The 85069-nt window shown below is 74.0% G+C and carries 78 protein-coding genes; 40 read left to right on the forward strand and 38 right to left on the reverse strand.

The annotated features are described in order from the left end of the window. Positions 1-164 precede the first annotated feature (164 nt). Positions 165-1085 (reverse strand): JmjC domain-containing protein, encoded by a 921-nt coding sequence (locus tag ACIPLC_RS30030; RefSeq protein WP_400476165.1) that lies wholly within the window; start codon positions 1083-1085, stop codon positions 165-167. A 470-nt stretch (positions 1086-1555) separates the two neighbouring features. Here ACIPLC_RS30030 and ACIPLC_RS30035 point away from each other — a divergent pair, with 470 nt between their 5' ends. Then, positions 1556-1981, forward strand: a complete 426-nt coding sequence (locus tag ACIPLC_RS30035) for an NUDIX domain-containing protein (protein WP_400476166.1) — start codon at positions 1556-1558, stop codon at positions 1979-1981. 88 nt (positions 1982-2069) lie between these two features. Here the strand turns inward: ACIPLC_RS30035 and ACIPLC_RS30040 are convergent, their stop codons facing one another. Further along, positions 2070-3455 (reverse strand): MFS transporter, encoded by a 1386-nt coding sequence (locus ACIPLC_RS30040; protein ID WP_400476167.1) that lies wholly within the window; start codon positions 3453-3455, stop codon positions 2070-2072. 605 nt (positions 3456-4060) lie between these two features. Between ACIPLC_RS30040 and ACIPLC_RS30045 the strand changes: the two genes are divergently transcribed. Further along, positions 4061-4558, forward strand: coding sequence for an aegerolysin family protein (locus tag ACIPLC_RS30045; protein ID WP_400476168.1), 498 nt, complete (start codon positions 4061-4063; stop codon positions 4556-4558). A 238-nt stretch (positions 4559-4796) separates the two neighbouring features. Here the strand turns inward: ACIPLC_RS30045 and ACIPLC_RS30050 are convergent, their stop codons facing one another. The 3 genes from ACIPLC_RS30050 to ACIPLC_RS30060 all read right to left on the reverse strand — a co-directional run bounded on the left by ACIPLC_RS30050 (position 4797) and on the right by ACIPLC_RS30060 (position 8283). Further along, positions 4797-5552 (reverse strand): heparin lyase I family protein, encoded by a 756-nt coding sequence (locus ACIPLC_RS30050; protein ID WP_400476169.1) that lies wholly within the window; start codon positions 5550-5552, stop codon positions 4797-4799. 167 nt (positions 5553-5719) lie between these two features. Continuing rightward, a complete protein-coding gene (locus tag ACIPLC_RS30055; RefSeq protein WP_400476170.1) occupies positions 5720-7165 on the reverse strand; it encodes a uracil-xanthine permease family protein in 1446 nt (481 codons plus the stop codon). Between the two features lie 164 nt (positions 7166-7329). Then, entirely contained in the window at positions 7330-8283 is a 954-nt protein-coding gene (locus tag ACIPLC_RS30060) for a LuxR C-terminal-related transcriptional regulator (protein ID WP_400476171.1), read from the reverse strand. A 191-nt stretch (positions 8284-8474) separates the two neighbouring features. Between ACIPLC_RS30060 and ACIPLC_RS30065 the strand changes: the two genes are divergently transcribed. The 5 genes from ACIPLC_RS30065 to ACIPLC_RS30085 all read left to right on the forward strand — a co-directional run bounded on the left by ACIPLC_RS30065 (position 8475) and on the right by ACIPLC_RS30085 (position 12639). After that, a complete protein-coding gene (locus ACIPLC_RS30065; protein WP_400476172.1) occupies positions 8475-9194 on the forward strand; it encodes a G1 family glutamic endopeptidase in 720 nt (239 codons plus the stop codon). A gap of 191 nt (positions 9195-9385) precedes the next feature. Then, positions 9386-10036, forward strand: a complete 651-nt coding sequence (locus ACIPLC_RS30070; protein ID WP_400476173.1) for a TetR family transcriptional regulator — start codon at positions 9386-9388, stop codon at positions 10034-10036. Positions 10037-10080: 44 nt separating this feature from the next. Beyond that, positions 10081-10848 (forward strand): SDR family NAD(P)-dependent oxidoreductase, encoded by a 768-nt coding sequence (locus ACIPLC_RS30075; protein WP_400476174.1) that lies wholly within the window; start codon positions 10081-10083, stop codon positions 10846-10848. An 88-nt stretch (positions 10849-10936) separates the two neighbouring features. After that, a complete protein-coding gene (locus tag ACIPLC_RS30080; RefSeq protein ID WP_400476175.1) occupies positions 10937-11977 on the forward strand; it encodes an NAD(P)-dependent alcohol dehydrogenase in 1041 nt (346 codons plus the stop codon). Positions 11978-12159: 182 nt separating this feature from the next. Beyond that, complete coding sequence (locus tag ACIPLC_RS30085) at positions 12160-12639, forward strand: flavodoxin family protein (RefSeq protein ID WP_400476176.1); 480 nt, start codon at positions 12160-12162, stop codon at positions 12637-12639. 116 nt (positions 12640-12755) lie between these two features. Here ACIPLC_RS30085 and ACIPLC_RS30090 read toward each other — a convergent pair whose 3' ends face one another. Further along, positions 12756-13346: a lytic polysaccharide monooxygenase gene (locus tag ACIPLC_RS30090; protein ID WP_400476177.1), complete on the reverse strand. Its 591-nt coding sequence runs from the start codon at positions 13344-13346 to the stop codon at positions 12756-12758. Between the two features lie 211 nt (positions 13347-13557). Further along, a complete protein-coding gene (locus ACIPLC_RS30095; RefSeq protein WP_400476178.1) occupies positions 13558-14589 on the reverse strand; it encodes a medium chain dehydrogenase/reductase family protein in 1032 nt (343 codons plus the stop codon). Between the two features lie 133 nt (positions 14590-14722). On the opposite strand from ACIPLC_RS30095, the gene ACIPLC_RS30100 reads away from it, so the two are divergent. Continuing rightward, the gene (locus ACIPLC_RS30100; RefSeq protein WP_400476179.1) at positions 14723-15424 is read left to right on the forward strand and encodes a TetR/AcrR family transcriptional regulator; all 702 of its coding nucleotides are present in this window, start codon (positions 14723-14725) and stop codon (positions 15422-15424) included. Positions 15425-15546: 122 nt separating this feature from the next. Here ACIPLC_RS30100 and ACIPLC_RS30105 read toward each other — a convergent pair whose 3' ends face one another. After that, the gene (locus ACIPLC_RS30105) at positions 15547-15909 is read right to left on the reverse strand and encodes a hypothetical protein (protein ID WP_400476180.1); all 363 of its coding nucleotides are present in this window, start codon (positions 15907-15909) and stop codon (positions 15547-15549) included. 178 nt (positions 15910-16087) lie between these two features. After that, positions 16088-16315: a hypothetical protein gene (locus tag ACIPLC_RS30110; protein WP_063350359.1), complete on the reverse strand. Its 228-nt coding sequence runs from the start codon at positions 16313-16315 to the stop codon at positions 16088-16090. Between the two features lie 437 nt (positions 16316-16752). Here ACIPLC_RS30110 and ACIPLC_RS30115 point away from each other — a divergent pair, with 437 nt between their 5' ends. Together ACIPLC_RS30115 and ACIPLC_RS30120 are read left to right on the forward strand one after the other, a co-directional pair. Then, positions 16753-16956 carry a cold-shock protein gene (locus ACIPLC_RS30115; protein WP_063350360.1) on the forward strand — a complete coding sequence of 68 codons (204 nt, stop codon included), beginning with the start codon at positions 16753-16755 and terminating at the stop codon, positions 16954-16956. A 354-nt stretch (positions 16957-17310) separates the two neighbouring features. Continuing rightward, on the forward strand, positions 17311-18756 hold the full coding sequence (locus tag ACIPLC_RS30120) for a DEAD/DEAH box helicase (RefSeq protein ID WP_400476181.1): 1446 nt from the start codon (positions 17311-17313) through the stop codon (positions 18754-18756). 92 nt (positions 18757-18848) lie between these two features. On the opposite strand, the gene ACIPLC_RS30125 is transcribed toward ACIPLC_RS30120, so the two are convergent. Beyond that, the gene (locus tag ACIPLC_RS30125) at positions 18849-19727 is read right to left on the reverse strand and encodes an alpha/beta fold hydrolase (RefSeq protein ID WP_400476182.1); all 879 of its coding nucleotides are present in this window, start codon (positions 19725-19727) and stop codon (positions 18849-18851) included. Positions 19728-20006: 279 nt separating this feature from the next. Here ACIPLC_RS30125 and ACIPLC_RS30130 point away from each other — a divergent pair, with 279 nt between their 5' ends. Next, positions 20007-20990 carry a hypothetical protein gene (locus ACIPLC_RS30130; protein WP_400476183.1) on the forward strand — a complete coding sequence of 328 codons (984 nt, stop codon included), beginning with the start codon at positions 20007-20009 and terminating at the stop codon, positions 20988-20990. A 125-nt stretch (positions 20991-21115) separates the two neighbouring features. On the opposite strand, the gene ACIPLC_RS30135 is transcribed toward ACIPLC_RS30130, so the two are convergent. Continuing rightward, a complete protein-coding gene (locus ACIPLC_RS30135; protein ID WP_400476184.1) occupies positions 21116-21526 on the reverse strand; it encodes a hypothetical protein in 411 nt (136 codons plus the stop codon). 196 nt (positions 21527-21722) lie between these two features. Further along, the gene (locus ACIPLC_RS30140) at positions 21723-22652 is read right to left on the reverse strand and encodes a glutaminase (RefSeq protein ID WP_400476238.1); all 930 of its coding nucleotides are present in this window, start codon (positions 22650-22652) and stop codon (positions 21723-21725) included. A gap of 332 nt (positions 22653-22984) precedes the next feature. On the opposite strand from ACIPLC_RS30140, the gene ACIPLC_RS30145 reads away from it, so the two are divergent. Further along, positions 22985-25078 carry a HelD family protein gene (locus ACIPLC_RS30145; RefSeq protein WP_400476185.1) on the forward strand — a complete coding sequence of 698 codons (2094 nt, stop codon included), beginning with the start codon at positions 22985-22987 and terminating at the stop codon, positions 25076-25078. A 49-nt stretch (positions 25079-25127) separates the two neighbouring features. Here ACIPLC_RS30145 and ACIPLC_RS30150 read toward each other — a convergent pair whose 3' ends face one another. Beyond that, positions 25128-25829: a DUF3152 domain-containing protein gene (locus tag ACIPLC_RS30150; protein ID WP_400476186.1), complete on the reverse strand. Its 702-nt coding sequence runs from the start codon at positions 25827-25829 to the stop codon at positions 25128-25130. 423 nt (positions 25830-26252) lie between these two features. Here ACIPLC_RS30150 and ACIPLC_RS30155 point away from each other — a divergent pair, with 423 nt between their 5' ends. Beyond that, complete coding sequence (locus ACIPLC_RS30155) at positions 26253-26468, forward strand: heavy-metal-associated domain-containing protein (RefSeq protein WP_400476187.1); 216 nt, start codon at positions 26253-26255, stop codon at positions 26466-26468. A gap of 96 nt (positions 26469-26564) precedes the next feature. Here ACIPLC_RS30155 and ACIPLC_RS30160 read toward each other — a convergent pair whose 3' ends face one another. Further along, positions 26565-27107 (reverse strand): DinB family protein, encoded by a 543-nt coding sequence (locus ACIPLC_RS30160; protein WP_400476188.1) that lies wholly within the window; start codon positions 27105-27107, stop codon positions 26565-26567. 98 nt (positions 27108-27205) lie between these two features. Here ACIPLC_RS30160 and ACIPLC_RS30165 point away from each other — a divergent pair, with 98 nt between their 5' ends. Beyond that, on the forward strand, positions 27206-28180 hold the full coding sequence (locus ACIPLC_RS30165; protein WP_400476189.1) for a helix-turn-helix transcriptional regulator: 975 nt from the start codon (positions 27206-27208) through the stop codon (positions 28178-28180). A 190-nt stretch (positions 28181-28370) separates the two neighbouring features. Here the strand turns inward: ACIPLC_RS30165 and ACIPLC_RS30170 are convergent, their stop codons facing one another. Together ACIPLC_RS30170 and ACIPLC_RS30175 are read right to left on the reverse strand one after the other, a co-directional pair. Continuing rightward, on the reverse strand, positions 28371-29273 hold the full coding sequence (locus ACIPLC_RS30170) for a LysR family transcriptional regulator (RefSeq protein WP_400476190.1): 903 nt from the start codon (positions 29271-29273) through the stop codon (positions 28371-28373). Positions 29274-29664: 391 nt separating this feature from the next. Beyond that, positions 29665-30414 carry a dienelactone hydrolase family protein gene (locus ACIPLC_RS30175; protein ID WP_400476191.1) on the reverse strand — a complete coding sequence of 250 codons (750 nt, stop codon included), beginning with the start codon at positions 30412-30414 and terminating at the stop codon, positions 29665-29667. A 167-nt stretch (positions 30415-30581) separates the two neighbouring features. Between ACIPLC_RS30175 and ACIPLC_RS30180 the strand changes: the two genes are divergently transcribed. Beyond that, the gene (locus tag ACIPLC_RS30180) at positions 30582-30929 is read left to right on the forward strand and encodes a hypothetical protein (RefSeq protein WP_400476192.1); all 348 of its coding nucleotides are present in this window, start codon (positions 30582-30584) and stop codon (positions 30927-30929) included. 29 nt (positions 30930-30958) lie between these two features. On the opposite strand, the gene ACIPLC_RS30185 is transcribed toward ACIPLC_RS30180, so the two are convergent. The 3 genes from ACIPLC_RS30185 to ACIPLC_RS30195 all read right to left on the reverse strand — a co-directional run bounded on the left by ACIPLC_RS30185 (position 30959) and on the right by ACIPLC_RS30195 (position 34288). After that, complete coding sequence (locus ACIPLC_RS30185; RefSeq protein WP_400476193.1) at positions 30959-31864, reverse strand: immunity 49 family protein; 906 nt, start codon at positions 31862-31864, stop codon at positions 30959-30961. 124 nt (positions 31865-31988) lie between these two features. Then, positions 31989-32807, reverse strand: a complete 819-nt coding sequence (locus ACIPLC_RS30190) for a maleylpyruvate isomerase family mycothiol-dependent enzyme (RefSeq protein ID WP_400476194.1) — start codon at positions 32805-32807, stop codon at positions 31989-31991. Positions 32808-32893: 86 nt separating this feature from the next. Continuing rightward, a complete protein-coding gene (locus ACIPLC_RS30195; protein ID WP_400476195.1) occupies positions 32894-34288 on the reverse strand; it encodes an aldehyde dehydrogenase family protein in 1395 nt (464 codons plus the stop codon). 118 nt (positions 34289-34406) lie between these two features. On the opposite strand from ACIPLC_RS30195, the gene ACIPLC_RS30200 reads away from it, so the two are divergent. Next, complete coding sequence (locus ACIPLC_RS30200; RefSeq protein ID WP_400476196.1) at positions 34407-34856, forward strand: MarR family winged helix-turn-helix transcriptional regulator; 450 nt, start codon at positions 34407-34409, stop codon at positions 34854-34856. A gap of 33 nt (positions 34857-34889) precedes the next feature. On the opposite strand, the gene ACIPLC_RS30205 is transcribed toward ACIPLC_RS30200, so the two are convergent. From ACIPLC_RS30205 to ACIPLC_RS30215, 3 genes are all read right to left on the reverse strand, one after another. After that, complete coding sequence (locus tag ACIPLC_RS30205) at positions 34890-36242, reverse strand: erythromycin esterase family protein (RefSeq protein ID WP_400476197.1); 1353 nt, start codon at positions 36240-36242, stop codon at positions 34890-34892. A 150-nt stretch (positions 36243-36392) separates the two neighbouring features. Continuing rightward, positions 36393-38036 (reverse strand): amidohydrolase, encoded by a 1644-nt coding sequence (locus tag ACIPLC_RS30210; RefSeq protein ID WP_400476198.1) that lies wholly within the window; start codon positions 38034-38036, stop codon positions 36393-36395. Between the two features lie 48 nt (positions 38037-38084). After that, on the reverse strand, positions 38085-38717 hold the full coding sequence (locus tag ACIPLC_RS30215; protein WP_400476199.1) for a TetR/AcrR family transcriptional regulator: 633 nt from the start codon (positions 38715-38717) through the stop codon (positions 38085-38087). A gap of 71 nt (positions 38718-38788) precedes the next feature. Between ACIPLC_RS30215 and ACIPLC_RS30220 the strand changes: the two genes are divergently transcribed. Together ACIPLC_RS30220 and ACIPLC_RS30225 are read left to right on the forward strand one after the other, a co-directional pair. Further along, positions 38789-40225 carry a purine-cytosine permease family protein gene (locus ACIPLC_RS30220; protein ID WP_400476200.1) on the forward strand — a complete coding sequence of 479 codons (1437 nt, stop codon included), beginning with the start codon at positions 38789-38791 and terminating at the stop codon, positions 40223-40225. A gap of 159 nt (positions 40226-40384) precedes the next feature. Then, the gene (locus ACIPLC_RS30225) at positions 40385-41047 is read left to right on the forward strand and encodes a DUF6461 domain-containing protein (RefSeq protein ID WP_400476201.1); all 663 of its coding nucleotides are present in this window, start codon (positions 40385-40387) and stop codon (positions 41045-41047) included. 54 nt (positions 41048-41101) lie between these two features. Here the strand turns inward: ACIPLC_RS30225 and ACIPLC_RS30230 are convergent, their stop codons facing one another. Beyond that, positions 41102-42322, reverse strand: coding sequence for an RNA polymerase sigma factor (locus ACIPLC_RS30230; protein WP_400476202.1), 1221 nt, complete (start codon positions 42320-42322; stop codon positions 41102-41104). Beyond that, entirely contained in the window at positions 42319-42690 is a 372-nt protein-coding gene (locus ACIPLC_RS30235) for a YciI family protein (RefSeq protein WP_400476203.1), read from the reverse strand. The genes ACIPLC_RS30230 and ACIPLC_RS30235 overlap by 4 nt, the downstream gene beginning before the upstream one ends. A 297-nt stretch (positions 42691-42987) precedes the next feature. Between ACIPLC_RS30235 and ACIPLC_RS30240 the strand changes: the two genes are divergently transcribed. Further along, entirely contained in the window at positions 42988-43917 is a 930-nt protein-coding gene (locus tag ACIPLC_RS30240; RefSeq protein WP_400476204.1) for a polysaccharide lyase, read from the forward strand. A 3-nt stretch (positions 43918-43920) separates the two neighbouring features. On the opposite strand, the gene ACIPLC_RS30245 is transcribed toward ACIPLC_RS30240, so the two are convergent. The 4 genes from ACIPLC_RS30245 to ACIPLC_RS30260 all read right to left on the reverse strand — a co-directional run bounded on the left by ACIPLC_RS30245 (position 43921) and on the right by ACIPLC_RS30260 (position 47766). Then, positions 43921-44340, reverse strand: a complete 420-nt coding sequence (locus ACIPLC_RS30245; RefSeq protein WP_400476205.1) for a hypothetical protein — start codon at positions 44338-44340, stop codon at positions 43921-43923. A 94-nt stretch (positions 44341-44434) separates the two neighbouring features. Next, a complete protein-coding gene (locus ACIPLC_RS30250; RefSeq protein WP_400476206.1) occupies positions 44435-46261 on the reverse strand; it encodes an Ig domain-containing protein in 1827 nt (608 codons plus the stop codon). A 537-nt stretch (positions 46262-46798) separates the two neighbouring features. After that, positions 46799-47401 carry an HAAS signaling domain-containing protein gene (locus tag ACIPLC_RS30255; RefSeq protein ID WP_400476207.1) on the reverse strand — a complete coding sequence of 201 codons (603 nt, stop codon included), beginning with the start codon at positions 47399-47401 and terminating at the stop codon, positions 46799-46801. Then, positions 47398-47766: a PadR family transcriptional regulator gene (locus tag ACIPLC_RS30260; RefSeq protein ID WP_400476208.1), complete on the reverse strand. Its 369-nt coding sequence runs from the start codon at positions 47764-47766 to the stop codon at positions 47398-47400. Before ACIPLC_RS30260 ends, ACIPLC_RS30255 begins: the two co-directional genes overlap by 4 nt. 330 nt (positions 47767-48096) lie before the next feature. Here ACIPLC_RS30260 and ACIPLC_RS30265 point away from each other — a divergent pair, with 330 nt between their 5' ends. The 5 genes from ACIPLC_RS30265 to ACIPLC_RS30285 all read left to right on the forward strand — a co-directional run bounded on the left by ACIPLC_RS30265 (position 48097) and on the right by ACIPLC_RS30285 (position 53954). After that, complete coding sequence (locus ACIPLC_RS30265) at positions 48097-49674, forward strand: alpha/beta hydrolase (protein WP_400476209.1); 1578 nt, start codon at positions 48097-48099, stop codon at positions 49672-49674. Between the two features lie 70 nt (positions 49675-49744). Continuing rightward, positions 49745-50350: a DsbA family protein gene (locus ACIPLC_RS30270; protein ID WP_400476210.1), complete on the forward strand. Its 606-nt coding sequence runs from the start codon at positions 49745-49747 to the stop codon at positions 50348-50350. Between the two features lie 156 nt (positions 50351-50506). Further along, positions 50507-52420, forward strand: a complete 1914-nt coding sequence (gene ftsH, locus ACIPLC_RS30275; RefSeq protein WP_400476211.1) for an ATP-dependent zinc metalloprotease FtsH — start codon at positions 50507-50509, stop codon at positions 52418-52420. A gap of 126 nt (positions 52421-52546) precedes the next feature. Further along, a complete protein-coding gene (nadE, locus tag ACIPLC_RS30280) occupies positions 52547-53380 on the forward strand; it encodes an ammonia-dependent NAD(+) synthetase (RefSeq protein WP_400476212.1) in 834 nt (277 codons plus the stop codon). 103 nt (positions 53381-53483) lie between these two features. Next, a complete protein-coding gene (locus ACIPLC_RS30285) occupies positions 53484-53954 on the forward strand; it encodes an SAM-dependent methyltransferase (RefSeq protein ID WP_400476239.1) in 471 nt (156 codons plus the stop codon). Positions 53955-54110: 156 nt separating this feature from the next. On the opposite strand, the gene ACIPLC_RS30290 is transcribed toward ACIPLC_RS30285, so the two are convergent. From ACIPLC_RS30290 to ACIPLC_RS30305, 4 genes are all read right to left on the reverse strand, one after another. Continuing rightward, complete coding sequence (locus ACIPLC_RS30290) at positions 54111-54854, reverse strand: hypothetical protein (RefSeq protein ID WP_400476213.1); 744 nt, start codon at positions 54852-54854, stop codon at positions 54111-54113. A 272-nt stretch (positions 54855-55126) separates the two neighbouring features. Further along, positions 55127-56836 (reverse strand): DUF885 domain-containing protein, encoded by a 1710-nt coding sequence (locus ACIPLC_RS30295; protein WP_400476214.1) that lies wholly within the window; start codon positions 56834-56836, stop codon positions 55127-55129. A 165-nt stretch (positions 56837-57001) separates the two neighbouring features. Beyond that, entirely contained in the window at positions 57002-57925 is a 924-nt protein-coding gene (locus ACIPLC_RS30300; protein ID WP_400476215.1) for an SDR family oxidoreductase, read from the reverse strand. 113 nt (positions 57926-58038) lie between these two features. Then, complete coding sequence (locus tag ACIPLC_RS30305) at positions 58039-58458, reverse strand: DUF5997 family protein (protein WP_400476216.1); 420 nt, start codon at positions 58456-58458, stop codon at positions 58039-58041. Positions 58459-58516: 58 nt separating this feature from the next. Between ACIPLC_RS30305 and ACIPLC_RS30310 the strand changes: the two genes are divergently transcribed. Next, a complete protein-coding gene (locus ACIPLC_RS30310; protein WP_400476217.1) occupies positions 58517-59311 on the forward strand; it encodes a LysR family substrate-binding domain-containing protein in 795 nt (264 codons plus the stop codon). Between the two features lie 113 nt (positions 59312-59424). After that, positions 59425-60006: a DUF421 domain-containing protein gene (locus ACIPLC_RS30315; RefSeq protein ID WP_400476218.1), complete on the forward strand. Its 582-nt coding sequence runs from the start codon at positions 59425-59427 to the stop codon at positions 60004-60006. 155 nt (positions 60007-60161) lie between these two features. On the opposite strand, the gene ACIPLC_RS30320 is transcribed toward ACIPLC_RS30315, so the two are convergent. Then, entirely contained in the window at positions 60162-61493 is a 1332-nt protein-coding gene (locus tag ACIPLC_RS30320; RefSeq protein WP_400476219.1) for a cytochrome P450, read from the reverse strand. A 238-nt stretch (positions 61494-61731) separates the two neighbouring features. Between ACIPLC_RS30320 and ACIPLC_RS30325 the strand changes: the two genes are divergently transcribed. Further along, positions 61732-63135, forward strand: coding sequence for an amidase (locus ACIPLC_RS30325; RefSeq protein ID WP_400476220.1), 1404 nt, complete (start codon positions 61732-61734; stop codon positions 63133-63135). Positions 63136-63154: 19 nt separating this feature from the next. On the opposite strand, the gene ACIPLC_RS30330 is transcribed toward ACIPLC_RS30325, so the two are convergent. Continuing rightward, entirely contained in the window at positions 63155-65101 is a 1947-nt protein-coding gene (locus tag ACIPLC_RS30330) for an FUSC family protein (RefSeq protein ID WP_400476221.1), read from the reverse strand. A gap of 507 nt (positions 65102-65608) precedes the next feature. Between ACIPLC_RS30330 and ACIPLC_RS30335 the strand changes: the two genes are divergently transcribed. From ACIPLC_RS30335 to ACIPLC_RS30355, 5 genes are all read left to right on the forward strand, one after another. Beyond that, positions 65609-66748, forward strand: a complete 1140-nt coding sequence (locus ACIPLC_RS30335; protein ID WP_400476222.1) for a phytanoyl-CoA dioxygenase family protein — start codon at positions 65609-65611, stop codon at positions 66746-66748. Next, a complete protein-coding gene (locus ACIPLC_RS30340; protein ID WP_400476223.1) occupies positions 66730-68055 on the forward strand; it encodes a DUF6271 family protein in 1326 nt (441 codons plus the stop codon). The genes ACIPLC_RS30335 and ACIPLC_RS30340 overlap by 19 nt, the downstream gene beginning before the upstream one ends. 114 nt (positions 68056-68169) lie before the next feature. Then, entirely contained in the window at positions 68170-69348 is a 1179-nt protein-coding gene (locus ACIPLC_RS30345) for a type III PLP-dependent enzyme (protein WP_400476240.1), read from the forward strand. Next, positions 69345-69971 (forward strand): GNAT family N-acetyltransferase, encoded by a 627-nt coding sequence (locus ACIPLC_RS30350; RefSeq protein WP_400476224.1) that lies wholly within the window; start codon positions 69345-69347, stop codon positions 69969-69971. The genes ACIPLC_RS30345 and ACIPLC_RS30350 overlap by 4 nt, the downstream gene beginning before the upstream one ends. Before the next feature lie 5 nt (positions 69972-69976). After that, the gene (locus ACIPLC_RS30355; RefSeq protein ID WP_400476225.1) at positions 69977-71209 is read left to right on the forward strand and encodes an MFS transporter; all 1233 of its coding nucleotides are present in this window, start codon (positions 69977-69979) and stop codon (positions 71207-71209) included. 103 nt (positions 71210-71312) lie between these two features. Here ACIPLC_RS30355 and ACIPLC_RS30360 read toward each other — a convergent pair whose 3' ends face one another. Next, positions 71313-71699, reverse strand: coding sequence for a MerR family transcriptional regulator (locus ACIPLC_RS30360; RefSeq protein ID WP_400476226.1), 387 nt, complete (start codon positions 71697-71699; stop codon positions 71313-71315). Between the two features lie 18 nt (positions 71700-71717). Further along, the gene (locus ACIPLC_RS30365) at positions 71718-72740 is read right to left on the reverse strand and encodes an MDR family NADP-dependent oxidoreductase (RefSeq protein ID WP_400476227.1); all 1023 of its coding nucleotides are present in this window, start codon (positions 72738-72740) and stop codon (positions 71718-71720) included. Between the two features lie 201 nt (positions 72741-72941). Here ACIPLC_RS30365 and ACIPLC_RS30370 point away from each other — a divergent pair, with 201 nt between their 5' ends. Further along, positions 72942-73691: a PIG-L deacetylase family protein gene (locus tag ACIPLC_RS30370; protein WP_400476228.1), complete on the forward strand. Its 750-nt coding sequence runs from the start codon at positions 72942-72944 to the stop codon at positions 73689-73691. 162 nt (positions 73692-73853) lie between these two features. Here ACIPLC_RS30370 and ACIPLC_RS30375 read toward each other — a convergent pair whose 3' ends face one another. Both ACIPLC_RS30375 and ACIPLC_RS30380 read right to left on the reverse strand, forming a co-directional pair. After that, positions 73854-74048 (reverse strand): DUF1918 domain-containing protein, encoded by a 195-nt coding sequence (locus ACIPLC_RS30375; protein WP_400476229.1) that lies wholly within the window; start codon positions 74046-74048, stop codon positions 73854-73856. Between the two features lie 172 nt (positions 74049-74220). Continuing rightward, entirely contained in the window at positions 74221-74898 is a 678-nt protein-coding gene (locus ACIPLC_RS30380) for a TetR/AcrR family transcriptional regulator (RefSeq protein ID WP_400476230.1), read from the reverse strand. Positions 74899-75261: 363 nt separating this feature from the next. On the opposite strand from ACIPLC_RS30380, the gene ACIPLC_RS30385 reads away from it, so the two are divergent. From ACIPLC_RS30385 to ACIPLC_RS30415, 7 genes are all read left to right on the forward strand, one after another. Then, entirely contained in the window at positions 75262-76059 is a 798-nt protein-coding gene (locus ACIPLC_RS30385) for a phytanoyl-CoA dioxygenase family protein (protein ID WP_400476231.1), read from the forward strand. A 10-nt stretch (positions 76060-76069) separates the two neighbouring features. Then, positions 76070-76660: a DUF6309 family protein gene (locus tag ACIPLC_RS30390; RefSeq protein WP_400476232.1), complete on the forward strand. Its 591-nt coding sequence runs from the start codon at positions 76070-76072 to the stop codon at positions 76658-76660. Next, complete coding sequence (locus tag ACIPLC_RS30395; protein WP_400476233.1) at positions 76657-81069, forward strand: amino acid adenylation domain-containing protein; 4413 nt, start codon at positions 76657-76659, stop codon at positions 81067-81069. Before ACIPLC_RS30390 ends, ACIPLC_RS30395 begins: the two co-directional genes overlap by 4 nt. Positions 81070-81215: 146 nt before the next feature. Continuing rightward, positions 81216-82490 (forward strand): aspartate aminotransferase family protein, encoded by a 1275-nt coding sequence (locus ACIPLC_RS30400; RefSeq protein ID WP_400476234.1) that lies wholly within the window; start codon positions 81216-81218, stop codon positions 82488-82490. An 18-nt stretch (positions 82491-82508) separates the two neighbouring features. Continuing rightward, positions 82509-83369: a TauD/TfdA family dioxygenase gene (locus tag ACIPLC_RS30405; protein WP_400476235.1), complete on the forward strand. Its 861-nt coding sequence runs from the start codon at positions 82509-82511 to the stop codon at positions 83367-83369. Further along, entirely contained in the window at positions 83366-84136 is a 771-nt protein-coding gene (locus ACIPLC_RS30410) for an SDR family oxidoreductase (RefSeq protein WP_400476236.1), read from the forward strand. Before ACIPLC_RS30405 ends, ACIPLC_RS30410 begins: the two co-directional genes overlap by 4 nt. Before the next feature lie 3 nt (positions 84137-84139). Beyond that, a complete protein-coding gene (locus tag ACIPLC_RS30415; protein ID WP_400476237.1) occupies positions 84140-84904 on the forward strand; it encodes a class I SAM-dependent methyltransferase in 765 nt (254 codons plus the stop codon). The last annotated feature ends 165 nt before the right edge of the window (positions 84905-85069 follow it).

Consider the following 85069-nt stretch of genomic DNA (forward strand, 5'->3'; position numbering starts at 1 on the left):
CCAGTTGTCCCCGCCCTACACATTGACCTTTGTGGGGACCACCACCGGTCCGTGTTGAATATTGCCGGGTACAATTCCGGTTATAAGGGGGGGCGGTTGCCCGGACCGTCTGGTCCGGGCAACCGCGCCCTCGTACGTTCACCCCCGCCCGGTCTCGGTCCGGCTCAGCCGCCGGTGGCCAGCGGTCCGTGACCAGGCGCCGCCCGGCCGCCGTCCACGACCGGCTCGGGCAGCGGCCCCCGGGCGAGCCGTAGCAGCTCCTGCGGGGTCAGCTCGGCCAGCCGGGCGTGCCCCAGCCGCAGCACCTCCGCGGCCGCGTCCAGCAGTTCCGCCGGCGTCGCCGGGCGCTCCGGCAGCCCGTCCGCCCAGCCGCCGCCGGCCAGCCACTCGCCGACGGCGCCGCGCAGCTGCCCCGTGCCCGCCTCCCGGATGGTGAACGAGAGGTGCACCGACAGGCCCTGATGGCCCGTCGCGGTGTGCGGGGCCCCGCGCGGCACGTACAGCACCTCGCCCGGCTTGAGCACCGACCCGAGCGCCACCGCGCCGGGTTCGGGGGCCAGCCCCGGGCGCCAGCGCCCGTCGGCGGGGGCCTCGTGGACCGTCCACTCCTTCTCGCCCGCGAGCTGCACGACCAGCACGTCCGCGTCGTCCCGGTGCACGTCCAGCCCGCGCCGGCCGGCGCCCGTCGCGAAGCAGAACGCCTCGGTCCGGCGGCCCAGTTCGACCGCGATGTCGGTGGCCAGTGCGCGCACCGGCGCGTGCCACTGGTCCAGCTGCGGCAGCAGCAGCGTGGCGCCGTCGGCCAGCAGGGCGGCGATCCGGTCGGGATCGGCGAAGCCCTCCTCCCGGCGCCCGGCGACCACCCGGGCCGTGCAGAACTCCGCGGGCGGGACGACCGCACCCGCCCGGACCATCTCGACGTAGGGCACCCGCAGCAGTCCGCCGCGCAGCGCCTCGTCCAACTCGCCCGGCCGGGGCAGCCCCGCCGGCCACCCCGCGGTGCGGAACACCTCCGGTCGGCGTTCCTCCAGCGCCTTGGCGAAAATCGCCGGGTCGCCCACCAATTCGGTCAGAACTCGCCCCATCGTCCATCCCTCCGTCCAGCGGTCCACCACCGGTCGACCGTCGCATAACCTACGGATGAACATTTGGCTCCGGTTCACCGGGGATTCGCCGACCAGTCCAGGATCGGCCAGCTTCGCGTCATGAGGCGACGGCCGGAATGCGCCGTGGCGGCCCGTCCCCGGCGGACGGGCCGAGGGGCGGACCGGACGGTCGACGCCGGCGTCGGCTCCCGGCGGCCGAGCCCCGACACCCCAGGCCGGGCGGCCGACCGCGGCGGCCGTGGCCCGCTCCCGGGGCGGGCCGCCCGCCCCGGGGCGCGACGGGCGACGGCGACCGGGCCCCGGCCGCCCCGCACCACCCCGAGGGCTCCGGCGAGCCGTTCCGGAATCCTGTGACGATCGTCACATCCGACGATCCGGGTGGCAGCTCCGCTCGTCGCCCGGGTTATTCGGGTACCGACCACGGCCCCCCACCTGCGACAATCCCGACCATGATCGACTCCGCCGCCCCGACCGCTCCGCCCGGCCCCCTCGCCGTCGCCGCCGCCGCGATCGTCCAGGACGGCCGACTGCTCGTGGTCAGCAAGCAGGCCGCCCCCGACGTCTTCTACCTCCCGGGCGGCAAGCCCGACCCGGGCGAGGACCCGCTCCAGGCCCTCACCCGCGAACTGCGCGAGGAACTCGGCGCCGCGCCCGTCGACCCCCGCCACCTCGTCGACATCCGCGCCACCGCCGCCCTGGAGGGCGTGCCCATGCTGATGACGGTCTTCACCGCCGCCCTGGACCGTGCCCCCACCCCCGCCGCCGAACTCGCCGCCCTGCGCTGGACCGACGGCCGCGACGACACCCTCCTCCTCGCCCCGGCGGTGCGCGACCACCTCCTGCCGCTGCTGCGCGAGCGGGGCGACCTGTCGTAGGGCGGTGAGCCGTCAGCGGCCCGTAAAAGCCGGGCGGCGCCGCCCGGGAGGTCCCGGGCAGCGCCGCCGGTGCGTCACGCGGTGGCCGTCAGCGCGCCGCCTGCGGGACGCGCTGGGCCGGGACGGCCGGCTTGGCGGCCGTGCGGCCGGTGGCCGGGGCGGCGCCCAGGGCGGTGCCCCGGGTCTCCTCGGCCCACAGCACGCACACCAGCAGGCCGACCACCGTGGTGCCGGCGGCGATGAGCATGGTGGGGCCGGTGCCCAGCCCGGACAGCGACAGCGGCAGCAGGTAGGTACCGACGGCCGCGCCGATCCGGCTCACCGAGGTCGCCACGCCCACCGCGGTCGCCCGGATCTCGGTGGGGAAGAGCTCGTTCGGGTAGGTCCAGTCGAGGACGTTGGGCCCGCCGCACAGGAAGGCGTACGCGCACAGCGCGGTCAGCGCGACGGCGGCCGGGGCGGTGGGCCACACGCCCAGCAGGGCCAGCGGGACGGCCATCAGGGCGAACGACCAGATGATGACGGGGCGCCGGCCGCGGGTGTCGATCAGACGCAGGGCCGGGTAGCAGCCGAGCAGGAAGACCAGGCTGATCAGCCCGGTGCCCAGGGTCTCCATCACGGTGCCGCCCGGCATGCCGAAGGAGGAGAGGATCTGCGGGCCGAAGGTGAGCATCGCGAACAGCGGGCCGACCTGGCAGAGGAAGAACAGGCCGCAGAACAGCGTGCGGCGCCGGTAGGGCGGGGTCATCAGCAGCCGCAGCCCGCCGGGGCGGCCGCGCTCGGCCGGGTCGGGCATCAGCTCGCGGCCGTCCACCCGGACGCCGAGGTGCTTCTCGACCACGCGCACCGCGTCGCCGACCCTCCCGTGGGCGGCCAGCCAGCGCGGGGACTCCGGCGTGCCGCGGCGGATCACCAGGAACACCACGCACAGCACCGTGGAACTCGCGAGCATCCACCGCCAACTGCCGGGCCCGGCCAGCTCCAGGAACGCGTAGCCCACTACGTAGGCGAGCACGGAGCCGGCGTACCAGGCGATGATCTGCTGACCGAGCAGCCGCCCGCGTTGCTTGGCGGGCAGCCACTCGGCGAGCAGGGAGGTGGCGATGGGGTAGTCGGCGGCCACGGCCATGCCGAGCACGAAGCGCAGCACGGCGATCGCCCACACCGCGTCGACCCAGAAGGAGAGCACCGAGCAGACGACCATCACGAGCAGGTCGGCCGTGTACATCACCTCCCGGCCGATGCGGTCGGTCAGCACGCCGAAGAGCGCGCCGCCGACGAACATGCCCACCAGCGCGGCGGCGCCGATCAGGCTGACCTCCGCGGTGGACAGGCCGAGCTCGGGTCGCATCCCGATCAGGGCGACGCCGACGATGCTCAGGATGTAGCCGTCGAGCAGCGGCCCACCGGAACAGGCGAGGGCCAGTTTCCGGTGGAAGGCGGTATACGGGGCGTTGTCGATGGTCTGGGACATGTGCTGGGGGTCCTCCGGAGCGTACGGCGGCGGAGGACCCGCTCACCGTGCGCCGGGTAGACGGCAGGAAAGGCGCCGTCCGGCGGACGGCGCCGACACCCGGCGACACCGGGTGACCGTCCACGGTTGCCCCGGTGCGCGGGGGCCGCCACCGGGCCGAAGGTCGGCCGGAGTCGCGACCAAGGTCCCGAAGCGGACAGGGCCTCGGACCGTGTCGCGACCCCGCCCGCCCAGTCCTGCCGGGCCCTGTCGCCGCCCGGGCACCCGTTCCCCCGCCGGGCGTGACCCTTCTCACCCGAAGGCCCCCGAAGGCCCCGATCGTGTGGCCTGCGCCACATCGGCCCGCGTCGACGGCGCCGCACCAGGCCCACGCCGCACCGGCCCGCACCGGCCCGCATCGCCGACGGGCGCAGCCCCGGTGTGCCCGCCGGCCGCAGCGGGACGCGGGCGGCGCGTCCCGCTACGAGGCGTCCCGCTGCGGCGCGCCCCGGTGATCGGCGACGTGTCGCTTGTCGACGACTTGTTAATCGCCCGTCAAGTGGCGTGGCCGAGGCTTCCAACAGGACGACCGCACGGACGCGGTCCGAGAGCGAGAGGAACATCTGATGGCAAAGCGAAAGTCTCTGATGGGTTCGGCCCTGGCCGCAGTCGGCGTCGCCGCGATGATCGCGACGGCCGCCCCGGCCAGCGCGGACACGGGCCGGCAGGCCGAGGCGGCGCAGACGCTGAGTGCGGCGCGCAGCACGCAGATCTCGGTCATCAACTGGACGGGCTGTGAACTGCGCCTGCAGCAGGCCTGGCTGGACCACGGCATCTGGTCGGACGGCCTGGCTCCGGTGGGCGTCATGAGCGACGGGGCGTCCGGGCGCTGGCAGTCGGAGAGCAACGGCTTCCTCACCGGGACCGAGGGTCACGTCATCTACGACGCGGAGAACTGTAAGTCGGCGGCGTACAACGGCAAGCGCGTCCAGCTCCACTGGAACAACCCGTACGGGGGCAGCAACTCCTACGACAGCGCCGGTTCCGACCCGCTGTTCAGGTTCGCCTCCAGCGGCGGCAGCGGCAACAACGCCGCCTTGTACTGGCAGATCATGAGCAGCTGACCGGAAGTCGGCCGATCGCTTGCGGCTGCCGGGGATGGTGCGGCAGCTCCGCACCGGCTGCTCCGGCAGCCGCCGGCCCCGCTCCGCCACCGCGCCCGGAGACCCGACCCCCGCCGGGCGCGGTGGGCGCTCGCGAGCTTGCCGCTGTCCGCAGCGGTGAGTTCGGCGAGGTCTGAGCCGGGGAGGCGAGGGCCCGGACCGCCACCGGCGGTCCGGGCCCTCGAGGCGCCCCTCGGTGTCAGGAGCCGGCCGTGGCCGCCTCCAGGGTGGTCGCCATGATCGGGCTGGTGAACGTGTTCGTCGCGTCGCCCGTGGAGGGGTGGTAGGAGCCCCACTTGAGGTAGTTGCGGTCGCCGTCCCAGGTGGTGCCCTTGAAGGTGCCCGAGCCGGTGGTGAAGGTCTGCTTCACGCCGTCGAACCAGAAGTCGATGGTGCCGTCGGTGCGGCCCAGCCGGATCTTCAGCGCGTACGAGTGCCACTGGCCGTTGGTGGTCGGCGCCGTCCACAGCGAGTGCGCGACGTGGTCGGTGTCCCACTCCTGGAGGCGGATGCGCCCGGTCGTCGCGTCGATCTCGATCGGGTGGTTCGCCGTGTCGGTGCTCGGCGAGCACTTGAGCTGGAAGACGTAGCGGCTGTTCGAGTCCTGGATGTCCACCTTGGACGACCAGCCGAGGTAGAAGGTGTCGCCCTCCTTCAGATCGGGGCCGAGCGTCTCGCAGCGCTCCTCGCCCCCGGCCTGGAACGCCCGCCACACACTGCCCTTGGCGGGGTCCTTGACGACACCGAAGTTCCCCGACGCGCACTGGACGGAGGCGAAGGAGGACGGGCCCTTGCTGGTGCTCGGGGTCCAGAGGACCTTGCCCGCCGCGGCGGCCGTGGTCGAGCCGGCGTCGGCGGCGGAACTGCTGGCGGTGGCCGAGCCGCAGGAGATCGCGAGCGTGGCGAGGGCCACGGCCCCGACGGCGACCTTGCGGTGGTGGGACAGAAGGGACATGCCTCTCCCGGGGGGATGAGTGGCCGGAGAACGGACGCCACCCGGGCCGGCCGGCCCGGGTGCACGGAGCGATTCGACCACCTGACGGCCCGCTGGGCCAGGCGGAAGCACCGGCGGAAGTACCTTTCGGTCACTTCCGCCGGTCGGCGCCGGCCGCGACCGCCCGCTTACGGAGTGTGTCGCTGCGCCCCGCCGGGCTCGCCCGACTCCCCGGACGCCCCGGGCTCCCCGGCCTCGCCGGAGCCCTCGTCGTAGGAGGAGGTGCCCTCGTCCAACAGCGGCTCCTGCGTCTTGAGGTGCGCGGGGGCCAGCGCCCGCAGCGTGTGGTAGCCGGTGATGACGACCAGCGTGCCCAGCGCGATGCCGCTCAGGCTGAAGGTGTCGGTGAACTTCAGGGTGACGTTGCCGATGCCGATGATGATGCCCGCGGCGGCCGGCACCAGGTTCAGCGGGTTGCGCAGGTCCACCTTGGACTTGATCCAGATCTGCGCGCCGAGCAGGCCGATCATGCCGTACAGGATGACGGTGATGCCGCCGAGCACCCCGCCGGGGATCGCGGCCACGACGGCGCCGAACTTCGGGCAGACGCCGAAGAGCAGCGCGAAGCAGGCCGCGGCCCAGTAGGCGGCGGTGGAGTAGACCCGGGTGGCGGCCATGACGCCGATGTTCTCGGAGTAGGTGGTGTTCGGCGGGCCTCCGACCGCGGTGGAGAGCATGGAGCCGACGCCGTCCGCGGAGATCGCGACGCCGAGCTTGTCGTCCAGCGTTTGGCCGGTCATCTCGCCCACGGCCTTGACGTGCCCGGCGTTCTCCGCGACCAGCGCGATCACCACGGGCAGGGCGACCAGGATCGCGGACCACTGGAACGAGGGCCCGTGGAAGGCGGGCAGGCCGATCCAGTCCGCCTTGCCGACGCCCGACAGGTCCAGGCGCCAGTGGTCGGTGAGGTGGCCGCCCGCGTCCACCGAGTGGATCTTCCCGAAGATCCGGTCGAACAGCCAGGAGATCCCGTACCCGAAGAGCAGCCCGAGGAAGATCGCCACGCGGGACCAGAAGCCGCGCAGGCACACCACGGCCAGGCCGGTGAACAGCATCACCAGCAGCGCCGTCCACTGGTCCTGCGGCCAGTAGGTCGACGCGGTGACGGGGGCGAGGTTGAAGCCGATCAGCATGACGACCGCGCCGGTCACGATCGGCGGCATCGCCGCGTGGATGATCCGCGCCCCGAACCGCTGGACCGCGAGGCCCACCAGGAACAGCGCCGCGCCCACCACGAACACCGCACCGGTCACGGTCGCGCTGGTGCCGCCCTGCGCCCGGATCACCGCGGCCACGCCCACGAAGGACAGCGAGCAGCCGAGGTAGCTGGGCACCCGGCCGCGGGTGGCCAGCAGGAAGATGATCGTCGAGACGCCGGACATCATGATCGCCAGGTTGGGGTTGAGCCCCATCAGCACGGGCGCCACGAAGCTCGCGCCGAACATGGCCACCACGTGCTGGGCGCCGAGCCCTGCCGTGCGGGGCCAGGAGAGCCGTTCGTCGGGGCGGACGACCGCCCCCGGCGCGGGCGTACGCCCGTCACCGTGCAGCTTCCAGCGCACGCCGAGATCCATGGTGGGGGTTCGCTTTCTCTGTACTTCCGAGGAACTGTCCGCACCATTCTCCCGGCCACCGCGCCCCGCGCGCGCACCCGGGCGAGTCCTGACCTGCGCACTCGCACGGAACCGGGGGCGGGCTCAGCGGATGCGGGAGTCGGACCGGGGGTGTCGCGGCGCGCTCACAGCAGCTCGGCCCGGGCGGCCTGGATGCCCGCCTGGAAGCGGGTCCGGGCCCCGAAGCGGTCCATCAGCTCCCGCACCCAGCGCTGCACCGTCCGGGTGGACACCCCCAGCTGGCGGGCGATCGACTCGTCCGTGAGCCCCGCCGCGAGCAGCGGGAGCAGCTGGCGGTGCCGGTCCTCCGGGGCCTCCTCCGGCAGCGCGGGCAGCCGCATCGCCTGCGCCCAGTACAGCTCGAACAGCCCGGCCAGCGCGTCCAGCAGGGTGGAGGGCCGGATCAGCAGCACGCTCTGCAGCTCGGTGCCCGCGCTGACCGGCAGCAGTGCCCAGCGGTCGTCCAACAGCGCCAGCTTCAGCGGAAGTTCGGTGTGCACCCGGGCCTGCTCCCCGGCCGTGGCGAAGGAGTGGATCTCCGCCAGGCGCTCCGGATCGCGCAGCACCCGGCTGTGGTACACCACCCTGGTCGTCACCCCCCGTGCCAGCAGGGCCAGTTCGGTCTGCGGATCGCTGCGCCGGATGTACGGGGGGCGGTCCAGGACCCGCAGCCGCTCGCGCACCCCCAGTTGCAGGGTGCGCCACAGCTCGGCGACCGACCTGCGCCCGCAGATCACCTCGACCGGCCCGTCGGACCGGGTGCCGTCCCGGCCCTGCCGGTAGGTGCGCATCAGCTCGCCCATCCGGCCCCGGGCGCGCCGCAGTTCGACCTCGCGCCGCAGCAGCAGCTCCTCGACCGCCACGTCCGGCGGCACCGCCGCCCAGGCCCCGGCCGCGCAGGCCTCCACCAGCCCGTGCGCGGCCAGCGAGGCCAGCGCCGCGAGCACGATCGAGGTCTGGAGGTTCACCTGGGCGGCCAGCCACTGCGGGTCGGCGGCCTGGACGCCGAGCAGTCGCAGGTAGAGCTGTTCCTCGACCGTGCCGAGGCCGAGTCCGGCGAGCATGCCCGTCCCCGACACTGCGCCCTCCTCGTCCTCCACCGCCAGTGGACGAGCCGACTGTGCGCCACCCGGTGCGCGAAATCAAGGGATTGATCGGGCGACATGTTCCCGCCATGTCGGGTTCCTGCCCTGACGGCTCCCTTCCCGGCCCGCCCGCAGCGCCCGCAAGCTGGGCGGCACCCCCTCAACCCCCAGTGAAGGAGCCCCCCATGGCCCTTTCCCGTACCGGCCGGCTCGTGCTCGCCGCCCTGCTGGCCCTCCCGGCCGCCGCGGCCGCGACCCCCGCCACCGCCGCCCCCGCCACTGCCCCCACCCACGCCGCCGCGCACGGCTACGGCGCCGCGCACCGCTTCGGCCACGGCGCCCGCTACGACGGCGGAGTCTGGGGCGGCTACGTAGCCCAGGGCAGCGGCTTCCAGAGCGTCTCCGGTTCCTGGACCATGCCCGCCGTGCAGTGCAACACCGCCAATGACCTGTTCGCCCCCTGGGTCGGCATCGACGGCTACGGCTCGCAGACCGTCGAGCAGACCGGCGTCCAGGCCGACTGCTCCAGCGGCTCCCCGGTCTACTCCGCCTGGTACGAGATGTACCCGGCCCCGCCCCAGTACTTCAGTGACCCGGTGGACGCCGGCGACAGCTTCACCGCCTCGGTGGTCAACGACGGCGGCTCCGACTACACCCTGAAGATCACCGACACCACCAAGGGCTGGACCGAGAGCACCCGCCAGCAGCTCAACGGCCAGAACGTCAGCGCCGAGGCCGTGATCGAGTCCCCGAGCCAGAGCTACCCCTCCTTCAGCCGCCTGGACTTCTCCGGCGTCACGGTCAACGGCCAGGTCTTCGACGGCTACTCCCCGCAGGCCATCAACAGCGGCCCCTACACCGAGACCCCGCTCAGCAACGGCTCCTTCGCCATCGTCCCCGCCTGAACCGCCCGCCTGAACCGCCCGCCTGAACCGCCCGCCTGAACCGCTCCGCTTGAACCACCCGCCTGACCCGTTTCCACCCGACCCCCTCCGAGCCCGCCCCGGCCCCCGCCTTCCCGCAGGGGCCGGGGCGGGCTCGTGTCCCATCGGGACTCATGTCCCGACGGGACATTTCCGGGTGTACGGTGGCTCCCGTGACCACCGAGAAGGCCGAGCACACCACCGAGGGACGGCGTGACCGCAAGGCGCGCCGCACCCGCGAGTCGCTGGCCGCCGCCGCCCTCCACCTGGTGCTGGACCGCGGTCTGGCCGCCGTCTCCGTCGAGGACGTCACCGACCGGGCCGACGTCTCCCGCCGCACCTTCAGCCGGTACTTCGCCTCCCGCGAGGACGCCGTGCTGGACTGCCTGCGCGCCGACTTCGGCCGGATCAACGCGGCGCTGGCCGCCCGCCCCGCCGCCGAGACCCCGGTGGCCGCCTACCGTGCGGCACTGCGGGTCTGGCTGGGCGACGAGCGGGACCCTGCCTGGCACCGGCGCCCCGGCGTGCGGGAGCTGTTCGGCCTGATCGCCGCCGAGCCCTCGCTGACCGCCGCCTACCGGCGGATCTGCGTCGACGAGGAGGAGGCCTCCATCCGGATCGCCGCCGCCCGCCTCGGCCTGGACGCGGAGTTCGACCTGCGCCCGGCCGTCGCCGTCGGCCTCGGTGTGGCGGCCCTGCAGGCCGCCTCCCGCGCCTGGGTCCGCCACCCCGTCGGCGAGGACGGACCGGACCTGCCCGACCTCGTGGAACGGGCCTTCGACCTGCTCACCGCCGAACCGCCCCCCGACGGCCCGGCGGCCTGAACCACCGCGCCCACCCGGCGCCCCCGCACGAAAGGACGTACGCCATGACCGGCACCGACCACCCCCAGGAGTTCACCGGCAAGGCCGCGCTGGTCACCGGTGGCGCCTCCGGCATCGGCCTCGCCGTGGCCCGCCGCCTGGCGGCCGGCGGCGCGGCCGTCGCCGTCGCCGACTTCGACCTGGAGGGCGCCCGCAAGGCCGCCGCCGAACTGGAGGCCACCGGTGCCCGGGCCCTGGCGATCGGGACGGACGTCACCGACCCGGAGTCGGTGCGAGCCGCCGTCCAGGCCGCCGTGGACGGCCTCGGCGCCCTGCACCTGGCCGTCAACAACGCCGGCATCAGCGGCGCGAAGGCCCCCACCGGCGCGTACGAACCCGAGCAGTGGCGCCGGGTGCTGGCGACCAACCTCGACGGCGTCTTCTACTCGCTGCGCTACGAGATCCCCGCCATCCTCGCGGCCGGCGGCGGCGCCGTCGTCAACATGGCCTCGATCCTCGGCACCAACGGCTTCGCCGGTTCGCCCGCCTACGCCGCCGCCAAGCACGGCGTGGTCGGCCTGACCAAGACCGCCGCCCTGGAGTACGCCGCGCAGGGCGTGCGGATCAACGCCGTCGGCCCGGGCTTCATCGACACCCCGCTGCTGAGCCAGGCCGACGACGAGGCCCGTCAGGCGCTGGTCGCCCTGCACCCGGCGGGTCGGCTCGGCCGCGCGGAGGAGGTCGCCGAACTGACCGCCTTCCTGCTCTCCGACCGGGCCTCCTTCATCCACGGCAGCTACCACCTGGTCGACGGCGCCTACGCGGCCCGCTGACCGGCCCGTCACCGGCCCTTCGGGGAACCGGGGCGGCGCAACCGGGGGGCAGGCAAGTCCGGGGGCAACGAGAGGGAGTCCGAAACCCATGAAGGCAGTCCAGTACCGCAGCGTCGGCGCCGCCCCCGAGGTGGTCACCGTCCCCGATCCGGAGCCCGGCCCCGGTCAGGTCCTGCTCAAGGTCACCGCGGCGGGAGTGTGCCACTCCGACATCGCCGTGATGAGCATGCCCGCCGAGCGGCTCCCCTTCCCCCTGCCGCTCACCCTCGGGCACGAGGGCGTCGGTACGGTGGCCGCGCTCGGCGCGGGCGTGACCGGCCTGGCCGAGGGCGAGCCGGTCGCGGTCTACGGGCCGTGGGGCTGCGGCAACTGCGCCAAGTGTGCGGAGGGCAAGGAGAACTACTGCCTGCGCGCCGCCGAACTGGGCATCCGCCCGCCCGGCCTGGGCGCCCCCGGGGCGATGGCCGAGTACATGGTGGTGGACAGCCCCCGGCACCTGGTGCCGCTCGGCGGCCTCGACCCGGTCCGGGCCGTGCCGCTGACGGACGCCGGCCTGACCCCGTACCACGCGATCAAGCGCTCGCTCGGCAAGCTGACGCCCGGCAGCACCGCCGTGGTGATCGGCACCGGCGGCCTGGGCCACGTCGCGATCCAGTTGCTGCGCGCGATGACCGCGGCCCGGGTGATCGCCCTGGACGTGACGGAGGAGAAGCTGGCGCTGGCCCGCAGCGTCGGCGCGCACGAGACGGTCCGCTCGGACGCCTCCGCGCCCGCCCGGGTGCGCGAACTCACCGGTGGCATCGGCGCCCAGGTGGTGCTGGACTTCGTCGGGGCCCCGCCCACGACGGCCGCGGCCGGCGCGATGGCGGCGGTGGAGGGCGACGTGACGATCGTCGGCCTCGGCGGTGGCACCCTGGCGGTCGGCTTCGGCACCCTCCCGTACGAGGTCTCGGTGTCCTCCCCGTACTGGGGCACCCGCGCCGAACTGATCGAGGTCCTCGACCTCGCCCGGGCCGGCTCGGTGGACGTGCACGTCGAGACCTACGGGATCGACGAGGCGCCGCTCGCCTACGAGCGCCTGCACAGCGGCCGGATCAACGGGCGCGCCGTCATCCTCCCCAACGGCTGACTCCTCCCTCGGTGGGCGGTGATGTCACGTTCTCCGGCGGTGCCCGGTCCACCTGTCGGGTGCGGTCGTGGCGTGCTGCGGCGGCCGCTTCCGGTGAGTCGGGTGCGGTACGGGCGGGTAAGGCGTGTTGGCGGCCTGATCCGGTCGGCTTCGCACGGGAATCGTGAATGAGGAGCGTCGTCATGAAGGCCGTCATCGTGTGCACCTCCGTGTCCCACGGCAACACGAGGAGGATCGCCGACGTCATGGGCCAGGTCCTGGAGGCCCGGGTCGTCGACCCCGAACAGGTCGACGTCGCGGAGCTCGCCGCCTGCGACCTCGTGGGGTTCGGCTCGGGGATCTTCTCGATGAAGTTCCACCCGCAGCTGCGCCGGTTCGTCCGGTCGCTCCCGCCGGGGCAGGGGCCGCGGCGCCGGGCGTTCGTGTTCGCCACCAGCGGGCTGCCCGAGCCGTCGTTCCAGCCGTTCACCCGCCCCCTCGTGCGGGTGCTGGAGCAGAGGGGCTTCGAGGTGGGCGACACCTTCTCGTGCCGCGGGTTCGACACCTGGGCCCCGTTCAAGCTCGTCGGCGGCATCAACAAGGCCCGGCCCGACGCCACCGACCTGATGGCGGCGCGCGCGTTCGCCGAGGGGTTGCGAGCCCGGACCGGCACGGTGTCCTGACCGGTCGGGCCGGGGGCGCCCCGCTGCCCCGTGCCCCGCTGCCCCGCCGCACAGTGCGGCGGGGCAGCGGGGTGTCGCGGTCAGGACCGTCGGAGCTGTCGGAGCCGTGAGAACCGTCAGAACTGGACGTCGGTGCAGGAGTAGAAGGCGTTGCCGGTGTCGGCGATGTCCCAGACCGCCACCACCACCTGGTGCCCGGTGCGCCCGCTGGGGAGGGTCGCGGTGTGGGTGGTCGTGGCGTCGGGCTGGCGGCCGTTGTAGGGGACGGTCAGGAAGGGGGTCAGGTCCAGGCTGGCCCGGGTGATCGGCTGGGAGGCGTCGTAACCGGGCTTGGTGAGGTAGTACTTGAAGTTCGTGGTGGAGTGCCGGGCCTCGATGTACCAGGTGAAGGTGAGCTGCTGGCCCGCCGTCACCCGGGTGGTCGGCCAGGCGCCGTTGTGCGGGTCGTCCAGCGGGGCCCAACGGGCGTCCCCGCCGGCGCAGATGGCGCCGTCGGCCGGGCCCCGGCTCGGGAAGCCCTTCGGGCCCTCGACGCTCTGCGGTTCCCACTGGATGTCGCCGCAGTCCCACGACACTCCGCCCGCGCCGCAGAGCGCGGACCGGCTCGGCGGCAGGTTGATGTAGCCGTGCGACTGGGCGGGCAGGGCCAGCACGAGCGGGAGCGCGATCGCGGCTGCGGCCGCGCCGGCGAGATGACGTTTGCGCATGGTGCTCCTCCGTGGGGGTGGATGGAGTGTGCGCCCGACGTAGGGCGCGCGCGTGGGGGCGCGGCCGAAGATCGTGGCATGCCTGCGTCAGGTCGGTGCTGACACCGTAGAAGCCCCCGTCCGGGCCGTCAATGGTCTGAACCATTGCCGTGTCCCCGTGTCTCCGTGGCCCCGTACGGCTGTGGGGCGCCCGGCACGTCGGTGTCGCGGTTCAGGGGGTCAGGACGATCTTGCCGCTGACGGTCCCGGACTCCGCCAGCCGCAGGGCCTCGGCGGCCCGGGCGAGCGGGAGTCGGGCGGCGATCCGGGCCGTGACGTCACCACGCGCCACGGCGGCGAACACCTGGGCGAGGTCGGACCGGAGCCGGGCGCGGAAGCGGTCCCGGCCGAGGGCGCGGCCGGCCCAGATGTTGTAGAAGTGGGCGCGGCGGCCGTTGGGCAGGGTGTTCCAGAGCCAGGTGCGGGCGAGGATCTTCAGTACGGGCCACTGCTTGGAGCCGGTGTCGTCGCGGGTGGAGGCACTGCCGTAGGCGACGAGCGTGCCGCCGGGCGCGAGCAGGTGCCAGGAGTCGATCACGCTGCGACCGCCGACGTGGTCGAACACGGCGTCCACCCCGCCGGGCGCCAGCTCCCGGACCCGGGCCGCCACGTCCTCCGTGCGGTAGTCGACCGGGGTCACGCCGAGGTCCCGCAGGGCGTCGTGGTGCCGGGCGGACGCCGTGCCGATCACCTGCACGCCGGCCGCGCGGGCCAGTTGGACCAGGACGGACCCCACCCCGCCGGCGGCGCCGTGCACCAGGACGCGCTGCCCGGCGCGCACCCGTGCCCGGCGGTGCAGCAGCTGCCAGGCGGTGATGCCGTTGACCACCACGGTCTCCGCCTCGGCCGCCGTGAGGCCGTCCGGGACGGGCACGGCGTCGGCGGCGTCGACGACCACGTGGCTGGCCCACCCGCCGACCTTGACCAGCGCGGCCACCCGCTGCCCGGCCAGCCCGGGGTCGACGTCCTCGCCGGTGGCCAGCACCCGGCCGACCAGGTCGTAGCCGGGGACGAACGGGAACGGCGGCTGGTCGTAGTACCGGCCGCGGCGCATCTGCTGCTCGGCGAACGAGACGCCGCTCGCCTCCATGGCGATCAGGACCTGCCCCCGGCCGGCCGTCGGCACGGCTCCGTGCCGGAGTTGCAGGCCCTCCGGCGTCACGATGCCCGGCAGTACGACCTGGACGAGGCGTTCGTTGGTCATGACGCCCTCCTTCTCGATAGATGCTGTCGCTGTCATTAGAAGTTATAACTCCAGGCGTCAGTGAGGGTCAAGAGGGAGAGTGATAGCCTCTAACGAAATAGTGGTGCCGTAGTCGTGAGACCTGGAGGCGGGCATGGGCGCGTCGGATGTGAGGACCCCCCGGGAGCGCTACCGCGCCCAGGTGCAGGAGGAGATCAAGGAACGCGCCTGGGAGCAGATCGCCACCGCCGGGGCCTCCGCCCTGTCCCTCAACGCCATCGCCAAGCGGATGGGCATGAGCGGCCCGGCCCTCTACCGGTACTTCGCCGGCCGCGACGAGCTGATCACCGAACTCGTCCGGGACGCCTACCGCAGCCTCGCCGACGCCTTCCAGGCCCGCGCCGCGGCCGGTACCGACCTCGACGGGCTGGCGCAGGCCCTGCGCCGGTGGGCCCTGGACGACCCCCAGCGGTACCTGCTGGTCTACGGCACCCCCGTGCCCGGCTACCGGGCGCCCGAGGACACCACCCGGATCTCCGGCGAGATCATGGCCGTCCTGCTCGACGCCTGCACCGCCGAGCAGTCGTCCGCGCAGCAGCCGCGCGCCGAGCAGTCGTCCGCGCCGCGGTCACCGGCCGGTTCGCCGTCGCCGTCCCCGTTCGACGCCCACCTCGCCGAACACCGGGCCTGGGCCGGGGAGCACCCGGCCCCGCCGTCGGTCCTCCGCCTCGCGCTCGCCGTCTGGACCCGGCTGCACGGCGTGCTCTCCCTCGAACTCGCCGGTCACTTCACCGGTATGGGCTTCGACCCCGCCGAGCTCTACGCCGCCGAGACCCGCTCCCTCACCGGCCGCTGACGGCGCGGCGCGGGCCTGCCGCGCCCCTGTTGTGGCGTGCCCGAACGCGCGGGCACGCCTTCGGATGCGCCGACGGGCCGCGGGTGGCGGCGCGGCGCCCGGGGCCCGTCGGGAGGCGGGCGTCAGGCGTCGGAGTAGCTGAGGTCGCCCACCGTCCAGCTGCTCACGTCCTCGATGGCGATGCGGTACATGCCGCCCGTGTGGGGCAACCCGAAGTCGCCCTGGAGGATCCGCGCCCGGTGGAGGTGCAGGTGCGTCGGCCGCGCGGGCACGGTCCCGGAGGGCGGGGAGAAGAGGGCGGCGAACGGCTTCAAGTGCTGTGAGGTGTGCAGGACTTCCGACACCCGCTCGAACCAGAGGGCCATCGGCGCGAGCCGACCGGTGATGACCGCTCCGGGGACCACCACGGTCAAGGACATCTGGTTGCTGTGCTCGGACTCCACCATGGCGGCGATGTCAACGAGGAGCTCATCAGAGTTCGACATGCACCCAGACTATTGCGCCGCAGGCCGCTTCGGTGGTGTCGTGCACGGTTCGGTGCAGGCCGGGCGCGTGACCGTGCGCACGGCCTGTCCTACGGCCTACGCACGGTCCGGCGTCCTGGGAAAGGTCTTGTGGATCTTTCCGGGGCCCGGGCCCTGGTGTCCCGGGGGAAGCCCCGGGTCAGAGCTTCCACATCTCGGCGTACGGAGGGGTGAGTCGCTCCTGGCGGGAGCCGAAGTCGACGAGGACCGCGATGTCGCTGCCGTCCTCGACGTCGACGACCCGGCCGAGGCCGTGCTTGTCGTGGGTGACCCGGTCGCCCGCGGCGAACCGCTTGCGGGGCACCTCGGCCGGGGCTTTGAAGGGACTGGTGGGCAGGTGGCGCCGGACTGCCGGTGATTTCGTCATCCCGATCAGTATGCTCCGAAAAACCGGGGAGTGGACCCTTCCGGAGGGCCGGAACCCCGCCGGGTGACAGTGCACCACCAGTCGGCCGGGGCTCACCGGCCCGCCCGGCCCGAAAAAATTCTCCGGCCGGCCGGTCCCCGCCGCCGACGCCCCAACTGCCGTGGCGGCACCTCCCGTTGCCGACCCCGCCGGCGGGGGAGCGCCGCCCGCGGGGGAGGGGCCGGAAAAGCCGGGTGCGGGATGTCCACCGCGGCGAGCCCGGGCCTGCTACAGTCGATTTAGTTGCAGTAGTGGTTCCCATGAACTTTGTGTGCGCCTGCTGATGTATTGCAGGCGCATTTTTTGTTTTCCGGCTCTTTCCCCGGCGGGTGCTCATCGCGGCGACTCGGCGTCCGCACGGTGCGGACTTCGTACAGTCTCTCGAAGGAGATTTTTTTATGGCTACTGGTACCGTGAAGTGGTTCAACGCGGAAAAGGGCTTCGGCTTCATCGAGCAGGAGGACGGCGGCGCTGACGTCTTCGCCCACTACTCGAACATCAACGCCCAGGGCTTCCGTGAGCTGCTCGAGGGCCAGAAGGTCGAGTTCGACGTCACGCAGGGCCAGAAGGGCCCGCAGGCCGAGAACATTCGCCCGCTGTAGTTCTCTGCCACGGCACTCGCCTGGTAGCGAGGGGCCCGCACCGTGCACTACGCCCGGTGCGGGCCCCTCGGCCGTTCCACCCCGATCGCCTCCGGCCGTCCTGGCCGCCAGGCCGCCCCGGCCGTACCGGGCCCTGTGGATCCGCCTTCGGCCGTCGTCCGCCGTCCCCGCGCGGGCCGTGTTGCGCCGACCGCGCACCGGCGCCCGCCCGTCGGCGGCTGCACCGTCCATGCCTCGCCCGGCCGCATCGTCCGCGCCCCCGCCCGGCACATTCTCCGGCCCGTTTCTTGCGATCTCCGCGCGCCCGCGCAGTGGAGCCTTCCTCGCGACGTGCCGTCATGAGGAAGGTTCCGTATGAACCGCTCCAATCGCTCGTCGCACCGCAGCCCGCACCGTCGCACCGGAGCCCCGAACCGGGCCCAGGGCCGCAGCTCCCAGCGGGAGTTCGAACTCCCGGTCAGCACCACCCCCGCCCTGCCGGCCGTCGAGTCGTTCGACGAACTGGACATGCCCGCGGCCCTGTTGAAGACGCTGACCCGTCAGGGCGTCACCTCGCCGTTCCCCATCCAGGCCACCACGCTGCCGAACTCGCTCGCCGGCCGTGACGTGCTCGGCCGGGGCCGGACCGGCTCCGGCAAGACCATCGCCTTCGGTCTGGCCGTGCTGGCCCGCACCGCCGCGCGTGCCGCCGGCCGCAGGGCCGAGCCGGGCAGCCCGCTGGCCCTGGTGCTGGTCCCCACCCGGGAGCTCGCGCAGCAGGTCACCGAGGCGCTCACCCCCTACGCGCACGCGGTGCGGCTGCGGATGGCGACCGTGGTGGGCGGGGTGTCGATCGGCCGCCAGTCCCAGGTGCTGCACCGGGGTGCCGAGGTCGTCGTCGCCACCCCCGGCCGGCTGAAGGACCTGATCCAGCGCGGCCACTGCCGACTGGACGACGTCGGCATCGCGGTCCTGGACGAGGCCGACCAGATGGCCGACCTCGGCTTCCTGCCGCAGGTCACCGAGCTGCTCGACCAGGTCTCCGTCGGCTGTCAGACGCTGCTCTTCTCGGCGACCCTGGATCGCAACGTGGACCGGTTGGTGCACCGCTTCCTCAAGGACCCGGTCACCCACTCGGTGGATCCGTCGGCCGGAGCTGTCACCACCATGGAGCACCACGTGCTGCATGTGCAGAACTTCGACAAGAACGCCCTGATCGTCCGGATCGCCGCCCGGGACGGCGGGGTGATCATGTTCACCGACACCCGGGACCGTGCCGACGCGCTGGTCGAGGACCTGCTCGCCAACGGGGTGAAGGCCGCGGCCCTGCACGGCGGCAAGTCCCAGCCCCAGCGCACCCGGACCCTGGAGCAGTTCCGCACCGGGCAGGTCACCGCGCTGATCGCCACCAACGTCGCCGCCCGGGGCATCCACATCGACGGCCTCGACCTGGTCGTCAACCTGGACCCGCCGATCGACCACAAGGACTACCTCCACCGGGGCGGCCGCACCGCCCGGGCCGGCGAGTCCGGCACCGTCGTGACCCTCGTCCTGCCCAACCAGCGCCGCCAGATGGCCCGGCTGGCGGCCACCGCCGGCATCGCCCCGACGGCCACCCGGGTCCACTCCGACGACGACGAGCTCGCCCGCCTCACCGGCGCCCGCGTTCCGACCGGTATCCCCGTGACGATCCCCGATCCGGTCGTCGAGCGTCCCCGCCGCTCCGCCCGTGGCGCCGCAGGCGGCGGCGGCCGTCGCCGTCCTGCCGGCGCTGCCGCCGCCCGTCATCCGCGCTCCGTGAGGTCCGCCGCGCGGTCCTGACCCGGTTCGTGCGGGCCCGGTGCGAACCGGCCCGGTACGACGGCCCCGTGCTCCTCGCCCCGACGGGCGGTGGAGAACGGGGCCGCTCGCGTTCAGGCCCGGGGCGGGCCGCCTTCCTCGGCGAGGAGGAAGTCGAGGGCCGGCCGGGTCTGGTCCCTGAGCAGGTGGCCGACCTCGGGGAGGAAGGTGACCGACACCCGGGGGGCGGCCCGCTGGAGCCGGCGGCGGGTGTCGTGGGAGTCGATGAGCCGGTCGCGGCCACCGATGGTGACCTGCACCGGCATGTCCAGGCCCGCCAGGTCGGCGTCGGTGACGACCGGCAGCTTCTCCCGCCGCGGCCGGAAGTGCCGGTGGATGAGCAGCACGTACGCGCCGAAGGTGCGTTCCTCGGCCGTGGGCCGGGCGGGGGTGGGGGTGGGGCCCAGGGCCAGCTTCAGCATCGTGCGCCGTCCCCACTCCCCGAACGGCAGCACGAACGGCGCGGCGACCAGCACCCCCCACTTCTGGCGGCCGATCCCGCAGGGGCAGCGCAGTGCCAGCCGCTCCACCCGCTGCGGGCGGCGGATGGCGTAGTCGAGGGCCAGCAACCCGCCCAGCGACGTCCCCACGAAGGCGGCGCGTTCGACGCGCAGCGCGTCCAGCACGTCGTCCAGCCACAGCGCGTGCGCGTCGGAGTGCAGTGCGGGGCGTACGGGGGCGCTCAGGCCGGGCTCGCCGATCACGTCGACGGCGTAGACGCGGAAGTGCCGGGCCCACAGGGCCACGTCGTCCGCCCACATCGCCGCGTTCGCCCCGGATCCGTGCAGCAGGACCAGGGGCGCCGCGTCCTCGGGGCCGCAGGCCAGGACGAAGGTCGACCCCTGTCGGGTGGGGACGTGCAGCCGTTCGGCGGGCACGGGCCAGCGCTCCAGGAGGGCGGTGTAGTGCCGGGCGAGGAGGCGGGCGCCCTCGTCGGAGGTGTAGATGGTCATTCCGTACTCCAGCTCGCTCAGTAGGTCGATTCCTATCCTTAAACTACCTTGATGAGGGAAGTGAAGGTGAATATAGGGAGTGATGGGGAAGGGTTGACTCCGTCTGGAGTCGCGTGGGCCAACCGGTCGCACGGAGGCCGGCCCCGTGTGGCGTCCGCCCTCCGGCCGTCCCAGCCTGGAGTCACCAGGCGGGCCCGCGGATCCGCCGGGTGCCTGCTTCCGCCCGCCCGCTGGCCGGTCGCGCGGCCCCACTACCAGCCCGCGAGGGCCAGGAGATCCATGAGCACCCTGACCAGGTTCGAGACGCCCGAGCCGAACGAGGACCAACTCGTGGCCGAGATGATCGAGGCCATGAACCGGCAGCAGGAGAAGGACTACCCGCCCGGCGCCACCGGCCGGGCCGCCCACGCCAAGCACACCGGGCTCGTGAAGATCACCTTCGCGGTCGAGCCCGACCTGCCGGCCAACCTGCGCGTCGGCGTCTTCGCCCGGCCGCACACCTACGAGGGGTGGCTGCGCTTCTCCAGCGGCAACGGCAAACCGCAGTCCGACGACGTCAAGGACCTGCGCGGCGCGGCCATCAAGCTGCACGACGTGCCCGGCGAGCGCATCCCGGAGAGCGACGAGCCCACCACCCAGGACTTCATCCTGCTCAACACCCCCGCCATCCCGCTCGGCACCGTCAAGCTGTTCCACGACGTCATCACCCTCGAACCGGCCAGGTTCGCCGCCAAGATGCTCACCAGCCACCCGCACGTCCTCGCCGGCCTGGCCAAGGCGGTCATCACCCCCACCTCACCCGCCGACATCCCCTACTGGAGCAACACCGCCTCGCTGCTCGGCCCCGACCAGGTCGTCAAGTACGCCCTCGTACCGACCTCGGCGTACACCAGCCCGGGGCGCGAGAAACACGAGGACCACTACCTCAGCGACCACCTCCAGGAGCACCTCACCCAGACCGACGCCACCTTCGACTTCATGGTCCAACTGCGCACCGACCCCGACACCATGCCCGTCGAGGACATCGCCGTCGAATGGAGCACGGACCGGGCCCCGCTGGTGAAGGTCGCCACCGTCACCGCCCCCCGGCAGGAGTTCCGCACCGCCGCCCGCAACCAGCTCGCCGAGGAACTCACCTTCAGCATCGCCCACGCACTCCAGGACCACCGGCCGATCGGCGCCGTCGCCCGCGCCCGCATCCGCATCTACGGCCAGATGGCCACCTGGCGCCAGCGGCGGGACCAGCGCACCAAGGCGATCTGACGCACCTGCGGGCCCGGAGCCGTGGCCGGGCGCGGGCCCTGGTCCGGCCGGGTTCCGGACCGGCCGCCGTGGAACGACTCCGGCCCGGCCGCCGTGGGGGCGACCGGGCCGGGAGGCGGGACGGCTCAGGAACGCTTGGGCGGCAGCACGGCCAGGGCGAGGAGGACCACCAGGACACCACCGCAGGCGCTCCAGAAGCCGTTCTCCAGATCGCCGATCCCGAGGGAGAGCGGCTTCAGCTCCCGGCCCTTCTGGTACACCCAGAGCACGCCGGTGACCACCGCGACCACGGCGGCCAGGAGCAGGCCCGGGCGCGAGCGCACCAGCAGCGCCAGCACCGCGATCGCCGCGGCGACGGCCAGCAGCAGGAACATCGACATGCCGGTCGACGTGGTGCGGGTGGGCGACATGCCCCGGAACAGGTCGGCGACCGGCACGGACCTCGGATCGCTCTTCGCGTACCAGGGTTGGAACGAGCTGAGCACCAGCCCTGCCGCGCCGGCCAGGGCCAACAAGCTTGCTACGGCGGTTCGCATGGGACGGGACCCCCACTTTCCTCTTGGTCGTGTTCCTCATGGCCGGCCGATCGTCGTCGCGATCGGCACCCCCGCCTGGAGCATGCCATGGACGACCGGCCGGTCGGTGCCCAACAGTCGGATCAACGCCAGAAGTTGGGCGACGGCCGAGGTACGGTGCGCGAGCCCGTCGAACGCCGGGGCGGCAGTCGGCGGGTCAGAAGATCGAGCAGCCGGAGAGGGTGGTCAGGGCGTCCAGGGCGGTGACCGCGGCCACCGAGTTGCCGGCCTGGTCCAGCCGGGGGCCCCAGGCGCAGACCGCGGCCCGCCCGGGCAGTATGGCGAGGACGCCGCCGCCCACGCCGCTCTTGCCCGGCAGCCCGACCCGGAAGGCGAACTCGCCCGCCGCGTCGTAGGTGCCGCAGGTGAGCAGGACGGCGTTGACGCGCTTGGCCTCGCTGCGCGACATCAGCCGGGTGCCGTCGGTGCGCACCCCGTAGCGGGCCAGGAAGGAGCCGGCCAGGACCAGGTCCCGGCAGCTGGCGGACACCGCGCAGTGCGCGTAGTAGTGGTCGAGGACGGTCTCGACCGGGTTCTCCAGGTTGCCGTGGCTGGCGATGAAGTGGGCCAGGGCGGCGTTGCGGTGGCCGTGCTCGGCCTCCGACGCGGCCACGACCGGATCGGTGTCGAGCAGCGGGTTGCCGGACTCCCGGCGGAGGAACTCGCGGACCGCCCCGGCGGCGTCGCCCGTCATGGTCTGCAGGCGGTCGGTCACCACGAGCGCGCCGGCGTTGATGAACGGGTTGCGCGGGATGCCGTGCTCGCTCTCCAGCTGCACCAGCGAGTTGAACGGGTTGCCGGACGGCTCCCGCCCCACCCCGCGCCAGACCGTGTCCCCGCCGTGTGCCAGCGCCAGCGCCAGCGTGAACAGCTTCGAGACGCTCTGGACGGAGAACGGCCGCTCCCAGTCCCCGATCCCGTACAGCTCGCCGTCGACCGTGGCCACCGCCATGCCGAACGCGTCCGGATCCACCGTGGCGAGGGCCGGGATGTAGTCGGCGACGTGCCCCTGGCCGCCGGTCGCCCGCGCGGCCGCCGCGGCGGCGTCCAGCAGCAGCCGGTAGTCGAGGCTCTCTCCGGCGGGCATACCGTTCAACGCTGTTCCTCCATGAGCACGATCAGGACCACGACCTGGTCCGATACAGGATTATCCGTGCTCCGGCATGCGCGGATGAGCACCGAGGGCGAGGTCGGCGCCCGCGGGAGGGGCGGCCGGGGAGGCCTCGGGCGCTCGTCGATCCCCGAACCCCGCCCAAAACACAACTCGGTCATTCTCTTAACTGGGTTCAGTTATGCTGCTCCGTGCGCACGTGCTCCGTGCGCACGTGCTCCGTGCGCACGTGCTCCGTGCGTACGTGCTGCGGGCGCACGGCCGGGCGGAACCGGTGGCAGGGAAGTGGCGGGGAAAGGGGTGCGGCGATGGCGGGAGACCTCCGGCGCGCGGACGGCGAGCGGAAGGCGGCCGGTCTCGACGGGGAGCTGGAAGGCGAACGGGCCCATGTCGAGGCCTGCCGGGCGGCACTGGCCCGGCAGGTCGAGGACGCGGACCACCAGGTCGTCGCCGCGGAGGACGTCTCCGGCGACGGTGCCGGCGCGGAGGCCCTCGGCCGCTACCTGCGGACCCGGGCCCGGCGGATGCGGGAACTGCCGCTGAGCCCGGCGTTCTTCGGCCGGCTCGACTTCGACGACGCCCCGGAGACCGGCGACCACCGGCGCCAGCGCTACCACGTGGGCCGCCGCCGGATCTCGGCCGACCCGGCCGCGCCGCCGCTGGTGATCGACTGGCGGGCCCCCGTCTCCCGGGCGTTCTACCAGGCGAGCGCCGACCGGCCGCTCGGCCTCGCGAGGCGACGGCGCTTCGGCTGGGCGCCGTCGAGCCCCGGCGTGCCCGAGGACCTCACCGGCCTGGAGGACGAGTACCTGAGCCGCGCCGAGGCGCGGGGCGGGCGGCGAGGCGCCGGCGGCATCCTCACCGCCGAGATCGAACGCCCACGGACCGGGCCGATGCGTGACATCGTCGCCACCATCCAGCCCGAGCAGGACGCGCTGGTGCGCGGCGGGCTGACCGAGTCGGTGTGCGTCCAGGGCGCGCCGGGCAGCGGCAAGACCGCCGTCGGCCTGCACCGCGCCGCCTACCTGCTCTACACCTTCCCCCAGCGGATCCAGCGCGGTGGCCTGCTGGTCGTCGGCCCGAACCCGACCTTCCTGCGCTACATCGCCGAAGTCCTGCCCGCGCTCGGCGAGATCGACATCGCCCAGTGCACCGTCGAGGACCTGGTGGCCACGCACCCCGTCCAGGCGGACGACGACGAGCGGGCCGCCGTGGTCAAGCAGGACGCCCGGATGGCGGCCGTGCTGCGCCGGGCGCTGTACGGGCGGGTCGGCGCGACCGGCTCCGAGGCGTTGGTCGTCCCGGACGGCTCCTACCGCTGGCGCGTCCCGGCGGACGAACTGGACCGGATGGTCGCCGAACTGCGCGAGCAGGACGCGCCGTACGCGATCGGCCGGGAAAACCTCCGCACCCGGGTGGTGGCCGCACTCCAGGACCGGGCCGAGCGGCGGTCCGGGATCAAGGGTGGAGCCTGGCGGACGAGGATCGGCCGCTGTCGGCCGGTGGCGGCCTTCCTCGACGCGGCGTGGCCCGCGCTGCGCCCGGAGGCGGTGCTGGCGGCCCTGCTCGGTGACCCCGCCGTCCTGGCCGAGGCCGCGGACGGCCTGCTCGCCCCGGCCGAGCAGGCGGCGATCCGCTGGCACCGGCCGCCGCGCTCGCCGAAGAGCGCACGCTGGTCCGGGCACGACCTGCTGCTGCTCGACGAGGTGGCCGGGCTGATCGAGCGGCCGGCCGGCTTCGGCCACGTGGTGGTCGACGAGGCGCAGGACCTCTCGCCGATGCAGTGCCGGGCGATCGCCCGCCGCAGTGCCTTCGGTTCGCTCACCGTCCTCGGCGACCTCGCGCAGGCGACCGCGCCGTGGTCGGCGCGCAGCTGGCCCGAGCAACTGGCCCACCTGGGCAAGCCGCAGGCGGCCGTGGTCCCGCTGACCACCGGTTTCCGGGTGCCGGCGGCCGTGCTGGCCCTGGCCAACCAACTGCTCGCCGCGCTGGACGTGGGAGTCCCACCGGCCCGCTCGCTGCGCCAGGACGGCGAACTGACGGTACATCAAGTCGGTGACCCGGGGCGGGCGGTGGTGGAGGTGGTGCGCGGCGCGCTGGAGCGGGAGGGGTCGATCGCGGTCATCGCCGCGGACGCGGAGGCCCCGGGGGCCGCCTCGGCACTGCGGGAGGCCGGGGTGGCGGCCGCGTCGGCGGCGGAGGTCGGCACCCCGGCGCGGGTCACGGTGCTACCGGCCTCGCTGGTCAAGGGACTTGAGTACGACCATGTGATCGTGCTGGAGCCCGCCGCCATCGTCGAGGCCGAACCGCGCGGCCTGCACCGCCTCTATGTGGTCGTGACCCGGGCGGTGTCCCGGCTGGACGTACTGCACGCCCGTCCGCTGCCGGCCGCCTGGTCCTGACGCCAGCCGGGCGGCCAGGCGGCCGGCCGCGGACGGGAGGGGCGGGCCGTCAGGGAGCGGAGGTGGGGGCCTGGACGGGCGGGCCGGTGAGCAGGGCGCCGGTGTCGGAGTAGGGCCAGCCGTTCGGGACACAGCCGTGCAGGCCCTTGATCTGCTGCATCATCACCGGTGCCGGCGCGCCGGCGCCCGGGCAGTCGACGTGGCCGTGGCCGAGGATGTGGCCGACCTCGTGGTTGACGGCGAGCGCGTGGTAGAGCTCGGGCTTGCCGACGTAGAACTCCGACAGCTCCGTCCAGCGCTTGAGGTTGATGACCACTTGGTGGCCCACACCGCAGTTCACCGTGCCGCCGGTGTCCAGGCCGTACTGGCCGCAGATCCGGTCGGTGGTCTCCGGGGTGGCCAGGTAGACGGTGAAGTCCACCGGGTCGGCGGGCATGCGCTGGAAGGACGCGGTGCCACCGGCGGCCCAGCCGTACTGGACGTTCCCGAGGACCGCGTCGACCTCGGCGGCGAACTGCCCGGGGCTCTCGGCGAGCCCGTTCTCCGCCCGCACCTTGTAGCGGTACAGGTGCTCGCCGGTGCCGAAGCGGGGCGAGCCGCCAGCGGCCGTGGTGAACTCCATCGGCTTCTGCCCGTCGCCCGGGGCCCACGGGTGCCACCACAGCAGGCCGGCGGTCACGGCGCCGGCCACCACCAGGGCGAGCGCGCCGTGCCAGAGCCGCCAGCGCCGGAATCCGGTGAACCTCCTCATCGGCCGCCCCCGGTCGCGAGGTGAGCCCTCGTTCCGGCGGTCTGGTCGGGCCCGGTGGGCCCGCCGGGTATGGAGGTGTGGGGCGTCGGGCTGGACATGGCGGTGAACGGCTCCTGGGCGGGTTCGGTCGGGATCAGACGAGTCTAGGCGGAGTTCGGACGGGCTCGGTCATGACGGGGGAGGGTCATATAGGGAGGAACGGGTGAAAGCGGGCCGCCAGTTCAGCCGGTCGACGGCGGCCCGTCGGTCGCGCGGCCCGATCGGTTCCCGGAACCACTCGAAGGTGCCACCCGTGCGGCGTGTCCCTCGGTGTCGGCGGCGCTTTCCGCTGTGGTGGTGCACGTTGATCACCGGCCGCGTCCGAGCGGGCCCGGCCGGGCTTCCCCACCCACCCACCCATCTCACCTCACCGGAGGCACCGTCATGTCCATCACCACCGTCCTCACCGTCGACGGCATGAGCTGCGGCCACTGCGAGAAGACGGTCAGCGCCGGGCTGGCCGCCCTCCCCGGCGTCACCGGCGTCAGCGCTGACGCGCCGACCGGCTGCGTCACCGTGGTCTCCGCGCAGCCGCTCGACGACGCCGTGCTCCGCAGCGCGGTCGGCGGGGCCGGCTTCACCTTCGTCGGCCGGGGCTGACCCGCCCCCGGCAACCGGTCGAGGGGGAGGGGCGGCCCGGGGCCTGTCCGGCGGATCCGCCGGACAGGCCCCGGGCGCCCAGGCCGTCCACCGGCGTCAGCCCATGCTCTTCGCGCCGTCCAGGGCCTCGCGGATGATGTCGGCGTGGCCCGCGTGCTGGGCGGTCTCGGCGACGATGTGCATCAGCACCCGGCGGGCCGACCACTCGGCGTCGGCCTCGAACCAGGGGGCCTTCGGCAGCGGCTGGGTGGCGCCCAGGTCGGGGAGGGAGGCGATCAGGTCGTCGGTGCGGCGGGCCACCTCGGCGTACTCGGCCAGGACGCCGGCCAGCGTCTCGCCGGGCAGCAGGCGGAACTCGTCCGCACGGCGGGCGAAGTCGGCCTCGGTGAAGCTGCTGAAATCGGGCATCGCGGACGGGCCTTCCACGATGAAGGCCACCCAGAACCGTTCGACCGCGCTCACGTGCTTGATCAGGCCGCCCAGGCACAGTGCGCTGACGGTGGTCCGCAGGGCGGCCTGCTCGTCGGTGAGGTCGCGGGTGGTGAAGCGCAGGAAGTGCCGCTGCTTGGCCAGGGCCGCCAGCAGGTCGGCGCGCTCGCCGGTGGTGGTGCTGTTGTTCGGGGTCGCGGTGCTGGTCATGGTGTGGCCTTCCGTTCGGTTCCTGCTCCTTCGGACAAGGTCCACGCTAAACGCGATAGCGGCCACTTTCTGGCCTGAATTCCGGGATGATCGGAGTCATGGCGAACACCAGCACCCGGACGCTGCGACTGCTCTCCCTGCTCCAAACCCACCGTTACTGGCCGGGCGAGGAACTGGCCGACCGGCTCGGGGTCTCGATCCGCACCCTGCGCCGCGACATCGACCGACTGCGCGAACTCGGCTACCCCGTGGAGGCGCAGCGCGGCGTCGACGGCGGCTACCAACTCGCCGCGGGTGCCGCCCTGCCCCCGCTGGTGATCGACGACGAGGAGGCGGTCGCCCTGGCCGTGGGCCTGCAGGCCGCCGCGGAGAGCCCGGTGGAGGGCATCGCCGAGGCCTCGGTGCGGGTGCTGGCCAAGGTGGTGCAGGTGATGCCCGCCCGGTTGCGGCGCCGGGTCGAGGCGCTGCGCGCGGTGACCGTACCCGTCGGCGGGGGCGCCCCGGCCGGGCCGGGCGTCGACCCGGACCGGCTCACCGTGGTCGCGCTGGCCTGCCGGGACACCGAGCGGCTGCGCTTCTCCTACACCGCCGCCGACGGCCGGCACGCCGAACGGGACGTCGAACCGCACCGGCTGGTCTGCCTGCACCGCCGCTGGTACCTGGTCGCCTACGACCTCGACCGGCAGGACTGGCGCACCTTCCGGCTCGACCGGCTCAGCGCGCCGCAGGGCGGCGGCGTCCGGTTCGGGCCCCGTCCGCTGCCCGCCGCCGACGCCGCGGAGTTCGTCCGGGCCGGTCTTCACGGCGTGCCCCGCCCGTACCGGGTGGCGGCGCTGGTGGACGCCCCGGCCGCGACCGTCCGCGCGCGGGTCGGCCGGTGGGGCACCGTCGAGGAGGTCGACGGTGGGCGCTGCCGCCTGGAGATGACCGCCGACTCGCTGGACTGGCCGGCCATGGCGCTCGGCTCGCTCGGCGCGGACTTCCGCGTCCTCGGCCCGCCCGAACTGCTCGACCTCGTCGAGGAGTGGGGCGCGCGGTTCACCCGGGCCGCGCGCGGCGGGGCGGGGGAGTAGGGCACTGGAGCAGGGCGCCAGTGCAGGGCGCCAGTGCAGGGCGCCAGTGCAGGACGGTCGGAGCAGGACGTCGGAGCAGGACGTCGGAGCAGGACGTCGGACGGGCCGACTTCTCGTGCAGGCGGACCTGCGCGGGCGGCGACGTGCTCACGGGCGGTCGGACCTGCTGAACCGGGCCGTCCGGGGAGGTTCAGTCCGTCGGGGGCCGGCGGGCGCAGTGCTCGGCGACGGTGTCGGCGAAGGCGCGGGCCAGCGGCGAGAGGGTGTCCCAGCGGCGGACGGCCCAGCCGGCGGTGAGAACGGGCAGCGCGGGCAGGGGCAGCAGCCGCAGGCCGGGGTGGCCGGGGCCCTGCCACTGCGGCAGGGCGGGGACGACGGCGTGCCCGAGGCCCAGTTCGGCCAGCAGGATCGCCGTGTCCCAGTCCGCGACGCTGGTGTCGAAGACCGGCCGGATGCCCGACTTGCCCAGCCAGGAGTCGAGTTGGGACCGGGACACCGAGTTCTGCGGCAGCCCGATGAGCCGGGTGTCCTGAAGGTCGGCCGGTTCGAGGCGTCGCCTGGCCGCCAGGGGGTCGCCGGCGGCGACGGCGAGCACCCAGGGCAGCTCGACGACCGGCCGCTGCTCGATCCCGCGCACCGGGGTGCCGAGGGTGATCCAGGCCAGGTCGACCCGGCCTGCGGTGAGTGCCTCGAAGCAACTGCGGCTGGAGACCTCGGTCTGGAACTCCAGGCTGACCAGCGGGAAGCGTCGGCGGTAGTCCACGACGGCGGCCGACATGAAGTGCCGGATGCTGGTGGCCCCGGTGGTGATCCGCACCGATCCGCCCTCGCCGCGGGCGAGTTCACCGATGCTGCGCAGCGCGTGGTCGATGCCGCCCAGGCCGGTGGCGACCGCCGACTGGAGGAGCCGGCCGGCCTTGGTGGGTACCACCCCTCGGGGGTGCCGCTCGATCAGGGTCAGGCCCAGCTCCCGTTCGAGCCGCTTCACGTGCTGGCTGACGGCGGACTGGGTGCACGACAGGTCGCGGGCGACGGCGCTGAGCGAACCGGCCCGGCAGACCGCGGCGAAGACGCGGAGGTCGTCAAGGGTCACGGGGATCCAAGGTAGCGCTTGGAGGTTCCCCAGCAAACCGGTGGATTGACTTGGGTGTTCGGCAGGATTGATCATCGCTGTAGGGCCCAGGGCGGCAACCCGTCCGTTGCCTTCGCCGCGTTCCGGACGCACAGGCGGGGGCACGGCGGGTGCCGACCCGCACCGCAGGACTACCTGACGCCGCGGACCTCCCCGTGCGCGTACTACGGCGTGATCGCGATGGAATGCGTGGACGAGCGAAAGACCTGGTGCAGCTGATGGCCGACCGGAACTCCGGGCTCTGACCGAGGCTGCACGGATCGAGTCCGTTGACGTCCCGACGGCCGGGTCATCCGATCGGACGACCCGGCCGTCGGGCCCTGTGCCGGTACGGCGTTCTCGGGCCGGAGCCTCAGGTGTTGGCGAGGGTGCGGTCGAGGAGGGGGAGGAGACGGTCCCAGTGGTGCTGCAGTGCGGTGGGGTTGAAGGCGTCGGTGTCGGACATGGTGAAGCCGTGGACGGTGCCGGGGTAGATCTCGATGGTGTGGTCGACGCCTGCGGTGTCCAGGGCCTGGTTGAGCTCGCTGATGGTCTCGGGCGTCATGTCGTTCTCGGCGAGGCCGAGGTGGACTTCGGCGGTGAGCTGGGGAACGAGGCGGTGCGGGCTGTCGGGCGCGTCGGTGACCAGGAATCCGGGGTGGAATCCGGCGACGGCGGCGACCTGGTCGGGGTGGGCCGTCGCGGTGCGCATCGCCAGGACGGCGCCGAAGCAGTAGCCGATCGCGGCGACCGGTCCGGCGCTGACCTCGGGCTGGGCGGTGAGGAACCGGAGGTAGGCGTCGGCGTCGCGCAGGATGCGGTCGGTGGTGTGCGCCTCGATCAGGGGCATCACTTTCGCGATGACGGCGGGCCGGTCCTCTTCTCCGATGCGTGCGGGAAGTTCGAGCACCGGTGCCGGGCCGTGCCGGTAGTAGAGGTTGGGGACGAGTACGTAGTACCCGTGCTCGGCCAGTTCGCGGGCCATCTCCTCCAGCACGGGCCGCAGGCCGAAGGCGTCCGAGTACAGCAGCACCCCCGGGTGTCGCCCGCCACGGTCGGGGAAGGCGGCGAAAGCGTCGGCCTGGCCGTCCGGGGTGGGAATCCGCAGTGTCTTGGTGGGCATGATCGTCCTTCCGTGGAGTTCACTCAGCCAGCGTTCGTCACACTAACGTCTTCGCCGCACGCCGCTCGCGTGCTTCTTCACGCCGGTGACGATTCGCGTACGTAGCCCTACCGTTGGCCGTGATCGCGGGTCGCGCCCGGCGCCCCGGTGCGCACAGGAGGTCCATCATGCGACGCCTCGTCACGACGATCGGTACTCTCATCGCCGCAGGGGCGGTGGCCGTGGCCGTCCCCACGTCCGCCCAGGCCGCCACGGGCACTCTGACGTTCTACAACGTGATCTTCCACGACGGGTCGGGCAGCGGCCCGGGCGTGCCGTATCTCAACCCGGACCCCGGCTGCTACGAGGTGCCGAGGGAGGCACACGGGCCGCTGTCGGGCGTGAACAACGCGACGGACAGCACCGTCCGCTTCTACTGGGGAGAGGACTGCACCGGCGGGTCGGCGTTCAGCGTGTCGGCCGGCCGTTGGGTCAGGTTCAACTCGCGCCCGCGCTCCTTCACGGTCGAGAGCTGACCTGAGTCGAGAGCTGGTCTGAGGGGCGGTCAGAGCTCCGGGGCCTGTATGAGCCCCGTCGGGAGGTAGCCGGAGGAGGTGCCGAGCTGCCAGCCGTGCGCCTGGACGGCGAGTGCGGCCAGGGCGATGGGGAGGACCGGGAGCAGGCTGCGCGGGGCCGCGTCCGGAGCGCTGCTCTCGCGGTGCTGGTCGAGGCGGGCGGCGAGGGCCTGCTCGAAGGCCGTCCGGTCGTCGTCGAGCAGGACGCGCAGCAGCTGCTGGTCCGGCGTGAGCCGGCCGGAGGCGTCCAGCGCCCGGGCGGCGGCGGTGCGCTCCTCGGTGTCCGGCTTGCGCAGGGGGACGGGGCCGGGGGCGACCCAGGGTGAGATGGCGGTCGGCACGACGTGGAGGTAGGAGCAGAGCGCGTCCAGCTCGGCGAGACTCGCCGGGTCGGAGGTCGAGTCCAGGTCCGAGTGGGGCAAGCCGTTGCGGACCGAGGGCGCGTAGTCGTCCTTCAGCAGTGGGCCGAGCATGCGGTGGCGTTCCCAGATCAGGCCGCTGATCACGCACATCGCGAAGGCGTCGACCCAGGTGGCGGCCGTGGGGGCGAAGTCGATGGTGTCGCCGAAGCGGTTCTCGTCGCTGGTCAGCGTCTCGCCGATGAACGGGAAGGGGACCTCGAAGTCGCCGCGCGGGAAGCAGCCGAGGGACAGCACGCCGAGGGAGCACTCGGCCGCGGTCTCCAGGGTGATGCGGGCGGGGTGGCCGCTGAGCGGCTGGTCCTCCAGGGTGAGCGCGCCGATGTGGTCGAGGAGCTCCTCGCCCATCGTCCGGATCTCCTTGATGGCCAGGCGGCCGTAGTGGATCCGGTACCAGCAGGTGAGGACCCGGTCCTGGATGCCCTCCAGCGCCTGGGTGATCCGCTGGGGTGCGACCTGGTGGCGCGTGACGTTCACGATCTGATGCGGCCCTTCCTTGATCGTCTGCTGACGGAACGGCACGCTAGCACCGGCCACTGACAGCCGATCACCCGTACGGGCGAGGGGCGATGGCCTGGCCGCCGCTCCTCGCCCGGGCCGGTCAGAACGCCGAGTTGGCGAACCAGTGGGCGAGCAGTTCCTCGTCCCCGCGCAGGTCGAGGCGGGCGGAGGCCCGGTCGAGTCGGCCGTAGAGGAGCAGCAGCAGATCGGCGGCGCTCGCGCGGACGGTCGCGTCGGCCTCCGGGCCCGTGCCGCCAGGGCCCGCGCCGTCCGGGCCCGCGCCGTCCGGGTCCGGGCTGGCCAGGTCGAGCCCGAAGCCGTCGGGCCGCAGGCGGATCAGCCAGTCACCGCCGGCGGGGGTGGCGCCGCCGTCGGTGCGGGTGAAGCGGATGGTGCGGTCCGCGCCGCGCAGTTCGGCGGTCCCGGGGGCGAAGAAGGCGGCGAAGGGCAGGTTGGTGAGGAACTCGGACACCCCGTCGGCGGCCAGCTCCGGGTCGATCACCGGGGTGCGTCCGAGGGCGAGTTCCGCGTCGGCGCGGTGCACCAGGGTCTCGAACAGCATCCGCCGGACCCAGAAGCGGGCGTGCTGGTCGGCGCCCCAGGCCCACATCGGGGCGTCGAGGTCGGTTTCCGCGAACGCGGCGCCGGCCTCGGCCGCCGCCTCCGCCAGCCAGGCGGGGTAGCCGTCCGGCCCGGCGGGCAGCCGCAGGTCGACCTCGCGGCTGCGGGGCGGCTGCTGGATCCGCTGCCGGAGCAGCACGGTGAACCAGCGCTGCACACTGCCGGTGTGGCGGGTGAGGTCGGTCAGTGTCCAGCCGGGGCAGGTGGGCACCGGGGTGGTCGGGTCGGCGTCCCGGAGGGCGGCGACGAGGCGGGCGGTCTCCGTGGCGACGGCGGCGCCGTGGTCGATGGTGGTCATGAGGGTGCTCGCTCGGTGTCGGGGTGGAGGGGAGGGGCGGGGAGGGGAGGGGAGGGGAGGGGAAGGAGGGAGGAGGGGCGCAGCGGTCAGGCGAGGGGCTTGTCGACGACGGCCTTGGCGTGGCTGAAGGTGTCGATGGAGTACTCGCCGTGGTAGCGGCCCATGCCGCTCTCACCGACGCCGCCGAACGGCAGCTCGGGCATGGCCAGGTGGGAGACCGGCAGTCCGAAGGCGAGCGCGCCGGAGGAGGTCTCCTCGGTCAGCCGCTGCTTGGTGTGCTCGGACTCGGTGAAGGCGTAGAGGGCGAGCGGCTTGTCGCGCTCGTTGATGAAGGCGATCGCCGCGTCGAGGTCGGGCACGGCGACGATGGGGAGGATCGGGCCGAAGATCTCCGCCCGCATCACGGGGGCCTCGGGGGAGACGTCGGCGAGGACGGTCGGGGCGAGGTAGCGGTCGGCGCGGTCGTGGGTGCCGCCGGTGACGGTCCGGCCGTCGCCGAGCAGCGCGGTGAGCCGGTCGAAGTGGCACTCGTTGACGATCCGGCCGTACGCGGGGCCGGCCGCCGGGTCGTCGCCGTACAACTCCCGGACGGCTTCGGCCAGGTGGGCCTCCAGCGCGGGCGCGCTCGCGCCGATGGCGAGGACGTAGTCGGGGGCGACGCAGGTCTGGCCGGCGTTGAGGAACTTGCCCCGGGCGATCCGGCGGGCGGTGACCGCGAGGTCGACGCCGGGTTCGACCACGACGGGGCTCTTGCCGCCGAGCTCCAGGGTGACCGGGGTCAGGTGCCGGGCGGCGGCGGTCATGACGATCCGGCCGACCGTGCCGTTGCCGGTGTAGAAGATGTGGTCGAAGCGCTGCTCCAGCAGCGCGGTGGTCTCCGGGACGGCGCCCTCGACGACCGCGACGGCCGCCGGGTCGAGGTAGCGCGGGAGCAGCCGGGCGAGTGCGGCGGAGGTCGCGGGGGCGAGCTCGCTGGGCTTGAGGACGGCCGCGTTCCCGGCGGCCAGCGCGCCGACCAGCGGGGCCAGGGCGAGCTGGAGCGGATAGTTCCAGGGCGCGATGATCAGCACCACGCCGAGCGGGTCGCGCACCACGCGGGCCGCGGCGGGCTGGAAGACCTCGGGCACGGCGGCGGGCTTCGGCCGCAGCCACTGCTCCAGATGGGCGACGGTGTGGTCGAGCTCGTTGAGCGTGAAGCCGATCTCGGTGCGGTAGGCCTCGGCGGTGCTCTTGCCGAGGTCCTCGTGCAGGGCCTGGAGGAACGCCTCGGACTGCTCGGTGAGCAGCGAGCGCAGTGCTGCCAGCTGGGCCTGGCGCCAGGCGAGCGGCTTGGTCCGGCCGGTGTCGAAGGCGGCGCGCAGGCGGGCGACCGTGGCGGCGGCGTTCTCCGGGGCGGCGTTCTCCGGGGTGGCTTCGGGAGCGGCGGTGTCCGGAGTGGCGCCTGGAGTGGCTTCCGAGGCGGCGTCGGGGGTGTGGCTCATGAGGGCTCGTGGTCCTTCCAGGTGGCTTGAGGTCGTCGATGGTTTATGACCTCAAGCATTCGTGGACGGTAAACCTCAATGGTTGAGGATGTCAAGCAATCTGCCTATGCTCGATACCGTGCACCAGAACCCCCGGCCGGACCCACCGGCCACGCCGGGCGAGCTGATGGATCAGCTCGCCCGGGTGGCCGCCGCTTACTACCGCCACTTCGCCGCCGCCGCCTCCGGGCACGGGCTGACCCTGATGCAGGGCAAGACCCTCAGCCTGCTGACCCGGCCGCGTTCCATGCGCGCCCTCGCCGGCCTGCTGTCCTGTGACGCCTCCAACGTCACCGGCATCGTCGACCGGCTGGAGGGCCGTGGCCTGGTCCGCCGCGAACCCGACCCGGTCGACCGCCGGGTCAAGAACATCGCCCTGACCGACCAGGGCGAGCACACCGTCCGGCTGATCCGCGCCGACCTGATGTCCGGCCTGACCGCGCTGGAGCGGTTCTCCGACCAGGACCGGACCGCCCTGGGCGCGCTGCTGGACCGGGCCTTCCCGGACACGGCCGCCCCATCGGCCTGAGGCGGGCCGGCCCATCGCGCCCGCCGGCCGGGCTCAGAGCTTGTCGGCCTCGCGGACCTGGTGGAGGTGGACGAGGGCGTCGTAGGCCCGGCCGAGGGCGAGGGTGGGCAGCGGGTCCTTCTCGAACGTGGAACCGGCCTCGTAGACCGGCCGGGCGGTGTCCAGCCAGTTGCGGACCGTGCGCGGGGCCGTGCGCAGGTCGACGTAGTAGTCCTGGCCGCGGACTTGGTCCAGGGTGTACTCGTTCATGTCGGGCGTGGCCGGGGGCACGGTGGTCTTCTCCCAGTCGGTGCCGAGGGCGGCGCCCATGGTGAGGAAGGAGCCCCGGTCGAAGGTGAACCCGATGTTCAGGTACTCCGGGCCGAAGGCGTCGCGCAGGAAGGCGCCCTGTGTCTTGGGGTACATCTCGGGATTGCTGGCCAGGTAGCCGACGTGCCCGTTGTGCGCCGAGAGCAGGATCCGGTCGCCGGTACGGCGCTGCCACCACGCGGTGTTGTCGGCCATGGCCTGGTCGCGGAGGAGTTCCGAGGCGGTCACCGAGGCCGGGTCGGCGAGGTCGAAGGTGGCGAAGGCGAAGGTCTGGGCGATGATGCGGGCGTGCTGCACGGCCCACTCGTACTCCTCGCCGCCGGCGCCCCTGGCGGCGGTGACCAGGTCCAGCGCCTGCTGCGCCTTGGCGGCGTTCTCCTTCCGCTCGGCCACCGGCCGCTGGATGTACGCGATGGTGTCGTCGAGCGGGCGCAGGCCCGCGTACAGCCCGTCCACACGCGGCAGGGCGTCGGGGTCGGCCTTGCGCAGGTAGGCGTCGACCCGGGCGAAGACCTCGTCGCCGAGCCTGGGGGCGCCGACGTCGTCGCCCAGGAAGTGGACCGGGCGCTGGGGGTGCTGGCGGTTGTACTCGCGCATCCAGCTGATCAGGCTGACGAACTCCTCGCGCTCCCAAGGTGATTGGCCCAGGGCATCCTTGACGATCTGGCGGGCGTCACCCCCGCCGCCGCCCTGGAGGTACCCGTCGATCTTCAGGCCCGCCGACCAGCTCATCTCCAGGGCGAAGGTGGTGAAGCCCTTCTCCTCGACCAGGTAGCGGAAGACCCGCTCCTTCATGGCGAAGAACTCGTGCGAGCCGTGCGTGGCCTCGCCGAGGCCCACCACCTTGGCGTCCCCGACCATCGCGCCGAGCGCCCGCAGGTCGCCGGTGCGGCCGCCGGGCTCGGTCGACCGCAGCGGGTGCGCGGCCCGCTCCAACGCGCGGACCACCGTGCTCCGTTGGCCGTCCGCCGCGGGGGCGGCGGAGGCCGCCGGGGCCAGCAGGGCGGCGGTGGCGGCCGCCGCCGTCACCGCGATCAGTCCGCGTCGGCCGATCCGCCGCCTGTTCGCCGTCGTCATGATTGCTCCTCAACGTTGTTATCCCGAAAGCTCGGTGAGAAGATCATCGGCCGAGGTGGGGGCGCGGCGCGCTGGGGCCGGCCGCCGGGTTTCCCGGGGGGATAACCCCCGGTTCACGCGCGGGCGGGGCCCTGGCCCCACCCGCGCGGGTCAGAGCGCGGCGGCGCGGTGCGTCGGGCGGCCGTCCAGGACGGTGAGCAGCACGGGGACGTCCGGCAGCTCGGTGGCGGGGGTGGTGAGCGGGTCGGCGGCCAGGACGGTGAGGTCGGCGCGGTGCCCGACGGCGATCCGGCCCGCCCGCTCCTCCTCCCCGGCGGCGTGTGCGGCGTTGACGGTCATCGCCCGCAGCGCCTCCAGGGCGGTGAGCGCCTGTCCGGGGTTGTGCGGCGGCTGGGTCAGGTCGCGGCTCGGGCGGCGGTGGCGGGCGCCGGCCATCACACCGAGCGGAGGGTAGGGCGCGATCGGCCAGTCCGAGCCGAATACGACGGTGGCGCCCGCGTCCCACAGGTCGCGGCACCGCCAGGCGCGGTCAGCGCGCTCCTCGCCGAGGCGGCGGGACCAGTTGTCGGTGTGGTCGGCCCGGGTGAAGTCGCAGCAGTGGGTGGGCTGCATGGAGGCGATCACGCCCAGCTCGGCGAAGCTCCGCACGACGGAGTCCGGGACGGTCTCGATGTGCTCGATCCGGTGCCGGACCGGGCGAGCCCCGGCGGCGGTCGGCCCCGGGCCCTGTGCCGAGGCCTCGGCCACGGCGTCGAGCGCGTGGCGGACGGCGGCGTCGCCGATGGCGTGGGTGGCGGTCGGCACACCGGCGCGGTGCAGGTGGGCGATGACGCGGGTGTACTCCGCCGGGTCGGGCCAGAACGCGTGGGTGGACTCGCCGTGGCAGTCCGGGCGTTCCAGCCAGGCGGTGCCGTTGTCGATCGTGCCGTCCATGAACAGCTTGACGCCGTCGACCCGCCAGAGCCGGCCGCCCCGGCGCTGCTGCTCGACGAGCGCGCGCAGCCCGTCCGCGTCCACCCCGGGCTGGCACCAGGGGGCGACCCGCAGCCGCAGCGGCAGGTCGCCCGCCTCGTCGAGTTCGGTGTAGAGGTCGAGGCTGTCGCCGTTCGCGTCCATCGCGTGGCCGCCGGTGAGGCCGGCCGCGGCCATGGCGGACAGCGCGGCGGCCAGGCGGTCGCGGCGTTCGGCCCGGGTGGGCTGCGGGGCGGCGCGTTCGACCAGTTCGCAGGCGGCGTCCTCCAGCAGCAGGCCGGTGGGCCGGCCGGCCGCGTCGCAGACCACCTCGGCGGCCTGGGCGAAGCTGCGGGGGCCGTCGACGCCGGCGAGTTCCAGGGCGCGCGGGCTGGCGAGCATGGAGTGGGCGTCGAAGAGCTGGAGCAGCGCCGGGACGCCGTCGAGGACGGGGGCGAGCGCGGCGGACTCCACCGGCCGGTCGCCGAAGACGTTCGGGTCCAGGCCCCAGGCGTGCAGCCAGGCGCCGGGGGCGAGGGTGCGGACCCCGGCGGCGAGGGCGGCGCGGACCCCGGCGAGGTCGGTGCAGCCGGAGAGATCGAGGCCGTGGGTGAGTTCGGCGCCGGTGACCGGGTGCAGGTGCCCGTCGACCAGCCCGGGGGTGACGACGGCGCCCTTCAGGTCGATCACCGTGGTGGCGGCGTCGGCGAGTCGGCGGATCTCCCGGTCGTCGCCGAGGGCGGCGATCCGGCCGTCGGCGACGGCCAGGGCGGTCTGCGGGAGGGGATCGCCGGTCGCCGGGTCGAGCAGGCGGGCGGACAGGAGGACGAGGGAGGTGCGCACAGCGGCTCCAGCGGTGGTGCGGGGTGGGGGAGTCGTGGGGTGGAGGGGTCAGTCTTTCCAGGTGAGGGCGCCGTCGGGCAGGCCGAGTTCACGTTCGGCGGTGGCCACGGCGAGCCGGGTGACGGCGGACGGGTGGTTGCGCAGACCGGTGTTGGCGTGGACGGCGAGGCCGTCGATCACGACCAGAATCTGAAGAGCCGTCACATCGACGTCCTCGGTGCGGAATTCGCCCTGGGCGACGCCCGCTTCGACGACGCCGCTGAGCCGTCCGCGCCAGCCGGCCTCCTGCTCCAGGACCCGCTCGCGCAGGACGGGCCGGTAGCGGCTGAGGTGGCGGGCGTTGATCCAGAGTCGGCTCATGTCGTCGTAGGCCGGCCCGGTGGCGCGGGCGAAGAACCGCGCGAGGTGGTGCAGCGGCGACCCGTCGGGCGGGTCGGCGGGCAGCAGCGTCTCCAGTTCGGTGGTGGCGGCGCTGCCGAAGGCTTCGGCGACGAGATCCTCGACGGCGGGGAAGTAGTGGCTGATCAGGCCGGGTCGGACGTCGAGCTGCTCGGCGATCCTGCGCAGCGTGATGCACTCCAGGCCCTCGGTGAGGGCGACGGCGGCCGCCGCCTCGACGATCTCCGCCCGCCGGTCTTCGGGGGACTTGCGGACCCGTTTGCGCTGAACGCTTGACGTCATGTGCCGGATGCTATTGAGTGTGCGACCAATAAGCAAGCAGGTGGGCACGACACCCCCACGGAGGGCCCCCAATGGCGTCCACGCTCCCGGACCACCCCCATCCCGACACCCGCGCCGCGGCACCGCTCCAGCAGGAGCGGGCCGGCCGGGTCGAGGTCCACGGCATCGACCACATCCCCGAGACGGAACGGCGCGGTCGCGCCCGCGAACTCTTCTCCGTCTGGGCGGCGGCCAGCGTCAACTACCTCAACCTGGTCGTCGGCGGCGCCCTCGTCCTGGCCGGCCTCGACCTGCTCCAGGCGTTCGCGGTGGTCGTCGTCGGCAACCTGTTCTGGCTGGGCACCGGCCTGCTGGCGGTCTCCGGGCCGGCCGCCGGCGCGCCCAGCGAGGTCATCACCCGCGCGATGTACGGCGTCCTCGGCAACCGCGTGAACAACGCGGTCACCGGCTGGATGATCTCCGTCTGCTACTTCGCGCTCAACCTCGCCGCGGCCGCCGTCGCCGCGTTCTCGCTCGCCGAACAGGCCGGGATCACCCCGACCACCCCGATCAAGATCGCCATCGTGGTCGCCATCGTCGTGGTCACGCTCACCATCAGCGTCTACGGCCACGCCGCGATCCTCCGGCTCTACCTGCCGATCACCCTGGCGCTCGCCGCCGCCTTCGCCGTCGTCGGGTACGTGGTGCTCCGGCACGCCGACTTCGGCTACGCGCCCGCCGAACCGCTCTCCGGCACCCGCCTGTGGTCCGCCGTCCTGGCCGGCGTCACCCTGATCGCCTCCGGCCCGTTGTCCTACACCACCAGCGCCGACTTCTCCCGCTACCTGCCGCACACGACCTCCCCGCGCGCCGTCCTCGGCTGGACGGCGCTCGGCGGCCTCCTGCCCAGCGTCGTGGTCGGCGGCCTGGGCGTGCTCGCCGCCAGCGCCGTCGACATGACGGACCCGCAGGCCGCCCTCCAGCAGATCCTGCCCGGCTGGTTCTACCCGGTCTTCCTGCTCTCCCTGGTCGTCGGCACGATCGCGGTCAACGCGCTCACCGCCTACAGCGCCGGCCTCGCCCTGCAAGCCGTCGGCATCCGGATCCGCCGCACCCTCAGCGTGCTCGTCGACGGCACCGTCGCCGTCTCCCTCACGCTGTACGCGCTGCTGGTCTCCAACTTCCTCGACACCGTCAGCAACGTGCTCCAGCTGACCGTCGTCCTGCTCGGCCCCAGCACCGCGATCTACGCCACCGACATCCTGCTGCGCCGCAACCGCTACGACGGCCGCGCGCTCACGGACGAGACCCCGGGCAGCACCTTCTGGTACCGGGCGGGCGTCAACCCGGCCGGCGCGCTCGCCCTCGCGGCCGGGGTGGCCGGCGCCGCGCTGTGCGTGGACACCCTGTACACCGGGCCGGTGGCCGCGCTCGTCGGCGCGGACCTCGCGCTGCCGGTCGGCATGGTCGTCGCGGCGGCGGTGTACGCGGTGCTGATGCGCAGGGCGCTGACGCGCCGGGGCGCCTGAGCGCGGCCTTCCGGCGGTCCCCGGTGAACTGCCCTTCCTCCGACGGGTGCTGAGCTGCCCGGCCGGGACGCGCCCGGGGACCGCCGGTGTCAGCGGCGTCGGTTAGGGTGCGGACCGGCGGCCCGGCCACCGCAGGCCGGCGCGAGGTGAGGGGGCGTCATGACGGACGGTACCGAAGGGGTGGGGGGCGACGACGGCATCCGGTGGCTCGCGGACGCCGGGCGCTCCGTCGACGGCGTCCTGTTCGCCCGGGGGATACCGCCGCAGGAGCTCGCCCGCCGGATGGGCGCCGATCCGGCCGCCGCGGCCGGGCCGCTCAGTGGCACCGAGGTGTGGGACCTCGACATCGAGGTGTTCCGCCCGAGCGACGACGGCGACGGCGTGATCCGGGTCGGCGAGTCCGGCGACTGGTCCTTCGCGGTCGAGTACGGCGACTCCACCGGCGGCGAGCGGCTCACCGAGATAGCGCGCGACGGGGTCGAGGTGGTCCACTTCCGTTCGATGCCGGACCACCCGCCGGCGCTGCTCGACTACGCCCGCGACGGCGCCGTGCTGTGCGGGTTCGGCCTCGCCGAGGAGCGCTGGCGTTGGGGCCGGGAGCCCGACCTGCTGGTGCCCGAGCTGGTCGCCGCGGGCGTCCTGGAGCCCGACGGGATCACCCGCCGGCCCGGGGACGAACCGCCCGCGGCCGTCCGCCGCCGCACCCTCGGCGTGGTCGGGCGGCGGTTCGGGCTGAGCCTGCCCCGGGCCGTCCTCGGCGAGCTGCGGCTGCCGACGTACGCGGTGCGGGGCAGACCGGGGATGGAGCCGCAGGGCCGTTGAGCCCGGACGCGCCCCGGCCTGCCCCGGATGCGCGTCGGCCGTGCGCCGGGCCGGCTAGTCGGAGCGCTGTCCGGTCCGGCCGGCCCGGGCCTCCAGATAGCGCCGCTCGGCGAGGCTGGCGGTGGCCTTCGCGGCGCGCCGGTAGTGCTCGGACGCCCCGGCCCGGTCACCGGCCTTCTCCAGCAGGTGTGCCCGGACGGACAGCAGCCGGTGGTGCCCGGCCATCCGCCCGTCGCCGTCCAGGGCGGACAGCAGGGCCAGTCCGGCGGCCGGGCCCGCGGTCTCGGCGAGCGCGATCGCCCGGTTGAGGGTGACCATCGGGTTGGGCGCGATCCGTTCCAGGATCAGGTACAGGGCGTGCACCTGCGGCCAGTTCGTCTCCTCGGCCGTGGCCGCGTCGGCGTGCGTGGCCGCGATGGCGGCCTGCAACTGGTAGGGCCCCAGGGCCGGGCCGGCCAGCGACGCCTCGACCAGCCCGACGCCCTCCTCGATCAGCGCCCGGTCCCACGTCCTGCGGTCCTGCTCGTCCAGCGGCACCAGGTCGCCGGTCGGCGTGGTCCGCGCCGCCCGGCGGGCGTGGGTCAGCAGCATCAGGGCGAGCAGCCCGGTCACCTCGTCGTCCTCGGGCAGCTGCGCGTGCACCGCCCTGGTCAGCCGGATCGCCTCGCGCGCGAGGTCGGGGCGGTGCAACTCGGGGCCGGAGGTGGCGGTGTAGCCCTCGTTGAAGATCAGGTAGAGCACGTGCAGCACGACCCGCAGCCGCTCCTGGCGCTCCGCACCGTCCGGCAGGCCGAACGAGCTGCCGGCGGCCCTGATGCGTTGTTTGGCCCGGCTGATCCTGGCCGCCATGGTGGCCTCCGGCACCAGGAACGCGCGGGCGATCTCGGCGGTGGTCAGGCCGCCGACCGCGCGCAGCGTCAGGGCGGTCTGGGAGGCCGCGGTGAGCGTCGGATGGCAGCACAGGAACAACAGGACGAGCGTGTCGTCGGTGTCCGGCACCTCCTGCGGCACCACCTCGGCGGCCGTCGCCGACTCCCGTTCGCGGCGCGCGCGGTCGCTGCGCAGCTGGTCGATGAGCCGTCGGGAGGCGACGGTCACCAGCCACCCGTGCGGATTGTCCGGCACCCCCTCGGACGGCCACTGCACGGTGGCGGCGAGGACGGCCTCCTGGACGGCGTCCTCGCACCCCTCGAACCGGCCGTACCGGCGAACCAAGGTGCCGAGGACCTGCGGCGTGAGCGCACGCAGCAGGTCCTCGAAGTCCGGTGCTGTCATGCCTCCAAGTGTCCGCCGGCGAACATCACCTGCCGCACCTCGACCCCCAGGCCCTCGATCGCGGTGTCCGGGATCCGCGCCGCCAGCGCGATCGCCCGTTCCCTGTCCTCGCAGTCGACCAGGTAGAAGCCGCCCAGGTACTCCTTGGCCTCCAGGAACGGACCGTCGGTCACCACCGGCTGGCCGTGGCGCACGGTCACCACGGCGGCCTGGGCCGGATCGACCAGCGCCTGGGTGGTGATCAGCTCGCCGGACGCCTTCAGCGCCTCGATGAACTCGCCGTGGCCGTGGCCGATCGCCGCCTTCTCCTCGTCGGTCAGCGCGTCCATCACGGCCGGGTTGATGTGCAGGCTGATCAGGAACTTCATCTCGTGCTCCTCGTGCTCCTCGTGGTTCGCGGGCCCGGGCCGGGCTCCTCGACCGGTGGTCGGAGCCGTCGCCGCGGTCTTGACATCCTCCGCTGGACGTTCGGAGGAATCTTCGCGGCCACTTCGCCGCACCGCCACTTCGCCGCACCGCCCGCGCCGGGGGTCCGGGAGCCGGTCCGCCGTCACCCGGGAGTGTGATGGTCACGTCACCTCGGGCGCCGCTACTGTGGCCCGGTGGCGGAGCGTCACATGGAGCGGGTGGGCCGTCCCGGCCCGGTCCCGTCGGGAAGGGCAGTCATGAAAACCACTCGTCGTGTGTTCGGAGCGGCGCTCGCGGCCGCCGCCCTGGTCGCCTGCGCCCCGTCGACGTCGCCCGCCGCGGCCTCGATCGCCGCGCCGGCCGCCTCCGGGGCCAAAGGAACCGGAGGAGCCGGGGCAGCCGCGCCGGCCCCGGTGGCGAGCGGGAAGGCGGCCTGGACCGGCCAGTTCCGCGGTTACGGGACGGACCAGTGGAAGCACGCCTGGGGCGCGGTCGACCAGGGGACGTGGGGCGGTTCGGACCTGAGCGCGGTCGACGACGCGGCCGCTCCCGGGGACGGTTCGGCGCTCCAGGTCACCTACGGGGCCGGGTCCTCCTCCAACCAGTGCACCGACTGCCCCAACCCGGGCGGCGGCCAGTTCTACACGGATCTGACCAGCCTGGGCCTGTCCGCCCTGGCCCAGGGCCGGACGCTGGACCTGAAGTACTCGCTCAAGTTCCCGACCGGCCGGGACTGGGGCAAGGCGGGGAAGCTGCCCGGGCTGTACGGCGGCAAGGTCGGCGAGGAGTCGGGCGGCAACCACGGCGCCGGTTGGTCGACGCGCTACATGTGGCGCGGCGCCAAGGGCGTGCCGGACAACGGCGAGGTCTACCTCTACACCCCGACCAACTCCGGCCCGACCGGCTACGGGGTGGACGAGGGGCTCGGCGACTGGCGGTTCCAGGCCGACGGCGCGTGGCACAGCGTCGAGCAGCTGGTCGACCGGAGCACCGGGGACGTCACCGTCTGGTACGACGGCCGCCAGGTCTACGCGGCGCACGGGGTGGCCTCGGGCATCGGCAAGATCCCCTTCGGCGGCGTGTTCTTCTCCACCTTCTACGGTGGCCACGACACCAGTTGGGGCCCGGCGAGCACCCAGCGCGCCTACTTCGCGGACTTCTCGCTGTCCTCCGGCGTCCAGCACTGACCGTCAGTCGGCGGACACCGTCACCGTCACGGTGAAGGCCCGCTGCCCGGGCGGGCAGGCCAGCGCCTCGCCGCAGGTGGTGCGGTGGGCGGAGAGCCGGGCCGTGCCGGGTGCGGCGGCGAGGAAACCGGCGGTGACCTGGCCGCAGCCGCCACCGGGCCGGCAGGCGGTGGCGGTCGCGGTGGCGGTGGCGGTCGGGCGCAGGGTCCGCGGGTTGTCGTCGGCGGCCGGGGACCAGTAGGTGCTGTGCAGCTCGACCCGGACGACGGTGCCGGGTGCCACCCGTACGGCCGTGCCGTCGGCGTGCTCGTCGAGCACCAGGGCCGACGGGGTCGACGGGCCCGGCGCGGCGGGCCCGGTGCCCGGCGAGCAGCCGGCCGCCAGGGCGAGCAGGGCGGCCGCCGCGAGCGTTCGCGCGGTCACGGTTCTCCTCCTTCGCGGGGCGCGGGGCGCGGAGCCGCCGGGGCGGGCCGTGGTGGCCCGCCCCGGCGGCGTCAGGGGCGTGGACGGGTGGCCGTCAGGAGACGGTCACGTCGTCGTAGTAGGTGTAGGTCGGGTCGCCCGGGTAGTTGTCGTCCACGTTCGTGAGGGTGAGCGTGTAGCTGTGGCCCGGGGTGACGGTGGCGGAGGCGGACTTCCAGCCGAGGCCGCTCGTGCAGGTCTTGGCGAGCACCGTGGTCGTGGTGTTGGTGGTGTTGTCCTTGAGGGTCGCGGTCGCCCAGTCGTAGGTGACGGTGTCCGGGCAGGTGACGTCGTACCAGAAGGAGACCTTGCTGCTGCCGGTCGGGGCGGTGAAGGTCTGGCCGGCCGAGGACGTGGTGGTGGGGCCGGTGGAGCCGAGCATGGCGCCGTAGCCGCCGGTGTGCTTGGCGGCGCTGGTGGCGGCGGCGCTGCCGGTGGAGGTCCAGCCGGTCAGGGTGCCGGTCTCGAAGCCGCCGTTGGTGAGGCCGCCGCCGCCCGGGGAGGTGACGGTCCAGCCGAAGGCGGCGGAACCGGTGGCGCCGGTGGCGTCCTTGGCGGTCACCGTGACGCTCGACGTGCCGGCGGTGGTCGGGGTGCCGCTGATCAGGCCGGTGGCGGAGATGGACAGGCCGGCCGGCAGGCCGCTCGCCGTGTAGGTGAGGGTCTGGCCGGAGGCGCTGTCGGTCGCCGCGATCTGGAGGCTGACGGCCTTGCCGGTGGTGCCGGCCTGGGCGCCAGGGTTGGTGACGGTGACGGTGTTGCCGGTCGTGCCGCCGACGATCGGGTGGGACATCTCGCAGCCGCCCGCACCGCTGTTGAAGTCGTTCGCCCAGGTCGACTGCATGGCGAAGCTGCCGGTGGTGAAGCCGACGTTCGCCGAGGCGCCCTGGCCGCTGCTGACCCAGGCGCACTTGTCGCCGTTCTCGGCGCCGCTGCTGTCGGTCCAGCCGCCGGCCGGGTTCTGGTCGGTGATGGTCTCGGCGTACTCGTGGCCCTCGACGATGGTGACGCCGTCGAGGGTGCCGGCCGTCCCCGCGTTGACGAAGCCCTGGCCGCAGCCGGAGCCCGCGTCGGTCACGTACGGCAGGTTGGTGAAGGGCAGTTCTCCGTACGGGGAGGAGACCGCGCCGCCGGTGAGCGTGGTGTCGCCGGTGTAGTCGTGCCAGGCGCAGAAGTTGCCGGACGCGGTGTTGAAGCCGTCGGGAGTGGTGCCGGTGGGGGAGACGACGACGTACTGGTCGTTCCGGTTGGCCGCGGCCGTGGTGTTGCCGAAGTGGCCGGACGCCTTGACCGCCTCGGCGCCGATCTGGTTGCCGGTCGCGGAGGCGGGTGCCGCGGCGGAGGTGTCCACCCAGACGCCGGCGAGCGCGCCGCCGGTGGGGTAGGCGACGTGCGCGGAGTTGCCCGGACAGGTCTGGGCGCCCGTCGCGACGCCCTCGCAGTACTGCGTCATGACGCCGGACCAGAGTTCGTTGCCCGCGCCGATGCCCTTGAACAGCTGCTGGAGGCGCGGGGCCATGCCCTTGGCGTCGCCGCTGAGCGTGGTGTTGCCGTTGGCGTCGGTGCCGGAGCTGCCCCACTGGGAGCCCCAGAACACCAGGTAGACGTGCTCCGGCCCGGTGGTCACACCGATGCTCGGACTGCCCGCGCCGCCACCGTAGTTGAGGTTGTTGGCGGAGGTGGCGTTCGGTGTGGCCTGGTGGCCGCGCAGCGGGACGGCGCCGTGCCGGTACGGGTGGTTCGCCGACGCCGTGGGGTGCGCGGTGCCGTCGGGTTGTGCCTGGGCGGGCGCCGCGGTGAAGCCGGCCGCCGCGAGGGCGAGCGCGGCGACGCCGGTGAGTGCCGCCCGTCTGGCATGACGGAATGTGGGGGTTCGGCCCATGTGAGGGTTGCCTCTCTCATGCCGACCTCCCGGACACCGGTGGGTGACGGGTGGTCGTGAAGGACAGGGAGAGGCCGGAGGCGGTGGAAACGCCTGGATGACCCGCCGCACAACGGATCACCGGGGGGATGTCAGGCCCGCCTCGGCCGCCGAGAAGCAAAGCAGTCGCCGAAGAACCGGGTCAACGAGCCTGACGGTAAAGTGAGTTGCCTTGATTCCCGCGTAATGGAAAAGCCCCCAGATGGAGGGGGCGCCGGTCCGGGTTTTCAGATCCGCACACTGTATGCGGCTTTCCGTTAACCGTATGAACGGCCGTGGCTGAAAACGGATTTGACGGTGAGAAACCGGTAAGACGTTAGCGGTCGGGAAGGGGTGCGCGCAAGCGCGGGCCTCATCGGATCGGCGTGCTCCGTGTACGTCCTTGTCGCCTCGCGTCGACGCGCTCCGTGGGCGTGAGGACCGCTCCCCGGCGTTCGGGGAGCGGTCGCCGAATGCTCGAATTGATGGAACGTCAATGATCCGGAGTGGCAGCCTGGTTCACGCCGTGAGTGCGGCGGTGCGCAGCCGGGCGGCGGAGCGGGCCAGGAGGAATGCCGCGAGCAGGGCGGGGCAGAAGCCCACCGCGCAGGCGATGAGGACGGCGAGCGGCGTCAGGCCGGTCGGGGACGCGGCGGCGGCGACGCCGGCCAGCGGCGTGACCAGGACGGGGGAGAGGAGCAGCAGGGCCGCCAGCCGCTTCTCCCGGCGGGTCCACTGCGTGGACCTCCAGGCCCTGATCGCGGCGACGACGGCGGCGACCAGCGCGAGCACGGGCCCGATGGCGGGCACGAACGACAGCGGCACCGGCAGCACCGCGAAGACCACGGTGAGGGTGGTGCGGCCGCTGCTCTCCGGCTCCGGCCGGGCGCGGCCGTCCTCGTCGAGCGCGGCGTCGGCGATCTGTCGGGGGCTGCCCAGCTGCTCCAGGACGCGCCGGACGGCGGTCTCGTCGGCCGGGTCGCTCTCGGCGAGCGAGACCTCGACGTGCTCGCGCAGGTCCGCGAGCAGTTCGCGGCGGCGCTCCTCGGGCAGCGGGGCGGTGTACCGGGCGACCGCGTCCAGGTGGGCGCGGACCAGGGGGTGCTCGACGGGGTTGTTCACGGGTTCTCTCCCGGGGCCAGGACGTGGTCGACGGTTTCGCGGAAGGCGGGCCACAGTGCGGTGAACTCCTCCAGCGCGCTGCGGCCGGTGTCGGTGAGGGTGTAGTACCGGCGGGACGGGCCGCTGGCCGAGTCGCGCAGGAAGGTGTCGGCGAGGCCGGCCCGGCGCAGCCGGGACAGCAGCGGGTAGATGGTGCCCTGGCTGGTCGCCAGCATCGGGAACCGGCCGAGCTCCTGCAGCAGCTCCACCCCGTAGCGGGGGCCGTCCCGCAGCAGCGCCAGGACGCAGTACTCCAGTACGCCCTTGCGCAGTTGCGTCGCCACCGGCCCGTCGGCCGTGCCGGTGGCGCCGTCATGGTGTGTCATGCCAGGTACCATGCAATGCAAGATAGCATGCGATGCCAGGTAGCGGTCGGAACCGGAGGCGTTCTCGCCGCGGAGGGCCTGGGGTGCGGGTCACCTCACCCGGACGGCGGGTGGCAGCCGGACCGGCGCACGCCCCTCGACGGAGGCTTCCGACGGGCGCGACCGCCGTGCCGCGCCTAGGGTGTGGCTGACAATTCCCGCCGGGCGCGCGGCCGGAATCGTCGGACACGCCCTGGGGTCCGTGGTGCGTTGACCGTGCCGAGCGCCCCGGCGCACGCCGCCCCGCCGTCCGCCGGGGCGCGCCCGGCAACCCGAGAGGTGGACCGCTCCATGCACACCGTCGTCCGCGGCGCCGGCGCGTTCGGCCTGGCCGCGCTACTGCTCGCCGCCACCGCCGGCTGCCAGGGCGAAGCCCGGTCCGCCGTCGAGCCCGCACCGACCTCCCCGGCCGGCTCCCCTGCCGCGTCGGCGAGCGGCCTGGCCGCCCAGCGGCTCGACTGGAAGGCCTGCCCGGCCCCCAGCCCCGCGCAGGGCGACGGCACCGCGCCCGCCTCGGACTGGCAGTGCGCCACCCTCAAGGCCCCGCTCGACCACGGCAAGCCGGACGGCCCGACCATCGACCTGGCCCTGATCCGGAGCCGGGCCAAGGACGAGAAGCACCGGATCGGCTCGCTGCTGTTCAACTTCGGCGGCCCCGGCGCCTCCGGCGTCGCCACGCTGCCCGCCCTCGCCGCCGACTACACCTCCCTCAACTCGCGCTACGACCTGGTGAGTTTCGACCCGCGCGGGGTCGGCGCCAGCGCCGGGGTGAGCTGCCTGGACGACAAGGCGATGGATGCCACCCTGGCAGCCGACAACACCCCCGAGACCCCTGACGCGGTGAAGGCGCTGGACGCCAGCAACGCGCAGTTCACCGCCGCCTGCGAGCGCAACTCCGGCCAGGTGCTGCCCTACGTGGACACCGAGAGCGCCGCCCGCGACCTCGACCTCATGCGGCAGGTGCTCGGCGACCAGAAGCTCTCCTACTTCGGCATCAGCTACGGCACCCAGCTCGGCGGCGTCTACGCGCACCTGTTCCCCCAGGAGGTCGGCCGGCTCGTCCTGGACTCGGTCGTCGACCCGACGAAGGACCCGCAGCAGGCCGCGCTCGGCCAGGCCCAGGGCTTCCAGCTCGCCCTCGACGACTTCATGAAGACCTGCACCACCCAGGAGGCCGCCGCCTGCCCGACCGGTGCCGGCGGCGCCGAGGGCACGGCGGCGATCACGGCGCTGCTGCAGAAGCTGGAGCAGTCCCCGATGCCCACCACCAGCGGGCGGCAGCTCACCGAGACCCTGGCCGTCACCGGCATCGCCGCCGCCCTGTACAGCCAGGAGACCTGGCCCGTCCTGGCCGCCGGGCTCACCGAGGCGATGCAGCAGGGCACCGGCGACACGCTGCTCCAGCTCTCCGACTCGATGTTCGGGCGCGACCCGCAGGGGCGCTACACCAACCTGAGCGCCGCCAACCGGGCGATCAACTGCGTGGACGCCCGGCAGCGCTACTCCGACCAGGACGTCGAACAGCAGCTGCCGCAGTTCCGCACCGCCTCCCCGGTGTTCGGCCCCTACTCCGCCTGGGGCCTGACGAGCTGCACCGGCTGGCCGGTGCCGGGCAAGACCGACCACCCGGACGTCTCCGCCGCCGGCGCGGCCCCGATCCTGGTGGTCGGCACCACCGGCGACCCGGCCACCCCGGTCGAGGGCGCCCACGCGATGGCGCAGCAGCTCGGCCCGGGCGTCGGTGTCAACGTCACCCTCCAGGGCGAGGGCCACGGCGGCTACGACACCGGCAACCCGTGCCTGAAGCAGACCGTGGACGCCTACCTGCTGGACGGCACCGTGCCGGCCGACGGAACCACCTGCAGCTGAGAAGTAGCCCACCACCGTGGTGATCAATTGGCCCTGGAAAGCGGTCCACTCGACGCCTAGGCTCTCCACCGTGACCACCAAAGTCGACTTCTACTTCGATCCGATCTGCCCGTTCGCCTGGATCACCTCCCGGTGGATCCTGGAGGTCGAGCGCCACCGCGAGCTCGACCTCACCTTCCGGGTGATGAGCCTGTCCGTCCTCAACGAGGGCCGCACCGACCTGCCCGAGCGCTACCAGCGCCTGATGACCACCGGCTGGGGCCCCGTCCGGGTCTGCGTCGCCGCCGCCGAGCAGCACGGCGAGCACGTGCTGCGCGACCTGTACACCGAACTCGGCACCCGCCTGCACGACCAGGACCGGCCCGCCGACGACGCCGTCATCCGGGAGGCCCTGGTCGCGGCCGGACTGCCGGAGGAACTCGCCGACGCGGCCGACAGCACGGCGTACGACCTCGCGCTGCGCAAGAGCCACCACGAGGGCATGGACCCGGTCGGCGAGGAGGTCGGCACGCCGACCATCCACGTCGACGGCGTCGCCTTCTTCGGCCCGGTGCTGAGCGCCATCCCGCGCGGCGAGGACGCCGTCCGGGTCTTCGAAGGGGTGCGGCTGCTGGCCGGCTACCCGAAGTTCTTCGAGCTCAAGCGGACCCGGACCGGCTCGCTCGACTTCTCCTGACGGCGCCGCCGCCCGCCGCGCCGCCGCCCGCCGCGCCGCCGCCCGCCGCGCCGGGGGCCGGCGGCGTTCGGCCGGATGGTCCTGAACCTCCCGTCCGGGCCCTTCTCGTCCCACCATGGAGGGGAAGGCCCGGCGGCGGAGAGGTGGTGGGCGTGGATGATCGCACGAATCCGGCTGCGCGCCGCCCGCCACCCCGCGACCCCGCCGCCCCCGGGCAGGGGCCCCGAGCGGCCCCGCGCCCCCGGCGGCCCACCGCCCAAGCCGCCCGCCCCCGCGCTGCGTCGCTGGCTGCTGCCCGTCGCCGCCCTGGTGACCCTGCTGATGCTCGTCCTGTTCTCGCGCTCCGGCTCGACCGGCGCCAGCTACGGCTACACCGACTTCGTCAACCGGGTCGGCGCGGGCCAGGTGCGGACCGTGGACATCACCGACACCGGCGGGGTCACCGGCACCCTCAAGGACGGCACGCACTTCACCAGCCAGATCCCGACCGCCCTGGACACCTCCCAGCTCAGCGGCGAGCTGGCCGGCCAGCACGTCGACGTCACCGCCAGCCGCAGCGGCGGCAGCTCGATCTGGTCCACGCTGTTGCTGTTCCTGCCGCTGCTGCTCTTCGGCGGGCTGTTCCTCTGGTCCGGCCGGATGGCCGCCCGCTCGCTCGGCGGCGGCCTGAGCGCCATTGGCCGCTCCCGCGCCAAGATCATCGAGGCGGAGCGGCCCGCCACCCGCTTCGCCGACGTCGCCGGGTACGAGGGCGTCAAGCAGGAGGTCAGCGAGGTGGTCGACTTCCTGCGCAGCCCCGAACGCTACGCCGCCGCCGGTGCCAAGGGCCCGCGTGGGGTGATCATGGTCGGCCCGCCCGGCACCGGAAAGACCCTGCTCGCCCGGGCTGTCGCCGGAGAGGCTGAGGTGCCCTTCCTCTCCGTGACCGGCTCCGGCTTCGTCGAGATGTTCGTCGGCGTCGGAGCCTCCCGCGTCCGCGACCTCTTCGACGAGGCCCGCAAACGCGCGCCGTCCATCATCTTCATCGACGAGATCGACGCCGTCGGCGGCCGCCGCGCGGGCGGCACCCGGCTCGGCGGCAACGACGAGCGCGAGCAGACCCTCAACCAGCTGCTCTCCGAGATGGACGGCTTCGACCCGACCACCGGCATCGTCGTCATCGCCGCCACCAACCGCCCGGACGCCCTCGACCCGGCCCTGCTGCGCCCCGGCCGGTTCGACCGCCAGGTCACCGTGCCGCTGCCCAACCAGGCGGAACGGGCCGCCATCCTCGCCGTCCACGTCCGCGGCAAGACCCTCGCCCCCGACGCCGACCTGAACCGCATCGCCCGCGGCACACCCGGCTTCTCCGGCGCCGACCTCGCCAACCTGGTCAACGAGGCCGCCATCAACGCCGTCCGCGCCGACCGCGCCACCCTCACCGCCGACGACCTCGACGCCGCCCGCGACCGCGTCCTGCTCGGCCGCCGCGACTCCTCCAACGCACTGCTGCCCGACGAGCGCCACGCCGTCGCCGTCCACGAGTCCGGGCACGCCCTGACCGCCGCGCTCTGCGAACACGCCGACCCCGTCGCCAAGGTGACCATCCTCCCGGCCGGTGTCTCCCTCGGCGCGACCGAACAACTCCCCGAGGCGGAACGCCACCTGTACACCGAGGGCTACCTCACCGACCTGATCACCGTCCAACTCGGCGGGCGGGCGGCAGAACTGGTGGTCTTCGGCGAGGGCTCCACCGGCGCCGCCAACGACCTCGCCCACGCCACCGGTGTCGCCACCCGGATGGTCCGCGAGTTCGGCCTCTCCCCGGAACTCGGCCCGGTCGGCTACTCCAGCGGTTCCCCGAACTACCTCGGCGACGGCCCCGAGGACCTGTTCCGCCGTCCCTACTCCGAGCAGACCCAGCGCGCCGTCGACGAGGCGGTGTCCCGCCTGCTGCGCCGCGCCGAGCGCCGCGCCGTCGACCTGCTCCGGGAACACCGCCACCACCTCGACGAACTGGCCGCCCTGCTGGTCGCCCAGGAGACCGTCGACGGCGCCGTCGTCCTCGACATCCTGCGGCACCCGGCGTAGGCGCTGGCCGGCCCAGTCCGGCGGCAGCCCCGGCCCCGGCTCCGGTACCACCTGGACGTGCCCGCCGTACCCGCTGGTAGCGTCCAGGGCGGGCACCCACCGTGTCACCTTCACCCGGGAGTCGATATGTCCGAACCCCTGTCCGCCGACCTCCAGCGGGAGATCGCCCGCAGCCTGCGAGTGGCCCCCGTCCCCAGCCCCGAGCAGGAGGCGGAGCGCCGGGCCGACTTCCTCGCCGACCAGCTCCGGGCGGCCGGCGCCCGCACGCTGGTGCTCGGCATCAGCGGCGGCGTCGACTCCACCACCGCCGGGCGGCTCTGCCGGCTCGCCGTCGACCGGCTGCGCGCCGCCGGGCACCCGGCCGAGTTCTGCGCCATGCGGCTGCCCTACGGCACCCAGGCGGACGAGGCGGACGCCCGCCGGGCACTCGACTTCATCCGGCCGGACCGGACCCTGACCGTCGACATCAGGCCCGCGACCGACGCCGCCCTCGACGCGCTGACGTCGGCCGGCCTCACCTTCGCCGACCACTCCCACGAGGACTTCGTCCGCGGCAACGTCAAGGCCCGCCAGCGGATGGTGGCCCAGTACGCGGTCGCGGGCGCCACCGGCGGCCTGGTCGTCGGCACCGACCACGCCGCCGAGGCGGCCGTCGGCTTCTTCACCAAGTACGGCGACGGCGCCGCCGACGTGATGCCGCTGGACGGACTGACGAAGCGTCAGGTGCGTGCCATCGCCGAGGCCTTGGGAGCGCCGGCGGGCCTCGTCCACAAGACCCCCACCGCCGACCTGGAGACCCTCGTCCCCGGCCGCCCCGACGAGGACGCGCTCGGCGTCCCCTACGAGGCCCTGGACGACTTCCTGGAGGAGCGGCCGGTGAGCGAGGAGGTCTTCCGCACCGTCCTCGGCCACTACCGCCGCACCGAGCACAAGCGCCGCCCGCCCGTCACCCCGGCGTAGGGCCCGAACCGGCGACACCGTCGCCGAAACACGCCCTGGGCGGGAGCACGGTCACGGTGCGGGGAAACAGGATTCGACATCGAAGGGGGACGGCGTGGACGAGGTGACGTCACGTCCGGTGGCGTGGGTGGTCGGCGGCCGGGAGGAGGTCCGGGACGACGGCTGGGGGAGCGTCGGAGCGGTGATCCGGGTGGACGGCGCCCAGTTCGGCGAGGAGGCGCTGTACGGGCTGGCGGACTTCTCGCACCTGGAGGTCGTGTACCACTTCGACCGGGTGCCGGCCGACCAGGTCGAGACCGGGGCCCGGCGCCCGCGCGGCAACCCGGACTGGCCGCTGGTCGGCATCTTCGCCCAGCGCGGCAAGAACCGCCCCAACCGGCTCGGCGTCTCGCGCTGCCGACTGGTCCGGGTGGACGGCCTGGACCTGCACGTGACCGGGCTGGACGCGGTGGCCGGCACACCGGTGCTCGACATCAAGCCCTACCTGGCCGAGTTCGGCCCGCGCGGCGACGTCCGCCAGCCCGCCTGGTCGGCGGAGCTGATGCGCGCCTACTACGACGCCGGGACGAACTGACGCGGGGACGAACTGACGCGGGGACGAACTGAGGCGGGGACGAACTGAGGCGGGGACGAACTGAGGCGGGGACGAACTGAGGCGGGGACGAACTGAGGCCGGGGCGAGTCGGCGCCGGGGCGAACCGGACACCGGGATCACGGATCCTGGGGGCGGTCAGTCCCCGTCGGCGTCGGCGGCCGCGGTGGGGGAGCCGCCGGACTTGATGCCGAGCTTGGCCTCGGCGGTGGTCCAGTCGGTGGCGATGGCCTGCTGGGCGGCGGCGAGGGTGGCCTGTCCCTTGCAGATCGCGGTGTGCAGGTGCGTCTCCACCGAGTCCTTGGGGTTGTTGGGGCCCTTGCCCGGGACGTGGCCGGGGGAGGGCGGCTGCACCCACAGGTTGCGCGGGTCGTTGGGGTCGCCGCCGAGTTGCAGACTGATCAGGTGGTCGTACTCGGCGTCGCCCATCGGGCCGGTGTAGCCGTAGGACTTGGCGTTCTCGGCCTTCTCCTTGCCGGTGATGTTCGCCGGCGGGCGGATCGTCGAGGTGTAGCCGCCCGGCTTGCAGATGGTGTCGTTGATGTTGCCCTGGTCGACCGCCGGGCTGATCGCGCCCGGGGTGCACTTCGGGTCGGGCAGCGGCTGCTTGTCCGTGGTGTAGCGGTACGTGCAGCTGCCCGGCGCGGGCTGCGGCTGGACGTCGTACGAGCTCTTCGGGCCGGGGCCGGTGACGATCGCCGCCGGGGCGGGCGGCGCTCCGGCGGCCGCAGCGTCGGCGGCGGGCGGGGCGTCGGGGGTGGGCGGAGCGGAGCCGTGCCCGGTCGGCCGGGCGGTGTGGCCGCCGCCGGACGAGCAGCCTGCGGCTGCGGCGAGCAGGACGGCCGCGGCTATGGCCAGGGCGGCGCGGGCAGGAGCCGACACGATTCCTCCAGGTCGGGGCGGTGGGGCGGGCGACGGGCCGACGGATCGGCCGGTTGCCGCGCCAGCGGACACTACCGCGTGGAGGGGGCCGAAAGGGTGACGCCGCGTCCGGGCGCGGGAGGACCGCACGGGGCGCGCGGAATCGTTTCCGCGACGCCCCGCCCGTCCGCCGCCAAATCCGCCGCCAAATCCGCCGTTGAGTCCGCCGCCGGGCTGGCCGCCGGGCCGGGCGGGACCCCGCGCCGCAGCGGCATGCCCCGCAGCGCTACGCCCTACTGCGCGGCGATCCAGTCCGTGACCAGCTCGTCCAGCACGCCCAGCGGCAGACTGCCGTGCCCGATCAGCTGGTGGTGGAACTCCCGGATGTCGAACCGCCCGCCCAGCGCGGCCTGCGCGCGCTCGCGGTGCCGGACGATCTCCCGGCGGCCGATCAGGTACGCGGTCGCCTGGCCCGGCCAGGCGAGGTAGCGGTCGATCTCGTTGCGGACGTTGGCCTCGGTGGTGGCCGTGTTGTCCCGCATGAAGGCGATCGCCCGCTCCCGGGACCAGCCGTAGTGGTGCAGCCCGGTGTCCACGACCAGGCGCACGGCCCGCAGCGCGTCGAGCGACAGCATGCCGAAGCGGGAGAGGTCCGAGCTGTACAGCCCCATCTCGTCCGCGAGCCGCTCGGTGTACAGACCCCAGCCCTCGACGTGGGCGGTCAGCTGGCCGCTCGGCCGGCGCCGGAACTCCGGCAGGTGGTGCAGCGTCTGGGCGACGGCGATCTGCAGGTGGTGGCCGGGCACGCTCTCGTGGAAGGCGAGCGCCTCGTACTCGTACCTGAACCTGGTCTGCGGGCGCAGCGTGTTGATCCAGTGGGTGCCGGGCAGGCCGCCCGGGCCCGGCGGCTGGTAGTAGGCCAGCGGCCCGGTCTCGGCCTCGATCGGGTCGATCTCCCGGGTCACGCAGTCGGCGATCGGGTAGGCGCGGAAGTAGTCGACCGAGGCGCGGCGGGCGCGCTCCAGCGCGTCGTCGACCAGGGTGATGATCTCCCCGGCGCTGTCGAAGCGCAGCGCGCGGTCCTCGCGCAGCGCGGCCAGCACGCCCTCGGGGCTGGTGATGCCGAGCACCTTGCCGCCCAGCTCGGCGAACTCCTCGCGGAGCCCCGCCAGGGCGTCCAGGCCGATCCGGTGGACCTCCTCCGGGGTGAGCCCGGGCCGGGTGTAGCGCGTGACGGCGTCGGCGTAGCCCTCGGTGCCGCCGGGCACGTGGCAGACCCCGGCCCGGTCGTCCGGCCGGGCGTCCGAGGCCAGCCGCTGGGCCAGCCCGGCCCGGTAGCGGGCCACGGCCGGGCGCACGCCGTCGCGGACGATCACCTGGCCCCGGTCGAACTCCGGGCGGCCGTGCAGCGCGCGCAGCAGCTGGTCGTCGTCCGGGCCGGCGACCAGGTACGCGTCGAGCTGGTCGAGGGCGGCGTCGACGCCGCTGCGCAGTGGCGTGCGGCCCTCGGCCGCGGCGTCCAGGTGGAGCTGCAGGGCGGCGTCGAAGTAGCCCGGCAGGCCGGCCAGCCGCTCCAGGTACGCGTCGGCGCCCTCCTGGTCGACGGAGGTCATGGCGAGCGAGGTGAAGGCCTCGTTCTGCGGTGCGGTGATGGTCGCCGAGACGCTGAAGTCGCCCAGCCCGTGGGTGATCCGGCCGGTGCCGTTGTCGATCAGCCGCCCGAGCACGCGGTGGGTGACGAGGTCCTCGCCGGCCAGCGCGTCCACCGGGATCGCGGCCAGTCGCGCCCCGAAGCCCGCCAGCGCGTCCCGGTGGCGCAGCGCGGCCGCGCGGGACGGGTCGGGCACCTCGTGGGCGTAGCCCTCGACCCCGCTCAGCGTCGCGTCGAACGGGGCGTGGGCGTTCTCGGCGGCGAAGAACTCCTCCGCGAGGGCGGCGAGGGCGGCGAGGGCGGTGGGGGAGGCGAGCGCGGCGGGTTCGTCCTGGTGCGGCTGGTCGGTCATGAGGGCTCCCCCGGTCCGGTGTGGTCAGAGTGACGAGGGTTGCCTGGGGCGCCCCGGTTGCGCCGATTATTCGGAGTCGGCGGCGGCGCGGTCAATAGCGGTCAATACGCGGCGCGGGGACCGGGGTTGTCCCCGGCCCCCGGTGGCGCCGCCGCCGACCCTCCGTCAGCGGTAGCCCTCCGGCGCGGCCGGCTTGCCCGCGTCCTGCACCTCGACCAGGTAGCGCCAGCAGTCCGGCCGGCTGCCGTCGCGGTCGGTGAAGCCGTACTCCAGGGCCAGCTGCCCGCTGGACAGCGACCGGCCGTTCCAGCGGGAGACCTCGGGGTCGGCGGCGAGGGCGGCGACCGCCCGGCCGACGAAGTACGGGCTCTCGGAGATGCCGAAGTGCGGCTCCCGCGCCAGGGCGTCGCGCCAGTTCTCCTCGGTGACGCCGAAGTGGCCGAGCATGATCTCCGAGCGCATCCACCCGGGGGTGAGCGCCAGGGCGGTGGCGCCGCGCGAGCCCAGCTCGTGGCCCAGCGCGAAGGCCATGCGCAGCACGGAGGCCTTGGCGAGGTCGTAGAAGAACGAGTTCCGGTAGGTGTCGCGGTTGTACTCGGCGGTGCCGTCGGTCATCTCGACGACCAGACCGCCCGGGCGGCGCAGCAGCAGCGGGAGGGCGTGGTGGCTGGTGACGGCGTGCGTCTCCACCGCGAGGCGGAGCAGCCGCAGGCCGTCGTCCAGATCGTGCTCCCAGACCGGGACGTTCCAGCCGAACAGGTTCTCGCCGCCCCAGATGTCGTTGACCAGGACGTCCAGCCGGCCCTGCTCGGCGTCGATCCGCTGCACCAGGGCGGCCACCTGGGACGGGACCAGGTGGTCGGTCGGCACCGCGATGCCCCGGCCGCCGGCCGCGGTGACCAGGTCGGCGGTGTCCTCGATGGTCTCCGGCCGGTCGTACTCCGAGCGCCGCTCGCGGGTGCTGCGCCCGGTGACGTACACCGTCGCCCCGGCGGCGCCCAGCTCGACCGCGATGCCGCGCCCGGCCCCCCTGGTCGCCCCCGCGACCAGGGCGATCCGACCGTCCAGTGCCCCTGCCACCCGTGCCATCCCCAAGCTCCCTGTCCGCCGACGACTGTGCCGACGCCCGTGGAACGGACGTCGGCACCATCGTTGCGCGGGGGTCTGACAACCGGGCCCGGCCGGCGGCCGGAGCGCGCGGGTCAGCCGGCCTTGGCGGCCTTGGCGGCCTGCGCCGCGGCGTCCTTCTCCTGCTTCTCCTTGATCCGGGCGGCCTCCTTGCGGACGTCCACCTGGTTGGCGCGCTCGTGCTGCAGCCAGAGCGGGTTCTCGGCCTTGAGCGCCTCGATCTGCTCGGTGGTGAGCGCCTCGGTCACGCCGCCGCGGGCCAGGCCGGCGATGGAGACGCCGAGCTTGGCGGCGACCACCGGGCGCGGGTGCGGGCCGTTCTGGCGCAGCTCCTGGAGCCACTGCGGCGGGTCGGCCTGAAGCGCGTTGAGCTCCTCGCGGGAGACCACACCCTCCTGGAAGCCGGTCGGCGCCGCGTCGAGGTAGATCCCCAGCTTCTTGGCCGCGGTGGCCGGCTTCATGGTCTGGCTGGTCTTCTGCTTGAGCGATGTCATGGTGACAAGGGTAAGGGAGTGCGCGGGCTCTCCCGGTCACGGTCGGTAGCCTTGCCCTGTGACAGAGATGCAGGTGAACCCGTCCTTCCGGCTCGCGTACGTCCCGGGTGTGACCCCCGGCAAATGGGTCCGGGTGTGGTCCGAGCGGCTCCCGGACGTGCCGCTCGACCTCCTCGCGGTCCCGGCCGGGGACGGCGAGGGGACCCTGCGCGAGGGCACCGCGGACGCCGGGCTCGTCCGGCTGCCCGTCGACCGGGACGTGCTCAGCGCGATCCCGCTCTACACCGAGACCACCGTCGTGGTCTTCCCCAAGGACCACTGGCTGGCCGCCGCCGAGGAGGTCGCGCTCGGCGACCTCGCCGAGGAGGTGGTGTTCCACCCGCTCGACGACAGCCTCGGCTGGCCGGCCGGGCTGCCCGGCCGCCCGGCGATCGAGCGCCCGGCCAGCACCGCCGACGCCGTCGAGCTGGTCGCGGCCAACGTCGGCGTGCTGCTGGTGCCGCAGTCGCTGGCCCGGCTGCACCACCGCAAGGACCTCACCTTCCGGCCGGTCGCCGAGGCGCCGCAGTCCCAGGTGGGGCTCGCCTGGCCGGAGGACCGTACGACGGACCTGGTCGAGGAGTTCATCGGCATCGTCCGGGGCCGTACGGTCAACAGCTCGCGCGGGCGCGGCGCCCAGCCGGCGGCCGAGCCCCGGAAGGCCGCGCCGCCGCGCAAGTCCCAGCCGCAGAAGGGCGGCCAGCAGAAGGCGGGTCAGCACAAGGGGGGACAGCCGAAGGGCCGGCCGAAGCCCGCGGCGGGCGGCCGGGGTGCGGCTGCGGCCAAGCGCGGCAAGCCGAAGCGCCGCTCCTAGGGCCGGACAGGCCTGGGGTCCGTCCGGATGCTGGCCGGGGCCCGGCGGGGCGCGTACCGTCGGGCCCGGGCGCTGCCCGCCCCGTCCGGCCGAGGGGTTGAAGGAGCGGGGCCATGTGGCACGACCTGGTGATCGTCCAGATTCCGATCGCGGAGAAGATCCTCCGCACGATCGCGGTCTACGCGCTGATCCTGATCCTGTTCCGGATCGCGGGCAAGCGCGGGCTGGCGGGCCTGAACACCTTCGACATGGTGGTCGTCTTCCTGCTGTCCAACGTGGTGCAGAACGCGATCATCGGCAATGACAACAGCCTGCTCGGCGGCGCCATCGGCGCGGTCACCCTGATCGCGGTGAACTCCGTCGTCACCCGCTGGCTGGCCCACGACCCGCGCGCCGCCCGGCTGTTGGAGGGCTCCCCGACCACCGTGGTGCGCGACGGCAAGCTCGTCCCCGGCGCGCTGCGCGGGTTGGCGCTGCGCGCGTCCGAGATCGAGCACGCCGTCCGCGTCCAGAACGGCGACACCATCCGCGATGTCGCGGTCGGCCGACTGGAGCCCGACGGCCAACTGGTGATCACCCTCAAGCCCGCCGACCAGGGCGCCACCCGCGGCGATGTCGAGGAGCTCCAGCGCCGGCTGGAGGCCATCGAGCGGCTGCTCACCACCCTGGCGGCCGACCGGCGCCAGGAGGGCTGACCCGGCGGAGAGGGGTGCCGCCGCCGGTGTCGGTGACGCCGGAGCGGCAGTGCGTCGCGCGGCGGCTGTTCCTGGACGCCGGCACGTACGCCTGGCACCCCCCGCCCGCCGTGCACCATCTGGCGGTTCGTCAATCTCGTGCCGCCGGGGGCGTTTCACCGCCCCCGGCGGGCGAGGGTGGCCGTGAAGGGGCGCGGGGACAGCGAGGAGCTGCGGACCGGGCGGACCGGCCGGCCGGGGGTGGGGGTGACGGTCCAGCGGGCGGCGATGGTGGCGATGGCGAGGGCGGCCTCGGTGGTGCCGAAGACGTCGCCGATGCAGCGGCGGGCGCCGAGGCCGAAGGGGGCGTAGGTGCCGGGGGAGGGGCGGGTGGTGGTGAGCCAGCGGTCGGGGTCGAAGCGGGTGGGGCAGGGGAAGAGGTCGGCCCGGCGGTGCAGCAGGTACGGGCTGAACAGGATGGTGGCGCCGGCCGGGACGCGGTGGCCGCCGAGTTCGGCGTCGGCGGCGACGGCGCGGCTGAGGATCCACGCCGGCGGGTAGAGCCGCAGCGTCTCGGTGACCACGCGGGCGGTGAGCGGCAGGGCGGGCAGGTCCTCGTGGCGGACGGGCCGGCCGTCGAGCACGGTGTCCAGCTCGGCGTGCAGGCGGTCGCGGATGGCCGGGTGGGCGGCGAGCAGGGTCCAGGCCCAGGAGAGGGTGGCGGCGGTGGGCTCCATGCCGGCCAGCAGGAAGGTGACCACCTGGTCGTGGATCTCGGCGTCGGTGAGCCCCCGCCCGTCCTCGTCGCGGGCGCCGAGCAGCATGGACAGCAGGTCGTTGTGGTCGGTGCCGGCGGCGCGGTAGTCGGCGATCAGCCGCCGGGTGATCTCCTGGAGGTCCTGCCGGGCGCGGCGGAAGCGGCGGTTCCCCGGGGTGGGGATGCGGTCGGTGCCGGGCAGCGGCATCATGACGCGCCGGCCGACGCCGCGGGTGACGACGTCCATGCTGTCGTGGACGGGGAGCGAGCCGGCCCGCTCGTGGGCGGCGAACAGGCAGCGGGCCGTCACCGCGGTGGTGAGGCGGTACATCGCGGCGGGGACGTCGACCACGTCGCCGTCGCTCCAGGAGGCGGTGGTGCCGGCGATCTCCTCGGCCATCAGGGCGGCGTAGCCGGGCAGCCGGTCGCGGTGGAACGCGGGTTGCAGCATCCGGCGTTGGCGCCGGTGGGCAGCGGCCGGGCAGGTGGCCAGGCCGTCGCCGAAGACCTCGCGGGCCTTGTCGAGGACGAGCCCGCCCTTGTCGTAGGTGCGGTCCTCGGTGAGCAGTTGGCGGACCAGCTCGGGATGGCAGGCGACGTACGCGTCCAGCGGGCTGAGCCGCAGCCGGACGAGGTCGCCGTGGGCGGGCAGGCCGGCGACGAACTCCAGCGGCCGGCGGACGAAGGCGGGGGCGTGGCCGAGCAGGGGGAGGGCCCCGGGGGCGGTGGCCGAGGTGTACTGGGTGGGCACGGGCGTCACCTTGGGGTGGGGGAGGACCGGATCGGTTCGTGATCCGACCTTTCCCCGGGGCCGTCGGCGAAACGATCTCCGACCGGCGGGTGGGGTGAACGTGGGGGCGCATGCCGAACGCCCGTGCGCCGCCGGGGTCGGGTGGCCGGCCCGGACGTGGGGTATCCCCGGGCGCCGCCCCGCGCCTACACTGCGAACTCTTGCGCGACTACCGGTCAGTAGGGATTGGGGAGTTCGGATGACCGACGAGCGGGCCCACGGGTTCACCGACGACGCACTCGGCGAGCACGACGCCGTGGCCCTGGCCGCCCTCGTCCGCGCCGGCGAGGTGGCCCCCGCCGAACTGGCCGCGGCCGCCGCCGCCCGCGCCGCCCGGGTCGACCGGACGCTCACCCCCGTCGCCCACCCGTCCTACGACCGGCCCCGGCTCGGCCCGGACGGCCCCGACGGCCCGCTGTACGGCGTGCCCACCTTCCTCAAGGACAACGTCGACCTGCGCGGCCTGCCGACCGCCATGGGCAGCGAGGCCTTCCGGGCCCGCCCGGCCCGGCGCAACTCCCGCTTCACCGACCAGTTCCTCGCCACCGGCTTGGCCGTCCTCGGCAAGACCCGGCTGCCCGAGTTCGGCCTCAACGCCTCCACCGAGTTCGCCACCGCCCAGCCGGTGCGCAACCCGTGGAAGCCCTCGCACTCGGCCGGCGCCTCCTCCGGCGGCTCGGCCGCGCTGGTCGCCGCCGGAGTGGTGCCGATCGCGCACGCCAACGACGGCGGCGGATCTATCCGCATCCCGGCGGCCTGCTGCGGACTGGTCGGGCTCAAGCCCACCCGGGGCCGCCTGGTCACCAACGGCCAGAGCGGCAGGCTGCCGATCGACCTCGTCACCGACGGCGTGCTCACCCGCTCGGTCCGCGACACCGCCGCCTTCTACGCCGCCGCCGAGCGCCACCACCGCAACCCCGCTCTGCCCCCGCTCGGCCTGGTCGAAGGCCCGGGGCAGCGCCGGCTGCGGATCGGACTGGTCGTGGACTCGCCGACCGCCACCACCGACGAACCCACCCGCGCCGCCGTCGAGCAGACCGCCGCCCGGCTGGCGGCGCTGGGCCACCACGTCGAGGAGACCACCCTGCCGTTCGGCGAGGAGTTCTCCCGCGACTTCGTCCTCTACTGGGGCTACATCGCCTTCGCCATCGCGGTCAGCGGCCGGCTGATGCTGGACCGCAGCTTCCGGATCAACCGGCTCGACGGCCTGACCACCGGGCTGCGCCGGCTCTACCAGCGGGAGTTCCTGCACACCCCGGCCGTGCTGCGCCGGCTGCGCCGCGCCGAAGCCGCCTACGCGGGCGTCTTCCGCGCCCACGACGTGATCCTCTCGCCGGTCCTCGCCCACGCCGCCCCGCCGATCGGCCACCTCAGCCCGAACGTGGCCTTCGACGAGCTGATCGAACGCCTCCAGCGCTACGTGGCCTTCACCCCGGTCAACAACGTGACCGGCGGCCCCGGCATCGCCCTGCCCACCGGCGCCGCCCCGAGCGGGCTGCCGATCGGCGTCCACCTCTCGGCCGCGCACGGCCAGGAGCGGCTGCTGCTGGAGCTGGCCTTCGAACTGGAGGCGGACCGGCCCTGGCGGCGGATCCAGGACTGACCCCGTCGGGACCCGCCCCTCAGGTGATCAGCACCGCGCGCGCCGCCTGCACCTCGCGGTGCAGCCGGCCCAGCGCGCACTCGGGCGGGAGGGTGTCCGGCCCGGCCTCGGGCAGCGGCTCGCCGCTGCGCAGCGCGCCGGCCAGGTCGGCCAGCTCCCGGGCGACGGCGCCGACCTCGGCCGGGGACGGCGCCGGCGCGCCGTGCTCGACCCGGACCCGGGTGGCGGTCGTGGTGTCCACGATCCGCTCGACCGCGATCACCAGCGGCCACCAGGCCTCGGCCCGGGCCCCGACCGGCGGCGGTTCGGTGAGCGCCCGCTGGAACTCGCTGCGCACGGCGGACAGGTCCCGGTAGAGCCGCCGCCGGTACCGGGCGCGGGCCGGCTGGTCGGCTCCGGGCCCGGTGGTGAAGGCGAGCGAGACGTACGAGGCGGTGTCCGCGACGGCGTCGGCCAGCCGTTCCCCGATCCGGGTGTGCCAGGACTCCGGCCACAGCAGGTAGCCGACCAGCAGCGCGATGCCGCAGCCGATCAGCGAGTCGTACAGCCGGGGCAGCACCAGGTGGAAGCCCCGGTGGTTGAGCAGGTCGGAGAGCAGCAGGATCACCGGGGTGATCGCCGCGGTCTGGAACGCGTACCCCTTCGCCGACAGCGCCGGGATCAGCGCGGCCAGCGCCGCCATCACCGGCACGTCCCACCAGCCGTGCGGCACCTCGGCCAGCACCGGGGCGGCGATCAGCAGCCCGGCGGCGGTGCCGAGCGCGCGCAGCACCGCCCGGGAGAACACCGAGCCGAAGTCGGGCTTCATCACGAAGGTGACGGTCAGCGACACCCAGTACGAGCGGGGCACCGCGATCACCGACACCAGGATCTGGGCGAGGCCGATGCACAGCGCCAGCCGCAGCCCGTACCGCCGGGACGCGCCGGACAGCAGCAGCGCGTGGGCGGCCCGGTTGGCGCGCACCCGTAGTGCGGCGGGCCGGCCGAGCCGGTCGGCGACGGCGTACGGGTCGGGTGCGGGCTCGTGCGCGACCGTCCAGGCGTGGCCGATCGCGGCGACCAGGGCGCGGGTGGACGGTCCGCACGGCTCGGGCAGTCCGGGCGGCGGGGCCGGCCCGGTGCGGCCCTGTTCGACGGCCGCGGCCAGCTCGCGCACCGCCGCCGGGTAGGCGGGCGGCAACGGACCGTACTCGCTCGGGCGCAGCTGCGCCGCCGAGGCGGCCTCCACCGCCGGGACGACGGCGTTGAGCTGGGCGAGCAGCCGGACCAGGGTGGGGGAGCGACCGTGCCGGCGGGCCCGGCGGGCGAGCAGCAGGTCGTAGGACTGGTCCAGCGACCGGGTGAGCGCCTGGCGGGCGTCGTCGTACCCGGGGGTGCCGGTGGCCTCCAGGAAGACGGCGACCGACCGGTAGGTGCCGGCCACGGCGGAGCGCTCCGGCGTGCCGCCGCGCAGCGGCCAGGCGAGCAGGGTGAGGCCGAGCACCAGCAGGCCGCCGAGCAGCAGCAGTCCGGGCGGCAGCCACCAGGGGGAGGGCAGCGGCAGGCCGGCGCCGACCACCGCGTTGAGCAGCAGGAGCAGTCCGGACACCGAGGCGACCGCGCCGATCGAGGAGATCATGCCGGAGACCAGGGCGACGGCGGTCAGCACGGCGACGGCCGTCCAGCCCGCACCGTACACCAGGGTGCCGAGCAGGACCCCGAGGGCGCCGAACAGCTGTGGCACGGCGATGTTGAACACCCGCATCCGGTAGGCGTCCGCGGTGTCCCCGATGACCCCGGACAGGGCGCCCATCGACACCAGCGCGCCGTACCCGGGCCGGCCGGTGGCGGTGCCGACCGCGAGCGGCGCGGCCAGCGCCACCGAGGCCCGGGCGGCCGCGGCCCAGGGGATCGGCGCGTCCTTGGGGCGCAGGCTCGCGGTCAGCCAGCCGGGTGCGGCGAGCCGGGTGGCGGGGCGGTGTGCCATAGGCCCAACGTACGGCCCGGCCCGGATCGCGGCCTGATCGCGGCCGGATCGCGGCCTGATCGCGGCCGGATCGGCGGGTGGAGCGCAACGCGCGGGAACTCGCCCCGGTTCACTTCGCGGTTATGTCAATTCCCGAAACATACCCCGGCTTATGTCACTCTCCGAAACATAAAGCGAACCCCGGGGGGTCATCTGAACTGCGCGGATTTCCCTATTGGTAACCGGCCGTCGAGGGTTGACACCATTAGTTGGTCTAGTCCAACGTATGAGGGGCGCGGTTCGGCCGGGGCTGAGGCAGGGCGAGAGGCCTTGCCGGACCTGCGAGTTGGCCCCCTGACGTGGCGGAACCCGCGCGGTCGGGATCCGGGCGAGGTGGAGCGTATGCGGACAGCATGCGGTCCGCGGACTGAATTCCACGCACGGCCGGTGACGGGTCGTCGGCTCGCTGTGCCCGCACTGTGCGTCCAGGAAGCGCCGCGTCGACTACGAACCACGGAGTGACTGCCCATGCCGAGCCCTGACGGATATCTGCACCGAGCCGCCTCGGCGCGCCCCTACTTCAGTGAGGACGGGGAGAGCTACCTCGCGCGGACGGCGCTGCGCGAGGTCCGCAAGGAGCGCCCGCTGCGGGTGCTCTCCGAGGAGGACTTCGCGTTCTGGCAGACCTACGGCTACGTCGTGGTCAAGGAGGCCATCCCGGCCGAGGCCGCGCGGCGCCTGCTCGACTTCGCCTGGGACTTCCAGGGACTCTCGCCCGACCGCCCCGAGGACTGGTACCGCGAGCGCGACTACCGCGACGAACTCGACCGGGAACTGCACATCTACGGCTTCGTCGAGGCCTACCACCACCAGCTGATCTGGGACAGCCGGCAGGCCCGGCGGGTCTACGACGCCTTCGTCGACGTCTGGGACTGCGAGGAGCTCTGGGTCACCCTCGACCGGCTCAACCTCAACCCGCCGAACGTCCGCAACCGCGACCGCGCGCTCATCGAACCCACCGACAAGGGCTTCGACATCGAACTGCACTGGGACGTCGACACCACCCAGGGCATGCTGCCCCAGCGCGTCCAGGGCATCATCGCGCTCGACGACACCCGGCCCGACCACGGCGGCTTCCAGTGCGACCCGGAGCTGTTCCGCCGCTTCAACGAGTGGCAGGCCGCCCAGCCCGCCGACCGCGACCCGATCCGCCCGGCCGTCGACCGCTCCGAGTTCCCTGTGGTGCGGCCCGAGTTGAAGGCCGGCGACCTGCTGATCTGGAACGGCCTGCTCGCCCACGGCGTCGCCCGCAACACCTCCGAGAACGGCGTCCGCGCCGTCCAGTACCTGTCGATGATGCCCGCGCTGGAGGAGGCCGAGCAGATGCGCCGCTCCCGGGTGGAGTCCTGGCGCACCCTCGCCACCCCCGACTGGAACCGGACCCTGGTCGGCGACGCGACCCGCCACGAGTCGCTGCGCTACGGGCCCGCCGAGCTCACCGAACTCGGCGAGCGGCTGCTCGGCCTGCGCTCCTGGAGCGGCCGGGAGTTCACGGACCACCAGGCCACCCCGCAGCAGTCCACCCCGCAGCGGGCCGCCTCGCGGCAGCCCGCCTCGGAGCAGCCCACCGAGCCCGTGGGGGAGCCGGCATGCGCGCCGTCTGCCTGACCCTGCCCACCAACCGCGAGTGCGCGGCCACCATCGCCGCGATCGGCGCCGAAGCCGCCTACGCCGCACGGCGGTTCGGCGTCCGGGTGCACCTGCTGATCCTGGACTCCGCCGACCCCGCCACCTACCGGCGGCACGCCGAGGCCGTCGCCGCGCTGCGCCCCGCCACGTCCGGTGCCGGGGAGGTGGTCGTCCACCACCTCGACGAGGCCGCCCAACGCGCCTTCCTGCACGACGTGATCGAGCGCTCCGGCGTCGCCGACCCCGACCGGCTGCTCGACCTGATGCTCCCCGACGCCGTCTCCTACGGCGCCTGCACCAACCGGGCGTTCCTGCTCGCCGGCGCGCTCGGCTGCGCCTCCGTGCACCGCCGCGACTCCGACGGCGCGTACCAACTGCTCGACGGCGAAACGGTGTTCCCGATCGAGCACGAGCTCGCCACGCTCGGCCTCAAGGCGGCCGACGTGGTCGCCGCCGTCACCGAGACCACCCTCGACCCGGTGCACGCCGACAAGCCCGTCGCCCTGGTCGGCGGCTCCTTCATCGGTGAACTCTCCGTCGACATCGGCGAGATCCGCGAACTCGACCCGGACGCCTACCACCAGGTCGTCGCACTCTGGGCGCCCACCGGCGCCGGCGAGCAGGAGAAGCGCGAACTCGTCGCCGACTCCTTCACCGGCGCCGGGACCGAGCCGTTCCGCCAGGACCGCGCCGTGCTCGACCTGCCCGACATCTGGCGGATCGACATGTGCAACGTCGCGCTCGACCACGAGGTCTACGACCGCGTCCCGCTGCCGCCCGCCACCGCCACCATCGGCAGCGACTACTTCCTGCTGCACCTCGTCCGCGACGCCACCCTGCCCGGCGTCGTCCACAACCGGCACATCGTCAACTACTACACCCCGGAACGGCGCACCGGCGCGGGCTTCACCGCCTACCAGCTGCGCTACGCCAAGTTCCTGCTCTCCATGCTCTACCTGTACCCGGTCTACTTCGAGATGGAGGCGGCCGGCGGGGCCCTCCTCGACGAGGCGCACCACGTCCGCGCCGACGTCATCGCCGACTCCGCCCGCCGCAGCGCCGCGACGGACCGCGCGGAGAACCACCGGCGGCTCGACGCGCTGGACCACCACTACCGACGACTCGGCGGGAAGTACGCCGAGTTCGCCGACCACCTGGCGCCCCAGCGGGCGCGTCTGCTCGACGAAGCGCAGGCGGACATCGAGGACTTCGCGCTGCTGATCGACGCGTGGGGCCCGCTCATGCGGGCGAGCAAGGCCACCTCCGCCGACCGGCTGCCGCGGTAGCCGCACCGGGAGCCATTCGTGATACGTCAGACCACCACCCACCGCGCCCCGGCGCACCACACCACCGCCCACACCGGCGCCGCGCCCGACCCGGCCGCCCACGACCGGACGGCGATCCGCGCCGCCCTCGCCGCCGCCACCGACGACCGGATCATCTACGACCTCGACGGCATCGAGCGCCAGTACACCGACCTGATCGGCGAACTGCCCGGCGTCGCCGTCCGGTTCGCCATGAAGGCCTGCCCGGTGGACGAGGTGCTCGCCCGCCTCGCCGCCCTCGGCTCCGGCTTCGACGCGGCCAGCCCCCAGGAGATCGCCCAGGCCCTGCGCACCGGGGTGAGCCCCGACCGCATCCACTACGGCAACACCATCAAGTCCGACCGCAACATCGCCGAGGCCTACCGGCTGGGCGTGCGGGACTTCGCCACCGACAGCCTGGAGGACGTCGCCGCCATCGCCGAACACGCCCCCGGCGCCCGGGTGTTCTGCCGGGTCGCCACCACCGGCGACGGCGCCCTGTGGGGCCTGAGCCGCAAGTTCGGCTGCTCGCCGGAGGACGCCCTGCGCGTCCTGGACGCCGCCCGCTCGGCCGGCCTCACCCCGGACGGACTCTCCGTGCACGTCGGCTCCCAGCAGATGACCCCCGAAGCCTGGGGCGCCGCCGTGGACTCGCTCGCCGCCGTCCTGGAGGCGCTCAACTGGCGCGGCATCACCCCGCAGCGGATCAACCTCGGCGGCGGCCTGCCAGCCCTCGGCGTCCTGGACCGGCGCGGCCGCCCGCTCGACCCGCCGCTGGACAAGATGTTCGCGGTCATCCGCGACGGCATGGACCGGCTGCGCACCGTCAACGCCGCGCCGCTGGAGTTCCTGCTGGAGCCCGGCCGGCACCTGGTCGCCGACCACGGCGCCATCCGCGCCCACGTCGCCCGGCTCTCCTCCCGGCACCAGCTCGACGGCACCCGCGAGGACTGGCTGTTCCTGAGCTGCGGCAAGTTCAACGGCCTGTACGAGATGGACGAGCTCCAGTACCGGCTCGAATTCCCCACCCACCCCGGCGGCCAGTTCGTCAACGCCGTCGTCGCCGGCCCCACCTGCGACAGCGACGACGCGTACGCCCAGGAGGACGGCCTGGTCCGCGTCCCGTGCGCGATCGCCTCCGGCGAACCGGTCTGGATCCACTCCTGCGGCGCCTACGCCACCGCCTACACCACCCGGGGGTTCAACGGCTTCGAGCCGCTGCCCTACACCTGCATCGGCGGCGCCGGCGACGCGGACGGAGGCAGCCACAGATGACCGACATCCGCATCCGGCTGCTCCAGGAGGAGGACTGGGACGGCGTCGTCGCGCTGGAGGAGCGCGCCTACGCCGCCAGCGGCCTGTCCGAAGGCCGCGAGGCGCTGCGCTCCCGCCACCGCGCCTCGCCCGACACCTGCTTCGTCCTGGAGCACGCCGGTGGCCTCGGCGGCTACCTGCTGGCCCTGCCCTACCCGCTGTTCCGGTGCCCCGACCTCGGCCGGGCCGAGGCCGGCGGCGTCCGCGCCACCAACATGCACCTCCACGACCTGGTCGTCGCCGAGCACCTGCGCGGCCGCGGGCTGGCCCACCGGATGCTGCGCGGCCTGGAGCAGACCGCCCGGGACCGCGGCTGCCGCACCATGTCCCTGGTCGCCGTCGGCGGCTCCCAGGTGGTGTGGGCCCCGCTGGGCTACCGCGCCCGCCCCGAGATCGGACTGCCCGAGAGCTACGGCTCCGAAGCGCTCTACATGGCGATGCCGCTGAGCCCGGCCCCGGTCGTCGTCCCGGCCCCTACCGCCGCTGCGGCCCCGGTCGTCGTCCCCGCCCCGGCCGTCGTCCAGTCGTTGCCCCCCTCCACCGACCCGTCCCTCGGGTTCCCACCCAGAGCCGAAGTGGGCTGATGCACATGTCCCCCGTTCGCGACGACTTCCACCGGTCCCAACTGGCCATCGCCGCACTGTTCTTCCTGCTCGGATTCCAGTACGCGACCTGGGTCTCCCGGATCCCCGCGCTGAAGACCCGGCTCGACCTCGGCGAGGCCCAGATCGGACTGCTGCTGATGACCTGCGGGGTCGGCGCGGCGGTGTCCTTCCCGCTGGTCGCGGTGCTGATGCGGCGGTTCGGCTCCCGCCTGCTGTCCGTGCTCTCCGCGCTCGCCCTCGGCGTCGTCCTGGTCGCCCTGTCCGTGGTGCCGAACTACCCGCTCACCCTGCTGGTGCTGTTCTGCGACGGCGTCGCGGTCGGCTGCCTGAACGTCGCGATGAACGCCCAGGGCGCGGCGCTGGAAGCCCGCTACGCGCGGACCACCATGTCCCGCCTGCACGCCACCTTCAGCGCCGGCTCGCTGCTCGCCGCACTGCTCGCCTCCGGCGTCACCGCCTTCACCGGCACGCTCGCCGTGCACTTCGGGCTCGCCGCCGCACTGCTCGCGGTGCTGGTCGTGGTCGCCCGGCCCGGACTGCTCACGGACGACGCGCCGGCCGCCGCGGAGGACGGGCAGGCCTCGGAGCAGGCGTCGGCCGCGAAGAAGGACCGCCGCCGCTTCGTCCTCCCGGCCGCGGCGACCCTCTGGATGGGCCTGGCGATGGTGTTCGGCACCGTCACCGAGGGCGCCATGAACGACTGGTCCGCGCTCTACCTCAAGGACGTCGTGAACGCCGGCGCCGGGCTGGCCCCGATGGGCATCGCCGTCGTCTCGGTGATGATGGTGCTCGCCCGGATCTTCGCGGACGGCTGGCGCACCCGCTTCGGCGACGGCCGGATCGTGCGCACCGGCAGCCTGCTGGCCGGCGCCGGGCTGGCCCTCGCCCTGCTGGTCGGCGGCGTCGTGCCGACCCTGATCGGCTTCGCCTGCGTCGGCCTCGGCGTCGCGGCGGTCACCCCGTGCGTCTACGTCGCCGCGGCCCGCCAGGGCTCGGACGCGCTCTCCCTGGTCGCCGCGATGGGCACCACCGGGCTGCTCGCCGGGCCCGCCGTGATCGGCTTCATCGCCGGCGCCACCAGCCTGGTGTGGGGCATGGCCGCCGTCGCCGCCTCCGCCGCGGTCGTCTCGCTCTGCGCCACCCGGATCGGCTGGCCCGCCCCGGAACCCCGCACCACCGAGCCCCTCGACGGCCGGCTCGCCCCGGACGCGAGCTAGCTCGCCTCCCCCCACAGACCTCGCCCGGAACGCCGCGCCTCCCCCGTCGCGACGTTCCGGGCGAGCCGCGATCCGGGCGAGCCGTTCCGGGCGGTGGACCGCGTCAGCCCGGCGCGTCCGCGCCCCCGGTGGCGACGTGCCGGGCGAGGCGCCCGCGCAGCGCGGTCAGCCGGGCGATCTCGGCGTCCAGGGCGGCGAGCCGGGCGGTGACCACCGGGGCGAAGGTCTCCGGGCCGGGGGAGTCCGAGCAGCGGCGCGGCGGCTCCTCGGTGAGCAGGTCCAGGCGGTGCGGGCGGCTGGCCAGGTCGTCGACGGTCAGTCCGACGGCCAGCAGTCGGCGGATCGCCCGCACCCGGGCGACCTCGGTCGGCCCGTACTCGCGCTGGCCCGAGGCGGACCGGGCCGGCGGTGGCAGCAGCCCCCGCTGCTCGTAGAAGCGCAGTGCCCTGGGCGTGGTGCCCGCCGCTGCCGCCGCGTCCCCGATCCGCATGGCCGTTCCTCCCCGGTGCTATGCGAGGTCGACGATCGTCGCCCCGAAGGTGTCCCCGTCGAACAACCTCCGCAACGCCTGCGGCGCCTGGTCGATGCCCGGCACCCGCGTCGACGGGAAGACGATCTCCCCGGTGCGCAGCCAGCCGCCGAACCGCTCCCGCCACTCGGCTTCGAGATCCGGGTGGTCCGCCCCGGTGAAGCCGCGCAGGGTCAGGCCCAGCATGATCATCCGGAAGCCGTCCACCAGGGCCGGCGAACTGCCGCCCCGCCGCTCCGGCGCCAACTGCCCGGACAGCGCGCCCACCAGGGCGAACCGGGCCCCCGGCCGGGCCGCGGCGACGGCGGCCGTCAGCTGCTCCCCGCCGACCAGGTCCAGCAGCACGTCGACGCCCTCCGGCGCGGCCTCGGCCAGCTGCGCGGCGAACGGCCGCTCGCCGCGCACCAGCACCGCGTCGTAGCCGAGTTCGGCGGTCAGCCGCTTCGCCTTGGCGGGCGAGCCGGTGGTGCCGATCACCCGGGAGGCGCCCAGCAGCCGGGCGACCTGCCCGGCCACCGTGCCGACCGCGCCCGCCGCGCCGGTCACCAGCACCACGTCCCCCGGGCGCACCCCGGCGCTGCGGGTCAGCCCGCCGTAGCCGGCCGAGCCGGGGGAGAGCAGCGCCACTGGATCCGGGAAGCCCGGGTCGACGGGCGTGAGCCCCGCGGCGTCCGCGACCACGAGGTCCCGCCACCCTTGCAGGTGGGTGACCAGGTCGCCCGGCCGAAGGGGCCCGCCCTCCGGCGCGGCCAGCACCTCCCCGAGGGCCGGCCCGAACAGCGCGTCTCCGGGCGCGATCGTCGGCAGCGGAGCCCCCGTGAGCTCGCCCCCGATCAGCGTGCGCAGGCCCGGGAAGACCAGGAAGGCCCGGTTGCGCACCACTGCCTCGCCCGCCCCCGGCGCCGGCAACGGCTCCTCCACCACCGCGAAGTCCCCGGGCCCGGGCAACCCGCCGGGCTCGGCGACCAACCGGACGACCCGGGCCGTCGTGGGCAGCGTCATCGCAGCACTCCTCCAGAACCGTCGCGGCGGCCGATCCGCCGCGAGTGCCCGGACGCTAACCCCTGACCCGTGCGTCAGGGGCAACCCCGCGGGCCTGGGCCGGTGTCTGACGGCGCGTCGATGTGGGGGGTCTTCTAGAGTCGCCTGCGGAACGACCGTATGACCGTATGAGCGCGAGTCGCGCCGAGAGGGACGAGCACCATGAGTGAGCAGGCCGTCGAGCCCTACCAGCCCGTCGACGAGGACTGGCAGACCGCGCTGGCCGTCGTCGCGCACCCGGATGACATGGAGTACGGCGGCGCCGCAGCCGTCGCGCGGTGGACGTCGCAGGGGAAGAAGGTCGTCTACGTGATGGTCACCAGCGGCGAGGCCGGGATCGACTCGATGAACCCCGAGGAGTGCGGGCCGCTGCGGGAGGCGGAGCAGATCGCCTCGGCCCGGGTGGTCGGCGTCGACGTGGTCGAGTTCCTCGGGCACCCGGACGGGGTGGTGGAGTACGGGCTGCCGCTGCGCCGGGACATCGCCCGGGCGGTGCGCCGGCACCGGCCGGACATCGTGATCACCGCCAACTTCCGGGAGACGTACGGCGGGACCGTCCCCAACCAGGCCGACCACATCGCGGTCGGGCGGGCCGCCCTGGACGCGGCGCGGGACGCCGGCAACCGGTGGGTCTTCCGGGAGCTGCTGGCCGAGGGCCACGAGCCGTGGAACGGGGTGCGGCAGGTGTGGGCGGCGGGCTCGCCGGAGTCGGGGCACGCGGTGGACACCACCGGGCACTTCGACCGGGGCGTGGCCTCGCTGGAGGAGCACAAGGCGTACCTGGCCGGGCTGGGCGGGCTGGGCGGGGCGATGGCGGACGCGCGCGAGTTCCTGGAGGGTTCCGGGCGGGCTGCGGGCAGCCGGCTCGGGGTGCGGTTCGCGGTGCCGTTCGAGGTGATCCCGCTGCGCTGAGCTGCGGGCCGATCGGGCAGCCGAGGTTGTTGCCGAGCGTGGCGGCGCCGGCGAGCGCTCCGGGCGGCGAGGTGGCGGGGTGGCGGGGTGGCGGGGTGGCGGGGGCGGACACCGCTCCTCACCACCTCGCCCCGGCGGGAGGTGGGGAGGTGGCGGCGTCGGTCAGCGCTCCGCCGCGCGGTGTTCGATGGCGCAGTCGGGGCCGGGGTAGACCAGGCCCTCGTGGCCGTCCTCGAAGCGGACCATGTACGGCGGTTCGCCGTCGGTGCCGCGCACCTCGACGATCTCGCCCTTCTGGTCCGACATGCCCACCGACCTGCTGTGGATGTGGAGCTGGTCACCTACCGCTGCGTGCATGGTCTGCTCCTCGGGTCGTGGTGGCCGCCTCCGCGGCCGTTCCGCTTTCCACTGCTCTCCACTGTGCTGCGGCGGCGGCGGGCTCGCAACGGCGCGGACGGACGGGACCCGAGGGGCGGCCGGTACCGGCCCCGGTGGACGGCCGGTACCCGAGCGGCCGACGGGACCGGCCTCAGCGGGAGGGCGGCTGCTCCGCGAGGTAGCCGCGGACCAGCCGCTTGCACTCGGCGATCAGCGCCGGATCGCCCTGCGGGTCGCCGCGGAAGGCCAGCTTGAGCACCGCGTCGGCGGCCTCCAGGGCGACCCGCAGGGCGAGGGTGAGCGCCGCCGGGTCGCCGGTGGCGAACACCTCGCCGCCGAGCGCCTGCAGGCGCAGTGCGACGGCGGTGTTGTTGTCCACGCCCGGGTCGAGCAGGTGCCGGTCGTCCCGCAGCCCGGCGGGGGCGGCCGCGTCGGCGAGGCCGAAGTCGAGCTGGCCGAAGCCGGGCACCGAGCGCTTCATCGCGACGAACTCCTCCACCGCGAGGTCGGTGAACCCGGCCGGGTCGAGGGGCGCGGCGGTCGCCAGCCGGTGGTCGAGCCGCTGGAGGTACCGGTCGAGGTTGCGGCCGGCGAGGGCGGCCAGCAGGTCCTCCTTGCCGGCGAAGAACTGGTACAGGGTGCCGATCGGCACCTGGGCGCGCTGGGCGACCTCCTTGGTGGTGAGCGCGGTGGCGCCGACCTCGTCGAGCAGCCCGGCGCAGGCGTCGAGGATCCGGCCGTACCGCTCCTGGCTGCGCTGCTGGACCGGACGGCGCCTGGTCACGGGGCCCCGCCCGGCGCTCTCGTGACTCCTGGTGTCGCCGCTCATGACGTCACTGTGCCGCATCCGCTGTTCCAGCGGCGAATCACCGGGGCGGAAGATGCCCGGAGTTTCGGGTGGGGAACCAGTCGATTGGTGGCTGGAGCTGAACGTTACGGTGGCGGGAAGGTGTCCAGGAGTCGGTCTTGGTCTTGTGGTGGACACGAACAACGGTTCATACTCCTCAGCGGACTACCTTGCGTGATCAACTCGTGCCCTTTCGTGGTGAACGTGTGTCAGCTGTGGCGACGACGGACGAACCCGGCGCCACCCGAGGTCTGGATGATCCCGTGCGTTTGATAGAACCCGTTCAGGTCCGATCCGCCGTGCCCGACTGTGCGTTCCGTCGCCCGGAAGGAGGGGGCCGGTACGGTGACGCAGACTTCCGGAGGGCGTGAAGCCCTAGACACCGAGCAACACCGCCAGTTCCTGGAGTCCGGATACCTGGTCCTGCCCGGCCTGGTGCCGGAAGCGCTCGGGGCCAGACTCGCCCCCGAGGTGGACCGCTGGGTGGACGAGGGCCTGCGGGCCCGCTCGATCGCCGCCTGCACGGACCCCGCCCGGCACGGCCCGCCCCCGGTGCTGGAACTCGAACTGCCGGCCCACGGCGAACTCCTCACCCACCCACCGCTGTTACGGACGCTGTCCGGTCTGATGGGGCCGTCCTTCGTCTTCCACCACCTGCACAGCGACCGCCAGGCACCGGGGATCCCCGGCAAGGCCTGGCACCACGACTGCGAGCCCAACGACCGTGCCGACCCGTCGCTGCTGATGGTCCACGCGCTGCACTACCTCGGCGGCCTGGACGAGAAGGTCGGCAGCCTGGCCGTCCTGCCCGGCTCGCACCGGCGTACCGTCGGAAAGACGGCGTACGCCCATCACGGCACCGCCGAACTGCCCGGCGAGGTGGTCATCGACCGCCTCCCGCCCGGTTCCACCGTGCTGCTCAACTCGGCGCTGTTCCACACCCGCAGACCGGCGCCGGACGGCCCGGGCCGACCCCGCTACTTCATCGACGCGTCCTACTGCCAGGTGGGGGCGCGCTGGCGCCCGGTGAAGCCGCACTGGCGGCAGATGCTCGCCCGGGCCCGCGAACTGGGCCTGGCGGAGGGCCGGTGGCCGGAGCTGTTCGCGGAACAGCACTTCACCGAGTACGTCGGAACAGCCTGAGGAGCATCGCGTGGAGATCGTCACCGCCGCCGCCCGCACCGAGGTCCACGACGCCTACCTGCGGGACCACCCGGTGGATCGCACCCACGAGGCGAACAGCAACCGGGACGGCGAGGAGAACCTCGAACGCGCCGGCCGGATCCCCGGCGGCTGGTGGCGCGTCCGGCTCTCGCGCCCGGACGTCCTCGGCGTCGTCCTGCCCTGGCACCTGAGCGAGGGCGGCGCGCGCGAACTCGTGCCCCGCACCGGCCTGACGGTGGCCGAGGCGGCCGAGCGCATCCGCTCCGACGAGGCCGCGTGGTCGGCCGCGAACCCGGTCTGCGCGGCCAAGCTCCGGCTGCTGCGGTGGGCCCCGTTCACCCCCGTCTACCTGAGCACCGGCGCGGTCGACCACTCCGACTACACGGACCTGCTGGTCCGGGAGGGACTGATCCACATCGACGGCCTGCACCGCATGCTGGCCTGGGAGCTGGCCGGGCGCCTGCCCGACCGGCCCCGCCTGGACGGGTTCCTCGCGGGCGACCCCCGGCTCGTGGACCCGCACGCGACCGGGGCGGCCCGCGCCGGACGGGCGGCCCGGACGGGAGGCGAGCGGGAGTGACCTTCGCGACGCAGCACGTCCGGTCCACCCCGTCCACTCCGGCCACCCCGTCCACTTCAGCCACCTCAGCCACTTCAGCGACGTCATCGTCGTCCACGCCGTCCGCCCGATCGCTGTCCGGGCTCCTGCGGCGGCTCGCCCGGGCCCACCCGGACCGGACCGCCCTGACCGACGGCGACCGCACCCTCGACTACCGTGCCCTCGACACCGCGGCGGGCCGGATCGCGGCCCGGCTGGCCGCCTCCGGCACCGGCCCGGGCGATCGGGTCGCCCTGCTCGGGCCCCGGGACGCCCGCATGCTGGTGCTGCTGCACGGCGTGCTGCGCTCGGGCGCGGCGGCGGTGATGGCCGACCCGGACTGGTCGGCGGCCGACCTCGCCCGGCGGCTGGCGGCCGTCCGGATCGGCCGGGTGCTCAGCACCGAGGCGGCCTTCCCCGGGCCGGAGGGCCACCCGGCCGAGGTGGTGGACGTCGACCGGCTGGCCGGGCCCGACGGCCTTCCCGACGAACCGGGCGGCGTGCTCGGTACGGCCGGTGACCTCGTGCTCGGTGCGGACGGGGACCCGGTGCTCGGCGGGACCGACGACCTCGCGCTCGGTACGGCCGGTGACCTCGTGCTCGGTGCGGACGAGGACCCCGCGTACCTGTCCTTCACCTCCGGGTCGAGTGGCGAGCCCAAGGCGGTGGCCGTCACCCACGCCAACGCGGTGCACTACGCGCGGGCGCTGGCCGACCGGCTGGGCTTCACCCAGGCCGACGCCCCGTGCATCGCGCACGTCACCACGCTGGCCGCCGACCTCGGCCACACCGCCTGGCTGCTCGCCCTCGCGGTCGGCGGCTCGGTGCACGTGGTGCCGGACGGCGAGGTGCGCGATCCGGAGGCGTTCTGGGCGTCGCTGCGGCGCGCCGGGGTGTCCGTGCTGAAGACCACCCCCTCGCACCTGACCGCCCTGCTGGAGGGCCGGCCCGGCGACGCCCCGCCCCTGCACACCGTGCTGCTCGGCGGTGAGGCGCTGCCGCGCCCGCTCGCGGCCGCCCTGCTCGACACCGGGGTCACCGCCCGGCTGGTCAACCACTACGGTCCGACCGAGACGACCGTCGGCGCCACCTGCTTCCTCGCCACCACGGCCCGCCACCTGCCGGCCGAGGAGCCGACCGTGCCGATCGGCACCGGGATCGGCGAGGTGCTGCTCACCCTGCTGGACGGCGACGGGCGGCCGGTGCCCGACGGCGCGGTGGGGGAACTGCTGATCGGCGGCCGGGGCGTCAGCGCCGGCTACTTCGGCCGGCCCGCCGAGACGGCGCGCAGCTTCGTCCGCCGCGACGGTGAACTCCTGTACCGCACCGGTGACTTGTGTCGACGCCGGGCGGACGGGAGCCTGGTCTTCCTGGGCCGGGTGGACCGCCAGGTCAAGATCCGGGGCTACCGGGTCGACCTCGCCGAGATCGAGCGGGCGATGGACGGCTTCCCGGGCGTCGCCCGGTCCGCGGTACTGGTCAGGGAGACCGCCGTGGGGAACCAACTCCTGGCCGCCGTACGGTTATCGACCGGCGGTGCCGGGCTGGCCGGGATCGGCTCCTACCTGCGCGACCGGCTGCCCGGCTACTCCGTGCCGCAGCCGATCCTGACACTGCCGGAGTTCCCGGTCGGGCCGAACGGCAAGCTCGACCGGGAGCGGCTGGCCGAGCTGGTCGCCGAACTGGTCGAGGCCCGGGCGGAGTCGGGGCCGTCCTCGGACGGGGACGCGCTGGCCCGGTCGATCGCCGGGTTCTGGGCGGCCGCGCTGGGCCTGCCCGCGATCGGGCCGCACACCGATGTGCTGGGCCTCGGCGGGGACTCCATCCTCGCCATGCGCACCGTCGCCTTCCTGCGCCGGTCGGGCCTGCGGGTCCACTACGACGACTTCTACCGGCACCCGACCGCGCACGGCCTGGCCGCCGCCGCGACGGTCGCCGCGTCCGTTCCGGCTCAGGTCGGTGCCCAGGGCGGTGCTCAGGTCGGTGCTTCGGGCTCCGCTTCGGGCGAGCGGAATGGCGCTGACCGGGGGAGCCGACTCGCCCCGGCCCAGCGGTGGTTGTACCGCCAGCGGTCCGTCGACGACCTGCGGCACTGGAACCAGTCCGTCCTGCTGCGCTGTCGGAGGGCCGTCGACCCGGCCGCGCTCTCGACCGCCCTCGCGGCCGTCCTGGAACGCCACCCGGCGCTGCGGCGGCCCCTCTCACCGGAGGGCTACGACGCACCCCGGCCGGTGGCCGACCTCGACCCGCTGTCCTTCTCCCGGATCCCGCGCGCGACGGGCCCGATCGCCGAGACCGTCGCCGGGGTCTGCACCGAACTCCACCGCAGCCTCGACCCGTTGGCCGGCCGGCTGCTGCGCGCCCACCTGTTCACCGGCCCGCCCGGTACGGACGACCGGCTCGCCCTGATCGCGCACCACCTAGTGGTCGACGGGCTGTCCTGGCGCATCCTGCTGGACGACCTCGCCCACGCCTACCGGGCGGCGCTCGACCAGAAGCCGGCCGACCTGCCGCCGACCCCGGACTTCTACCAGTGGGCCGCCGCCGCGCCGCCGCCCTCGGAGCCCGTACCGCCGTCCTCGGCGTCCGCGCCGGAGTCCGTGGTCCGCGCGCAGCCCGCGACGGTCGGCTGGACGCTCGACGAGGACGGCACCGCCCGGCTGGTCGGCCGCCACGGTGGCGGGACCGGCCTGGAGGCCTTCCTGCTGGCCGCCTTCGCCGACGCCGTGACCGGCTGGAGCGGCCACCCGCGACTGCCCGTCGAGGTGGAGACCCACGGCCGGGACACCGCTGGCGACCCGGGCGAATTCCTGGACACCGTCGGCTGGTTCACCGCCGTCAAGCGGCTGGTGGTCGAGGCGGCAGGCGGACCCGGGGCGGCCGCGCAACGCCTGCGCGAGGCCCCCGTCCAGGCGATGGACGCACCCGGCACCCGCCCCGCCGCCGGGTTCAACTTCCTCGGCACCTTCCGGCTGCCCGACGAGCCCGCACTGGACTGGACCGTCGCGGACGAGCAGGCCGGAGTGGCCCGCTGCGCCGGCGGGGACCCGCTGTACGACCTGCGGCTCACCGCCCGCATCGTGGAGAACCGGCTGGTCGCCGACCTGGTGTACGGGTGGCCCGGCCTGCCGCACCCCGCCGCCGAGCGGATCGTCGCCGCCTTCGCCGCGACGGTGGCCGTCGAGGCTGGTGCTGGTGCTGGCGCTGGTGTCGGCGGCGCCGCGCCGCCGGTCCGGGTGCCACTGTCGACCTCCGGCCAACTGCTCCATCCCGGCACCCGGGCACCCGCCGCGCCGGCGGCCCGTACCACGGTGCGCGAACCCGCCCGGGTGCTGCTCACCGGTGCCACCGGCTACCTGGGGCGGCACCTGCTCGACGCCTTCGTCCAGCGGGGCGCCCAGGTCACCTGCCTGGTCCGGGCCGAGCACGACGCCAGCGCCGTCCGGCGGTTGGGCATCGGCGCCGACGACGGCCGGGTCCGGGTCGTCGCCGGGGACATCGACCGGGAGGGGCTGGGCCTGTCCCGGGCCGGACTGGCGTGGGCCCAGGGCGCGCAGCTCGTCGTGCACGCCGCCGCGGACGTCCGGCTGGTGGCCTCGCCCGACGACCTGGAGCGGACCAACCACACCGCGGTGCGGCGGCTGCTCGGCTGGATCGACGAGCACGCCCCGGCGGCCCGCGTCCACCACGTCTCCACGCTCGCCGTCGCGGGCGGCGTGGACGGCCCGCCCCGCCGCTTCAGCGAGGCCGACCTGCGGATCGGCCAGCACTTCCGCACCCCGTACGAGCGGACCAAGTTCGCCGCCGAGCAGACCGTCCGCGCCTGGGCGGCCACCGGGCGGGCCGCCTACCTGTACCGCAGCGGCCACATCGCGGCGCACAGCCACACCGGCGCCTTCCAGGCCAACATCGGCGACAACCGGATCTACCAGCTGATCCGCGGCTACCTGCTGGCCGGCGCCGCCCCGCGCCGACCGCGCACCACCTACGCGTTCTCCTACGTCGACACCGTGGCCGCCGGGATCGCCGCGATCGCGCTGGACCCGTACGCCGCGCCCGGCGCCTACCACGTCGAGAGCCCGCACGAGACACCGCACGACGAACTCGTCCGCTGGCTCGCTGGCCACGGCCACCCCGTCCGGCTCACCGACGACGAGGCCTTCGCGGCGGCGATCGCCCGGGCCGAACGCGACCACCCGAAGGCGGCGGGGCTGGCCGCCGCGTGGTCCCTGCAGGAGGAGCGCAACGTCGTCGTGGACCGCGCGTACACCACCTCCGTGCTGGACCGGCTGGGCGTCCGGTTCGCCGCCCCCACCCCGCAGTGGTGGTCGGCCGCGCTCACCCGGGCCGCCGAGGCCGGCTACCTGCCGCCCGTCGCACCGCCGCACTGACCCGCCCGTCGCACTGACCCGCCCGTCGCACTGACCCGCCCGTCGCACTGACCCGTCCGTCTCGCTGACCCGTCCGCCGCGTCGCCGCCCCGTGGGCCGCGCCGCGCCACCGCCCCGTTCACCCAGACCCATGGAAGGCGGACCCCGTGTCCCAGCTCTCCCCGGTGCTCAAGCAGGCCACCTCCGTCGTCGCCGCCCGCGGCGAAGGGCTCCACCTCTTCGACGCCGACGGCCGCCGCTACCTCGACTTCACCTCCGGCGTGGGGGTGACCAGCACCGGCCACTGCCACCCGCGCGTGGTGGAGGCGGTGCGCGAGCAGGCCGGTCGGCTGATCCACGGCCAGTACACCACCGTGCTGCACGACCCCCTGCTCACCCTCACCGAGCGGCTCGGCGAGGTGCTGCCGCCCGGCCTGGACTCGCTGTTCTACGCCACCGCCGGCACCGAGGCGGTGGAGGCGGCGCTGCGGCTCGCCCGGCACGCCACCGGCCGGCAGAACGTGATCGTCTTCGAGGGCTCCTTCCACGGCCGCACCATGGGCGCGGCCGCGCTCACCACGGCCGGCAGCCGCTTCCGCGCGGGCATCGGCCCGGTGATGCCCGGTGTCGCGGTGGCGCCGTTCCCCGACGCCTTCCGGCTCGGTCTGAGCCTCGGGCTGAGCGAGGCGCAGGCCGTGGAGCACGCCCTGCGCGGACTCGACCAGGTGCTCGCGACCGTCAGCGCCCCCTCCGAGACCGCCGCGATGTTCGTCGAACCGGTGCTCGGCGAGGGCGGCTACGTGCCCGCGCCCGCCGGGTTCCTCGCCGGGCTGCGCGAGCGCGCCGACCGGCACGGCATCCTGCTGGTCGTCGACGAGATCCAGACCGGCTTCGGCCGGACCGGCCGGTTCTGGGCCCACCTGCACCACGACGGCGTGGTGCCCGACGTCCTGATCACCGCCAAGGGCCTGGCCAGCGGCTTCCCGCTGTCCGCGATCGCCGCGCCGACCGACCTGATGCGGCGGGCCTGGCCCGGCTCGCAGGGCGGCACCTACGGCGGCAACCCGGTGGCCTGCGCCGCCGCGCTGGCCACGCTGGACGTCATCCGGGACGAGCGGCTGGTCGACAACGCCGCCGAGCAGGGATCGCGGCTGCTGGACGGCCTGCGGGCGGTCGCCGCCGGAGCGCCGGGCGTCGCCGACGTCCGGGGCCCCGGGCTGATGATCGGCAACGAGTTCTGCCACCCGGACGGCTCCCCGGACCCGGACACCGCCAAGCGCGCCCAGCAGGCGGCGGCCGACCTCGGCCTGCTGCTGCTGATCTGCGGCGTCCACCTCAACGTGGTCAGGATGATCCCGGCGCTGACCGTCACGGCCGGGCAGGTCGACGAGGCGCTGGCGCTCTGGTCCAAGGCGGTGGCGGCGGCCGCCGCCGAGCGGTAGAGAGGAGTGGTTCCGCACATGTACGACAACACGGTGTCCGAAATCGGTTGGAGCAGCGAGGAGTTGGAGGAACGGAGGGAGCTGTGGTCGCTCCCGCTCGACGAGGGGGAACGGCAACTGCTCTGGGCGGACGCACGGGCCGAGCGGTGGGGCGCGGCCGAGCCGGTCCGGGCGAAGCTGCGCGCGTTCGTCCAGGGCGGCGCCCGCTCCGTCGGCCTCGCCCACGTCGCCGGGCTGATGGACCCGACCGCCCCGGAGGAGGACGTCACGGCCGCCCTCTCCTTCCTGCTGCGGGACTTCGGCCGGATCGTCCCGCAGAACGGGCGCGGCGACCTCACCCAGGTGCTGCGCGACCAGGACGGCGACGGCAACACCGAACTCGGCTTCCACTGCGACACCTGCGACCTGCTCGTCCTGCTCTGCATCCAACCCGCGCACCACGGGGGAGGGTTGACCAAGCTGGCGAGTGCGCGGCACGTCTACGACCTGATCGGGCGGGAGCGGCCGGACGCCCTCGCCACCCTCACCGAGGACTGGACCTTCGACCGGACCGGACGGGCCGGGCCCCAGATCGTGGTCTCCCCGATCCTCTACACCCAGAAGGACGGGACCATCGCCTGCTACTACCAGACCCGCACCGTCCGCTCGTCCCCCGACCGCGGCGGCCCGCCACTGACGGACCGTCAGTGGGACGCGCTCGGCGTGCTCGACGAGGTGCTCTACCGGCCCGAGATCGCCTTCGGCCTCCCGATGGCCGCCGGCGACCTGCTGATCATCCGCAACAGCCGTGTCCTGCACGGGCGTTCGCCCTACGTGGACGAGCCCGGGCCGAACTCCCGGCGGATGCTGCGGATCTGGATGAACACGGAGGACCTGTGACCGGGAGCGCGCAGACGCCGCACGGGCGGACCGCCGTCGTCACCGGCGGCGGCAGCGGGCTGGGCCAGGCCGTGTCACTGGCCCTGCTGGGCGCCGGCTGGTCCGTCGCACTGGCCGGGCGGCGCAAGGACGCCCTTCAGGAGACCATCGCCCTCGCGGACGTCGACCCCGCCCGGGTGCTGGCCGTCCCGACCGACATCCGCCACCCGGAGGAGGTCGCCGCGCTGTTCGACGCCGTCCGCGACCGCTTCGGCCGGGTCGACCTGCTGTTCAACAACGCCGGCGCCGCCGCCCCGCGCCGACCCATCACCGAGACCCCGTTCGAGGACTGGAACCGCGTCCTGGACACCATCGTCACCGGCGGCTTCCTCTGCGCCCGCGAGGCCTTCCGGGTGATGAGCACCCAGTCCCCGCAAGGCGGGCGGATCATCAACAACGGCGCGCCGTCCGCCCACGTCCCGCGGCCCAACTCCATCGCCTACACGGCCGCCAAGCACGCCGTCCTCGGCCTCACCAAGGTGCTCTCCCTGGACGGCCGCGCGTACGGCATCGCGGTCGGCCAGATCGACGTCGGCAACGTCACCCCGGTCGACGGCGGCCCGCAGCCCGCCGCCATGCAGGCGGACGGCACGATGGCGGTCGAGGCGACCATCCCGGTGGAACGCTTCACCGAGGCCGTCCTGCTGATGGCCTCGATGCCGCCGGACACCAACGTCCAGTCCCTGACCGTCCTGCCCACCACCATGCCGTACATCGGGAGGGGCTGAACCGTGCTGGTCAGCGCACGCTGCTTCGACGAGTACCGCGCGATGTTCGCGCTCACCGACGGCGACCTCGCCCCCGGCCGGCGCATCCTGGACTGCCCGGGCGGCGCGGCCAGCTTCACGGCCGAGGCCGGCCGGCGCGGCATCGACGCGGTGGCCGTCGACCGCGAGTACGCCCACCACCGGGAGGACCTCGGCGTCCTCGTCGAACGGGAGACCCGGCACAAGCGCGACCAACTGGTCCGAGAGGCATCGGACTTCGTCTGGACGTGGTACGGCGACCCCGACCGCCTCACCCGGCAGTGGATCGCCAACGCCCGTGACTTCCAGGCCGACATCGCCGCTCGCCCGGACCGTTACGTCGCCGGCTCACTGCCCGAACTCCCCTTCGCCGACGACTCCTTCGACCTGGTCCTCAGCTCGCACCTGCTCTTCTCGTACGGCAACCGGCTGGACGAGGACTTCCACCTGGCGGCCCTCCTGGAACTCGCCCGGATCGCCCGCCGCGAAGTCCGGCTCTTCCCGGTCATGGTGTACGACACCGGTGTCCGCTACGGGGCGCTGGACGGGCTGCGCCGGCACCTGGACACCCTCGGGATCCCGAGCCACGCGCAGCGGGTGGACTACGAATTCCAGCCCGGGGACAACGAGATGCTCGTCCTGTCGTGCGCCGACTACCGGCCGCTGGCGCGGACCGGGGCGCCGGAAGTCGGCGCGTCGGCGGCGGGCACCGCCGACCCGGTGCGGTGGCGGCACCGGGAGAACCCCTGACCCTGACCCTGGGTGCAGGTCCTGGTCCTGGTCCTAGGCCGTGTCCTGCCGATCACTTGAGTCGTTGATGCGACTATGGGGAGTAGGGGTGATCTGACTGACGGCCAGTGGGAGCGGCTTCGGCCGCTCCTGCCGGTGAGCAACGGGCGTTGTGGCAGGTGGCGG

This window comes from Kitasatospora sp. NPDC086801 (assembly GCF_044745805.1).
Lineage (GTDB): Bacteria > Actinomycetota > Actinomycetes > Streptomycetales > Streptomycetaceae > Kitasatospora.

Excerpts from the sequence above, each read along its gene's own strand:
- ACIPLC_RS30030 (WP_400476165.1), bottom strand. The coding sequence starts at position 1,085 with ATGGGGCGAGTTCTGACCGAATTGGTGGGCGACCCGGCGATTTTCGCC.
- ACIPLC_RS30035 (WP_400476166.1), top strand. The coding sequence starts at position 1,556 with ATGATCGACTCCGCCGCCCCGACCGCTCCGCCCGGCCCCCTCGCCGTC.
- ACIPLC_RS30040 (WP_400476167.1), bottom strand. The coding sequence starts at position 3,455 with ATGTCCCAGACCATCGACAACGCCCCGTATACCGCCTTCCACCGGAAA.
- ACIPLC_RS30045 (WP_400476168.1), top strand. The coding sequence starts at position 4,061 with ATGGCAAAGCGAAAGTCTCTGATGGGTTCGGCCCTGGCCGCAGTCGGC.
- ACIPLC_RS30050 (WP_400476169.1), bottom strand. The coding sequence starts at position 5,552 with ATGTCCCTTCTGTCCCACCACCGCAAGGTCGCCGTCGGGGCCGTGGCC.
- ACIPLC_RS30055 (WP_400476170.1), bottom strand. The coding sequence starts at position 7,165 with ATGGATCTCGGCGTGCGCTGGAAGCTGCACGGTGACGGGCGTACGCCC.
- ACIPLC_RS30065 (WP_400476172.1), top strand. The coding sequence starts at position 8,475 with ATGGCCCTTTCCCGTACCGGCCGGCTCGTGCTCGCCGCCCTGCTGGCC.
- ACIPLC_RS30075 (WP_400476174.1), top strand. The coding sequence starts at position 10,081 with ATGACCGGCACCGACCACCCCCAGGAGTTCACCGGCAAGGCCGCGCTG.
- ACIPLC_RS30080 (WP_400476175.1), top strand. The coding sequence starts at position 10,937 with ATGAAGGCAGTCCAGTACCGCAGCGTCGGCGCCGCCCCCGAGGTGGTC.
- ACIPLC_RS30085 (WP_400476176.1), top strand. The coding sequence starts at position 12,160 with ATGAAGGCCGTCATCGTGTGCACCTCCGTGTCCCACGGCAACACGAGG.
- ACIPLC_RS30090 (WP_400476177.1), bottom strand. The coding sequence starts at position 13,346 with ATGCGCAAACGTCATCTCGCCGGCGCGGCCGCAGCCGCGATCGCGCTC.
- ACIPLC_RS30095 (WP_400476178.1), bottom strand. The coding sequence starts at position 14,589 with ATGACCAACGAACGCCTCGTCCAGGTCGTACTGCCGGGCATCGTGACG.
- ACIPLC_RS30100 (WP_400476179.1), top strand. The coding sequence starts at position 14,723 with ATGGGCGCGTCGGATGTGAGGACCCCCCGGGAGCGCTACCGCGCCCAG.
- ACIPLC_RS30105 (WP_400476180.1), bottom strand. The coding sequence starts at position 15,909 with ATGTCGAACTCTGATGAGCTCCTCGTTGACATCGCCGCCATGGTGGAG.
- ACIPLC_RS30110 (WP_063350359.1), bottom strand. The coding sequence starts at position 16,315 with ATGACGAAATCACCGGCAGTCCGGCGCCACCTGCCCACCAGTCCCTTC.
- ACIPLC_RS30115 (WP_063350360.1), top strand. The coding sequence starts at position 16,753 with ATGGCTACTGGTACCGTGAAGTGGTTCAACGCGGAAAAGGGCTTCGGC.
- ACIPLC_RS30120 (WP_400476181.1), top strand. The coding sequence starts at position 17,311 with ATGAACCGCTCCAATCGCTCGTCGCACCGCAGCCCGCACCGTCGCACC.
- ACIPLC_RS30125 (WP_400476182.1), bottom strand. The coding sequence starts at position 19,727 with ATGACCATCTACACCTCCGACGAGGGCGCCCGCCTCCTCGCCCGGCAC.
- ACIPLC_RS30130 (WP_400476183.1), top strand. The coding sequence starts at position 20,007 with ATGAGCACCCTGACCAGGTTCGAGACGCCCGAGCCGAACGAGGACCAA.
- ACIPLC_RS30135 (WP_400476184.1), bottom strand. The coding sequence starts at position 21,526 with ATGCGAACCGCCGTAGCAAGCTTGTTGGCCCTGGCCGGCGCGGCAGGG.
- ACIPLC_RS30140 (WP_400476238.1), bottom strand. The coding sequence starts at position 22,652 with ATGCCCGCCGGAGAGAGCCTCGACTACCGGCTGCTGCTGGACGCCGCC.
- ACIPLC_RS30145 (WP_400476185.1), top strand. The coding sequence starts at position 22,985 with ATGGCGGGAGACCTCCGGCGCGCGGACGGCGAGCGGAAGGCGGCCGGT.
- ACIPLC_RS30150 (WP_400476186.1), bottom strand. The coding sequence starts at position 25,829 with ATGAGGAGGTTCACCGGATTCCGGCGCTGGCGGCTCTGGCACGGCGCG.
- ACIPLC_RS30155 (WP_400476187.1), top strand. The coding sequence starts at position 26,253 with ATGTCCATCACCACCGTCCTCACCGTCGACGGCATGAGCTGCGGCCAC.
- ACIPLC_RS30160 (WP_400476188.1), bottom strand. The coding sequence starts at position 27,107 with ATGACCAGCACCGCGACCCCGAACAACAGCACCACCACCGGCGAGCGC.
- ACIPLC_RS30165 (WP_400476189.1), top strand. The coding sequence starts at position 27,206 with ATGGCGAACACCAGCACCCGGACGCTGCGACTGCTCTCCCTGCTCCAA.
- ACIPLC_RS30175 (WP_400476191.1), bottom strand. The coding sequence starts at position 30,414 with ATGCCCACCAAGACACTGCGGATTCCCACCCCGGACGGCCAGGCCGAC.
- ACIPLC_RS30180 (WP_400476192.1), top strand. The coding sequence starts at position 30,582 with ATGCGACGCCTCGTCACGACGATCGGTACTCTCATCGCCGCAGGGGCG.
- ACIPLC_RS30190 (WP_400476194.1), bottom strand. The coding sequence starts at position 32,807 with ATGACCACCATCGACCACGGCGCCGCCGTCGCCACGGAGACCGCCCGC.
- ACIPLC_RS30195 (WP_400476195.1), bottom strand. The coding sequence starts at position 34,288 with ATGAGCCACACCCCCGACGCCGCCTCGGAAGCCACTCCAGGCGCCACT.
- ACIPLC_RS30205 (WP_400476197.1), bottom strand. The coding sequence starts at position 36,242 with ATGACGACGGCGAACAGGCGGCGGATCGGCCGACGCGGACTGATCGCG.
- ACIPLC_RS30215 (WP_400476199.1), bottom strand. The coding sequence starts at position 38,717 with ATGACGTCAAGCGTTCAGCGCAAACGGGTCCGCAAGTCCCCCGAAGAC.
- ACIPLC_RS30220 (WP_400476200.1), top strand. The coding sequence starts at position 38,789 with ATGGCGTCCACGCTCCCGGACCACCCCCATCCCGACACCCGCGCCGCG.
- ACIPLC_RS30225 (WP_400476201.1), top strand. The coding sequence starts at position 40,385 with ATGACGGACGGTACCGAAGGGGTGGGGGGCGACGACGGCATCCGGTGG.
- ACIPLC_RS30230 (WP_400476202.1), bottom strand. The coding sequence starts at position 42,322 with ATGACAGCACCGGACTTCGAGGACCTGCTGCGTGCGCTCACGCCGCAG.
- ACIPLC_RS30235 (WP_400476203.1), bottom strand. The coding sequence starts at position 42,690 with ATGAAGTTCCTGATCAGCCTGCACATCAACCCGGCCGTGATGGACGCG.
- ACIPLC_RS30240 (WP_400476204.1), top strand. The coding sequence starts at position 42,988 with ATGAAAACCACTCGTCGTGTGTTCGGAGCGGCGCTCGCGGCCGCCGCC.
- ACIPLC_RS30250 (WP_400476206.1), bottom strand. The coding sequence starts at position 46,261 with ATGGGCCGAACCCCCACATTCCGTCATGCCAGACGGGCGGCACTCACC.
- ACIPLC_RS30260 (WP_400476208.1), bottom strand. The coding sequence starts at position 47,766 with ATGACACACCATGACGGCGCCACCGGCACGGCCGACGGGCCGGTGGCG.
- ACIPLC_RS30265 (WP_400476209.1), top strand. The coding sequence starts at position 48,097 with ATGCACACCGTCGTCCGCGGCGCCGGCGCGTTCGGCCTGGCCGCGCTA.
- ftsH (WP_400476211.1), top strand. The coding sequence starts at position 50,507 with ATGATCGCACGAATCCGGCTGCGCGCCGCCCGCCACCCCGCGACCCCG.
- nadE (WP_400476212.1), top strand. The coding sequence starts at position 52,547 with ATGTCCGAACCCCTGTCCGCCGACCTCCAGCGGGAGATCGCCCGCAGC.
- ACIPLC_RS30295 (WP_400476214.1), bottom strand. The coding sequence starts at position 56,836 with ATGACCGACCAGCCGCACCAGGACGAACCCGCCGCGCTCGCCTCCCCC.
- ACIPLC_RS30300 (WP_400476215.1), bottom strand. The coding sequence starts at position 57,925 with ATGGCACGGGTGGCAGGGGCACTGGACGGTCGGATCGCCCTGGTCGCG.
- ACIPLC_RS30305 (WP_400476216.1), bottom strand. The coding sequence starts at position 58,458 with ATGACATCGCTCAAGCAGAAGACCAGCCAGACCATGAAGCCGGCCACC.
- ACIPLC_RS30315 (WP_400476218.1), top strand. The coding sequence starts at position 59,425 with ATGTGGCACGACCTGGTGATCGTCCAGATTCCGATCGCGGAGAAGATC.
- ACIPLC_RS30325 (WP_400476220.1), top strand. The coding sequence starts at position 61,732 with ATGACCGACGAGCGGGCCCACGGGTTCACCGACGACGCACTCGGCGAG.
- ACIPLC_RS30330 (WP_400476221.1), bottom strand. The coding sequence starts at position 65,101 with ATGGCACACCGCCCCGCCACCCGGCTCGCCGCACCCGGCTGGCTGACC.
- ACIPLC_RS30335 (WP_400476222.1), top strand. The coding sequence starts at position 65,609 with ATGCCGAGCCCTGACGGATATCTGCACCGAGCCGCCTCGGCGCGCCCC.
- ACIPLC_RS30340 (WP_400476223.1), top strand. The coding sequence starts at position 66,730 with ATGCGCGCCGTCTGCCTGACCCTGCCCACCAACCGCGAGTGCGCGGCC.
- ACIPLC_RS30350 (WP_400476224.1), top strand. The coding sequence starts at position 69,345 with ATGACCGACATCCGCATCCGGCTGCTCCAGGAGGAGGACTGGGACGGC.
- ACIPLC_RS30355 (WP_400476225.1), top strand. The coding sequence starts at position 69,977 with ATGTCCCCCGTTCGCGACGACTTCCACCGGTCCCAACTGGCCATCGCC.
- ACIPLC_RS30360 (WP_400476226.1), bottom strand. The coding sequence starts at position 71,699 with ATGCGGATCGGGGACGCGGCGGCAGCGGCGGGCACCACGCCCAGGGCA.
- ACIPLC_RS30365 (WP_400476227.1), bottom strand. The coding sequence starts at position 72,740 with ATGACGCTGCCCACGACGGCCCGGGTCGTCCGGTTGGTCGCCGAGCCC.
- ACIPLC_RS30370 (WP_400476228.1), top strand. The coding sequence starts at position 72,942 with ATGAGTGAGCAGGCCGTCGAGCCCTACCAGCCCGTCGACGAGGACTGG.
- ACIPLC_RS30375 (WP_400476229.1), bottom strand. The coding sequence starts at position 74,048 with ATGCACGCAGCGGTAGGTGACCAGCTCCACATCCACAGCAGGTCGGTG.
- ACIPLC_RS30380 (WP_400476230.1), bottom strand. The coding sequence starts at position 74,898 with ATGAGCGGCGACACCAGGAGTCACGAGAGCGCCGGGCGGGGCCCCGTG.
- ACIPLC_RS30405 (WP_400476235.1), top strand. The coding sequence starts at position 82,509 with ATGTACGACAACACGGTGTCCGAAATCGGTTGGAGCAGCGAGGAGTTG.